This is a genomic window from Pseudomonas sp. PDM02 (assembly GCF_014852285.1).
GTDB classification, from domain to species: Bacteria; Pseudomonadota; Gammaproteobacteria; order Pseudomonadales; family Pseudomonadaceae; genus Aquipseudomonas; species Aquipseudomonas migulae.
The window spans coordinates 230686-345042 of record NZ_JACVBL010000006.1; the positions used below are offsets into that span (position 1 = coordinate 230686).

At 59.2% G+C, this 114357-nt stretch carries 108 protein-coding genes and 2 pseudogenes (2 of these 110 cut by a window edge); 61 read left to right on the plus strand and 49 right to left on the minus strand.

The features are described 5' to 3' along the window. The 6 genes in view from IB245_RS12785 to IB245_RS12810 are tightly spaced (each overlapping or abutting the next) and all read left to right on the plus strand, a layout consistent with a single transcriptional unit that may run on beyond the window. Positions 1-691, plus strand: the 3' portion of a protein-coding gene (locus tag IB245_RS12785; RefSeq protein ID WP_032832353.1) for a WbqC family protein. 5 nt of this gene lie to the left of the window's left edge; only the last 691 of its 696 coding nucleotides appear in the window; its start codon lies beyond the left edge, outside the window; the stop codon is at positions 689-691. Then, positions 688-1617, plus strand: coding sequence for a glycosyltransferase family 2 protein (locus IB245_RS12790; protein ID WP_192227741.1), 930 nt, complete (start codon positions 688-690; stop codon positions 1615-1617). The genes IB245_RS12785 and IB245_RS12790 overlap by 4 nt, the downstream gene beginning before the upstream one ends. After that, positions 1598-2230, plus strand: coding sequence for a class I SAM-dependent methyltransferase (locus tag IB245_RS12795; RefSeq protein WP_008037355.1), 633 nt, complete (start codon positions 1598-1600; stop codon positions 2228-2230). The genes IB245_RS12790 and IB245_RS12795 overlap by 20 nt, the downstream gene beginning before the upstream one ends. Then, entirely contained in the window at positions 2230-2895 is a 666-nt protein-coding gene (locus tag IB245_RS12800; RefSeq protein WP_008037353.1) for an acetyltransferase, read from the plus strand. The genes IB245_RS12795 and IB245_RS12800 overlap by 1 nt, the downstream gene beginning before the upstream one ends. Next, a complete protein-coding gene (locus tag IB245_RS12805; RefSeq protein WP_192227742.1) occupies positions 2892-3815 on the plus strand; it encodes a hypothetical protein in 924 nt (307 codons plus the stop codon). Before IB245_RS12800 ends, IB245_RS12805 begins: the two co-directional genes overlap by 4 nt. Beyond that, entirely contained in the window at positions 3815-4189 is a 375-nt protein-coding gene (locus tag IB245_RS12810; protein WP_192227743.1) for an EamA family transporter, read from the plus strand. The genes IB245_RS12805 and IB245_RS12810 overlap by 1 nt, the downstream gene beginning before the upstream one ends. Before the next feature lie 17 nt (positions 4190-4206). Here IB245_RS12810 and cysZ read toward each other — a convergent pair whose 3' ends face one another. Next, a complete protein-coding gene (gene cysZ, locus IB245_RS12815) occupies positions 4207-4962 on the minus strand; it encodes a sulfate transporter CysZ (protein ID WP_192227744.1) in 756 nt (251 codons plus the stop codon). A 315-nt stretch (positions 4963-5277) separates the two neighbouring features. Between cysZ and trxB the strand changes: the two genes are divergently transcribed. Then, a complete protein-coding gene (trxB, locus tag IB245_RS12820) occupies positions 5278-6240 on the plus strand; it encodes a thioredoxin-disulfide reductase (protein WP_008026963.1) in 963 nt (320 codons plus the stop codon). 154 nt (positions 6241-6394) lie between these two features. On the opposite strand, the gene IB245_RS12825 is transcribed toward trxB, so the two are convergent. The 7 genes from IB245_RS12825 to IB245_RS12855 all read right to left on the minus strand — a co-directional run bounded on the left by IB245_RS12825 (position 6395) and on the right by IB245_RS12855 (position 11035). Beyond that, positions 6395-7645, minus strand: a complete 1251-nt coding sequence (locus tag IB245_RS12825; protein WP_192227745.1) for an aspartate aminotransferase family protein — start codon at positions 7643-7645, stop codon at positions 6395-6397. Between the two features lie 268 nt (positions 7646-7913). Then, positions 7914-8252 (minus strand): HopJ type III effector protein, encoded by a 339-nt coding sequence (locus IB245_RS12830; RefSeq protein ID WP_008037347.1) that lies wholly within the window; start codon positions 8250-8252, stop codon positions 7914-7916. After that, entirely contained in the window at positions 8245-8541 is a 297-nt protein-coding gene (locus IB245_RS12835) for a DUF1244 domain-containing protein (RefSeq protein ID WP_008026968.1), read from the minus strand. Before IB245_RS12835 ends, IB245_RS12830 begins: the two co-directional genes overlap by 8 nt. A gap of 68 nt (positions 8542-8609) precedes the next feature. After that, on the minus strand, positions 8610-8981 hold the full coding sequence (folX, locus tag IB245_RS12840) for a dihydroneopterin triphosphate 2'-epimerase (protein WP_008026970.1): 372 nt from the start codon (positions 8979-8981) through the stop codon (positions 8610-8612). Positions 8982-8983: 2 nt separating this feature from the next. Continuing rightward, positions 8984-9559, minus strand: coding sequence for a GTP cyclohydrolase I FolE (gene folE, locus IB245_RS12845; protein WP_008026971.1), 576 nt, complete (start codon positions 9557-9559; stop codon positions 8984-8986). Positions 9560-9580: 21 nt separating this feature from the next. Then, on the minus strand, positions 9581-10291 hold the full coding sequence (gene folM, locus IB245_RS12850) for a dihydromonapterin reductase (RefSeq protein WP_008037344.1): 711 nt from the start codon (positions 10289-10291) through the stop codon (positions 9581-9583). Between the two features lie 174 nt (positions 10292-10465). Next, the gene (locus IB245_RS12855) at positions 10466-11035 is read right to left on the minus strand and encodes an antibiotic biosynthesis monooxygenase (protein WP_192227746.1); all 570 of its coding nucleotides are present in this window, start codon (positions 11033-11035) and stop codon (positions 10466-10468) included. A gap of 175 nt (positions 11036-11210) precedes the next feature. On the opposite strand from IB245_RS12855, the gene IB245_RS12860 reads away from it, so the two are divergent. Next, positions 11211-12206 carry a MerR family transcriptional regulator gene (locus IB245_RS12860; protein WP_192227747.1) on the plus strand — a complete coding sequence of 332 codons (996 nt, stop codon included), beginning with the start codon at positions 11211-11213 and terminating at the stop codon, positions 12204-12206. 1 nt (position 12207) lies between these two features. Here IB245_RS12860 and IB245_RS12865 read toward each other — a convergent pair whose 3' ends face one another. Then, entirely contained in the window at positions 12208-12813 is a 606-nt protein-coding gene (locus IB245_RS12865; RefSeq protein WP_192227748.1) for a hypothetical protein, read from the minus strand. Between the two features lie 54 nt (positions 12814-12867). Then, positions 12868-13344, minus strand: coding sequence for a PAS domain-containing protein (locus tag IB245_RS12870; protein WP_192227749.1), 477 nt, complete (start codon positions 13342-13344; stop codon positions 12868-12870). Between the two features lie 143 nt (positions 13345-13487). Here IB245_RS12870 and IB245_RS12875 point away from each other — a divergent pair, with 143 nt between their 5' ends. From IB245_RS12875 to IB245_RS12910, 8 genes are all read left to right on the plus strand, one after another. After that, positions 13488-13943: a flavodoxin gene (locus tag IB245_RS12875; protein WP_008026983.1), complete on the plus strand. Its 456-nt coding sequence runs from the start codon at positions 13488-13490 to the stop codon at positions 13941-13943. Positions 13944-14166: 223 nt separating this feature from the next. Further along, a complete protein-coding gene (locus tag IB245_RS12880; protein ID WP_008026984.1) occupies positions 14167-14949 on the plus strand; it encodes a class II aldolase/adducin family protein in 783 nt (260 codons plus the stop codon). Further along, positions 14949-15851, plus strand: a complete 903-nt coding sequence (locus tag IB245_RS12885) for an alpha/beta fold hydrolase (RefSeq protein WP_192227750.1) — start codon at positions 14949-14951, stop codon at positions 15849-15851. Before IB245_RS12880 ends, IB245_RS12885 begins: the two co-directional genes overlap by 1 nt. Positions 15852-16244: 393 nt before the next feature. After that, positions 16245-17156, plus strand: a complete 912-nt coding sequence (locus IB245_RS12890; protein ID WP_008026988.1) for an SDR family oxidoreductase — start codon at positions 16245-16247, stop codon at positions 17154-17156. Positions 17157-17649: 493 nt separating this feature from the next. Further along, positions 17650-19443: a DUF1302 domain-containing protein gene (locus IB245_RS12895; RefSeq protein ID WP_192227751.1), complete on the plus strand. Its 1794-nt coding sequence runs from the start codon at positions 17650-17652 to the stop codon at positions 19441-19443. Positions 19444-19466: 23 nt separating this feature from the next. Beyond that, positions 19467-20834 carry a DUF1329 domain-containing protein gene (locus IB245_RS12900; RefSeq protein WP_192227752.1) on the plus strand — a complete coding sequence of 456 codons (1368 nt, stop codon included), beginning with the start codon at positions 19467-19469 and terminating at the stop codon, positions 20832-20834. Positions 20835-20974: 140 nt separating this feature from the next. Then, positions 20975-23530 (plus strand): LuxR C-terminal-related transcriptional regulator, encoded by a 2556-nt coding sequence (locus IB245_RS12905; protein WP_192227753.1) that lies wholly within the window; start codon positions 20975-20977, stop codon positions 23528-23530. A 140-nt stretch (positions 23531-23670) separates the two neighbouring features. Beyond that, the gene (locus IB245_RS12910) at positions 23671-24006 is read left to right on the plus strand and encodes a hypothetical protein (protein ID WP_225609874.1); all 336 of its coding nucleotides are present in this window, start codon (positions 23671-23673) and stop codon (positions 24004-24006) included. A 25-nt stretch (positions 24007-24031) separates the two neighbouring features. Here IB245_RS12910 and IB245_RS12915 read toward each other — a convergent pair whose 3' ends face one another. Next, complete coding sequence (locus tag IB245_RS12915; protein ID WP_008026998.1) at positions 24032-24826, minus strand: IclR family transcriptional regulator; 795 nt, start codon at positions 24824-24826, stop codon at positions 24032-24034. Between the two features lie 165 nt (positions 24827-24991). On the opposite strand from IB245_RS12915, the gene hmgA reads away from it, so the two are divergent. From hmgA to maiA, 3 genes are read left to right on the plus strand one after another with little or no spacing between them, the layout of a single operon-like run. Then, the gene (hmgA, locus tag IB245_RS12920; protein WP_192227755.1) at positions 24992-26296 is read left to right on the plus strand and encodes a homogentisate 1,2-dioxygenase; all 1305 of its coding nucleotides are present in this window, start codon (positions 24992-24994) and stop codon (positions 26294-26296) included. A gap of 3 nt (positions 26297-26299) precedes the next feature. Next, complete coding sequence (fahA, locus tag IB245_RS12925; RefSeq protein WP_008027000.1) at positions 26300-27604, plus strand: fumarylacetoacetase; 1305 nt, start codon at positions 26300-26302, stop codon at positions 27602-27604. A gap of 12 nt (positions 27605-27616) precedes the next feature. Beyond that, positions 27617-28252, plus strand: a complete 636-nt coding sequence (maiA, locus tag IB245_RS12930; RefSeq protein ID WP_192227756.1) for a maleylacetoacetate isomerase — start codon at positions 27617-27619, stop codon at positions 28250-28252. Positions 28253-28698: 446 nt separating this feature from the next. Here maiA and IB245_RS12935 read toward each other — a convergent pair whose 3' ends face one another. After that, entirely contained in the window at positions 28699-29502 is an 804-nt protein-coding gene (locus tag IB245_RS12935; RefSeq protein ID WP_192227757.1) for a SirB1 family protein, read from the minus strand. Positions 29503-29674: 172 nt separating this feature from the next. Here IB245_RS12935 and IB245_RS12940 point away from each other — a divergent pair, with 172 nt between their 5' ends. The 3 genes from IB245_RS12940 to IB245_RS12950 all read left to right on the plus strand — a co-directional run bounded on the left by IB245_RS12940 (position 29675) and on the right by IB245_RS12950 (position 32055). Continuing rightward, a complete protein-coding gene (locus IB245_RS12940; RefSeq protein ID WP_008025318.1) occupies positions 29675-30694 on the plus strand; it encodes a Glu/Leu/Phe/Val dehydrogenase family protein in 1020 nt (339 codons plus the stop codon). Positions 30695-30811: 117 nt separating this feature from the next. Continuing rightward, positions 30812-31627, plus strand: coding sequence for a hypothetical protein (locus IB245_RS12945; RefSeq protein WP_225609875.1), 816 nt, complete (start codon positions 30812-30814; stop codon positions 31625-31627). Next, on the plus strand, positions 31624-32055 hold the full coding sequence (locus IB245_RS12950) for a hypothetical protein (RefSeq protein ID WP_192227758.1): 432 nt from the start codon (positions 31624-31626) through the stop codon (positions 32053-32055). The genes IB245_RS12945 and IB245_RS12950 overlap by 4 nt, the downstream gene beginning before the upstream one ends. A 164-nt stretch (positions 32056-32219) precedes the next feature. On the opposite strand, the pseudogene IB245_RS12955 reads toward IB245_RS12950, so the two are convergent. Continuing rightward, positions 32220-32459, minus strand: a pseudogene (locus IB245_RS12955) (YebG family protein); the annotation flags it as partial. A gap of 356 nt (positions 32460-32815) precedes the next feature. Between IB245_RS12955 and IB245_RS12960 the strand changes: the two are divergent. Continuing rightward, complete coding sequence (locus tag IB245_RS12960) at positions 32816-33316, plus strand: phosphate-starvation-inducible protein PsiE (RefSeq protein WP_008025322.1); 501 nt, start codon at positions 32816-32818, stop codon at positions 33314-33316. On the opposite strand, the gene IB245_RS12965 is transcribed toward IB245_RS12960, so the two are convergent. From IB245_RS12965 to IB245_RS12975, 3 genes are all read right to left on the minus strand, one after another. Continuing rightward, positions 33313-33630 (minus strand): DUF3509 domain-containing protein, encoded by a 318-nt coding sequence (locus IB245_RS12965; protein ID WP_008025323.1) that lies wholly within the window; start codon positions 33628-33630, stop codon positions 33313-33315. The genes IB245_RS12960 and IB245_RS12965 overlap by 4 nt on opposite strands. 275 nt (positions 33631-33905) lie before the next feature. Further along, positions 33906-35207 (minus strand): HAAAP family serine/threonine permease, encoded by a 1302-nt coding sequence (locus IB245_RS12970; protein WP_192227760.1) that lies wholly within the window; start codon positions 35205-35207, stop codon positions 33906-33908. A gap of 63 nt (positions 35208-35270) precedes the next feature. Then, positions 35271-36647: an L-serine ammonia-lyase gene (locus IB245_RS12975; RefSeq protein WP_192227761.1), complete on the minus strand. Its 1377-nt coding sequence runs from the start codon at positions 36645-36647 to the stop codon at positions 35271-35273. Between the two features lie 135 nt (positions 36648-36782). On the opposite strand from IB245_RS12975, the gene IB245_RS12980 reads away from it, so the two are divergent. Together IB245_RS12980 and IB245_RS12985 are read left to right on the plus strand one after the other, a co-directional pair. After that, positions 36783-37730 carry a LysR substrate-binding domain-containing protein gene (locus IB245_RS12980; protein WP_008025326.1) on the plus strand — a complete coding sequence of 316 codons (948 nt, stop codon included), beginning with the start codon at positions 36783-36785 and terminating at the stop codon, positions 37728-37730. Positions 37731-37943: 213 nt separating this feature from the next. Then, entirely contained in the window at positions 37944-38351 is a 408-nt protein-coding gene (locus tag IB245_RS12985) for an HPF/RaiA family ribosome-associated protein (RefSeq protein ID WP_008025327.1), read from the plus strand. Between the two features lie 212 nt (positions 38352-38563). Here the strand turns inward: IB245_RS12985 and fecA are convergent, their stop codons facing one another. The 3 genes from fecA to IB245_RS13000 all read right to left on the minus strand — a co-directional run bounded on the left by fecA (position 38564) and on the right by IB245_RS13000 (position 42566). Further along, positions 38564-40897 (minus strand): TonB-dependent Fe(3+) dicitrate receptor FecA, encoded by a 2334-nt coding sequence (gene fecA / locus IB245_RS12990; protein ID WP_192227762.1) that lies wholly within the window; start codon positions 40895-40897, stop codon positions 38564-38566. Positions 40898-41142: 245 nt separating this feature from the next. Continuing rightward, complete coding sequence (locus IB245_RS12995; RefSeq protein ID WP_192227763.1) at positions 41143-42081, minus strand: FecR domain-containing protein; 939 nt, start codon at positions 42079-42081, stop codon at positions 41143-41145. Further along, positions 42078-42566, minus strand: coding sequence for a sigma-70 family RNA polymerase sigma factor (locus IB245_RS13000; RefSeq protein WP_192227764.1), 489 nt, complete (start codon positions 42564-42566; stop codon positions 42078-42080). The genes IB245_RS12995 and IB245_RS13000 overlap by 4 nt, the downstream gene beginning before the upstream one ends. A 182-nt stretch (positions 42567-42748) precedes the next feature. Between IB245_RS13000 and IB245_RS13005 the strand changes: the two genes are divergently transcribed. From IB245_RS13005 to IB245_RS13030, 6 genes are all read left to right on the plus strand, one after another. Continuing rightward, positions 42749-43042, plus strand: a complete 294-nt coding sequence (locus tag IB245_RS13005; RefSeq protein ID WP_192227765.1) for a DUF3649 domain-containing protein — start codon at positions 42749-42751, stop codon at positions 43040-43042. Continuing rightward, a complete protein-coding gene (locus IB245_RS13010; protein ID WP_192227766.1) occupies positions 43039-44619 on the plus strand; it encodes a PepSY-associated TM helix domain-containing protein in 1581 nt (526 codons plus the stop codon). The genes IB245_RS13005 and IB245_RS13010 overlap by 4 nt, the downstream gene beginning before the upstream one ends. Beyond that, positions 44620-44946 carry a DUF3325 domain-containing protein gene (locus tag IB245_RS13015; RefSeq protein WP_192227767.1) on the plus strand — a complete coding sequence of 109 codons (327 nt, stop codon included), beginning with the start codon at positions 44620-44622 and terminating at the stop codon, positions 44944-44946. Positions 44947-44950: 4 nt separating this feature from the next. Next, a complete protein-coding gene (locus IB245_RS13020; protein ID WP_008041802.1) occupies positions 44951-45514 on the plus strand; it encodes an RNA polymerase sigma factor in 564 nt (187 codons plus the stop codon). Beyond that, positions 45511-46497, plus strand: a complete 987-nt coding sequence (locus IB245_RS13025; protein ID WP_192227768.1) for a FecR family protein — start codon at positions 45511-45513, stop codon at positions 46495-46497. Before IB245_RS13020 ends, IB245_RS13025 begins: the two co-directional genes overlap by 4 nt. Before the next feature lie 213 nt (positions 46498-46710). Next, positions 46711-49140 (plus strand): TonB-dependent siderophore receptor, encoded by a 2430-nt coding sequence (locus tag IB245_RS13030; protein WP_192227769.1) that lies wholly within the window; start codon positions 46711-46713, stop codon positions 49138-49140. Positions 49141-49240: 100 nt separating this feature from the next. Here IB245_RS13030 and IB245_RS13035 read toward each other — a convergent pair. The 3 genes and pseudogenes from IB245_RS13035 to IB245_RS13045 all read right to left on the minus strand — a co-directional run. Then, a pseudogene (locus IB245_RS13035) lies at positions 49241-49709 on the minus strand (helix-turn-helix domain-containing protein); the annotation flags it as partial. A 56-nt stretch (positions 49710-49765) separates the two neighbouring features. Then, positions 49766-50251 carry a hypothetical protein gene (locus IB245_RS13040; protein WP_192227770.1) on the minus strand — a complete coding sequence of 162 codons (486 nt, stop codon included), beginning with the start codon at positions 50249-50251 and terminating at the stop codon, positions 49766-49768. Positions 50252-50390: 139 nt separating this feature from the next. Beyond that, positions 50391-51266, minus strand: coding sequence for a helix-turn-helix domain-containing protein (locus IB245_RS13045; protein ID WP_008025337.1), 876 nt, complete (start codon positions 51264-51266; stop codon positions 50391-50393). A 138-nt stretch (positions 51267-51404) separates the two neighbouring features. Between IB245_RS13045 and IB245_RS13050 the strand changes: the two genes are divergently transcribed. Beyond that, on the plus strand, positions 51405-52307 hold the full coding sequence (locus tag IB245_RS13050) for a DMT family transporter (protein ID WP_008025338.1): 903 nt from the start codon (positions 51405-51407) through the stop codon (positions 52305-52307). A gap of 28 nt (positions 52308-52335) precedes the next feature. Here the strand turns inward: IB245_RS13050 and IB245_RS13055 are convergent, their stop codons facing one another. The 4 genes from IB245_RS13055 to IB245_RS13070 all read right to left on the minus strand — a co-directional run bounded on the left by IB245_RS13055 (position 52336) and on the right by IB245_RS13070 (position 56058). Beyond that, complete coding sequence (locus IB245_RS13055) at positions 52336-52845, minus strand: DUF2165 family protein (protein WP_192227771.1); 510 nt, start codon at positions 52843-52845, stop codon at positions 52336-52338. A gap of 172 nt (positions 52846-53017) precedes the next feature. Continuing rightward, positions 53018-53992: a 2-hydroxyacid dehydrogenase gene (locus IB245_RS13060; RefSeq protein WP_008041788.1), complete on the minus strand. Its 975-nt coding sequence runs from the start codon at positions 53990-53992 to the stop codon at positions 53018-53020. Positions 53993-54359: 367 nt separating this feature from the next. Then, positions 54360-54665, minus strand: coding sequence for a DUF6124 family protein (locus tag IB245_RS13065; protein ID WP_008041779.1), 306 nt, complete (start codon positions 54663-54665; stop codon positions 54360-54362). 424 nt (positions 54666-55089) lie between these two features. Then, positions 55090-56058 carry a LysR family transcriptional regulator gene (locus IB245_RS13070; protein ID WP_192227772.1) on the minus strand — a complete coding sequence of 323 codons (969 nt, stop codon included), beginning with the start codon at positions 56056-56058 and terminating at the stop codon, positions 55090-55092. A 274-nt stretch (positions 56059-56332) separates the two neighbouring features. Here IB245_RS13070 and IB245_RS13075 point away from each other — a divergent pair, with 274 nt between their 5' ends. From IB245_RS13075 to IB245_RS13090, 4 genes are all read left to right on the plus strand, one after another. Further along, complete coding sequence (locus tag IB245_RS13075; RefSeq protein ID WP_192227773.1) at positions 56333-57832, plus strand: efflux transporter outer membrane subunit; 1500 nt, start codon at positions 56333-56335, stop codon at positions 57830-57832. A 133-nt stretch (positions 57833-57965) separates the two neighbouring features. Next, positions 57966-60158, plus strand: coding sequence for an FUSC family protein (locus IB245_RS13080; protein ID WP_192227774.1), 2193 nt, complete (start codon positions 57966-57968; stop codon positions 60156-60158). Continuing rightward, on the plus strand, positions 60148-60348 hold the full coding sequence (locus IB245_RS13085) for a DUF1656 domain-containing protein (protein ID WP_008025348.1): 201 nt from the start codon (positions 60148-60150) through the stop codon (positions 60346-60348). Before IB245_RS13080 ends, IB245_RS13085 begins: the two co-directional genes overlap by 11 nt. A 25-nt stretch (positions 60349-60373) precedes the next feature. Beyond that, a complete protein-coding gene (locus tag IB245_RS13090; protein ID WP_192227775.1) occupies positions 60374-61225 on the plus strand; it encodes an HlyD family secretion protein in 852 nt (283 codons plus the stop codon). A gap of 128 nt (positions 61226-61353) precedes the next feature. Here the strand turns inward: IB245_RS13090 and IB245_RS13095 are convergent, their stop codons facing one another. The 3 genes from IB245_RS13095 to IB245_RS13105 all read right to left on the minus strand — a co-directional run bounded on the left by IB245_RS13095 (position 61354) and on the right by IB245_RS13105 (position 63196). Further along, positions 61354-61752, minus strand: a complete 399-nt coding sequence (locus IB245_RS13095) for a DUF4440 domain-containing protein (RefSeq protein WP_008044483.1) — start codon at positions 61750-61752, stop codon at positions 61354-61356. Between the two features lie 121 nt (positions 61753-61873). Beyond that, positions 61874-62698: an SDR family oxidoreductase gene (locus IB245_RS13100; RefSeq protein WP_192227776.1), complete on the minus strand. Its 825-nt coding sequence runs from the start codon at positions 62696-62698 to the stop codon at positions 61874-61876. 33 nt (positions 62699-62731) lie between these two features. Then, positions 62732-63196, minus strand: coding sequence for a multidrug transporter (locus IB245_RS13105; RefSeq protein WP_192227777.1), 465 nt, complete (start codon positions 63194-63196; stop codon positions 62732-62734). A 160-nt stretch (positions 63197-63356) separates the two neighbouring features. Here IB245_RS13105 and IB245_RS13110 point away from each other — a divergent pair, with 160 nt between their 5' ends. Further along, entirely contained in the window at positions 63357-66035 is a 2679-nt protein-coding gene (locus IB245_RS13110) for an RHS repeat domain-containing protein (RefSeq protein ID WP_192227778.1), read from the plus strand. 81 nt (positions 66036-66116) lie between these two features. On the opposite strand, the gene IB245_RS13115 is transcribed toward IB245_RS13110, so the two are convergent. The 13 genes from IB245_RS13115 to yaaA all read right to left on the minus strand — a co-directional run bounded on the left by IB245_RS13115 (position 66117) and on the right by yaaA (position 84328). Continuing rightward, the gene (locus IB245_RS13115) at positions 66117-67568 is read right to left on the minus strand and encodes a mannose-1-phosphate guanylyltransferase/mannose-6-phosphate isomerase (protein WP_008044490.1); all 1452 of its coding nucleotides are present in this window, start codon (positions 67566-67568) and stop codon (positions 66117-66119) included. 190 nt (positions 67569-67758) lie between these two features. Next, positions 67759-68415, minus strand: a complete 657-nt coding sequence (locus IB245_RS13120) for an alginate O-acetyltransferase AlgF (protein ID WP_008025358.1) — start codon at positions 68413-68415, stop codon at positions 67759-67761. Between the two features lie 14 nt (positions 68416-68429). Continuing rightward, complete coding sequence (locus IB245_RS13125; RefSeq protein WP_192227779.1) at positions 68430-69605, minus strand: alginate O-acetyltransferase; 1176 nt, start codon at positions 69603-69605, stop codon at positions 68430-68432. Between the two features lie 11 nt (positions 69606-69616). Continuing rightward, positions 69617-71182 carry an MBOAT family O-acyltransferase gene (locus IB245_RS13130; protein ID WP_192227780.1) on the minus strand — a complete coding sequence of 522 codons (1566 nt, stop codon included), beginning with the start codon at positions 71180-71182 and terminating at the stop codon, positions 69617-69619. Positions 71183-71386: 204 nt separating this feature from the next. After that, entirely contained in the window at positions 71387-72508 is a 1122-nt protein-coding gene (locus tag IB245_RS13135) for a mannuronate-specific alginate lyase (protein WP_192227781.1), read from the minus strand. Between the two features lie 7 nt (positions 72509-72515). Next, entirely contained in the window at positions 72516-73964 is a 1449-nt protein-coding gene (locus IB245_RS13140; protein ID WP_192227782.1) for an alginate O-acetyltransferase, read from the minus strand. Between the two features lie 10 nt (positions 73965-73974). Next, positions 73975-75546 (minus strand): mannuronan 5-epimerase AlgG, encoded by a 1572-nt coding sequence (gene algG, locus IB245_RS13145; RefSeq protein WP_192227783.1) that lies wholly within the window; start codon positions 75544-75546, stop codon positions 73975-73977. A 26-nt stretch (positions 75547-75572) separates the two neighbouring features. After that, entirely contained in the window at positions 75573-77057 is a 1485-nt protein-coding gene (locus tag IB245_RS13150) for an alginate export family protein (protein ID WP_192227784.1), read from the minus strand. Then, entirely contained in the window at positions 77054-78559 is a 1506-nt protein-coding gene (gene algK / locus IB245_RS13155; RefSeq protein WP_192227785.1) for an alginate biosynthesis TPR repeat lipoprotein AlgK, read from the minus strand. Before algK ends, IB245_RS13150 begins: the two co-directional genes overlap by 4 nt. Before the next feature lie 9 nt (positions 78560-78568). Continuing rightward, the gene (locus IB245_RS13160) at positions 78569-79738 is read right to left on the minus strand and encodes an alginate biosynthesis protein Alg44 (RefSeq protein ID WP_192227786.1); all 1170 of its coding nucleotides are present in this window, start codon (positions 79736-79738) and stop codon (positions 78569-78571) included. A 36-nt stretch (positions 79739-79774) separates the two neighbouring features. Then, complete coding sequence (gene alg8 / locus IB245_RS13165; RefSeq protein ID WP_412548042.1) at positions 79775-81256, minus strand: mannuronan synthase; 1482 nt, start codon at positions 81254-81256, stop codon at positions 79775-79777. 152 nt (positions 81257-81408) lie between these two features. After that, entirely contained in the window at positions 81409-82725 is a 1317-nt protein-coding gene (locus IB245_RS13170) for a nucleotide sugar dehydrogenase (RefSeq protein ID WP_008044520.1), read from the minus strand. A gap of 823 nt (positions 82726-83548) precedes the next feature. Further along, positions 83549-84328, minus strand: a complete 780-nt coding sequence (gene yaaA / locus IB245_RS13175) for a peroxide stress protein YaaA (RefSeq protein ID WP_192227787.1) — start codon at positions 84326-84328, stop codon at positions 83549-83551. A gap of 250 nt (positions 84329-84578) precedes the next feature. On the opposite strand from yaaA, the gene IB245_RS13180 reads away from it, so the two are divergent. From IB245_RS13180 to moaE, 5 genes are all read left to right on the plus strand, one after another. Further along, positions 84579-85703, plus strand: coding sequence for a polysaccharide deacetylase family protein (locus IB245_RS13180; RefSeq protein ID WP_192227788.1), 1125 nt, complete (start codon positions 84579-84581; stop codon positions 85701-85703). 336 nt (positions 85704-86039) lie between these two features. Continuing rightward, positions 86040-87434, plus strand: coding sequence for a PhoH family protein (locus IB245_RS13185; protein ID WP_008025381.1), 1395 nt, complete (start codon positions 86040-86042; stop codon positions 87432-87434). A gap of 228 nt (positions 87435-87662) precedes the next feature. Further along, positions 87663-88136, plus strand: coding sequence for a cyclic pyranopterin monophosphate synthase MoaC (gene moaC / locus IB245_RS13190; RefSeq protein ID WP_008044525.1), 474 nt, complete (start codon positions 87663-87665; stop codon positions 88134-88136). Then, positions 88133-88375 (plus strand): molybdopterin converting factor subunit 1, encoded by a 243-nt coding sequence (gene moaD / locus IB245_RS13195; protein ID WP_008025385.1) that lies wholly within the window; start codon positions 88133-88135, stop codon positions 88373-88375. Before moaC ends, moaD begins: the two co-directional genes overlap by 4 nt. Before the next feature lie 3 nt (positions 88376-88378). Beyond that, positions 88379-88831 (plus strand): molybdopterin synthase catalytic subunit MoaE, encoded by a 453-nt coding sequence (gene moaE, locus IB245_RS13200; RefSeq protein ID WP_008044526.1) that lies wholly within the window; start codon positions 88379-88381, stop codon positions 88829-88831. A gap of 131 nt (positions 88832-88962) precedes the next feature. Here moaE and IB245_RS13205 read toward each other — a convergent pair whose 3' ends face one another. Then, positions 88963-89142, minus strand: coding sequence for a hypothetical protein (locus IB245_RS13205; RefSeq protein ID WP_192227789.1), 180 nt, complete (start codon positions 89140-89142; stop codon positions 88963-88965). Between IB245_RS13205 and IB245_RS13210 the strand changes: the two genes are divergently transcribed. The 7 genes from IB245_RS13210 to cyoE all read left to right on the plus strand — a co-directional run bounded on the left by IB245_RS13210 (position 89141) and on the right by cyoE (position 96360). Next, on the plus strand, positions 89141-89917 hold the full coding sequence (locus IB245_RS13210; RefSeq protein WP_008025389.1) for an ABC transporter substrate-binding protein: 777 nt from the start codon (positions 89141-89143) through the stop codon (positions 89915-89917). The two genes, IB245_RS13205 and IB245_RS13210, sit on opposite strands and share 2 nt — an antisense overlap. Positions 89918-90178: 261 nt before the next feature. Continuing rightward, positions 90179-90688 (plus strand): disulfide bond formation protein B, encoded by a 510-nt coding sequence (locus IB245_RS13215; protein WP_032828589.1) that lies wholly within the window; start codon positions 90179-90181, stop codon positions 90686-90688. An 828-nt stretch (positions 90689-91516) separates the two neighbouring features. After that, positions 91517-92461: a ubiquinol oxidase subunit II gene (gene cyoA, locus IB245_RS13220; RefSeq protein WP_008025394.1), complete on the plus strand. Its 945-nt coding sequence runs from the start codon at positions 91517-91519 to the stop codon at positions 92459-92461. Between the two features lie 3 nt (positions 92462-92464). Then, a complete protein-coding gene (cyoB, locus tag IB245_RS13225; protein ID WP_008025397.1) occupies positions 92465-94495 on the plus strand; it encodes a cytochrome o ubiquinol oxidase subunit I in 2031 nt (676 codons plus the stop codon). 3 nt (positions 94496-94498) lie between these two features. Continuing rightward, the gene (locus tag IB245_RS13230; protein ID WP_008044529.1) at positions 94499-95125 is read left to right on the plus strand and encodes a cytochrome o ubiquinol oxidase subunit III; all 627 of its coding nucleotides are present in this window, start codon (positions 94499-94501) and stop codon (positions 95123-95125) included. Further along, the gene (gene cyoD, locus IB245_RS13235) at positions 95126-95461 is read left to right on the plus strand and encodes a cytochrome o ubiquinol oxidase subunit IV (RefSeq protein ID WP_008025399.1); all 336 of its coding nucleotides are present in this window, start codon (positions 95126-95128) and stop codon (positions 95459-95461) included. A gap of 11 nt (positions 95462-95472) precedes the next feature. Further along, positions 95473-96360, plus strand: a complete 888-nt coding sequence (gene cyoE, locus IB245_RS13240) for a heme o synthase (RefSeq protein ID WP_008025400.1) — start codon at positions 95473-95475, stop codon at positions 96358-96360. A 266-nt stretch (positions 96361-96626) separates the two neighbouring features. Here cyoE and IB245_RS13245 read toward each other — a convergent pair whose 3' ends face one another. Then, the gene (locus tag IB245_RS13245; protein ID WP_192227790.1) at positions 96627-98045 is read right to left on the minus strand and encodes a PLP-dependent aminotransferase family protein; all 1419 of its coding nucleotides are present in this window, start codon (positions 98043-98045) and stop codon (positions 96627-96629) included. A 148-nt stretch (positions 98046-98193) separates the two neighbouring features. On the opposite strand from IB245_RS13245, the gene IB245_RS13250 reads away from it, so the two are divergent. The 10 genes from IB245_RS13250 to IB245_RS13295 all read left to right on the plus strand — a co-directional run bounded on the left by IB245_RS13250 (position 98194) and on the right by IB245_RS13295 (position 107455). Continuing rightward, on the plus strand, positions 98194-99294 hold the full coding sequence (locus IB245_RS13250; protein ID WP_008043746.1) for a hypothetical protein: 1101 nt from the start codon (positions 98194-98196) through the stop codon (positions 99292-99294). A 42-nt stretch (positions 99295-99336) separates the two neighbouring features. Then, positions 99337-100617, plus strand: a complete 1281-nt coding sequence (locus tag IB245_RS13255) for a biotin carboxylase (RefSeq protein WP_192227791.1) — start codon at positions 99337-99339, stop codon at positions 100615-100617. 49 nt (positions 100618-100666) lie between these two features. Next, a complete protein-coding gene (locus IB245_RS13260) occupies positions 100667-101164 on the plus strand; it encodes a RidA family protein (protein WP_008025407.1) in 498 nt (165 codons plus the stop codon). A gap of 82 nt (positions 101165-101246) precedes the next feature. After that, positions 101247-101714 (plus strand): cupin domain-containing protein, encoded by a 468-nt coding sequence (locus IB245_RS13265; RefSeq protein WP_008045169.1) that lies wholly within the window; start codon positions 101247-101249, stop codon positions 101712-101714. Between the two features lie 206 nt (positions 101715-101920). Continuing rightward, complete coding sequence (yfcF, locus tag IB245_RS13270) at positions 101921-102565, plus strand: glutathione transferase (protein WP_192227819.1); 645 nt, start codon at positions 101921-101923, stop codon at positions 102563-102565. Between the two features lie 31 nt (positions 102566-102596). Next, positions 102597-103937: a KamA family radical SAM protein gene (locus tag IB245_RS13275; RefSeq protein WP_192227792.1), complete on the plus strand. Its 1341-nt coding sequence runs from the start codon at positions 102597-102599 to the stop codon at positions 103935-103937. A 24-nt stretch (positions 103938-103961) separates the two neighbouring features. After that, positions 103962-104834: a branched-chain amino acid aminotransferase gene (locus IB245_RS13280; RefSeq protein WP_008045173.1), complete on the plus strand. Its 873-nt coding sequence runs from the start codon at positions 103962-103964 to the stop codon at positions 104832-104834. Between the two features lie 21 nt (positions 104835-104855). Then, complete coding sequence (locus IB245_RS13285) at positions 104856-105614, plus strand: TauD/TfdA family dioxygenase (RefSeq protein WP_192227793.1); 759 nt, start codon at positions 104856-104858, stop codon at positions 105612-105614. Between the two features lie 67 nt (positions 105615-105681). Next, on the plus strand, positions 105682-106641 hold the full coding sequence (locus IB245_RS13290) for a diiron oxygenase (protein WP_192227794.1): 960 nt from the start codon (positions 105682-105684) through the stop codon (positions 106639-106641). 13 nt (positions 106642-106654) lie between these two features. Continuing rightward, positions 106655-107455, plus strand: a complete 801-nt coding sequence (locus tag IB245_RS13295; protein WP_192227795.1) for an N-acyl homoserine lactonase family protein — start codon at positions 106655-106657, stop codon at positions 107453-107455. A 111-nt stretch (positions 107456-107566) separates the two neighbouring features. Here the strand turns inward: IB245_RS13295 and IB245_RS13300 are convergent, their stop codons facing one another. The 5 genes from IB245_RS13300 to IB245_RS13320 form a co-directional block, all read right to left on the minus strand. Then, the gene (locus tag IB245_RS13300) at positions 107567-108997 is read right to left on the minus strand and encodes a PLP-dependent aminotransferase family protein (RefSeq protein ID WP_008045179.1); all 1431 of its coding nucleotides are present in this window, start codon (positions 108995-108997) and stop codon (positions 107567-107569) included. Between the two features lie 221 nt (positions 108998-109218). Beyond that, on the minus strand, positions 109219-109923 hold the full coding sequence (locus IB245_RS13305) for a hypothetical protein (RefSeq protein WP_008025424.1): 705 nt from the start codon (positions 109921-109923) through the stop codon (positions 109219-109221). A 166-nt stretch (positions 109924-110089) separates the two neighbouring features. After that, positions 110090-110590 (minus strand): hypothetical protein, encoded by a 501-nt coding sequence (locus IB245_RS13310; RefSeq protein WP_192227796.1) that lies wholly within the window; start codon positions 110588-110590, stop codon positions 110090-110092. A gap of 52 nt (positions 110591-110642) precedes the next feature. Further along, on the minus strand, positions 110643-112160 hold the full coding sequence (locus IB245_RS13315) for a sensor histidine kinase (protein ID WP_008036633.1): 1518 nt from the start codon (positions 112158-112160) through the stop codon (positions 110643-110645). After that, entirely contained in the window at positions 112157-112873 is a 717-nt protein-coding gene (locus IB245_RS13320) for a response regulator transcription factor (protein WP_008025429.1), read from the minus strand. Before IB245_RS13320 ends, IB245_RS13315 begins: the two co-directional genes overlap by 4 nt. Before the next feature lie 150 nt (positions 112874-113023). Here IB245_RS13320 and msrB point away from each other — a divergent pair, with 150 nt between their 5' ends. Next, positions 113024-113542, plus strand: a complete 519-nt coding sequence (msrB, locus tag IB245_RS13325; protein WP_192227797.1) for a peptide-methionine (R)-S-oxide reductase MsrB — start codon at positions 113024-113026, stop codon at positions 113540-113542. Positions 113543-113576: 34 nt separating this feature from the next. After that, a protein-coding gene (locus IB245_RS13330; RefSeq protein WP_192227798.1) for a cytochrome c biogenesis protein DipZ crosses the window boundary here: on the plus strand, positions 113577-114357 show its 5' end (the start). The gene runs 995 nt beyond the window's last position; the window shows 781 of its 1776 coding nt (coding positions 1-781); its start codon is at positions 113577-113579; the stop codon falls past the right edge of the window.

Consider the following 114357-nt stretch of genomic DNA (forward strand, 5'->3'; position numbering starts at 1 on the left):
AAAAGTCGCGATACTTCAATCCAACTACATCCCTTGGAAAGGGTATTTTGACATGATCGCATCAGTGGATGAGTTCATTCTCTATGATGACATGCAATATACTCGGCGTGATTGGCGAAATCGTAATCAGATTAAAACCCCGCAAGGTGTGCAATGGTTGACCGTGCCAGTTTTAGTGAAAGGAAAATATCATCAGAAGATCAGGGAAACTGAGATAGATGGTGTTGACTGGGCCGCTTCACATTGGAAGTCTCTGGTTCAAAATTACAGTCGCGCTCCGCACTTCAATGAAATTGCAAAATGGCTTGAGCCGCTTTATCTGAATGAAAGTTATACTCATATTTCAGAGCTTAATCAGCGATTTATTCAGGCTATTTGCGATTACCTGGAAATCAAGACAGTTATTAGTCGTTCATCGGATTATGAGTTGGTCGACGGTAAGACGGAACGCCTTGCCAATCTTTGTGCACAGGCTGGGGGGAGCGAGTACGTCTCCGGGCCATCTGCCAAGGACTACGTTGATGAAGCTGTATTTGAAGCGATGAATATAAAGTTAACCTGGTTCGATTACTCAGGTTATCCGGAGTATTCGCAGTTATGGGGCGAGTTTACCCATGGCGTCACGGTCCTTGACCTGCTTTTTAATTGTGGAAAAGACGCTCATCGCCAAATGAGGCATGTTGCTCCATGAAGCTCTCAATCGTAGCCACTCTTTATCAGTCAGCCTCTTACATAGAGGAGTTTCATTCGCGCGTGAGTGCTGTCGCGATGACGCTTGCAGGGGATGATTATGAGATCCTGCTGGTGAATGATGGATCTCCCGATAACAGTCTTGATATCGCCATCTCGCTCACTGAACGAGACCATCATGTCGTACTTATCGATCTCTCCCGTAATTTCGGCCATCATAAGGCCATGATGACGGGGCTCTCCCACGCAAAAGGCGAAAAAATATTCCTGATTGACAGCGATCTGGAAGAAGAGCCGGAGTGTTTGCTCAGCTTTGACCAGCAAATCAATCAGACCGCCTGTGATGTTGTTTACGGAGTGCAGGAGCAGCGCAAAGGCGGCTGGTTTGAGCGATGGAGCGGCCGGTGGTTCTATCGTTTCTTTCAAGCCCTGACTGGACTCGCCCTGCCAGAGAATATTGTCACTGCAAGATTAATGACTCGTCGCTACGTGGACGCTTTACTGCGCCATAAGGAACGAGAGGTATTTATTGCCGGTCTTTGGCATATTACCGGGTTTGAACAGCAGCCGCAGACGGTCAAAAAGAGCAGTACCAGTCAGACGACTTATACACTCAGAAGAAAAATGTCTATATTGGTGAATTCGGTAACATCGTTCAGCAATGCGCCATTGATTGGTATTTTTTATATAGGTGTGTCTATTTCGTTTTTCGCACTACTTTATATTCTATATTTGACAGCGCACTGGATGTTTCTCGCAAAGCCAATGAGCGGCTGGACGTCGGTCATGGCCTCTATCTGGCTACTTGGCGGCATGATAATTTCGTTTATCGGTGTCGTGGGGATCTATCTTTCCAAGATATTTTCCGAGTCAAAACAGCGCCCCTACACTATCGTGAGGCAGATTTATGCACAGCGACAAAACTGAGCTCCTTGATGAAGTAGCGAGCTATTACTCGAGCAAGCTTGCACTGCATGGCGAGACACCGAATGGGGTGGACTGGAATGGTGAACAGGGCCAGGCGCTGCGTTTCGAGCAACTCTGCAAAGTAATCGATGGCCCGCAGGACTGTACTGTCAATGATCTGGGATGTGGCTACGGTGCGCTGGTTGACTACTTAAATAACAAGCCTCAGAAATTTTCATATCTTGGTATAGATGTTTCAAAAGAGATGATTCAGGCCGCCGAACAGCGTTACGCAAAACTGTCCGGTGTTCGATTCATTGCCGGGTCCGAGCCCGACTCTGTCGCTGACTATGGCGTTGCCAGTGGTATTTTTAATGTTCGCCTGGGTCGCTCAGACGACGAGTGGCTGAGCTATCTTGAAAAAACACTGGATGTTCTGGATCGAACAAGTCGTCTGGGGTTCTCTTTTAATTGCCTCACCTCCTACTCTGACGAAGATAAGAAGCGAGATGATCTGTACTACGCCGATCCTTGCCTGTTATTTGATATATGCAAACGGCGTTACTCTCGTCATGTAGCCCTTCTGCACGATTATGGGTTGTACGAATTCACTATTCTTGTAAGGAAAATGTGATGAAAAAAAAATTAGTGATTTTCGGCTCTGGCGATATTGCGCAGCTGGCCCACTTTTATTTTAGTACAGACTCCGCTTATGAGATTGTTGCTTTCACTGTGGACGGTAGTTATATCGAGGCGCCTACTTTCTGTGGTCTGCCAGTCGTTGCATTCGAAGACGTAGCCGAGCACTATCCAACGCACAGTCATGAGCTGTTTATTGCCCTGAGCTACTCGAAGCTCAATGCAGTGCGCAAAGAAAAATATCTTGCAGCCAAGGCGCTCGGCTACACGCTTGCCAGTTACATAAGCAGTCATGCCACGGTGCTCAATGAAGGCCGGATTGGCGACAATTGTTTTATTCTTGAAGACAATACCATTCAGCCATTCGTTAATATTGGCAATAATATTACTTTGTGGAGCGGTAACCATATTGGTCACCACTCTACGATTCAGGATCATACGTTTATCGCATCCCATGTAGTGATTTCTGGTGGTGTGCATATCGGCGAGCAGTGTTTTATCGGGGTCAATGCGACTCTTCGCGATCATATAACGGTCGAGGACAAGTGCGTCGTTGGTGCAGGTGCACTGCTGTTAGCAAACGCTGAACAGGAGGGTGTCTTTATCGGCACGGCGACTGAGCGCTCTAAAGTTCCCAGCAGCAAGCTGAGAAAACTATGAAGTCGACATGGAAAAAGCTCGGGCAATTATTTTTTGTCGAGGGTGATTCGCGTCATCCCAAGTTACTATCTCATGCCGCCAACCCGTTACCGGTACATCTGCACGATGATGTCTTTCGGGTATTTTTCAGTGGTCGGGATTCTGATAACCGCTCCTCCGTTGGGGCTGTGGATATCGATATTGAAAAACGAAAAATCATCAAAGAACACCCTTCACCTTTCATGGAACACGGACCGAAAGGCAGTTTTTACGCTGATGGTATAAGCATTGGTAACTGCTACACGGTGGATGGCGTGCAATACATGCTTTTCATGGGGTGGCAGGCGCCAATTGATCAGCATTGGAGGGGGGATGTCGGCAGGTTAGTTGTCAATGCGGATACTACGCTGACGCTTGATAGCAAAAATCCGTTCATGAGCGCTGATAAAGACGATCCTATAAGCCTTTCTTACCCGTGGGTGCGTGAAGACGGAAACGGCGGATATGACATGTGGTATGGATCGACCCGTACTTGGGATTCGGGTAACGGAGAAATGATTCATGTGATCAACTCGGCGCATTCCCTTGATGGCGAAAACTGGAAGCGTAACGGCTTGGCAATCCCCTTCGAACTTGGAGTCGCTCAGGCGTTTTCGCGCCCAACCGTCGCAAAAAACCATCTGGGTGGATTGGAGATGTGGTTCTCCTATCGCAGCGGAGCCGGGGAAACCTATCGTATCGGCTACGCAACCACTGACGAAGGCAAGCAATGGCGATTGGCGCTGGAGGAAGCCGCTATCGATGTTTCATCGGAAGGCTGGGATAGCGAGATGATCGAATACCCGTTTGTGTTTGATCATAAGGGAAGTCGGTACATGCTTTATAACGGTAATGGCTATGGTAAAACCGGCTTCGGCCTGGCTGTGCTGGAGAGAGGCTGATGGCTCGTATATTCGATTATGTGTATATATTTGCAACCATCCTGCTGACCGTCTATGGGCAACTTATTCTTAAATGGCGAATCTCTCACTACGGTGCATTCCCCTCTGACACAACTCAAAAAATCAAATTTCTTTTTTTGCTGTTTTTGGATCCGGCGATTGTTTCAGGGTTCGCAGCGGGGTTTTTAGCATCGTTAGCCTGGATGGCGGCGATGACCAAGTTTGATCTTAGTCACGCCTATCCATTTATGAGCTTGAACTTCGTTGTCGTTTTGCTTTTAAGTGGTTGGATTCTAAGTGAGCCAATGACACTCCAGAAATCAATGGGCGTTGGCCTGATTATTCTGGGCACAGTTATTGCCGCGCGTGGATAACAACGAAAAGCAAGTACCTAACGAAGTTTGGCGGTGAGGTTTTCTACTCCACGCTCTCGCACCCAGAATAATGTCGCGCCGGCCACTGCCGCCGGCATCATCAGGATATTGACCACCGGAATCAGCAGCACCAGGTAAACACTCCCGCCGAAGCTCATGCTCTGCCAGCGCTTCTCACGCAGCCAGGCGAGCATCTCGTTCCAGCCCAGCTTGTGGTTGTCCGCCGGGTAGTCGATGTACTGGATCGCCATCATCCATACGCCGAACAGTAGCCACAGCGGCGCGGCGATGATGTTCACCACCGGGATGAACGAGAGGATGAACAGCCCGATCGCCCGCGGCAGGAAGTAGCCGAGTTTGCGCATTTCCCGGGCGAGGGTGCGCGGGATCATGGCGATCAGTTCACTCCAGCTGAAAGCCGGGAAGTCGTCGGTGCCGCGCACCACCACTTCGACTTTCTCCGCGAGAAAACCGTTGAACGGCGCAGCGATGACGTTGGCGAGCATGGTGAAGGTGAAGAACACCATCAACACCACCAGCACCACGAAAATCGGCCAGAGGATGTAGCTGAGAAAACTAAGCCAGTCGGGCAGGGACGGCATCAGCGTATCGACCCACAGACTGAATTGATGGCCGGCCAGATAGATCAATCCGACGAACAGCACCAGATTGATTGCCAGCGGCAGCAACACGAATAAACGCAGGCTGGGGCTGAGGACCAGCTTGAGGCCTTCGCGCAGGTATTGCGGGCCGGACAGAACAGGGGCGGGCATATCGAGCTCCGAGCAGAAGGGAAACGCGCCGACCTTACCGGCTTTGCCTTACGGGCGAAAGCGCGGTCGCAGCATCGACATCAACAGTAACAAAGGCGTCTATATATTGGCCGTGACGGGATAGAGACCGCCTATGAGCTGGATTGTTAAACCGTATTTCCTTAATCTTCGCCCCCTCGATACGCTGCACCCAATCTTTTTACAGGACTGTCGAGTTCAAGCCTTCCCCAAGTGCTTTCAACGGTCCTTTTTTATTCCCGCCGGCAACCCGGCGTTCCGCGCCAGGTATTCCGGGCCGGTCAACAGGAGCAGGTCATGTCTGAAGTCCGTCATTCGCGAGTGATTATTCTCGGTTCCGGCCCTGCCGGTTACAGCGCCGCGGTCTATGCCGCCCGTGCCAACCTCAAGCCACTGCTGATCACCGGTATGCAAGCCGGCGGTCAACTGACCACCACCACCGAAGTCGACAACTGGCCGGGCGATGTCCACGGTCTGACCGGCCCGGCGTTGATGGAGCGGATGCGTGAGCACGCCGAGCGCTTTGAAACCGAGATCGTTTTCGATCACATCAATGCCGTGGACTTCGCCGCCAAGCCGTACACCCTGACTGGCGACAGCGCGACCTACACCTGCGACGCCCTGATCATCGCCACCGGCGCCAGCGCTCGTTACCTGGGCCTGCCATCGGAAGAAGCGTTCATGGGCAAAGGCGTTTCGGCCTGCGCGACCTGCGACGGTTTCTTCTACCGCAACAAGCCAGTGGCCGTGGTCGGTGGCGGTAACACCGCTGTCGAAGAAGCCCTGTACCTGGCCAATATCGCCAGCACCGTGACCCTGATCCACCGTCGCGAAACCTTCCGCGCCGAGAAGATCCTGATCGACAAGCTCAACGCTCGTGTTGCCGAAGGCAAGATCATCCTGAAGTTGAACTCGAACCTGGACGAAGTCCTGGGCGACAACATGGGCGTGACCGGTGCTCGCCTGAAGAACAACGACGGCAGCTTCGACGAGCTGAAAGTCGACGGCGTGTTCATCGCCATCGGCCACACCCCGAACACCTCGCTGTTCGAAGGCCAGCTGACGTTGAAAGACGGTTACCTGGTGGTGCACGGCGGCCGTGAAGGCAATGCGACCGCGACCAACGTTGAAGGCATCTTTGCTGCCGGTGACGTGGCTGACCACGTTTACCGTCAAGCGATCACCTCGGCCGGCGCCGGCTGCATGGCGGCACTGGACACCGAGCGTTACCTCGATGGTCTGCAGAACGCTTCGTTCTGATTCTGTTGAAATGAAAAAACCGGCTTCGGCCGGTTTTTTTTGTGCCGCTCATTTTGCTTGTCCTGTAGGAGCCGGCTTGCTGGCGATGCAGGCGGCGCGGTGCTCCTGTCATACCGAGTCGACTGCATCGCCAGCAAGCCGGCTCCTACAGTGATCAGGTCAGCTTTTTCAGGCACGCCTCCAGGATGTCGAGGCCTTCTTCCAGCACCGCCGCCTCCGTGGTCAACGGCGCCAGTAGCCGAATGATGTGCCGCGACTTGCCGCTAGGCATCAGCAGCAACCCCGCTTCACGGGCCAGGGCCAACAGCTGTGTCAGCTGCGCCGGGGCGGGTGTGCCGTCGGCGTTGGCCAGTTCGATGCCGCGCATGGCGCCGACACCGGTCAGGCGTCCGAGATAAGGGGAAACCTTGTTGGCTCGCCAGGCTTCGTAGCGGCTGACGATCGCTTCTTCCTGCTGCGAACCCCAGGCGTGCAGGTTGGCGTCGGTCATTTCATCCAGCGTCGCCAACGAAGCGGCGCAGGCGATCGGATTGCCCGAGTAAGTGCCGCCCAGTCCGCCCTTGGGCAAAGTGTCGAGCAGCGACTTGCGCCCGACCACCGCCCCCAGCGGCATACCGCCGGCAATGCTTTTGGCCAGCAGGATCAGGTCCGGCTCGATGCCCAGTCGCGAGAACGCAAACCGCTGGCCGGTGCGGCCGAAGCCGGACTGAATTTCATCGGCGATCAGCAGGATGTTCTTTTCATCACAGAACTTGCGCAAGGCCTGAGCGAACTCGACATCCATCGTCAGGAAACCGGCTTCACCCTGCACAGGCTCGACGATAAAGCACGCCACGTCGTCGACATCGATCTCGACGCTGAACAGCCGATCCATCGCCTTCAACGCTTCGGCGCAGGTCACGCCGTTGTCCTTGCTCGGGTAGGGCAAATGGAACACCGGACCGGGCAACACGCCGACCTTCTGTTTGTAGGGCGCGACTTTGCCATTGAGGTTGAGAGTGGCGAGGGTGCGCCCGTGGAAGGCGCCGTCGAAAGCGATGACGGCCGTGCGACCGGTCGCGCCCCGGACGATCTTCAGGGCGTTTTCCGCCGCTTCCGCGCCGCTGTTGGTGAGCATGCCGCTGACCGGGTAATCCACCGGGATGAACGCGGCCAGACGCTCCATGAGTTCGAGGTAAGGCACGTGCGGGGCGGCGTTGAACGCGTAGTGCGTCAACCGGGTGGCTTGTTCGCGGATGGCCTCGACGATGCGCGGGTGGCAATGGCCGAGGTTCAACACGCCGATGCCGCCGACAAAGTCGATGTAGCGTTTGCCCTCGGTGTCCCAGACCTCGGCGTTTTTGCCGTGGCTGAGCGTGACAGGGTGCACGATGTTGATCGACCGGCTGATGGTTTCGCTGCTCATGGATGACCGACTCTGAAGAAGGGAGGCTTCTTTTTATCTAAGCCGCGAGCAGTGGTGCCGGGCAAACGAAATAAAGTTGCCGGGTCAATCTTAAAAGTCGGGATGTGGTTTGAGCGTTGTGCAAATTCATTCAAAACAACGCAGAACCTGTAGGAGCATGGCTTGCCAGCGAAGGCGTCCTCAAGGGCGATGCAAGCCTCAAGGGACCCATCGTCGGAACGCCGCCCGCAGCAAGCCGGCTCCTACAGGGGGAGGTGTTGCTCAGAAATCAGCGGCGGGTCAGGGGTTGCTGGGTGAACTTCACACCGGCCAGGCCATGGGCAATCAACGCGCGGATGTTGCCGTGATCGCTGCCTTCTGGGGTGGCCACGACGGAGCGGTAATGCTCGCCGAATGCCAACAGCGCTTCTTCATCGCTCAACCCTTCCAGCAGCGCCAGGCCCAGGGTCTTGCACGAACCTTCGTTTTGCCCGGCGGCGTTTTCCACGCCACCGTTGTTGAACGCCTGTGGCTGGTAGTCGTAACCGGCGGCGATGAAGGCCAGGGTGTCGGCAAAAACGTGTTCGCCGCTCTTGAGGCTGGCGCGCAGGGTGTTCAAATCACTCATTGGGTTTTCCTTTGGCGAACGCCGCTTGTTGCTCGGCGCTGGCTTCTTGCTGATATTGGGCTTTCCACTCGGCGTACGGCATGCCGTAGACGACTTCACGGGCGTCGTCGAGGCTGACCTCGATCTGACGTTCGTCAGCCGCGGCCTTGTACCATTTGGACAGGCAGTTGCGGCAGAAACCCGAGAGGTTCATCAGGTCGATGTTCTGCACATCCTTGCGGCTGTCCAGGTGCGCGACCAGCCGGCGGAAGGCGGCGGCTTCAAGTTCGAGGCGTTGTTGGTCAGTCATGATGGGCTCTGTGTTACTCAGTCGTGCGCGAGATAATAAAAGTCTGGCGAGCAATGCGCCAGACGCGGTCAGCGGCTCGCGGCCAGGGTGATCGACACCGACTCGGCGAAACGCAGGGCGTGGGGCTTGTCGACTTCGACTTCGGCGTACAGCACCGACTCATTGGCCATGACCAGATCGAGAATTTCCTGGGTCAGGCGTTCGAGCAGGGCAAAGCGATTGCCTTCCACGTGAGCGATGATCGCTTTGGTGATGGTCCGGTAATTCAGCGCGTGATCGATGTCGTTGTCACGCACCGCTTCCTGGGCTGCATACAGGATCGTCAGGTTGATCAGCACGTCCTGCTTGTTGAGGATTTCATCCTCGTTGATCCCGATGAACGTCCGCAGGCACAGGTCCTTGACCCGGATGCGTGCCATTCCTGGTTGAAGTTGTGGCATTGCTACTTGCTCCGTCCAATCAATTGCAGGAACTCCTGACGGGTGTTGCTCGACTCGCGGAAGGCGCCGAGCATCACCGAGGTGTTCATGGTCGAATTCTGTTTCTCGACGCCGCGCATCATCATGCACATGTGCTGTGCCTCGATGACCACCGCGACACCGGCGGCACCGGTCACTTGTTGCACCGCGTCGGCGATTTGTCGGGTGAGGTTTTCCTGGATCTGCAGGCGACGGGCAAACATGTCCACCAGCCGCGCAATCTTCGACAGGCCCAGCACTTTACCCGTTGGAATATAAGCCACATGCGCCTTGCCGATGAAGGGCAGCAGGTGATGTTCACAGAGTGAATACAGCTCGATGTTGTCGACAATGATCATTTCATCGTTGTCGGAGGCGAACAACGCGCCGTTGACGATTTCTTCGACACATTGCTCGTAACCATGACACAGGTACTGCATGGCTTTGGCTGCGCGCGCCGGGGTATCGAGCAGGCCTTCGCGGTCGGGATTTTCACCGAGGCCGATGAGGATCTCGCGGTAGTTCTGGGACAGGGCGTTCTGGGGCCGGGATAACGTCATGAAATATCCTCGCGGGGCAACTTACTTGAGGTGCCGTCCGCCGTTGACGGTCAGGGTCGTGCCGGTGACATAAGGGTTGTCGAGCAAATAACGCAGGCTTTGGTAGATCACGTCGCTACCGGGTTCGATACCCAATGCGGATTTGGCCAGAGCCTTGGCGCGGTACGCCGCGTCGTCGTCAGGGTTGAACAGTAGCAGGGCAGGAGCGATGCCGTTGACCTTGATGTCAGGCGCGTACTTCGCCGCGAAGGACAGGGTCAGGCTGTCGAGCCCGGCTTTGCTGGCGCAGTAGCCGATGTGCTTGCTGCTGCCCTTGCGCGTGACGTCATCGCTGATGTGCACGATGTCCGCCGGGGTCGAGCGTTGCAACAAGTCGGCACAGTGCAGGTTGATCAGGTAGGGCGCCAGCATGTGCACGCTGAACATGCGGGTAAACGCTGCGGCGTCGGTGTCCGGCGTTTCGGCCAGCCATTCGGATGCGTTGTGGATGATCGCCCGCAGGCAGTCGGTGTGGGTTTTCAGTTCGCTGATGAAGGCGAGAATCCCGCCCTCGCTGGAAAAGTCGGCGAGGATTGCCGTCGCCCCCAGATCACGCAATGCCTGTACGCCGGGGCGTTCAGTGCGATAGCTGAAGATCAGCGCATGGCCGTCTTCGAGCAACCGCTGCGCACAGTGCAGGCCGACACGCTGGCCGGCACCGGTGATGAGGATCGGGGCGGATGAAGAGGTCATGAACGGCTCGCGTCGCGGTAAGAGCAAAACTATACCAGCGACGAGCCGTGAGGTGGCTTTTGTAGGAGCGAGCGATGCGGCGATCCGACTTGCCCGCGAAGAACGATGACGCGGTCCAGGCATTCAACCGCGTCATCGTTCTTCGCGGGCAAGCCTTGCTCCTACAGGTGGCGGTCAGTGATTCTGGGTGGTGGGTTCAACAGGTAATCGCCGTGTCGGCGTGCTGTTCAACCAACCGGCGAGCACTCGGGTCGACAGCGGAATAAAGAGGTAGACCATCAACGGCGTCAGACACAGCGTGCTGATGAACACCCGAGGCAACAGGCTCATTTCGCCGAGCAACGGCCCCAGTACGAAGTTGAACAACAACGATACCGGGAAGAACGCCAACCAGATTGCCACGGCCTGTTTCCAGCGAGGCGGACGTGCGCCGGCAGCACCGAACCAGCCTTCGATGCCGCTCACGCGATGTTCCGTCTTATGCGCAAACAAGTCGCTGCCGCGCGCGAGCCAGGCGGTACGCGAGGCCGAATGCTCCCAGGCGTGCATGGTCTGCGCGTTGGCGAAGCGGAAAATGATCTGGAATTCGTCATCGTCGGGCGGCGGGGCGAGCACGCCTGAGCCGAGATAACCCTGGAAGTCGGTGGCCAGTTGTTCGCCTTCGCGCAACCAGGCCATCAGGTCCTGATAACGCCCATCGGCGACGCGGCGCGCAACCATCAGCGTGACGGGGGAGGTAGACATTATGTATCTCCGTATGACAATTGCGTTACTCCGGATAGGAGTTTCGCCAGGCGCAGCGCCGGGGTGATGGGCTGCGTCTCGGAACAAGCAAGGATTGGTCCGGATTCTACAGGTTATGGCAGCGACAATCGTCGTTCATCAATGTATTGAATGGTGATGGGGCAAGAGAGGTAGAATGGGATCCAATTTATACGCGGACGTTGACTGCCCTATGCCTGTCTTGACTGAAGATGTCGCTGGTTTGCCGCGTGCTCTTTCCATAGAAAAGGAAGAACTGTTTCCGATCCGTGAAGTGTCACGGCTGACGGGCGTCAATCCGGTCACCTTGCGGGCGTGGGAGCGACGTTATGGTCTGATTCAGCCAATGCGCACCGAAAGCGGGCATCGCTTGTACGCAATGACCGATATCGAGCGGGTCCGCAGCATCCTGGGCTGGATCGAACGTGGCGTCGCCGTCAGCAAGGTCGGCAAGATACTGGCCAAGACTGCCCCGCTTCAAGCGTTGTCGCACATCATCCCCAACGAACTGGTGCAGGCTGACTACGCGCAGTGGCAGGAACAAGTCAAAGCGGCGGTGAACGTGTTCGATGAGGTGCAACTGGAGCAGGTCTATGGGCAGATCTTTTCCAGTTACCCCCTGACCGTGGCGTTTCAGGACATTCTGATGCCACTCTGGAAGCAATTGCTGCAACGTCAGGAAGTGTTCGGCCAGGCCAGCGAGTGGCTATTCCTGGACGGTTTTTTGCGTTCACGGGTGTTACAGCGGCTGCTGCTGGTGCGCGTCATGCAGCCACGGCGCGTGATTGTCTGTCCCCTGAACGATCAATGTCGCGAACTCGAGCTGTTGGTCACGGCGTTGTTTTTGAGCAGTGTCGATTCGGCCATTCAATTGCTGGCGGTCGGTCAGCCCTTTGATGAACTGGCGCTGGTCTGCGAAAGGGTCAAGCCCCAGGCGTTGGTGCTGTTTTCCAATCACGCGCCCACTAGCGATTTGCCGCGACGTTTGAATCGTCTGGCGATGAGCCTGGATTGCCAGTTGATGCTGGCCGGTGACGCGTCGGAACTGTCGCAGGAGAGCCTGGAAGGATCGTCCATTGGCTGCCTGGGTAACGAAGGAGTGGTGATGCGTCAGCGCCTGAAACAGTTCCTGGCAGGCAACCTGGATACCTGAATCACAGATGCAGGGTCGGGTGGGTCAGTCGATGCTGCTGAAGGATGTACTGGCGAAGGCGCTCGGTTTCATCCTTGTCGCTCTGACTCAACTGATAGGCAAAGAAGCCGTTCTCGGTTTCTCTCTCGAAGGTGCCGCGCAACGCGATACGTTCGTAGCCTGACGGGCTGAACCACAACGCGAAATGCTTGGGCGGTTTGGTCTTGTTGCGAACTTCCAGCAAAACCCCTTTGAACGACACTTCATGCACCCACATCGTGCCGGGATGGCCGGCGGCATTTTCCAGGGCGACCGGTTCTTCGAGGAGCAGGCGCCATGGCCGGACCAACGGTCCGTCTTCATAAATGCTGGGGACGCCGAGGCGTAAATGCAGCGCGTGAAATTCGTCTTCCACCAGATGCAGCGGGAAGGTCATTTGCTGATTTTCGAAGTTGGCCTGGATCGTGACTTGCTCATGAGCAGCAAGGCGCGTGAGCAAGTCACGGATTTGCGAACCACCATTTACAAGCAGACTCGACGTCGCATCCCGCACATTGAGTTGCGGGTTGTGTTGCATGGTCTGGATAAAATCCAGCTCATCCTGGGTCAGGAGTGCGTCGCGCTGCATGATGGGCTCGAAAGGAAAAGTAACAAAGTCATCGGTGATTGTAGTTAATGACAATCAATTCTCGGTTTTGTTTGCGCCGTTCGTCGGTTTGAGCGCGGCGAGCTCGGCCTGAAGCTCTGCCACTTGCGCTTCAAGCTGCGCTACCCGCTGCTGCGCCTTGACCTGCACGGTGACGTCCTTTTGCACGCCGACAAAATACGTCTGACCGTCACTCGGGTTTTTCACCGTAGAAAGCGACAGCTCGTTCCAGAACGGTGTGCCGTCCTTGCGGTAGTTTCGCAGGATTTCCCGGCAGGAGCCGCCACTGTTCAACGCATTGCGAATCAAGGGCAGCGCTTCCTGGTCGCGGTCACCTGATTGCAGAAAGCGGCAATCCTGGTAGAGGATTTCTTCGCTGGTGTAACCGGTCAGTCGTTCGAAAGCCGGGTTGACGTAAATCAGGATGTTGTCGTGTTCACCTTCTTTTTCGGCAATCACGATGCCGTCGTTGGACGCGTCAATCACCATTTGCAGCAGTTGTGCGTTGATCATCGGAGAATCCTTTCCAGATTGATTGAGCGCAGCATTCTAAAAGAACTCTAGCGGCCTTCAATGCTTAATGAGAGCTAATCGCAGCTTTTTTGCTGCGGCTGTTAATATCCCTCATCTTTTTACTCAGCTTCAGGATCAGATTGATGAAAGTCGCCATCTTTTCGGGCTCGGTGTACGGCACGGCTGAAGAAGTCGCTCGCCACGCTGCGAATATTTTGAAAACCGCAGGCTTCGAAACCTTTCACAACCCGCGCGCAAGCCTTGCCGATGTTCAGGCGTTTGGCCCGCAAGCCTTTCTGGCAGTGACTTCGACCACTGGCATGGGCGAACTGCCGGACAACCTGCAACCGTTGTATTTCGCCATTCGTGACCAATTGCCGGCCGCCTGGCGTGGTTTGCCGGGCGCGGTGATCGGCCTGGGCGATGCGAGCTACGGCGATACGTTCTGCGGCGGCGGTGAGCTGATGCGCGAGCTGTTCGGCGAACTGGGCATCCGCGAAGTGCTGCCGATGCTGCGCCTGGATGCCAGCGAAAGCGTCACCCCGGAAACCGATGCCGAACCCTGGCTGGCGGAACTCGTCACCGCTCTGCGCGGCTGACTGGCCATTCGCGAAGCAAGGCGAGCCAGGATTGTGCCGCTTCGGGGCTGCAGAACCGGTTCGCTGACCCCTTGTTGGCGGCGGTACTTTGACATGGATCCAAGCTGTCTGGCGCAGTGACTCGCTAGGTCATCAAGCTGGCTGCCAATGCAACTACATGAACCCCGGGGGCTGACTAGACTGCTAAACGTGAGCAAAACAATAAGAACAGGAGTTCCTTGTCGTGAGCGTAGCCCCCGTCCAATCGCCCCACAGTGTCAAAGACCAGGTCAGTGCCGCCGAGTGGCAGACCCGCGTCGATCTGGCCGCCTGTTATCGTCTGGTCGCCCTGCATGGCTGGGATGATCTGATCTTCACGCACATTTCCGCCAAGGTGCCAGGCACTGAAGATTTCCTGATCAACCCGTTCGGGTTGATGTTCCACGAGATTACCGCGTCGAGTCTGGTCAAGGTCGATCAGGCCGGCAACAAGCTGATGGACAGCCCTTACGAGATCAACCCGGCGGGCTACACCATTCACAGCGCCGTGCACGAAGTGCGGCACGATGTCGTCTGCGTATTGCACACGCACACGGCGGCCGGCGTTGCGGTGTCGGCGCAGAAGCAAGGCGTTTTGCCGATCAGCCAACAGTCGCTGTTTGTTCTGTCGAGCCTGGCGTATCACGCCTATGAAGGCGTCGCGCTGAACCACGAAGAGAAGGCGCGGCTGCAAGCCGACCTCGGTGAAAACAATTTCCTGATGCTGCACAACCACGGGTTGCTGACCTGCGGCGGCACCATCGCCGACACGTTCCTGATGATGTTCACCTTCCAGCGCGCCTGCGAAATCCAGGTGCTGGCACAGAACGGTGGTGCGGAACTCATCGCCATCGAACCGCAGATTCTGGCGGGCGCCAAGGCGATGATCGCCGGCGTCACCAAAAGTGCACAAGGGATGGGCGGCGCGCTGGCCTGGCCGGCGCTGCTGCGCAAACTCGATAAACAAGACGCGGGATATAAACTCTGATGCCTCTCGCCGAGATCCCCCTGTGTGTCTGGCGCAAGCGCAGCCAGACGTTCGACTTTCGTGATCAGACGGTGCGTTACTGGACGGCAGGGCAGGGTGAGCCGCTGTTGCTCATTCACGGCTTCCCGACCGCCAGTTGGGACTGGCACTACCTGTGGCAGCCGCTGGCCCAGCGTTATCGGGTGATTGCCTGCGACATGCTCGGTTTCGGCGATTCAGCCAAACCGGTGGATCATGAATACAGCCTCTTGGAGCAGGCCGATCTGCAACAGGCATTGCTGGAGCATTTGAACGTCGAGCAACCGGTGCACGTGCTTGCCCACGATTATGGCGACAGCGTGGCTCAGGAACTGTTGGCCCGGCATTACGAGGCGCGCATTCATCTCGCCAGTTGCGTGTTCCTCAATGGGGGGCTGTTTCCTGAAACCCATCGTCCGGTACTGATGCAAAAACTGTTGCTCAGCCCGTTGGGCTGGATGATCGGCCGCGCGTTTTCCCGTGATGCGCTGGTGAAGAGTTTTCGCCAGATTTTCGGACCGCAGAGCCGTCCTACCGAGAGTGAGATGGATGATTTCTGGAGCCTGATCGACACCAATCACGGGCCACGGATCATGCACAAGCTGATTGCCTACATCCCCGAGCGCAGGGTCCAGCGCGAGCGTTGGGTGAGTGCCATGCAGCGCGGTGAAGTGCCGTTGCGGGTGATCGATGGCGAGGTCGATCCGATCTCCGGCGGGCATATGGTCGAACGCTATCGGGAGCTGATCCCGAACCCGGACACGGTCCTGCTGCCCGGCATCGGCCATTACCCGCAAACCGAAGCACCGGCTCAGGTGCTCAAGCATTATCTGGCGTTTCGCGACCGGCTGATTTCAACGCCGCTGAAAGTGGCCTGTTCGTAGACATCACCGCAACCTTGCCGGCGAATGCGTCCTGTGGTGCTTGTCGGATTGCCATCGCCAGCAAGCCGGCTCCTACAGGTTTTGTGGTGTTTGGTGAGGTGGTGTTCACCCCAATCCTTGCCGGCGATGGCGTCCTCGAGGCTTGTGGTGCCTGTCGGATTGCCATCGCCGGCAAGCCGGCTCCTACAGTGTTTTTGTGGTGTTTGATGAGTTGGCGGACACCTCGGTCCTGTAGGAGCCGGCTTGCTGGCGATGGGCCGTGACTCGGTCCTCGCGCTCATCATCCCCCCGCCTTATCGAGCACCATTCAGCCTACCCCGTGTTCATTGTGACCGGCAGCGCCTTGCCTGAGACTCGGACTTATTGTCCCTCGGCCTGCTGGAGTCCCCCCTAATGAATGAGCCTGTGCGCTTCGAAGATAAAGTCGTGATCATCACCGGAGCCGGTGGTGGCCTGGGCCGCGCTCATGCGCTGTTGTTCGCGAAACAGGGCGCCAGGGTGCTGGTCAACGATCTCGGTGGCTCGGCGCAAGGTGAAGGTGCAAACGCTTCGGCAGCAGACCGCGTAGTCGCGGAAATCCGTGAGGCCGGCGGCACTGCCGAGGCCAACCATGACTCCGTCACCGACGGCGACAAAATCGTCCAGAACGCCCTCGACGTTTTCGGCCGTGTCGACGTAGTGGTCAACAACGCCGGAATTCTGCGGGACAAGACTTTCCACAAAATGGACGATGCCGATTGGGACCTGGTCTATCGCGTCCACGTCGAAGGCGCCTACAAAGTTACTCGCGCCGCCTGGCCTCATATGCGCGAGCAAAATTACGGTCGGGTCATCTTCACCGCATCGACCTCGGGCATCTACGGCAACTTCGGCCAGTCCAACTACGGCATGGCCAAGCTCGGGCTCTACGGCCTGACCCGCACCCTGGCCATCGAAGGCCGCAAGAACAACATCCTGGTCAACGCCATCGCCCCAACCGGCGGCACCCGCATGACCGAAGGCCTGATCCCGCCGCAAGTGTTCGAACAACTCAAGCCGGAACTGGTCAGCCCGCTGGTGGTGTACCTCGCCAGCGAAAACTGCCAGGAAACCTCGGGGCTGTTTGAGGTCGGTGGCGGCTGGATGGGCAAGGTGCGTTGGGAGCGCAGCCTCGGCGCCGGGTTCGATCCACGGGTCGGGTTTTCACCGGAAGATGTGGCGGCGCACTGGCAGCAGATCTGCGACTTCGAAGGCGCAGCGCATCCAAAGGACAACATCGAGGCGCTGAAGGAAATGATGGGCAACTTGCAGAAGTATTCCCTCTGATTCCTTCGCCTCGCGCAGGGCTCGCCTGAGTCCTGCCTCCCCAGAACCATCGCCCATAAAAAAGGCCGCTGCAAACGCAGCGGCCAAGGTAAGACGTTGGATCAAGGAGCTACAAATCAACGTCAGTGAACACGGGGCGATGAGTCGAAACCTTCGACACATCTGAAATCTGTCGCCAGTGGCGCGGACTGACCGCACGCCATCGCTGTGTGCTGTCAGGCCGTTTGCCGTGAAAGCCCGACAAGAATAAGCGCTTGAGTCCAAAGGAAAAATAGCGATTCCAGACATGCAGTATTGCAGCCTGGGCAACAGTCTCGCGCTCATGCATCCGGCTGATGAACCTCCATCCACTTCATCCATACCTCGCGCAACTCCCCGCGCCGCAAGGCCATTCATCCTTTAGAGCTACACAGCGAATACCTCCTTGGTGCGCTTATCGCTCCCGACCTGCGGCAGTAGGGTGTGGCCTTCTGTCACTCACCGGGGAAGACGCATGACAAAAACAACAATGCGCGCCATCTTCACACCGCAGGCGCTGGCCGCTGCGGTGGCCTTGGGTTGCTGTGCCCAGGCGCAGGCCGTTTCATTCAATATTGGCGAAATCGAGGGGACATTCGACTCCTCGCTGTCCGTCGGCGCGAGTTGGGGCATGCGCGATGCCGATAAATCGCTGGTGGGTATCGTCAACGGCGGGACCGGCCAGGCGTCGACCGGTGACGACGGGCGTCTGAACTTCAAGAAGGGCGAAACCTACTCCAAGATCTTCAAGGGTATTCACGACCTCGAACTGAAGTACGGCGACACCGGCGTGTTCGTCCGTGGCAAGTATTGGTACGACTTCGAACTGAAGGACGAAGACCGCGAGTTCAAGCCGATCAGCGATCACAATCGCAAAGAAGGTTCCAAGTCTGCCGGCGCGCAGATCCTCGATGCGTTCGTCTATCACAACTACTCCATCGCCGATCTGCCGGGCACCCTGCGCGCGGGTAAACAGGTGGTCAGTTGGGGCGAAAGTACCTTCATCGGCAACTCGATCAACAGCATCAACCCGGTCGACGTTTCAGCGTTCCGTCGTCCTGGCGCGGAAATCAAGGAAGGCCTGATTCCGGTGAACATGCTGTTCGCCTCTCAGGGCCTGACCGACAAACTTACCGTGGAAGGTTTCTATCAACTGGAGTGGGACCAGACCGTTCTCGACAACTGCGGCACCTTCTTCGGCGGGGACGTGGCGGCAGATGGCTGCAACACGGGATACACAGTCGCCAGCCCGGCGATTGCACCGTTGCAACCGATCGCTGCCGCTTTTGGCCAAGGCTTCCAGGTCGGCAAGGAAGGGGTGATCGTTCCCCGTGGCGGCGACCGCGACGCCCGCGACTCCGGGCAGTGGGGCACGGCGTTGCGCTGGTTGGGCGACGACACCGAGTACGGTCTGTACTTCATGAACTACCACAGCCGCACGCCGAATGTCGGCACCACCACTGCCGGGGCGGGGACGCTGGCGCGGATACCGGCCATCGTTGCTACCGCCAATGCCGTTGCACCCGGCACCGGTTCGGCACTGGCCCAGAGCGTGATGCTCGGTCGCGGCCAGTACTACCTCGAATACCCGGAAGACATCCGCCTCTACGGTGCGAGTTTCTCCACCACCTTGCCGACCGGCACCGCATGGACCGGCGAGATCAGCTATCGCCCCAACGCACCGGTACAGGTCAACAGCACCGACCTGACACTGGCCTTGCTCAACCCGATTGCCGGCGGCGCTGCTTCGCCAATCGCCACCCGGCCAGGCGCGGACAACAAAGGCTATCGCCGCAAGGAAGTGACGCAGATCCAGAGCACCCTGACGCACTTCATCGATCAGATCGCCGGTGCGGACCGTCTGACCCTGGTGGGTGAGGCGGCCGTTGTTCACGTCGGCGGGCTGGAAGACAAAAGCAAGCTGCGTTACGGCCGCGATTCGGTCTACGGACAGTACGGTTTCCGCGGTGATACCGACGGTTTCGTCACCTCGACGTCCTGGGGCTACCGCGCCCGCGCGATCCTTGATTACAACAACGTCATCGCCGGGATCAATTTCAAACCCAACCTGTCGTGGTCCCATGACGTCGCCGGTTACGGCCCCAACGGGCTGTTCAACGAAGGCGCCAAGGCCATCAGCGTCGGCGTCGATGCGGACTATCGCAACACCTATACCGCGAGCTTGAGTTACACCGATTTCTTCGGTGGTGACTACAACACCCTGGAAGATCGCGACTTCCTGGCGCTGAGCTTTGGCGTGAACTTCTGATCTGGCTGAGAAGGATGATTTCAATGCGCAAAATGATTCTGCAATGCAGCGTTCTGGCCCTGAGCCTGTTGGCCGTCGATGTAATGGCTGCGGTGTCGCCGGACGAAGCCAACAAACTCGGTACCAGCCTGACGCCGTTGGGCGCCGAGAAGGCGGGTAATGCCGATGGCTCGATTCCGGCCTGGACCGGCGGCATCCCGAAAAACGCGGGCGCGGTGGACAGCAAAGGGTTCCTTGCCGACCCGTTCGCCAATGAAAAACCGCTGTTTACCATCACGGCGGCAACCGTCGACAAGTACAAGGACAAGCTCTCCGACGGCCAGATCGCGATGTTCAAACGCTACCCGGAGACCTACAAGATCCCGGTCTATCCGACCCACCGTACAGTGGCCTTGCCAGCGGACATCTACGAGTCGGCCAAGCGCAGCGCGCTGAATGTAACGCCGATCAACGACGGCAATGGCCTGGCCAATTTCACCGGCAATCGCTACTACGCGTTTCCGATTCCGAAGAACGGCGTTGAGGTGATCTGGAACCACGTTACCCGTTATCACGGCGGCAATTTGCGTCGCACCATCACCCAGGCCACGCCACAGTCCAATGGCGATTTCACGGTGATCCGCTTCAAGGATGAAGTCGCCGTGCCTTCGCTGCTGGGGGACTTGAAACCCGGCAGCGACGACAACGTGCTCAGCTACTTCAAGCAGGAAGTCACGGCGCCGGCGCGGTTGGCGGGCAACGTGTTGCTGGTTCACGAGACACTCGACCAGGTCAAGGAACCGCGCAAGGCCTGGATCTACAACGCCGGCCAGCGTCGCGTGCGGCGTGCGCCGCAGGTGGCCTATGACGGCGTCGGCACCTCGTCCGACGGGTTGCGCACCACCGACAACTTCGACATGTTTTCCGGCGCACCGGATCGCTATGACTGGAAGCTGATCGGCAAGAAGGAAATGTACATCCCTTACAACAGCTACAAGCTCGACTCGCCCAACCTCAAGTACACCGATGTGATCAAGGCCGGGCATATCAATCAGGACCTCACACGCTACGAGTTGCACCGGGTCTGGGAGGTTGTCGCCACGGTCAAGCCCAACGAACGGCACGTGTACGCCAAGCGTCACATGTACATCGACGAAGACAGCTGGCAGGTGGCACTGGCCGATCACTATGACGGTCGCGGTAAGCTGTGGCGTGTGGCCGAAGGTCATGCCCAGTTCTACTACGATCACCAGGTTCCGGCCTACACCGTTGAAGCGCTGTACGACTTGATCGCCGGTCGCTACATCGCACTGGGGATGAAGAACGAGGAGAAGCACAGCTTCGAATTCGGCATCGATGCCAAAGCAGGTGACTACACGCCAGCAGCGCTGCGGAGTACAGGGGTGAGGTAATCATTCCTACAGGCTCTGCAGAAAAAGGTGACTTCGCGGTCACCTTTTTTATAGGTGTCGATAAGTGTGTTGAATACTTCTTCAACAAGCCGTGTAGAGAGGGCTAGGGTGGCGCCACAATTATAAAAAGGCGCACCACTATGACCGCCATGACCCCGTGTCTGGACCGTCCTGGACTTCTGCCCCGTTTGTCTTCCCATCACCAGTCTCGCGAGCGGCTGATCGAGCCGTTGCTGGCCTCGACCGCACGCGTGAAATTGCTCTGTGCGCCGGCTGGCAGTGGCAAGAGTGCGCTGCTGATCGAATGCCTGTTGCAGGCACCGGAGCAGTGCCGGGTCTGTTGGTTGCCGTTGGCGGGGGAGCCGATGGAGGCTGCCGATTTTCGGCAGCGGCTGGCCCACGCGTTGGGATTGGCCGCGGCAGACGAATCCGCATTGCTGTCATCGCTGGCTCAATGGCAGACGCCGACCTGGCTGTGCCTCGATGACTATTGCCGCACGCCCAACCCGGAGCTGGACCTGCTGCTCGACCGGTTGCTGGCCATCAGCAGCCCGATGATTACCTGGTGGCTCAGTGGTCGCCGCCGCCCGCAATGCAATTGGCCACGCTTGTTGCTCGCCGATGAGCTGTACGACTGCGAGCGCGCCACGCTGGCCTTCACTCAAACGGAAATTGCCCGACTGCTGCATCACCTGGAGCCGGAGCAGGCAGCGAAACGTGCCGGCAGGATCATCGAACTCAGCGGTGGCTGGTGCGCGGGTGTGCGGATAGCGCTGCTGCAAAAATGCGACTGGTCGCGCAACGAGTCGCTGCACGGTCGGCCGGACACCCTGCACGATTACCTCGAACACGAATTGTTCGGCATGCTGACCCCGGAGCTGGCGGAAGCCTGGCGGGTGCTGGCCCATTTGCAGCGATTCAATGCGCGGTTGTGCGACCACCTGTTCGGTGCAGGCGAGGGCGCCCAATGCCTGAGCACGTTGCAGGCGTTGGGCTGCTTCATCGAGCCCTGGCAGGACTCGACCGACTGGCTGCAGATTTTCACCCCCCTCACGCAATTGATGCGTGAAGAGCAATGGCCGGCGGGACGTTCCTGGCATCGCCGCGCTTGTCAGTGGTTCGCCGCCGAACTGGACTGGAAAGCTGCGTTTGAACAAGCCTTGCTGGCCGAAGAGTTCGAGGTCGCGGTCAGCCTGTTGCAGCATTTCAGTTTCGAGCACCTGTTCGAAGAGCAGACCGTGGTGCTGTTGTTGCGTCTGCATGAACACAAAGGCGACGAGCTGATGCTTGGCTCGCCGCAACTGGTGGGGCTGATCACCGCGGCGTTGCTGTTTGCCGGGCGGTTCGAGCAGGCGGGCGAGTGCATCGGGCATTTGTCACGCTTCGCCCCTCAGCCGTCGGCGTTGCATCAACGGCAGCTGATGGCGCGTTGGCAGGCGATGCAGGGTTGGCTGTTGCATTTGCAGGGGCGCATGGAGCCTTCGCGCGCGCATTTGCTTGAGGCACTCGACGAACTCGACCCCTCGCTCTGGACGGCTCGGCTGATGTGCCTGTCCGCGCTGACCCAGCAAGCCTTGCTCAGGGGTGAACTCGACGTGGCGCAGGCGACCAACCGTGAGGCGTTGTGCCTGGCGCGTGCGCAAGGTTCGTTGGTGTTCGAGGGGCTGCTGGAACTCGATCATGCGCAATTGCTCGAGCAGCGTGGTGCGTCCGGCCGGGCTGAAACCCTGCTGGCCAACATGCATGGCTTGCTCGTCCAGCAGCAACCGCTGGCCCAACCGCTGCTGGGGCGGATTGCCTTGCAGCGCGGACGCTTGAGCCTGTGTCAGGGACGAGAGACGCAGGCGGCCGCGTACTTCGAGAGCGGCCTGCAAATCTGCCTGCGCAGCCAGGACAAACGCGTGCTTTACGGTTTCCTCGGCCTCGCGCAATTGGCCGCCAATCGCCAGGACTACGCCCAGGCGTTTGTCCTGCTGCGTGACGCCGAACGATTGATGCAACAGCGGCGGATTCCAGACACGGTCTACCGCAGTGTTCTGCTGCAATACAGCTGCCATTTCTGGCTACAGCAGGGCCGTCCGGATTTGGCCCATGAAGCCCTGACCCGGGTGCTGCGCCACTATCACGGCGCCCATGCTCGTCAGGCGCCGCCGGCGACGCTGGAGCTGATTCCCGGCCTTGAATACCTGCTGGTGCTGACCGAAGTGTATCGAGGGCAGGCGCAAAACCCTCTGGTGCAGCTCGAGGCTCAGTTGCACTGGGCGCGTCAACGGGGAATGGCGGGGCTGCAAGCGCAATTGCACCTGGCGCTGGCAGAAGTGGCCTGGCTGACAGGCGACACGCCTGCCGCTCGCGAGGCGATGCAGGAAGGTTTGGCGCTGGTCGAGCGCTGCAATCTTCAACAGGCCCTGCGCGATCTGCAATTGCGTCAGCCACGCTTGCCGGAGGCGATCGGGCGTACCGAGTCGGGTAACCCTGCTGAACCGCTGGCTTCGGTCCAGAACCGCTTGAGTCAGCGTGAAATAGAAGTGCTTGAGTTAGTCGCCCTGGGTAACTCCAATCAACAGATAGCTGATCAATTGTTCATATCGTTACATACCGTTAAAACCCACGCGCGGCGGATCAATGGAAAGTTGGGTGTAGAGCGAAGGACTCAGGCTGTGGCCAAAGCCAAAGTTCTGGGGATTGTTATTTGAAGTGTTCGGTATGTTTACGTCTGCATACAAGTTGCGGGGTGTACTAAGTTAATTGGTTTGTTTATAAAGTTGGCGTCGGCCCGTCAATCAGTGTTTATATTTTTTGAATGTGTTTTGGCCGACTTCCATTATTAGTAAGGATGCTATTTGTGAGTAATAAATTGCTGGAAGAAGTAAGTAAGAAATTGGCTGAGGTGTTCTGTCATATGGGGTATGCCATTCATGTCGATGAGACCTACCTGAATTCGGTAGTGGTCAACGATGAGGGCAAACAGGTAGTTGATTACTCCGAGAGTTTGAGTTGGGCTATCATGGAAAAAGTGCAGGCGGATGAGTTGCCGGCTTTCAATGATGTTTACGCAGGTATCTTTTCCGAACGGTGGACTTTTGATAAGGCTGATCGAGTTGCCGGTTTGGATGTCAACGATTTTAATAATGCAGGTCGTGTTGTGGTCGAGTCCTACCGAAGCAAGTAATCACTGCAGTAGGCTGACAACTTAGTTAGCCAGTGAATGCGGATGGCTCATAGCCCATTCGCCAACTCACGGCCCGCGTCGCCGCCAGCAATCGCTGCGCCGCCGGGCCGTTTTCGTCGGCGTGAAACAGTGACGCCGGGCCAACGATGGTCATGACGGCTACCACATTTCCCACCGCGTTGAACACCGGGGCCGACAACGCATCGACGCCGGGCATCAACAAACCATGCACATGGTGCAGGCCGCGCTCGCGGATTTGCTCACACAAGGTCACATAAGCCTGATCGTCCGCCAGCGTATGGGAATTGCTTGCCAGCACTTCCTGCTCGCGCAAATCCACCGTTTCACGCTTGGGCAGATAAGCGCCAAACACCAATCCCGTGGATGAACTGAGCAACGGCAACACAGAGCCCAATTGCGTCACCACGGTCACCGCGCGCACCGCCGGTTCGATATGCACCACGGTTGCGCCCTGATTGCCCCACACCGCCAAAAAACACGTTTCATTCAATTCATCGCGCAGTTCGGCCAAGGGCAGGGCGGCGACTTTCAGCACGTCCATACTGTTAAGTGCGGCCAACCCCACGCGCAGGGCTTCGCGGCCCAGGCCGTAATGGTTGGTGGCGGTGTTCTGTTCGGCAAAACCGCTGGCGATCAACGCCTGTAGATAGCGGTGAACCTTGCTTGCCGGCATCTGCACATGCTCGGCCAGGCGCGACAGTGAAGTCGATGGCGACAACTCGGCCAGTGCCTTGAGGATGTCGGTGCCGACCTCGGCCGAGCGGACTTTCTGTTTGTCGTTGTTGCGCGGCGTTTCCATGGAGGCAGTCTGATCCCGGGACGAATGGGCGTCTTTATAGCTTGACGGTCAATACCAATCAAATTACGTTATGCGTAATTGAATTACGATAAAAATAACCCAGGCGTGCCGAGACCTCTGCAACAGAGCGACAGGCCATTGCCTACTCCCTGTTCAGGAGGCTCCATGAACCTCGATTCAACGGCGCCCGCGCTGGCTTATCAGTCCGGTTTCGGCAATGAGTTCAGCAGTGAAGCGTTGCCCGGCGCACTGCCCGTCGGCCAGAACTCCCCGCAAAAAGCCCCATACGGCCTCTACACTGAGCTGTTCTCCGGCACCGCGTTCACCATGGTTCGCGCCGAAGCGCGGCGGACCTGGATGTACCGCATTCAGCCGTCGGCCAATCACCCGGCGTTCGTCAAACTGGATCGGCAACTGGCCGGCGGACCGTTGGGTGAAGTGACCCCCAATCGCCTGCGCTGGAGCCCGTTGGACATCCCGACCGAGCCAACCGATTTCATTGATGGGCTGGTGAGCATGGCCGCCAATTCGGCGGCGGAAAAACCGGCCGGAATCAGCATTTACCATTACCGTGCCAACCGCTCCATGGAGCGCGTGTTCTTCAATGCGGATGGCGAACTGCTGCTGGTGCCGGAACTGGGCCGCCTGCGCATTGCCACTGAACTGGGCGTGCTGGAACTCGAGCCGCTGGAAATCGCCGTGCTGCCGCGTGGTCTGAAATTTCGCGTCGAACTGCTCGACCCGCAGGCGCGCGGCTACATGGCGGAAAACCACGGCGCGCCATTGCGCCTGCCGGACCTCGGACCGATTGGCAGCAACGGTCTGGCCAATCCACGGGACTTCCTGACCCCGGTGGCGCACTACGAAAATCTCAAGCAACCGACCACCCTGGTGCAGAAATTCCTCGGCCAGTTGTGGGGTTGCGAGCTCGATCATTCGCCGCTGAACGTGGTCGCCTGGCACGGTAATAACGTGCCGTACAAATATGACCTGCGCCGTTTCAACACCATTGGCACGGTCAGCTTCGATCATCCGGATCCTTCGATTTTCACCGTCCTGACATCGCCGACCAGCGTCCATGGCCTGGCCAATCTCGACTTCGTGATCTTCCCGCCACGCTGGATGGTCGCCGAAAAAACCTTCCGTCCACCGTGGTTCCACCGCAACCTGATGAACGAATTCATGGGCCTGATCAAGGGCGAGTACGACGCCAAGGCCGAAGGCTTCGTGCCCGGCGGTGCGTCGCTGCATAGCTGCATGAGCGCCCACGGCCCGGACGGCGAAACCTGCACCAAGGCAATCAACGCGCCGCTCGCACCCGCGAAAATCGACAACACCATGGCCTTCATGTTCGAGACCAGCCAGGTGCTGCGCCCAAGTCGCTTCGCCCTCGACTGCCCACAGCTGCAACCCCATTACGACGCCTGCTGGGCTACGCTGCCCGCCACTTTCGACCCGACCCGGAGATAACCCATGACTCAGACTTCCATCACTCGTAGCTGGGTTGCCTCCGCCAACGGCCATGTCGACTTCCCCCTGCAAAACCTGCCGCTGGGCGTGTTCAGCGTGAAGGGTTCTGCGCCGCGCAGTGGCGTGGCGATTGGCGAACACATCTTCGATCTGCAAGCGGCACTCGACGCCGGCCTGTTCGACGGCGCTGCAAAAGCGGCGGTCGAAGCCACCCGTGGCGGTCAGCTCAATGCGTTTTTCGAACTCGGCCGCGAGGCTCGTGTTGCCCTGCGTGAGCGCTTGATCGAACTGTTCAAGGAAGGCAGCACCCTGCACGGCAAGATCGAAGCCCAAGGTGCAAAACTGCTGCCGCTGGCGGCGAACTGCGAGATGCACCTGCCAGCAAAAATCAACGATTACACCGACTTCTACGTCGGCATCGAGCACGCGCAAAACGTCGGCAAACTGTTCCGTCCCGACAACCCGCTGCTGCCGAACTACAAGTACGTGCCGATCGGTTACCACGGCCGCGCATCGACCATTCGCCCGTCCGGCACCGACGTTCGCCGTCCGAAAGGCCAGACCCTGCCGGCCGGTCAGACCGAACCGACCTTCGGCCCGTGTGCACGGCTGGATTACGAACTGGAACTGGGCATCTGGATCGGCCAGGGCAACGACATGGGCGACTCGATTGCCATCGGCGACGCCGCCGATCACATCGCCGGTTTCTGCCTGCTCAACGACTGGTCGGCGCGGGATATCCAGGCGTGGGAATACCAGCCTCTGGGGCCGTTCCTGTCGAAGAGTTTCATTACCAGCATCTCGCCATGGGTGGTGACGGCCGAAGCGCTGGAGCCGTTCCGTCGTGCGCAACCGGCGCGTCCGGAAGGCGATCCGCAGCCGCTGCCTTACCTGTTCGACAAACGTGACCAGGCCGCGGGTGCCTTCGACATCGAACTGGAAGTGCTGCTGCTGACCGAAGGCATGCGCGAGCAGAACCTGCCGGCCCATCGCCTGACCCTGAGCAACACCCGACACATGTACTGGACCGTGGCGCAAATGGTTGCGCACCACAGCGTCAACGGCTGCCAGTTGCAGGCCGGCGATCTGTTCGGCTCGGGCACTTTGTCGGGGCCGGAAAACGGTCAGTTCGGCAGCCTGCTGGAAATCACCGAGGGCGGTAAAAAGCCGATCGAACTGGCCTCCGGCGAAGTGCGTAAATTCCTTGAGGACGGCGACGAAATCATCCTGCGTGCCCGTTGCAGCCGCGACGGTTTTGCCTCCATCGGTTTCGGCGAATGCCGTGGCAAAGTGCTGCCGGCGCGTTAAGAGGAACGGGTCATGGAACTCTATACCTACTACCGTTCGACCTCGTCTTACCGGGTGCGTATCGCATTGGCGTTGAAGGGCCTGGATTACCAGGCGTTGCCGATCAACCTGATCGCGCCGCCGGGCGGTGAGCATCGCCAGCCACCGTACCTGGCGATCAATCCGCAAGGCCGGGTGCCGGCCTTGCGCACCGACGAAGGCGAGTTGCTGATTCAGTCACCGGCGATCATCGAGTACCTGGAGGAACGTTATCCACAGGTGCCGCTGCTGTCCAAAGACCTCGCCGCTCGCGCGCATGAGCGCGGTGTGGCGGCGGTGATTGGCTGCGACGTGCATCCGCTGCACAACGTCAGCGTGCTCAACAGGCTGCGGCAGTTGGGCCACGATGAAGCGCAGGTGGTCGAGTGGATCGGGCACTGGATCAGCCAAGGGCTGGCGACGGTGGAACAGTTGATTGGTGATGAAGGTTATTGCTTCGGCGCTGAACCGGGGCTGGCGGATGTGTACCTGATTCCGCAGCTGTACGCGGCTGAACGTTTCAACATTTCGCTGGAGGCATACCCACGGATTCGTCGAGTGGCGACGCTGGCGGCGACGCATCCAGCGTTCATGAAAGCGCACCCGGCCAATCAGCCAGACACTCCTTGAAAACATCACACCGCCCCCTGTAGGAGCGAAGCTTGCTCGCGATGAACGATGACGCGGTGTTCCTGACTGACCGCGGCGTCTCAATCGCCCGCAAGCCGGCTCCTACAGGTTCAAATACCGCACAATTCCCTGTAGGAGCGAAGCTTGCTCGCGAAGAACGTTAACGCGGTGTTCCTGACTGACCGCGGCGTTTGAATCGCCAGCAAGCCGGCTCCTACAGGTTCAAATACCGCACAATTCCCTGTAGGAGCGAAGCTTGCTCGCGAAGAACGATAACGCGGTGTTCCTGACTGACCGCGGCGTTTGAATCGCCAGCAAGCCGGCTCCTACAGGTTCAATTGCCGCACAATTCCCTGTAGGAGCGAAGCTTGCTCGCGAAGAACGATAACGCGGTGTTCCTGTGGGACCGCGGTGTTTGAATCGCCAGCAAGCTGGCGCCTGCAGGTTCAGTGGACGATGGAGTTGGGGGGCAGGTGGCCGAGTCGTTCGGTCAGGCGGATCCGCTGGATAGGGTCGTCGCTGAGCAGCAGCGCATGCTCCAGATCGAAACGCTCGGCGTTCGGGCAGTCCAGTCGCTGGTAAAGGCTGGCCCGGGCCAGGTAATCGGAGGCGCTGGCGTTGCCCAGTTCCAGTACGCGTTCGGCGTCGATCAACGCGCCAATGTAGTCATCGTGGGAAAGGTGCAACTGGCGCAGGTTGCGTGACAACCGCTGGAGCATTTGCACCGGCTCGGCCGTCAGCAAATGTTCGGCGCTGAGTTTCATGTTCGGGCCGTACTGGCGTTGCAGCAGTTCCCGGCAATCGTTGGGGTACAACCGTCGACCGCCGCAAGGGTCCAGCAGGTGATCGGCCCCCGGAACCCGCAGCAGGAAATGCCCTGGGAAGTTGACCCCGACCAGGGGGATTTCCAGGCCTCTGGCCAGTTCCAGCGCAATCAGGCCCAGGGCCAATGGCTGGCCACGTCGGCGCTCCAGCACTTTGTCGAGCAAGGCCACTTGCGGTCGCAATGGCGTGAAATCGTCCTGGGCGTATCCCAGATCATTCAGGCGTCGCAACAGCGGCTGGGCCAGCTCGCTCACCGGCAACATCGGCAAGCCGTAACTGACGCGCTGTTGCAGCTCCTTGAAATTTGCCAGTACCGCCTGCGGATCCACCTCTTTATCGTGCTCGACGGCAATCCACAGCGCCGCTTCGAACAGCGCGGGCGGTGATCGTTGCAGGCAGTCGAAAAAACGTTGGCGGGGCGTCATCAAAATCTCCGGGACATGCCTCGTTTTAGCCTCCCCTGCGGCATTCGTCCAGTGCCGCGCAGGTTATGTCCGAAAGCCTGAATGGCGGCGCCGCTTATTCCGGTGCGCTTCTGCAAATTTTGGGCGCAAGCCTATACTGGCGACTACAAGAAGTGATTCGGGAGCCCCTACGATGTTCGCTCTCATGCAAAGCACTCGCCTTGAATCGCTGCATCTGAGCGTCGACTCGGTTACCGGGTTGAAGGCGGTCATTGCTATTCATAACAGCCGTCTGGGGCCTGCCCTGGGCGGGTGTCGTTACCTTGCCTATCCAAGCGACGAGTCCGCGGTCGAGGATGCCATTCGCCTGGCTCAAGGCATGAGTTACAAGGCGGCACTGGCCGGCCTGGCTCAGGGTGGCGGCGTGGCGGTGATTGTTCGACCGGTCCATGTGGAAAACCGAGCCGCGCTGTTCGAAGCGTTCGGGCGCTGCATCAATCAGCTCGACGGGCGCTACATCACGGCCATCGACAGCGGTACCTCCGTGGCGGACATGGATTGCATCGCCCAACAGACCCAGCACGTCACCAGCACCACTTCGGCGGGCGACCCGGCGCCTCACGCGGCGATGGGCGTATTCACCGGCATTCGTGCCACCGCCATGGCCCGCCTGGGCAGCGACAACCTCGAAGGCCTGCGCGTGGCCATTCAAGGCCTGGGCAATGTCGGTTATGCCTTGGCCGAGCAGTTACACGCTGCCGGTGCCGAACTGCTGGTCAGCGACATCGATCACGGCAAGGTGCAATTGGCGATGGAGCAACTCGGCGCTCACCCGATAGCCAACGAGGCGTTGCTCAGCACGCCTTGCGACATTCTCGCGCCGTGCGGCCTCGGCGGCGTGCTCAACAGCAATACCGTCACGCAACTGCGATGCTCGGCGGTGGCCGGTTCGGCGAATAACCAACTGACTCATCTGGATGTCGCGGATCAACTGGAACGGCGAGGCATTCTTTATGCGCCGGATTATGTGATCAATGCCGGCGGGCTGATCTACGTGTCGCTCAAACACCGTGGCGAAGAGCTGACGACCATCACCGCGCACTTGTCGAAAATCAGCTCACGGCTGACCGAAGTGTTCGCCCATGCCCAGGCTGAGAAACGTTCCCCCGCCCGGGTGGCAGACGAGTTGGCGGAGAAAGTCTTGTACCGGTAAAGGCTCGCCGCGCCCTTCACTTCGCTGGCAAATTCTAAAGACCTGACTACGCTGCAAGCGGGATGGCGCAACGCCACCCGCCCGGTTGATGAGGGCCTGCCAGCGTCTGGGGCAATCATGACTGGCGCACTGCTTTTTCGTGATTTCAAGGAGCGAATCATGTCTTCCAGTTCTTCTCTCACCTGCAATTTCACGATCAACTCCAGCCTTGATATTGGCGTGTCGTTTGTCAGCGACGATAACGGCGCCAATTACGGCGGGCAGATCACTATTTTCACCCCCGGCACCGCAGGTCCGGTGAGCACCGGTTTATGGGACAACGACGGCAACGTCTTCTTCACCCTCTACCAGTCTGAAAACCCGGCCATCAACTGCGTTATCAATTCGGGATCGACGCCCGGTTCCTGGGACCCCTACGTGGAGGTCGCCCAGCAAAATGGCCTGATCTGCACCATCACCGGCCCGGTGCAGCAACCCGGTGAAAACACGTTTGGTTATACCCTCAATGTCGCGCAGGGCACGGGCGTTGGTCAGGGCGCCGTTACGGGACAGGCAGCAGGATCGCCGACGCCGCAATACGTTGCGCGAATGATGCTGCCTGCCGGCGGTAAAGAGGCGTGGACGCTGATCATGCAGGGCAATGCCCCGGTGCCCGATGAAATCAGTGTTGGCTCGCCGGTCGTCATGGCATGGGCGCGGTTTGACGACGGGACGCAGGTCGCCGGCGGTGTCTACAAATCGGCCACCCCGACAGACTACAACGTCAAGTTCATGTGGGTGCTGGACGCCGACGGTAATCAGTACCCCGGTTGGCCCATCGATGTCAGCGATCACGAGGACTTCCTCAACAATGGCTACCTGTTTTCACTGACGCCTGACAGTGAAGAGGTCTACCTGCTGAACGTCGTTGAACGGCCATGGGTGAAATCATGAGCACTTCTTACACCTTCTCCGTCAGCCTGTTCGACGCGAGCGCCAACCCGAACGGGTTGCAGGTTTGGCAGAGCGGCACGTTGACGTTCGACACCGATTCGGTGACGGGCGCATTGGCGCTACCGGATTTCTACCAGGATCCGATCCCGTACGAGGGAAGCACCGTATCGCCAGCAACGTTGGCGGGCACGATCATCGAGGCCTCGGGCAAAAGTGCCGAGGCACAGATCACCTTCACGGTGACCTATAACTTTGATGGTTTCCTTTACAACGGTAGCTATGTCGGCGGTTTGATCAGCGTGCTCGACTACGCTGCGCAAGAAACGTATCTCTACGTCATCCAGGGACTTTCTCCGCAGTCACCATGGGGTGCGTCAGTACGTGGAGGCTCGACAGCTGCAGACGAGCGAACGCCGCGAACGGTTTGAGCCGCGTTTTTCGCAGGCATGAAAAAGGCCCTGAGTCATTCGACTCAGGGCCTGTTCAATTCGGCTGTTGCTTACTTCGGCGTTTTAGTGGCTTTGGCTGGCTTGGTCGGCTCAGCTGTTTCTGTCACTTCAACCTGTTCCGCGACTTCAACAGGCGCGCTCAGCAGCTCGGACAACGCATCCGGCTGGCTCTTGAACGCCTTGGCGAACACATCGCGGTTCTTCGCCATGTAGATCCCGGCTTCTTCCACTTGCTGCTCGGTCAGGGACGGAACGGCTTTTTGCAACACTTCAGCCAGCAATTCGGCCAGTTCGAGCATTTTGTCATGACGGTCAGCTTCGGCTTTATCCATGAACAAGCGCTCCAGATCTCGGCTGCTGCGGTATACCACTTCGACGGCCATTCACCACCTCACATGCCTTCACGATAGTTGTCTGTTTCGACCACTGTGTTTTTATACAGCGAAAAGGATAAGCGAATCCCTGCGCTTTGGGTAGTGGCTTTTTAATGTAGACCGAAATCAGCGTTTGTCAGGTAGACCGCGTTGCTTCATTCGCGGGCAAGCCTCGCTCCTACAGGGCAATAACGCTAGGTAGGAGCGAGGCTTGCCCGCGAAGGCGCCCGTCCAGACACCACAAAAGTGTCCACTGGCAGCCTATCGCCATCTCACCATCAACCTCTGGCCTTTTTTCTGCATGCAGAACAACCGTCACGTCCAACCGGCATCATCCGCTCGAACCGAGCTAAGGAAGAATCATCGTGAAAATCAACTGGGCCGAGAACCTGCGGCAGAACGTGCACCAACTGGCCGAATCCCTGGGCAATCTGTTCGTCGAGACCTTCCACTACCTGGCGTTGTTCGCCATCGGTGCGGTGACCGCTTGGGCGGCGGTGATGGAGTTTCTGGGGATGATCGAAGCGGGGCACATCAAGATCGACGACATCTTGCTGCTGTTCATCTACCTCGAACTGGGCGCAATGGTCGGGATTTACTTCAAGACCAATCACATGCCGGTGCGTTTCCTGATCTACGTGGCGATCACCGCGCTGACGCGTTTGTTGATCTCCAACGTCTCGCACCACAATCCGCCGGACCTGGGCATCATTTACCTGTGCGGCGGGATTCTGCTGCTGGCGTTTGCGATTCTGGTGGTGCGTTACGCCTCGTCGCAATTCCCTTCGGTGAAGATCGAACACCCGCAACGCAAGACCGGTGCGGGTTCCAGTGAGCATCCCGAAGTGGAGAAGGGCGAGATTTAAAACCGCATGGCGGGGCGCGGGTGGGCTTTGGTCGATGGCGGCGGCGGGGTGCGATTGTCGCTGTCGGTCATGGCTTCGAGGATGGTCATTGCGCTGTGACCCTGCTCGATGGCGATGCCGAATTGAATACTTTGCACCAGGCGTTTGAGGCGCTTGGGGTCATTGCGTTGTTCGGCGCTGATCATTCGCTTGGCCACGACGCGGCCGCTGTTGGAGAGGGTCAGCATGATGCTGCCGTCCAGCCCCTGAATGCTCAGGTTGATCTGGTAATCCGGTGCAAAGGCATCGGTAATGAGCTGAAAAGGGTTGTCCATGATGCGTCACCGCCTGATTGAACGTGCAGTTATTGACCGGCCATGATCGGGTTGGTTCGCAACACCGGACCATTGGCCTGTCGCTCGCGGAGGTTTTCAAACATCCTTTTTGCCTCGTCAGGGATGTAGCAAGGGGCATGCCGGAAAGATTGTCGAACAATGTAGGAGCGAGCTTGCTCGCGATGTTCGTCAACGATAACGCGTGTTTACCGGGTAAACGTGGCGCTCTGAAGTCCATCGCGAGCAGGCTCGCTCCTACAAGAACGTTGCCCGTTTCAGGGCATGAATGAGTAGATGATCGCAGACAGTGCAATCAGACCGATCAACACCACAAACACGTTCGACGCCTGGCCCGAATACTGGCGCAAAGCCGGCACGCGGCGGATGGCGTACATCGGCATCAGGAACAACAGGCACGCAATGATCGGCCCGCCGAGGGTTTCGATCATGCCAAGGATGCTCGGGTTGAAAGTGGCCACGGCCCAGCAGCTGAGGATCATGAACAGTGCAGTCATGCGGTTCAGCCAGCTCGCCGACATCACCCGGCCACGACCACGCAGGCTTTTCACGATCAGGCCCTGAAAGCCTTCGCTGGCGCCGATGTAATGGCCGAGGAAGGATTTGGTGATCGCCACCAGCGCAATCAGCGGCGCGGCGTAGGCAATGACCGGGGTCTGGAAGTGGTTGGCCAGGTACGACAGGATCGAGATGTTCTGTGCCTTCGCCGCCGCCAGATCAGCCGGGGACAGGGCCAGCACGCAGCTGAAACAGAAGAACATCACAGTCACCACCATCATCCCGTGGGCAATGGCGAGGATGCCGCTGCTCTTGCGCTCGGCCTGCTCGCCGTACCGCTGCTTCTGATCGACAGCGAAGGCGGAGATGATCGGCGAATGGTTGAACGAAAACACCATCACCGGGATCGCCAGCCACAGCGTTTTGAAGAACAGTGGCATCGGCATGCCTTCACCGGCAGTGGCGAAGAACGCGCCGTTCCAGTTCGGAATCAGACTGATACCGAGCAGCAGCAACGCCGCGACGAACGGGTAAACCAGCACGCTCATGCATTTGACGATGACGCCCTGGCCACAGCGGACAATCGCCATCAAACCAAGGATCAGCCCCAGCGACAGCACCGCCCGAGGTGGCGGGGCGATGTGCAACTGATGCTCCATGAAACTGCTGAGGGTGTTGGTCAGCGCCACGCTGTACACCAGCAGAATCGGGAAGATCGCGAAAAAATACAGCAGCGTGATCAGCTTGCCGGCACCGATGCCGAAGTGTTCTTCCACCACTTCAGTGATGTCCCCGGAGCGTCCCGACAGCACGAAGCGAGTCAGGCCGCGGTGGGCGAAGAAGGTCATCGGAAACGCCAGCACCGCCAGGATCAGCAGCGGCCAGAAGCCACCCACGCCGGCGTTGATCGGCAGGAACAGCGTGCCGGCGCCAATCGCCGTGCCGTAGAGGCCCAGCATCCAGGTGGTGTCGTGTTTGCTCCAACCCTTGTGGGCTGTTTCTGTATTGCGTGTCAGGTCTACAGCAGGATTATCGGCAGCAGGTGTACGTACATCGGTCATCGTTATTGGCCTCGTTATTATTCTTGCTCGGGCTCACGTGTTGCGGACGGTCGGGAATGCTCCTCAGCACTCCACCCAGCTGACAGCCAGGCCGCCCCGTGAAGTCTCTTTGTATTTGTCGTGCATGTCGGCGCCGGTATCGCGCATGGTGCGGATCACCCGGTCCAGGGAAATGAAGTGTTTGCCGTCGCCGCGCAGGGCCATTTGCGTGGCGTTGATCGCCTTCACGGCCGCGATGGCGTTGCGCTCGATACACGGCACTTGCACCAGGCCACCGACCGGGTCGCAGGTCAGGCCCAGGTTGTGTTCCAGGCCTATTTCGGCGGCGTTTTCCAGTTGCTCGGGCGTGGCGCCCAGTACGTCGGCCAGACCGGCGGCGGCCATGGCGCACGCCGAACCGACTTCGCCCTGACAGCCGACTTCGGCGCCGGAGATCGAGGCGTTTTTCTTACAGAGAATGCCTACGGCCGCGGCGCCCAAAAAGAACGCAACGACGTCATCGTCCGACGCATCCGGGTTGAATTTCATGTAGTAGTGCAGGACGGCGGGAATGATCCCGGCCGCGCCGTTGGTAGGCGCGGTGACCATCCGTCCGCCGGCGGCGTTTTCTTCGTTCACGGCGAGGGCAAACAGGTTCACCCATTCCATCGCCGACAGCGTCGATGTGATGACGTTCGGCTTGCCGATTTCCAACAGGCTGCGGTGCAATTTCGCTGCGCGGCGCGGAACATTAAGACCGCCGGGCAGGATGCCTTCGTGGCGTAAACCCTGCTCGACGCACTCGCGCATCACCGACCAGATGTGCAGCAAGCCCTGACGGATTTCGGCTTCGCTGCGCCAGGCCCGTTCGTTGGCCATCATCAACTCGGAAACCCGCAGGCCATGCTGATTGCAGAGCTTGAGCAATTCGGCGGCGCTGGAAAAATCATACGGCAGCACCACGTCGCTGGTCGGCGCGATGCCGGACTCGGCTTCGGCGGCTTCGATGATGAAACCGCCGCCGATCGAGTAGTACGTTTGCTCCGACAGCTCACCGGTGTCGCCGAAAGCTGTCAGAGACATGGCGTTGGGGTGGTAGGGCAGGCTCTCGTCGAGCAGCAGGAGATCGCTTTGCCAGTTGAAGGCAATTGTTTTTTTGCCGGCGAGATGCAGTTCGCCGGTCTCGAGCAGTGTTTTGATGCGGCTGTCGATGCTGGTCGGATCGATGCTGTCCGGCCATTCGCCCATCAGGCCCATGACGCAGGCACGGTCGGTGGCGTGGCCGACGCCGGTGGCGGAAAGGGAGCCGTACAGGCGGATTTCCACTCGGCGTACGGCGTCCAGCAAATGCTGGTCAATCAGTGCCTGGGCAAAGGTCGCGGCGGCGCGCATCGGGCCGACGGTGTGAGAACTGGACGGACCGATGCCGACTTTGAAAAGATCAAAAACACTGATAGCCATGCTAAAGCCTATACAAGCAATGGAAGAGAAATCGCTGCCATTTTTGTAGGACAAGCGCAATGTCGGCGATACTGCCTACCTCGGTCCTACGTGACCAACGAAACTTCCTAAGACAGCCTTTAGCAGGACTAAACAATGAGTCGCCAATTGCACGCCCAGACTTACGTCTGGCTGCACGTGTTTTCCTGTGCCGCGCGGCACTTGTCCTTCACCCGTTGCGCCGAAGAACTGCACATCACGCCGGGGGCGGTCAGTCAGCAAATCCGACAACTGGAAGAACGGCTGGGGTTTCGACTGTTCCACCGGCGTGCCCGGGGCGTGGAGTTGAGCGCGCAAGGCCAGCGACTGGCCATTACGGTCAACGAGGCTTACGGCAGCATCGACGCGGAATTGCGACGACTGGACGCGGGAATGATTAGCGGAATTCTGCGGGTACGGTCGATTCCATCGTTCCTGAGCAAATGGCTGACCCCGCGCCTGCCGCGCTTGCAGCAGCGTTTTCCGGACATTCAGTTGCGCCTGGTGGCCGAGGACAGCAGCGTGCCGTTGCACGAGGGCGACTTTGACCTGGCCATCGACCTGAACGACGGCAGCTACCCCGGCTTGTTATCCACAACCTTGCTCGACGAACAGATCTTCCCTGTGTGTGCGCCGAGCCTGTTGCGCGGACGGCCGCCGTTGCATGGCCCGGCAGACCTGTCGCACTTTCCGCTGTTGCACGACATTACGGCCTGGCGCGGCAGTTACGAGTACGCGGAGTGGGAGTTCTATCTCAACGCCATCGGTTTCGAAGGCGCGGACGTGCGGCGCGGGCACACGTTCAATCGCAATCACCTGACCATCGAAGCGGCGATTGCCGGCATGGGCGTGGCGATTGCGCGGCGAACGCTGTTGAACGATGAGCTGGAGCGCGGGACGTTGATTGTGCCGTTCGGGTTGGCGGTGCCCAATCACAAACGTTATGTGCTGCTTTACGCGCCGGGGGCGCTGAGCCATCCGGGCGTGCGCGCGGTGCATGACTGGCTGGTAGAGGAGGCGGGGGTTTTTCGCAGCCTGCACCCGCTGGCGGAGCGGCAGATGTGAGTAATTATGACAAAGAAGTGAAGCGACCCAACTCCCGACCTTAACAGCGCTTTTGCTCCTTGTCCGGCTTTTTTTGCGTATGAAAATTTATCTTTTTTCAGGGGTTGAATTGTTCGTCGTACAGACCGATTGTGTAACCAAGAGGTCACGGTGATGACGCCCAAGGGCCAGCCGAGGGGCCTCTCGCGAGCTAGCTGAAATAAGGGATGAACTATGCAAATCCAAGTCAACAGCGATAACCATATTCAAAGCAGCATCCGACTGGAGGAGTGGGTACGTACTACCATTGAGAGCACGCTCGAACGTTATGAAGAGGACCTGACACGCGTCGAGGTCCATCTGCGGGACGAGAACGGCGACAAGCCCGGTCCCCATGATTTGCGCTGCCAGCTGGAAGCGCGGCCAAAAGGCCACCAACCGATTTCTGTCACCCATAAAGCCGAAAACCTGGAACTGGCGATCGACGGTGCGGCTGAAAAACTCGAACATGCACTGGAACATCTGTTTGGCAAACTGCGGGGCAAACCACGTGCCGCTGTGGTGCCGTTCGAGAGACGTGCAGCCGATGCGCTGCTGGAAGACGAGTTTCTCGAGAATGAACAGGCTGCACAAAACGGCTGACGCCTGATTTAACGTCCCAACGAAAAACGGGCCTGCATTGCAGGCCCGTTGTTGTTTGTGCCGATTATCGCGGCGCCGCGATTCCTTGTAGGAGCGTGGCTTGCCCGCGAAGAGGCCCGGAAATCCAGCTCATATGTCGCTCGTTAAATCGCCTTCGCGGGCAAGCCTCGCTCCTACAGGGGTGAATTGCAACGAGGCTGTTCAGTTTCAGATCAGAACGCCACCGACGTCTGCACATACACCGTTCGCGGTTCCCCGACGTACTTGCCCTTGTTGTTGTCATCGAACGAGCGTGTGAAGTACTGGTGGTTGAAGATGTTTTTCACCCCCACCGCCACATTCAAATCCGACAACTTCGGCCCGAAGTCATACGCCGCGCGGCTGCTGAACAGCATGTAGCCAGGAATCGTGCCCGTGCTGCCGTCGGCACTTTCTTTCGACGTATTGGCGTTGTCGGCAAACTGGTCGCTCTGATAGCTGCTGTCCAGGTTCAACTTCCACGCACCTTCGGTGTAACCGACGCCCACGGTGCCCTTGTGTTTCGAGGAGAACGGCACACGATTACCCTTGTTCGGCCCGTCTTCGCGGATGGTCGCGTCCACATAGGCGTACGTGGCGTAGACATCGAAACCGGCCAGTGACGGGCTCAAATCGTCGAGTGCGTAATTGACGCTGGTTTCGATGCCCTGATGGCGAGTCTCGCCCCGAGCGATCACCGAATCGTTGGTCTGATTACTTTCGTACTGATTGTCGAAGTTGATCAGGAACGTGCCGATTTCCGCGCGTAACGCACCGTTGTCGTAGCGGGTGCCCAGTTCCCAGGTGCGCGCCTTTTCCGGTTTGACTTCGCCGCTGGTCACGCGATTTGGCATCTGGCTGTATTGCACGCTGCCGAACGAGCCTTCGGTGTTGGCGTAGAGGTTCCAGCTGTCGGTCAGGTGATAGAGCACGTTCAGCGCGGGCAGGGCGGTGTTGTAGTCGCCCTTGTACTTCTCGTTCGTCAGGTTGTTGGTCTGTTGCGATTCGATCATTTCGTAGCGGATGCCCGGCGTCACTGTCCATTTGCCGATGTCGATCCGGTCATCGACGAAGAACGCATTGGCCTCGGTGCCGCCGCGTGTATCGCGGTCGTTGCGGCTGTTGGTGGTCGGATACTCGTTACTGGCAATCGGCGTGCGATAGCGCAGTTCGTGGCCGGCCTCGTTGATGTAGCGATAGCCGACACCGACTTCATGGCTGGTCGGGCCGACATCAAAACCCTGGGCGAAGCGGGTTTCCAGACCACGTACCCAGTATTCGCGCGGTGACAGCGACAGGAACGTCCCTTGATCCAGATAGCCGCTGCGCAGGGTTTTGGTGAAGAAGGTGTTGGCGGTGAATTCGCGGCGATCTTCCTGGTAGCGATAGCCGAAGTTGAACATTGTCCGGCGGCCCCAGAACTGATCTTTCGGGCGGGTCGACTGGTACGGATCGGCATCGTAATCGGCAACGTTCAGGCCACCGGGCATGTCGGCCTTGCCTTCGTAATACTGGGCCATGGCATTGAAGCTGTTGGCGTCGTCGAGCTGGTATTTGCCTTTGAGAATCAGGTCATCGATCTCGGTGTCGCTATGTTCACGCCAGTCGCCACCGCGTGTGCCGGAATACAACAACGCGCCGCCCAGGCCATTGTCGGCAGTGCCGCCGGCCAGCAGGTTGCCGGTGGTCTTGAAACCGTCGTGGCTGGAGGAGGGGCTGGTTTCGGTCTGGAAACCGCCTTTCACCGTGGGCTCGTCGGGAATCGCGCGGGTCACGAAATTGACCACGCCGCCGACGTTTTGCGGGCCATAACGCACCGCGCCGCCGCCGCGCACCACGTCGACCGCGTCCATGTTGCCCATGCTGATCGGCGCGAACGACAACTGTGGCTGACCGTAAGGCGCGAAGGGCACCGGGATGCCATCCATCAACACCGTCGAGCGCGACGCCAGGCGCGGATTGAGACCACGAATGCCGAAGTTCAATGCCATGTCATGGCTGCCGGTGCCGTTGTTGTCCGGCGCGTTGACGCCGGGGATGCGGTTGAGCACGTCCCTGGCCTGGGTTGCGCCCTGGCGTTCGAACTCCTCGCGACGGATCACGTCACGCGCGCCGGGATGCTCGAAGACGTTGATTTGCTGCGCATCGCCGAGCCAGTCGCCGACCACTTTCGATGTGTCCAGCTCCAGCGCAGCATTGCCCACCGGTTGCAGGCTGAACGCGTTGTTGCCTTCGGCGCGGGCCTGAAGGCCGGTGCCTTCGAGCAAGACGTTCAAGCCCTGTTCGGCGGTGTAGTTGCCCTCCAGGCCACGACTCTGCACACCGCTGGTGACTTGCGAGCCAAACGAAATCAACACGCCGGCTTCACGGCCGAACTGGTTGAGGGCGTTTTCCAGCGACGATGGCGCGATGTGGTACGGCTTGGCATCGTCTGCGTGGACGAGTGGCAGCGCGCCGAAGCTCAGGCTGGCGCCCAGCAAGAGTTGGCGCAAGGTGCGGGCCAGCGGGGTGAGGCGGGTGGGGTGCATGGAGGACGATCCTGAGAAGGTGGAATCAAGGTGGCTTTCCTTCTCTGTCACGCCAGATCTGAAAAACGGCTCACGGTTGTGTGAATATTTTTGGGGGCTCTCGCAAGCAACCCCGCTGCCACAGGATTTCTGAACAAACACCGTAACTGTAGGAGCCTGGCTTGCCGGCGAAGGCGGTGTATCAGACAGACCGCGGCGTGCCGATCGTCGGAACGCCGCCCGCAGCAAGCCGGCTCCTACAAGAGTCAGGCGCGCGCCTCGACGGTTACCCAATACCGCGTAAAGCGCTTCACCTTCACCGGCAAGCTGATTTCCAGCAGATCCAGAATCCGCTCGCTGTCGTCCAGTGGATAAGTCCCGGAGATCAACAAGTCCGCAACTTTCGCATCGCAGTTCAACTGCCCGCGACGATAGCGGCCAAGTTCCTCAAGGAAATCCCCGAGGCGCATGTGCGCAGCCACCAGCATGCCGTCGGCCCAGGCGCCGCTGTTGGCGTCCAGAGGCACGGGGTTGCCGATTCCGCGAGCGTCAAAACTCAACTGCCGGGCGCTTTGCAGTACCCAGGGTGAACCGCCATCAGGCGTCAATTCGACACGGCCTTCAAACACCGCGACCTGCGTGCGATCCGCAAACTGCCGAACGTTCAGGCGCGCCCCTTCTGTTTTCAACAAGCCTTGCGCCGTGCGCACTTGAAACGCTTTGGACGTTGTCAGCAGCATCTCGCCTTCAAGCAAACGGATCAGCCGTTGCTGACCCTCGACCTGCACATCCGCCGAACTCGCGGTGTTGAGTTGCAATTGGCTGCCGTCTGCGAGCGCGATCTTGCGCCGCTGGCCAATGGGGCTGCGGTAGTCGGCCAGCAACGGTGGCAGCAGGTTGTGCTCGCGCATGCCCCAGGTGACGGCCGAACCGGCACCAAGAATCAGCAACAACTTCAGCGCCTGACGCCGGCTGCTGGACGTCGGTGCATTCAGGGCCGCATGCGCCAGCGGCGAAGACAAACCGCGCAGGCGCTGGTTGACCCGCTGAATATGCTCCCACGCCCGTTGATGCTCGCTGTGCGCATCGAGCCATTGTTGCCAGGCGTTTTGCTGGCGCGGGCTCAACGGCCCTTGCTGCATTTTCATCAACCATTGCACCGCTTGCTCGGCGACTTGCGGTGAAAAATCCGGGGTGCCGTTCATAGGGCGAAGTAGCAGCGCATCGCCGCTTTATTCAGGTGCCGCTTGACCGTGGCGATGGAAATTCCCAGCTCGGCGGCGATCTGTGGGTACGTCAGGCCATCGACCTGGGCCAACAGAAATGCGCGCTTGACCAGGCGCGGCAAACCGTCGAGCAACTGGTCCAGCTCCATCAGGGTTTGCAGGATGATCGCCCGTTCTTCTTCCGACGGCGCGACCCTTTCCGGCATCTGCGCCAGGGCGTCGAGGTAGGCGCGTTCCAGATCCTGACGGCGGTAATGATTGAACAGCACGCGTTTGGCGAGGGTGGTGAGGAACGCTCGCGGCTCGATGATCTGCGGCGTGTCTCGTGCGGTCAGCACCCGCATGAACGTGTCCTGGGCCAGATCTGCCGCGCTGTCCGGGCAGCCGAGCTTGCGCCGCAACCAACCGGTGAGCCAGTTGTGATGGGCGTGATAAAGGACTTCGACGGTGTGGGCTGGCTGCAACGGTAACTCCGAGCGCGGTTTAATGCGTTAGAGAACAAGAATTGTTCGCATTGTAGAGGTGCGAACCCGCTCCGGCAATCGGCGCTGATCGTATCTCTTTTGCGTATGAGAATATTTATCATTAATATTGCCGCCCTGGCCTCGTGATTTTCCCCAGGCCTCACCGGTTTCAAGGTCGAAACATGAAAGTAATCCCCGTGTCCTATCGATTGGCCGTCACCTCCCGGGTGCTGGCCGCCGTGCTGGGCGGCTACATCGTTGCGGCGCTGGCCAGTGTCAGCCTGACGCTGTGGGTGCCCATGGCCCGCGCCGACGCCGTGGTGACCGGGATGATGACCTCGTTTTTGGCCTACCTCGGCGCAGTGATCTGGTGCTTCGCCTGCCGCAGCGCATGGCGGGCCTGGCTCGGGTTGATCGTGCCAAGCCTGGTGCTGGCGGCGATTTCGGGCCTCGCGTACTGGATGGGCCGCTCATGAAAGAGGGCTTTCGTCAGGCCATGGCCTGGTTGCACACCTGGACCGGGTTGATCTTCGGCTGGTTGCTGTTTGCGATTTTCCTCACCGGCACACTCGCGTATTTCAAGGACGAGATCAGCCACTGGATGCAGCCGGAAATCCCTGCGCGTTCGGTGACCTCCGAAGCCAGCCTGGCCGTGGCGCAAAACTACCTTCAGCAACACGCTGCCGGCGCCTCACGCTGGCTCATCGACCTGCCCGATGCCCGCGAACCCGGCCTGTCGGTACGCTGGCAGCAGACTCCGGCCAAACGTGGCGAACGCGGCCAGTTCACAGAAAAACTCCTCGACCCGCAAACCGGCGCCGAAGTGCAGGGCCGGGCAACCACCGGCGGCGAGTTTTTCTACCGCTTCCACTTTCAGCTGCAAATGCCGTATCCGTGGGGCCGCTGGTTGTCGACCATCGCCGCCATGGTGATGTTCGTCGCGCTGATCAGCGGGATCATCACCCACAAGAAAATCTTCAAGGACTTCTTCACCTTCCGCCCGCGCAAAGGCCAGCGTTCCTGGCTCGACGGGCACAACGCGGTGGGTGTGCTGGTGCTGCCGTTTCACCTGATGATCACCTACAGCAGCCTGGTGATTTTCATGTCGATGGTGATGCCGGCGAGCATTCTTGCCGCGTACAAGGGTGATGCGCGGGCGTTTTACGATGAGGTGTTCCCGGCCTCCACCACACCGGAACGTGCGGACAAACCGGCGCAGTTGGCGCCGTTGGCAACGCTGCTGGAAAAGGCGCGCGAGCAGTGGTTGGGCGGGCGCGTCGGGCGGCTGACGGTGAACAATCCGGGCGACGCGAATGCCTCGGTGGTGCTCGTGCGTGATGGCGCGGACCGTGTGGTCCACGACTTCGGCAGCGCGGTGACCTTCAACGGCGTGACCGGGCAATTGCTCGGCACGACTCCTGAGCAATCGCTGCCGAGGGCGATTGCCGGCAGTTTCTATGGTTTGCACATGGGCCATTTCGCCGGCCCGGTGCTGCGCTGGTTGTACTTCATTTGCGGGTTGGCCGGCACGGCGATGATCGGCACCGGGCTGGTGATCTGGCTCGGCAAGCGTCAGCTCAAACACGCGAAAAGCGCCGTGATGCCGTTCGAATTGCGTCTGGTGGAAGTGCTGAACATCGCCAGCATGTCCGGTTTGATGGTGGCGGTGGCGGCGTTCTTTTGGGCCAATCGGGTGTTGCCGGTCGACATGGCCGGACGTGCGGATTGGGAAGTGAACAGCTTCTTCATCGTCTGGGGTTTGAGTGTGCTGCATGCCATGGTCCGCCGGGGCCGCACGGCGTGGATCGAGCAATTGGCACTGGTGGCATTGCTGTTTGGCGCGATGCCGCTGCTGAACGCCATGACCACGCCGTATCACTTGGGCGTGACGTTGGCGCAGGGCGATTGGGCGATGGCCGGTTTCGATCTGACGTGCCTGGGCAGCGGTGTGTTTTTCGCCTGGGCTGCGTGGAAAATGCAGCGTTCGGGACAGGCCAGGATCGTCATCCGGCAGCGTGCACAACCGATCACCCTTGAGCGAGAGGCGAACTGAATGTTGCTGTCGCTGTTGCTCTGTTACGGCGGTTTCACCGCGCTGTGTTTATCGATGGACCGGCATCACGCCGAACTGTTGGGCGGCAAGCCGACGGCCCGTCGTCGCCAGTTATTGAAACTGGGTGGCTGGCTGTTGCTGGTCTTGTCTCTGTGGGCGGCGGTGTCTTCGACCGGCTGGGGACTTGGCCTGGTGGAATGGTGTGCGGTGTTGATGCTCAGCGCGTTGCTGCTGGTGCTGTTGATGCCCTATCGCCCGCGCCTGGCGCTGTCGATGGCTGCATTGAGCCTGCTCGTCAGCCCCGTTGCCGCGTTTGCGCAGTACTGACCCGATGATGACTAGCCCTCCGGATTCCCATGACGACGAACCTCGCGGAGCACGTGCGCATTTCCTGCAAGTGTTCCTGTCCCAGCGTTCGCAGATGGAAGCGCTGGTGAACCGTCGCGTCGGCTGCCGGGCAACGGCGGCGGACCTGGTGCAGGATTTGTTTTTGCGCTTCTGGCGCCGGCCGCTGGTGCAGGTCGAAGAGCTCAGCACCTACCTGTTGCGTTGCGCCGGCAACATTGCCATCGACCACTTGCGCAGCGAAGGCACGCGGGTGCGGGTCACTGAAGGCTGGCAACCGGATCAACCGGACAGCCACGGCAGTGAGCCGCAAGCCGCGCTGGAGGCCGGCAACGATTTGCGTCATGTCGAAGCGGCGTTGCGTGCGTTGCCCGAGCGCACGCGGCAGATCTTTTTGCTCAATCGCATCCATGGCCGCAAATACGCCGAGATCGCCAAGGCCATGGGTTTGTCCCAAAGCGCCGTGGAAAAACATATGATGCGCGCCCTCGAAGCCTGCAAGGCCAGCCTGCGGGACCCCGAACCGCGCACGCCAGGGAAAGCACCGTGAATCACATCGAACGCGTCACCCCGACGCCCGCTCAGGAACAGGCCGCTTTCGCCTGGCTGAGTCTGCTGCATGACCAGCCGAGCAGCGGTGATCAGGCTACTTTCAGCCATTGGTTGCAGGCCGACCCCGCGCATGCCGAGGCCTATGCCCAGGCGCAAGTGGTGTGGGAGTTGAGCGAAGGCCCGGCGCGGACGCTGGCCAACGAAGACGCGTTTGCCTTGCAGGGTTACCTCAACGCGATGAATCGCTCGCGGCGCAGCAGCGTTCGGCGCTGGTCCGGAGCGCTGGCAATGGCGGCGTGCCTGTTGTTGATGGTCAGCCTCGGTTCAGGCTGGCAGCCGATGCGCTGGGTGGATGATCTGGGTGCTGACTATGTGTCGTCGCCGGGGGAAGTTCGCACCGTCACGCTGGCGGATCAATCGCAGGTCACGCTGGATGCCGACAGCGCCATCGCGGTGGATTTCAGTCGCGGTGAGCGTCACGTGCAGTTGCGTCGCGGCGCTGGTTTTTTCAGCGTGACGCACACCGGCGAGCCGTTTGTGGTTGAGGCTGAAAAGGGCCAGGCGCGGGTGCTGGGGACGCAGTTTGAAGTGCGTTTGCAACCTCACGGCGCGCAAGTGACGGTGTTGTCCGGCCGGGTCGGCGTGACGGCGGACAAGCATGCCGAGCAGCAGATTCTGACCGCCGGCCAACAAGTGGCTTACGGCGAAGGCACGGCGGAAAAACTGCATGCCGTGGACAGCGAAGCACAGTTGGCGTGGCGTCAGGGCTGGCTCAATTACTACAAGGCGCCACTGGCTGACGTGGTGCAGGATTTGCGGCGTTACTACCCTGGGCGGATTGTGCTGCTCAACGATGAGCTGGCGGCGCGGCGGATCAGTGGCAGTTTTCCGAGCAAGGATCCGCAGGCGGTGTTGAGTTCGTTGCAGGGGGTGATGGGGTTTGAGCAGCATGCCGTGGGGCATTTGATTATTTTGCGTTGAGGCGTCCGGCCCCTTCGCGGGCAAGCCTCGCTCCTACAGAACAGTGTGATCCGTAGGAGCGAGGCTTGCCCGCGAAGGCGTCAAATCAAACACCCCATCACTCAAATTAAAATATTTTCAAAATGATGGTGAGGTAAACCCAAGCCCCATCCGTGTAGTGACTGAAACTGCGAGTCATTCGCATCCGTAGCGGTTCTACACAGGTCATGAGCAATGAAGTCCAGGGCAAAATCGGGTTCGGTCAAACAGTGGTTGGGCGCTTCGGCGCTGAGCATTTCGGCATTGGCATTGCTGCCATTGAGCGTGGCATTGGCCGCTGAAGCGGGCACGACGCAGCAGCGCACGCAGTTCAGCTTCGCGATGGCCGCCAAACCGCTGCCCCAGGCCCTGAGTGACTTCAGCCGGATCACCGGCATCAGCGTCGTCTACACCGATGAAGCGCCGTACGGCATGACCGCGCCAGCGGTCAGCGGGCAGATGAGCGCCGAACAGGCGATCCAGCGTTTGCTCAGCGGTTCGGGTTTGACCTTCCGTCGCACCGATGCGCACACCATGGCGCTGGAACCGCAGCCCACCGAAGGCGCCTTGAACCTCGGCGCCACCACCATCACCTCGGTGATGGATCAATCCATGAGCTACCAGCCGCCGCCGACCAGTTCGGTGATGCGCTCTTCGGCCTTGCTCCAGGAAATCCCCCAGACCGTCAACGTCATCCCGGCCCAGGTCATTCGCGATCAGGCGCCGCGCAACCTCGACGATGCGCTGGCCAACGTCAGCGGCATCACCCAGGGCAACACGCTGGGCAGCACCCAGGATTCGGTGATGACCCGCGGCTTCGGCGACAACCGCAACGGCTCGATCATGCGCGACGGCATGCCGGTGGTGCAGGGCCGTGGCCTCAACGCCACAGTCGATCGGGTCGAAGTGCTCAAGGGTCCGGCCTCATTGCTCTACGGCATCCAGGACCCGGGCGGCGTGGTCAACATGGTCAGCAAGAAGCCTGAACTTGAGCAGTACAACGCATTGACCGTGCGTGGCTCGACGTACGGCGACGGCAAAAACGGCAGCGGCGGCAGCTTCGACAGCACAGGCGCGCTCGGTGATTCCGGGCTGGCCTACCGCATGGTGCTGGACCACGAAGACGAAGATTACTGGCGCAACTTCGGCACCCACCGCGAGACTCTGGTGGCGCCGTCCCTGGCCTGGTTCGGTGAAAGCACCAAGCTGTTGTTTGCCTACGAACACCGTGAATTCCTCACCCCGTTCGACCGTGGCACGCTGATCGACCCACGCGACAACCACCCGCTGGACATCTCCCGCGAGCGTCGCCTGGACGAGCCGTTCAACAACATGGAAGGGCGCTCGGACCTCTATCACTTCGAGGCCGACCACGAGCTTAACGACAACTGGAAAGCGCACTTTGGCTACAGCTGGAACCGTGAAACCTACGACGCCAGCCAAGTACGCGTTACCGCCATCGACACCAAGAAAGGCACGCTGACCCGCAGCATGGACGGCACGCAAAACGCGATCAGCACCGACCGCTTCACCACGGCCAGCCTCGAAGGCAAAGTGAATGCGCTGGGCATGCAACATGACCTGGTGTTCGGCGTCGATGACGAGTACCGCAAGATCTACCGCGAAGACCTGATCCGTCAGAAAAGCCTCACCACTTTCAGCTACCTCAACCCGGTCTATGGCCGTGAAGTCGCCGGGACCACCGTCAGCCCGGCGGACAGCGCGCAGACCGATCTGCTGCGCAGCGATTCGCTGTTTCTGCAGGACTCGATCCACCTCACCGACCAGTGGATTCTGGTGGCCGGCGGCCGTTTCCAGGAGTACGACCAGTACGCCGGCAAAGGCGTGCCGTTCAAGGCCAACACCGACAGCAACGGGCAAAAATGGGTGCCGCGTGCCGGCCTTGTCTACAAGTACACCGACGCGTTGTCGTTCTACGGCAGCTACACCGAATCGTTCAAACCGAACTCGACCATCGCCCCGTTGAGCGGCAGCAGCACCGTGCTCGACGGCAGCATCGCGCCGGAAGAAGCCAAGTCCTGGGAAGTCGGCGCCAAGCTGGATATTCCGGGGCGTGTGACGGGTAACGTCGCCCTGTTCGACATCAAGAAACGCAACGTGCTGGTGGCCAATGCCGAAGGTCCGGTGACCCTTTACAGCGCCGCCGGCGAAGTGCGTTCCCGTGGTCTGGAAGTGGATCTGAGCGGTCAGCTCAGCGATCGCTGGAGCATGATCGGCAGCTATGCCTACACCGATGCCGAAGTCACCGAAGACCCGGACTACAAAGGCAAAAAACTGCAAAACGTGGCGAAGAACACCGGCTCGCTGTCAGCGGTCTATGACTTCGGCACCATCGTTGGTGGCGATCAGTTGCGGGTCGGCGCGGGCGCGCGGTATGTCGGTGAGCGGGCGGGTAACGCGGTGAACGATTTCGACCTGCCGAGCTACACCGTGGCCGATGCATTCGCCACCTACGACACCAAGGTCGAGGGGCAGAAGGTCAAGTTTCAGCTCAACGTGAAAAACCTGTTTGACCGCACTTACTACACCTCGGCGGCGAGCCGGTTCTTTGTGTCGATGGGGGATTCGCGGCAGGTGTCGTTGTCCAGTACCTTGGAGTTCTGATCACAGACCGCGTTATCGTTCTTCGCGGGCAAGCCTCGCTCCTACAGGTTCGGCGCCGTTCTTGTAGGAGCGAGGCTTGCCCGCGAAGGCGGCTTCCGGGTCAGCGCAAAAACGCCTGCCGATACTCGCCAGGCGTCCCACCGAGAACCTGCCGAAACCGATTGGTGAAATGACTGGCACTGGCAAACCCGCACGCCAATGCAATCTCCCCCAACGGCTGCGATGTCGAACGCAATAACTCCCGCGCCCGGCTCAGTCGCCTTGCCAACACATACTGATGCGGCGGCAAGCCAAAGCTCTCCCGGAACATCCGCGCAAAGTGATACTCCGACAGCGCACACAACCCCGCCAACTGCCCGAGGCTGATGGCTTCGGCCAACTGATTGTCGATGAACTCGACCAGTTGCCGTCGCTGGTGCGCCGCCAATCCGCCCTTGAGTCGCAAGCCGTCGCGCATGCCGACCTGGCCGAGCAACACTGGGAAAAATGCATAGCTTGTCCGGGCGGCATCTAGTGCCGAGCCGGTCGCGACGAAAGATGCCAGTGCCGTTGGCGATGTAGCAGGACAACTTAAGGGCCTACCGAGCCCTTGTCGCGTCTGTGGCAAGGGCGTGGACAGCCAGCGTCAGTTGGAATCAGATGGGATTTTCTCCATGTCCCACACGTCGATTTTCCCCTCTGTTTTGAATATTTTATTTTCTACTATGTGTATGACTGAAAAATCAAAATCAGCGTTGAATCTTCCTTTGGTGAGATCAATTTCTTTGATAGTTACTGTTCCGATGACCTTGGCAGGTAAATAAACATTGTCATTACCAGGGGGCTGGCCTGGGATCTGGCGGGTGTACCAAACCTTTTTAACTGCATTGTCATTAATGAAATATTTTCCGGCTTTTATGTTGTAATCGAATCTAAATGACCAGCCTCTTTTGTCGGGGAATTCATCGTTTGTGGCATAAATTTCAAACGTTAGGTTAGACGATGCTCTGAAGGAAACCCTGCTGCTCTTAAAGTCGGGGTGTGTTTCGATTGTCGCTTCTAAGGAACCGGACGCAAAAGGTGTCGGGGGATAAACAGTGGTTCCTGTACGAGTGTCGTAGTTTTCGAACATTTTGATTGAACTCCAGAGGTTGAGATCCGAAGTGTCCGTTTTGTTTGTCTGCTTTGCTACTGTCATAAGTAACAGGGTTTGTTAAGTTTTAATTGTTATTCGAAATTAAAAAATAAACATCTATAAGCGATCGCCGTATCTATCGCAAGAACGCCTGCCGATACTCGCCAGGCGTCCCACCGAGAACCTGCCGAAACCGATTGGTGAAATGACTGGCACTGGCAAACCCGCACGCCAATGCAATCTCCCCCAACGGCTGCGATGTCGAACGCAATAACTCCCGCGCCCGGCTCAGTCGCCTTGCCAACACATACTGATGCGGCGGCAAGCCAAAGCTCTCCCGGAACATCCGCGCAAAGTGATACTCCGACAGCGCACACAACCCCGCCAACTGCCCGAGGCTGATGGCTTCGGCCAACTGATTGTCGATGAACTCGACCAGTTGCCGTCGCTGGTGCGCCGCCAATCCGCCCTTGAGCCGCAAGCCGTCGCGCATGCCGACCTGGCCGAGTAACACGTGGCTGAGCATTTCATGGGCCAGGCTGCTGGTCAGCAGGCGTTCGCCGGGTTCATCCCAGTTGAGCGTGAGCATCTGGCGAAAGCGCCGGGCTTGCTGCGGGTCGTCGAGAAAAGTCCCTTCGCGCAACTGCAATTCGCGAGGTTCGCGATCCAGCAGCGTGACGCAACCGAGGGCGAATTGTTCCGGGCTGAAATACAGATGGGCCAGGCGAATGTCGCCATTGATCACCCAGCCTGACTGATGGTCGGCCGGCAGAATGCACAGTTTGTCCGGACCGCCCTTGGTACCGGGCTGGTCGCGGCGAAAAGTGCCGGTGCCGCCCGCGATGTAACAGGACAAGGTGTGATGGCTCGGCGCTTCGTAGTCCTGGGCGTCGTGATGGTTGCTCCACAGGGCTGCAGCCATGCCGTCACCGAGCTCGGCGCTGTGCTCGAGGCGAGCATTGGGCGAGCGGTTGAGGGCTTGAAAGACTTGCAGTGATTCCAGTGCGGGCATGAGCGGTTCTCTCCAACGCCTTGCATCCTACTCCGTAGACGTTGGCCTGCCAGCCTCTGCACCGACAAAAGCGCAAGTTTATGCAAGTGCGAAAAAGTTTGGCGCAGGACACTGGGCACCTATTGAGGAGCCTTCGCCATGAACCTTTCGCTGTATTTGCTGACCGTGCTGATCTGGGGCACCACCTGGATTGCCTTGAAATGGCAACTGGGCGTGGTGGCCATTCCGGTGTCGATCGTCTATCGCTTCGGCCTCGCCGCGCTGGTGCTGTTCGTGATGCTGTTGCTCAGCCGCAAGCTGCAAGTGATGAACCGTCGCGGGCACCTGATCTGCCTGGCGCAGGGCCTTTGCCTGTTTTGCATCAACTTCATGTGCTTCCTGACGGCCAGCCAATGGATCCCCAGTGGCTTGGTAGCCGTGGTGTTTTCCACTGCCACGCTGTGGAATGCCCTGAATGCGCGGGTGTTCTTCGGCCAGAAAATTGCCCGCAACGTCCTGTTGGGTGGCGCGCTCGGTTTGTTCGGGCTGGGTTTGCTGTTCTGGCCGGAGCTGGCCGGCCACACCGCCAGCCCGGAAACCTTGCTGGGCCTGGGCCTGGCCTTGTTGGGCACGCTGTGCTTCTCGGCGGGCAACATGCTGTCCAGCCTGCAACAGAAGGCCGGGCTCAAGCCGCTGACAACCAATGCCTGGGGCATGGCTTATGGCGCGGCGATGCTGTCGGTGTGGTGCCTGGTCAAAGGCATTCCGTTCGAGATGGAATGGAATGCGCGTTACATCGGCTCGCTGCTGTACCTGGTCATTCCGGGTTCGGTGATCGGCTTCACCGCCTACCTGACGCTGGTCGGGCGCATGGGCCCGGAGCGCGCAGCCTATTGCACGGTGCTGTTCCCGGTGGTGGCGCTCAACGTCTCGGCGTTTGCCGAAGGCTACCAATGGACCGCGCCGGCGCTGATGGGCCTGGTGTTGGTGATGCTGGGCAACGTGCTGGTGTTTCGCAAACCCAAGGCACCGATGGTGCAGGGGAGCGGCAAGCTGGCTTGAAGATGTTACGGATCGGGTGCGTGTGCACTCAGCGCTCGATCCGGATGGCCACATAGATCATTAGCGGCATGATGAAATCAACGATATGTCGGGCCCAGTCTTTATAGTTCCATTGTTGTGATTCATCCATGTTGAACCATTCGACACCCACAATCTGAAAACACACGTAGTAGATAAATACGGCAATCAGCAAGCCAATCAGTGCATATTTCTTTGCCTCGTGAAACTTTTTGGCGCTGGTGTTTATATTCTTGAATAGTTGGTAAGTGCCCATCATGCAAAAGGCGGTGAAGAGGACTTCGAGTGTAATGATCAGCCAGTAAATCCTGTGATGGGCCATGGGGGAGGTAATGGCGCGATAACTGTATTTCTCGCCCTCGCGCGTGGTGTCCATGCTGAGGATGTGGGCGATGTATTCGTAGTTGGAAGGGTAGTCGGTGAAGTTGCTAAACAACATTAAAAAACCAAAGAAGCTTATAAATAGCATCAATGTGGCTTTGCTGATTCTAATTGTTTGCTCGGTCGTCAAGTGGTTCAAGGTAATAGTTCTCCAGAACGGGTTCCCGTCAGGGCGGGTAAGTAAGGAGAGTCTATAGCGAAGTGTATTTGTTGAGGGGTGGACTAAATTACAAGTTGTGTATTTGTTGTTTTGTAATGTGTGAGGTTTAGTTGTAGACGGGCAGGCGCTTTAATCGCCTGCCCGTTTTTTTTCAGCCTTTCCAGACTTGCGGGTTCACCAGGTCCTGCGGTCGTTCACCCAACAAGGCGCTGCGCAGGTTGGCCAAGGCGCGATTGGCCATCGCTTCACGGGTTTCATGGGTGGCGGAGCCGATGTGCGGCAACGTCACGGCGTTTTTCAGTTGGAACAGCGGCGATTCGGCCAGCGGTTCTTTCTCGTAGACATCCAGCCCGGCGCCACGGATCTGGTTGTTTTGCAGCGCTTCGATCAGCGCGGGCTCGTCCACCACCGGGCCGCGTGCGATGTTGATCAGAATCGCGTCCGACTTCATCAGCGCCAGTTCACGGCGGCTGATCAGGTGTTTGGTCTTTTCGCTGAGCGGCACCACTAGGCAAACGAAATCGGCTTCGGCCAGCAACTCATCGAGGCTGCGGAATTGCGCACCGAGCTCTTGCTCAAGTGCCGTTTTGCGGCTGTTGCCACTGTAGATAATCGGCATGTTGAAACCGAGCCGACCGCGCCGGGCGATGGCGGCGCCGATGTTACCCATGCCGACGATGCCCAGGGTCTTGCCATAGACATCGGTGCCGAACAGCGGGGCGCCGACGGTGGCTTGCCATTGACCGGCCTTGGTCCAGGCATCGAGTTCGGCGACGCGGCGGGCGCTGCTCATGATCAGGGAGAAGGCCAGGTCGGCGGTGCTTTCGGTCAGCACATCCGGCGTGTTGGTCAGCATGATCCCGCGCTCGTTGAAGTACGCGACGTCGTAGTTGTCGTAGCCCACCGAGACGCTGGACACCACCTCCAGGCTGCTCGCGTTCTCCAGTTGGGCGCGACCGAGCTTGCGACCCACGCCAATCAAACCGTGGGCATGGGGCAGGGCCTCGTTGAATTGGGCGTTGATGTCGCCTTTTTTCGGGTCAGGCACGATGACGTCGAAATCCTGCTGGAGGCGTTCGATCATGGCGGGAGTGACGCGGCTGAAAGCGAGGACGGTCTTTTTCATGGGAGGCGGGCTCGTCGGGCGTGGAGAATGCCAAGCACGCTAACATTCTTCCGCGCTTTTGTGCGAGTGCCCGGATGGTTCGGATGCACGCATTCCCCCTGTTGGATGGGTGATGCGCAAAAGGTACTTCGTACGCGAATTTGTAGGAGCCGGCTTGCTGGCGATCCAGGCACCTCGGTCCGTCTGACGCACCGCGTCGCATGGATCGCCAGCAAGCCGGCTCCTACAGGTGATGGGTGATGCGCAAAAGGTACTTCGTACGCAAATTTGTAGGAGCCGGCTTGCTGGCGATCCAGGCACCTCGGTCTGTCTGACGCACCGCGTTGCAGTGATCGCCAGCAAGCCGGCTCCTACAGATTGGGGGTGTCTAATCCTGCGGGTCGATGTTATCCAGCGCGCGGTTGACGGCCAGTTCGCCCAGCATGATGACTTGTTGAATGCCCAGCAGGGTGTTGCGGTGGGGACCGTCGAGAAATCCGGCGAGGTCGCTGGCCATGACGCTGGCCGAGGCGAGGGATTCGCTGGCGTGGACCAAAAGGGTTTCGGTGTTGATGTCGGGGACGACGGTGAATAAATGGCTGGGGGTGTGAGGCGGGATCAAGGCTTTCAGGGTGAATGAGTTTTGGGGGGAGGTGACTTCCGCATCTGGCGGATTGGGTGAGGGCTTTTTCATGGCAACGATCCTTAGAGGCTAGGAGCTGCCACTTTTTGTTTTCCAGACAAAGGGTGGCAGCTGTACGCAAGCTGGAAAAACCGAGAAGGATCAAACCCGGCAGACCCGAAGGTCTCCCACGTACAGCCGCCATAACTCAACATGCAGCGCTGAAAAAGCGCCGCATTATGGCATGTGCGGTGATCCTGTTCTTCGGGTTTTCCAGGCCCGGTCGCTGATTCGCCAGCGACACTCAAAGCCTACCCATCTCGCTTCCCACCCGACAACCGACAGAACGCGTCGGAAACATCCTAGGACACCACGCTTTTTGTAGGAGCGAGCCTGCTCGCGAAAAACGTGAGAACACTGCGGGGTATCAGGTTCACAGCGTTATCGTTCACGACCATCGCCGGCAAGCCGGTCTCGCTCCCACAGTGTTCTGTCGTCAGTTTGCCAATCGTGCCCCACCCAGCGTTCCGCTCAACTCATACGCCGCCAGTTCCGCCTGATGCGCCGCCAATATCTCCGGCAACGACCCGCGCAGGTACTCGACCCAGGTTTTGATCTTCGCATCCAGATACTGCCGCGACGGATAGATCGCATACAGATTCAGTTCCTGCGAGCGGTAGTTCGGCATCACCCGCACCAGCGTGCCGTTGCGCAAGCCTTCGATCGCCGCATACACCGGCAACACGCCGACGCCCATGCCGCTGATGATCGCGGTTTTCATCGCATCGGCGGAGTTCACCAGAAACGGCGAGCTGTTGATGGTGACCATTTCCTGGCCTTCCGGGCCGTCGAAATTCCATTTCTCCAGCGGAATCACCGGGCTCACCAGGCGCAGGCACGCGTGGTTCAGCAAATCGCTGGGCTTGTGTGCGCAGCCGTTGGCTTTCACGTAGGCGGGCGAGGCGCAAACGATGCTGTAGGTGATGCCCAGGCGCTGGGAGACGAAGCCCGAGTCCGGCAGTTCGCTGGCAAGGACGATGGACACGTCGTAGCCCTCGTCGAGCAAGTCCGGCACGCGGTTGGCCATGGTCAGGTCGAAGGTCACGTCGGGATGGGTCTTGCGGTAGCGGGCGATGGCGTCGATCACGAAGTGCTGACCGATGCCGGTCATGGTGTGCACCTTGAGTTGCCCGGCCGGGCGCGCGTGGGCATCGCTGGCCTCGGCTTCAGCCTCTTCGACGTACGCCAGGATCTGCTCGCAGCGCAACAGATAGCGCTTGCCGGCCTCGGTCAGGGCGATGCGACGAGTGGTGCGGTTGAGCAGGCGGGTTTGCAGGTGGGCTTCCAGGTTGGAGACCGCGCGCGAGACGTTGGCCGTGGTGGTGTCGAGTTGCACGGCGGCGGCGGTGAAGCTGCCGGCCTCGGCCACGTAGCTGAAGGCGCGCATGTTTTGCAAAGTGTCCATGGGGTGCTCTCGGGTGCGATGGCAAATTGTGACACGAAGTTTCAGAGTCTGAGACCCCGACCAAGGGATTATCGCGTTAACGGTAACAAAGATTCACAGGAATCCCAGCTTATCGCCATCAAACCCGCCCCCTAGAATTGCGCCGTTCCTTGTAGGAGCGAAGCTTGCTCGCGAAGAACGATAACGCGGTTTAACAGATGGACCGCGTTATCGTTCTTCGCGAGCAAGCTTCGCTCCTACGGGATCCAGTCCACTTTCTCGGGAAATCGCAGCAGTGCCGCGTCGCATCAGCAGAGCGCTTCAGACGCTCAGTGTTTTGACTTTAACCCTGGCAATCAGCGGCTGCATCGGAACCGCAGGTATTGCCCCGCAGGGCAAGGCACTGGAGGCCAATTCGCTGGCCACCGACGACGCCATCCAGAGCGCCGCGCAGGACGCTCACTGGCCTACCGCGCACTGGTGGCAGGCCTACGGCGACCCGCAACTGAACCGCTGGATCGACCTTGCCCTGCAAGGCAGTCCGACCATGGCCATGGCGGCGGCGCGGGTGCGTCAGGCCAAATCCATGGCGGGCATCGCCGAGTCTGCCGAGTCGCTGCAGATCAATGGCGGGTCCACCCTCAAGCGCCACAACTGGCCCACCGATCAGTTCTACGGGCCGGGCGAGCTGGCCAACGCGACGACGTGGGACAACAACGCCGCGCTGGGCTTCAGCTACGCCCTCGACCTCTGGGGCCGTGAAAGCAACGCCACCGAGCGCGCCGTCGACATGGCGCACATGAGCGCCGCCGAAGCGCGTCTGGCCCAGCTCGAACTGCAGAACAACATCGTTCGCGCCTACATCGAACTGTCGCTGCATTACGCGCAACGGGACATCGTCGCCGCGACCCTGCAACAGCAGCAGCAAATTCTCGACCTCGCACAGAAGCGCTTGAACGGCGGCATCGGCACCCACTTCGAAGTCAGCCAGGCCGAAACGCCGCTGCCGGAAACCCACCGCCAGCTCGATGCACTCGACGAAGAAATCGCCCTCAGCCGCAACCAGCTTGCCGCACTCGCAGGCAAAGGCCCGGGCGACGGCGCGCAGTTGCAGCGACCCACGTTGGCATTGGGCACAGCGCTGAAACTGCCATCGTCGTTGCCGGCGCAATTGCTCGGCCAGCGTCCCGACGTGGTCGCCAGCCGCTGGCAAGTGGCGGCTCAGGCGCGGGGCATTGATGTCGCTCACGCCGGTTTCTACCCCAACGTCGATCTGGTCGGCAGCCTCGGCTACATGGCCACCGGCGGTGGTGCGCTGGAGTTTTTGACCGGCAAGAAACTCAACTACAGCGTCGGCCCGGCGATCTCGTTGCCGATCTTCGACGGTGGCCGGTTGCGCGCTGAGTTGGGGGAAGCCTCGGCCGGTTATGACATCGCCGTGGCCAAGTACAACCAGACGCTGGTCAATGCGCTGAAAAACATCTCCGACCAGTTGATCCGCCGCGAATCCATGGACAAACAGCAAACCTTCGCCGCCGAATCCGTGGCCACCGCGCAGAAGACTTACGACATCGCGATGATCGCTTATCAACGCGGGCTCACCGATTACCTCAACGTGCTCAATGCCCAGACCTTGTTGTTCAAACAGCAGCAGGTTCAGCAACAGGTTCAGGCTGCGCGGCTCAGTGCGCACGCCGAGTTGGTGACGGCGCTCGGTGGTGGTCTCGGTGCGGGTAATGACGTGCCGAATGCTGAGAAAACCCAGCCCCCGAAAACCCCGGTTCTATTGCGTTGAACACAAAACCTGTGGGAGTGAGCCTGCTCGCGATGAGGGAGTGTCAGCCAATGATGATGTCGCCTGACACACCGCTATCGCGAGCAGGCTCACTCCTACAGGTCCCCGGTCAGACTGAATTAAGCAGGATTTCATGACTCCCTTGCCCGCACTGCTGCGCTGGCTGTATTCCCTTGAATGGCGCCGGGGTTTCTTTGACTGGGCACGCAGCGACGGCGTGACCTGGGTCTACATTTTCAAGGTGTTGTTCGCCGCGTTCCTGACCCTGTGGCTGGCCATGCGTCTGGAATTGCCGCAACCGCGCACGGCGATGATCACCGTGTTCATTGTCATGCAGCCGCAAAGCGGCCAAGTGTTTGCCAAGAGCTTCTACCGCTTTCTCGGCACGCTGACCGGGTCGGCGGTGATGGTCGCGCTGATTGCCTTGTTCGCACAGAACACCGAGTTGTTCCTCGGTTCGCTGGCGATCTGGGTTGGCATCTGCTCGGCCGGTGCGGCGCGTTCTCGCAACTTCCGCGCCTACGGATTTGTGCTGGCCGGGTACACCGCCGCGATGGTCGGCTTGCCGGCCCTGGCGCACCCGGAGGGCGCGTTCATGGCGGCGGTCTGGCGCGTGCTGGAAATCTCGTTGGGGATTCTCTGCGCCACGCTGGTCAGCGCAGCCATCCTGCCGCAAACCGCCAGCGCGGCGATGCGCAACGCCTTGTACCAGCGCTTCGGTGTGTTCGCCTTGTTCGTCACCGATGGCTTGCGCGGTCGCAGCAAACGGGACGCTTTTGAAGCGAGCAACGTGCGCTTCATCGCCGAGGCGGTCGGCCTGGAAGGGCTGCGCAGCGTCACCGTGTTCGAAGACCCGCACATGCGTCGGCGCAACGGTCGGCTCAGTCGCTTGAACAGTGAGTTCATGGGCATTACCACCCGGTTCAATGCCCTGCACCAACTGCTCGAACGCTTGCGCAGCAGTGACGCCGATCATGTGGTCGCGGCAATCAAACCGGGCTTGCAGGACCTCGCGGAAGTGCTCGACGGTTTCAGTGGTCGCGCGTTGACCAGCCCTGACGCCGCACGCTTGGTGATTGCGCTGAGCGCCTACAAGGAAGCGCTGCCGGCGCGTGTACGCAGCCTGCGCGCGACGTTTCAGGAGAGCGAGCCAAGCGACGCCGAGCAACTCGATTTTCATACCGCGTATGAGCTGCTTTATCGCTTCGTCGACGACCTGCACGGTTATGCACAAACCCACGCGTCCCTGGCTGATCACAGCCATGAACGGGAGCAGTGGGACGAGCCTTTCACCCCGCAAACCAACTGGATGGCGTCCGCCGCTTCGGGGATTCGCGCGGCGTTTATTCTGGTGGTGTTGGGCAGTTACTGGGTGGCCACCGCGTGGCCGAGCGGGGCGATGATGACCCTGATTGCCGCCGCCACCGTGGGCCTTTCGGCGGCGACGCCGAACCCGAAACGCATGGCGTTCCAGATGGCCTGCGGCACATTCCTGGGTGCGCTGATCGGCTTCGTCGAGATGTTTTTCATCTTCCCGTGGATCGATGGTTTTCCGTTGCTGTGCGTGATGCTCGCGCCGGTGATCGTGCTCGGTTCGTTCCTGACCTCGCGCCCGCAATACGCCGGTGTCGGCCTCGGTTTGCTGATCTTCTTCAGCACCGGTTCGGTGCCGGACAACCTCACCATCTACAACCCTTACACCTTCATCAACGACTACATCGCCATGGTGCTCGGCATGCTGGTGTGCGCCGCTGCGGGGGCGATCATCCTGCCGCCGAACAGTCGCTGGTTATGGCGCCGGTTGGAGCAGGATCTGCGCGGGCAAGTGGTGTATGCGATCAGCGGCAAACTGAAGGGCCTGGCGTCGAGTTTCGAAAGCCGTACGCGGGATTTGCTGCATCAGGCTTATGGCCTCGCCGCCGGCCAGCCGCAGGTTCAACGGGACTTGCTGCGCTGGATGTTCGTGGTGCTGGAAGTCGGTCACGCGATCATCGAGTTGCGCAAGGAACAGGCGATTCTGCCGGTGCACCCGGCGTACGCCGAATCGCAGCCGTGGCGCCAGGCTATCCGCGTGATGGGCCGTTCGCTGGTGCGGCTGTTTCTGCAACCGGGCCAGAGCAATCTACAGCGCTGCCTGATCGCGGTGGACCATGCGATCAGCCGTGTGCAAGCCACCGACGAGCCCTTCGCGCCGCACTTCGACACCTCGGCGTTGCGCCGGGTGAAGAGCTACCTGCATTTCATCCGCACCTCATTGCTCGACCCGCAATCACCGCTTGCCGCCTACGCAATGACCACGCCCCAAGGACTTGAACATGCCTCGTGAAATCGCCTTCCACGGCGTGTACATGCCGACCATGACGCTGATGTTTTTCATCGCCGCGGTGCTGGCCTGGGCGCTGGACAGGTTCCTGTCCGGGTTCGATCTGTACCGTTTTTTCTGGCACCCGGCACTGCTGCGCCTGAGTTTGTTTACCTGTCTGTTTGGTGCTTTGGCGCTGACTGTCTACCACTGACTCTCTATCTCTGAAGAAGGCTCTGATGAAAAAGCTTTTCAGCCTGCTCGCCACTCTGCTGGTGCTGGCCCTCGCGCTATGGATTGGCCGAACCCTGTGGGTGCATTACATGAACACGCCGTGGACCCGCGACGGCCGGGTGCGCGCCGACATCATCAACGTCGCCGCCGACGTCACCGGTGAAGTGGTGGAAGTGCCGGTGCGTGACAACCAACAGGTGAAGAAGGGCGATCTGCTGATGCGCATCGACCCCGAGCACTACCGCATCGCGGTCAAACAGGCGCAGGCACTGGTGGCTTCACGCAAGTCGACGTGGGAGATGCGCAAGGTCAACGCCCATCGCCGCGCCGACATGGATGCCCTGGTGATCTCCAAAGAAAACCGCGACGACGCCAGCAATATCGCAGACTCCGCCCTCGCCGATTACCAGCACGCGCAAGCGCAACTGGAAGCCGCCGAACTGAACCTCAAACGCACTGAAGTGCGCGCGGCGGTGGACGGTTACGTGACCAACCTCAACGTACATCGCGGCGACTACGCACGCATCGGCGAAGCGAAAATGGCCGTGGTCGATATGAACTCGTTCTGGGTCTATGGCTTCTTCGAGGAAACCAAACTGCCGCACGTGCGGGTGGGCGATAAGGCTGATATGCAACTGATGAGTGGCGAAGTGCTCAAGGGGCATGTGGAGAGTATTTCTCGCGGGATCTACGACCGCGATAACCCGGAAAGCCGCGAGCTGATTGCAGACGTGAACCCGACGTTCAACTGGGTGCGCCTGGCACAGCGGGTGCCGGTGCGGATTCACATTGATGAAGTGCCGGAAGGGGTGTTGTTGGCGGCGGGGATTACGTGCACGGTGGTGGTTAACCAATAGTTAGACCGAGTTGTCTGCATCGCCAGCAAGCCGGCTCCTACAAATAGGTGTCGTACACACATTTTTGTGTTCGGCGCAAACCTGTAGGAGCCGGCTTGCTGGCGATTCAGGCGCCTCGGTCTTACAGCTCACTCCTTGCAAAACGTCTCATGCAAATGCCGCCAAACCACCTTTCCACCGGCCTGCTTCTCAAACACCACCGTCGAACGCCGGTCCGTCTGCTGGCCGGTCGCATCGGTCTGCTGCTCGCGATAACTCACGGTCGCACCGTTGTCGGACAGCGCAATGCCACGCAACTCGCTGAGCTCAATCCTGAACCCGAGCTTCTTCCCGCCCGCCATCCGGAACAACTCGCCAAGCGCGTCGAAATCCAGCACGCGGCCCAACGGCGAGACCATGGAAAACTGCGGTGAAAAACGGGCGAGCAAGTGTTCAAGTTCGGTGACGTTTCGTTCTTCGGCCAGCCATTGCTCGATGGCGACGTGGGCCTGGATCACTTCGTCAAAGTATTCGGTGTAGTCGGTCATGTTACTTCCTGAAGATTTTGCAGAGTCTGTTCTGACGCTTTCGCGGGCAAGCCTCGCTCCTACAAGGCTCGCGCAAAACCTGTAGGAGCGAGGCTTGCCCGCGAAGAACGATAACGCGGTCTCAAAGCTGCCCGCGCAACCCGAACCGCTTCATCAACCCCGACTCCAGCAACCCTTTGGGCAGCAACCCGGCCAACAACGGCAACGCCCGGCTGCCATTGCCCAAACGAATCAGGCGCGGCGGTTTGTCCTGCTGCACAGCCTTGAGCAAACCGGCGGCAAACTCACTGGCCGGCGTCGGGTTGTCCTGGGACGCCTTGGCCCGTGCACGAATGCCTTCGCGCAGCGGAAACCACGGTGACTGTTCGCTGATCAACTGCTCCGCCTCGGCCCCGGCATTCTTGGCAAAACTGGACGCGATGGCGCCCGGTTGCACCTCCATCACTCGCACACCGAACGGCGCCAGCTCCATGCGCAACGCATCGCTCAAGGCGTGCACTGCGGCTTTCGAGGCGCAGTAAGCACCGGCAAATGGCGTGACCAGAACCCCGGAAACGCTGCCGATATTCACCACTATCCCTTTGGCCCGGCGCAGCACCGGGAAGAGTGCGCGCGTCACACCGACAATCGCAAACACATTGGTTTCGAACTGCCGCTGCATGGCCGGCACACCGCCGTCCAGCAGCGGCCCCATGGCGCCATAACCGGCGTTGTTGATCAACACATCGAGGCCGCCATGTTGCTGGTTGATCTGCCCGGCCAACGCTTCAAGTGCCACCCCATCGTTGACGTCCAGTTGCACGGCGGTGAAACCGGCCGCCGTCAACGCGGCAACGTCCTCAGCCTTGCGGGCGCTGGCCCAGACTTTATAACCGGCACCTTTAAAGGCATCCGCCAGAGCGCGGCCAATGCCGCTGGAACAACCGGTAATCAACGCAACGGGCATGGCGCGGTCCTTGTGCAAAGGGAAGAGTGGAGATCAGTCGGAGAAACTACCCTGCAAACGCTCGGCGCGAAACTCCAGGGTTTGCGGGCGATAACCGGGACGCAGCGGCGGCATGGGCAGGCAATCTTCCCAGTTCGCCCCGGCTTGCAGTTCGCCTGGGCCGCGATAACGCGGTGCAGCGTATTGATTGTCGGCGAGGTTGACCGTATCGCCCGGCGCGTAGGCAGCGACGCGCCAGCGCAGTTCGGTCAGCGGCACGTCGTTGCCGTTGTTCATCTTCAATAACAACGGGCGATCCGCTGGGCAGTGCTCCGGCGCATAAGTGATGCGCAACTCAAGGCGCGCTAATTGCTTGACCTCGCGATTGGCCAGCCAGACCACCCAGGTGGCCACCAGCCCCAGTCCGATGGCGGCCGCCACCGAAACGGGCAGGGCCTTGGACGGGTAGCGCAGCAACAGGATCAGCCAGGTGATGACCAACAGGACGCCGATGAACATGTCGCACAACCTCGCAGGAGAGAGGCTCATCCTACCTAAGGGCGGGTGTGCTTGGCGATGGGCGTGGTGAGGGCGACCGTTTGTCGAGCCTGTAATTTGTGACAGTAGCCATGCATGGGTTTTCAGCATTAGCTGGTGCAAATCGACATGAAGACGCCTGATGCAGCCTCAGCTGGCTTTCCTGCACCGCGACACCCCAAGCATGACGGTCGTTGAACCGCGGGGGCTGGCCGTGCGTTCGGTGGATTATTACCGTGCCGCGCAGGGTGAAGTCGCCGAAGCTCGGGTCAATCGTACGGTTCATGACCCGGCGGGGCGGGCGATTGCGCAATGGGATCCGCGGTTGTTAGAGGCTTCGGCACCGGCCAACCTCAGCAGCATCCTGTCACTGTCCGACACTGCGTTGAGTACCGTCAGTGTCGATGCCGGCTTGCGCGTGAATCTTTTCGGCGAGGCAGATCAACCGGTTCAATCCTGGGACGGCCGGGGTTCGCAACGTTGGATGCACTATGACAATCAACTGCGATTGACGGCATTGTTCGAGCAAACGTTAGAGGGCGAAGCGGTTTGCGCAGAGCGTCTGACTTATGCAGCGAACGATCCCGTTTCCGCCGCTCACAACCAGTGCAGCCAACTGATCAGCCACACAGACCTTGCCGGTGTTCTGCTGTTCAACGACTACGGATTAACCGGCACGCTACTCGAACAAGAGCGGCGTCTCGTCGACATCGCGCAGTCGTTTTCAACGCATTCACGCTTCAACCCAGCGGGTGACCTGCTCTCCCGAACCGATGCCCAAGGCAATGAACAACGCTTCAGCCAGACTGTGGACGGACAGTTGCGCGCCGTGGATTTGCGCCTGAGCAACACGACTCAACACCTGCCGATGGTCAGCGCCATCACCTACAACGCCCACGGCCAGGTCGAAAGGGAAGTCGCCGGCAATGGCGTGATCACCACCCTCGAATACGCCGCCGAGGACGGGCGTCTACAACGGCTGTTATCCCGGCTCGGCCAGAACCAGCCGTTGCAGGATCTGCGTTACACCTACGACCCAGTCGGCAATGTGCTGAGCATCGAAGACGCCGCGCTGCCGATCCGCTACTTCGCCAATCAGCGTATCGAGCCGATCAGCCATTTTTGCTACGACACGCTTTACCGATTGATCGCGGCCACAGGCTGGGAGGCCGGCTCGGTCAAACACGGTCCGTCGTCGGCGATGACGGCGGATCCCGCCATGCCCGGCAACTACCGCCAGACCTACCGTTATGACGCCGGCAACAACCTGCTCGAACTGACCCACACCGGCCCGCAAAACCCCGGCCATCGTCTGGTCGCCGATGCTCACAGCAACCGCTGCCTGCCGGTGCGCGATGGTGTCGAGCCGACTGAACAAGACTTCCGTGACAGTTTCGATGCCAACGGCAACCTGCTGACGCTGCAACCGGGGCAAACGCTGCGTTGGGACGCGCGCAATCAATTGTGTGAAGTCCGTCCGGTCGAACGTGACAGCGCCGAAAGCGACAGCGAGCATTACGTTTACGGAGCCGACGGCCTGCGCGTGCGCAAAGTCCGCTCGCTGCAAACCAATGCCCAAACGAACATCATCGAAACCTTGTATTTGCCCGGTCTGGAAATCCGCACCCACAGTGGCACCGGCGAAGTGCTGCACGTGATCAACGTCCAGGCCGGGCGCGGCAGTGTGCGGGTGTTGCACTGGGAAGCGGGAAGACCGAACGAGATCAGCAACAACCAGCAGCGTTACAGTCTGACGGACCGGCTGGGCTCAAGCACGCTTGAGCTGGATCAGCACGCCAATGTCATCACCCAGGAAAGGTTTTACCCGTTTGGCGGCACGGCATGGAGTAACGGCGAGGCAGTGCAGGTCAGCTATAAAACGGTGCGCTACTCGGGGAAAGAGCAGGATGCGACGGGGCTTTATTACTATGGATTTCGGTATTACGTGCCTTGGTTGCAGCGTTGGCTGAATCCAGATCCTGCGGGCACGATTGATGGATTGAATTTCTATGCCATGGTTCGAAACAATCCAATGGTGTTGCGAGACTACAACGGTTTGGCAGGTGACGAATTATCCAACGCATTTCTCTATGAGCTTGACCTTTCAACCCAAGGCTGGAAACTGCACTTGCTTGACACTCAACTGTTGAATCTCCTGTTGCAGCGCTATGACAAGACAAAGCGAGGCTACGAAGAAACCCATGATTATCGAGTTTTCGAAGTGGGTGATCCGGAGTACGCCTTGACTGGGCAGGAAATCGTTGAGGCATTGGAGGGCTACCGCAAGACGTACCTGGACCTGGCGAAACGTGCATCCACTGCTCGAAAGTCGGAGTTGGGCCTGTCGATGATAGAACTTTCAAATCAAGCAGGGCAGATGCGTGATCTCGCTGAGGGCATTGATGGATCAGATGCTTCGGCAGCAGCGAACAAGCCTCGCTTTTTTGCATTGATGAAAGCAAAGACGGAAAACGGAAAGCGAGAAATCCTGGCCATTCAGAACATATCGATAATTCAGCGCACCGCTGGTGAAGACAGGGCGTTTGTCAGTGGCGTTATTCTGAACCCTTTGATTCGACCCGATGTGAGGAGCGGCTTCAAAGATCTGCCTGGAAGAGAATCTATACCTGTGCTGGAGGGGGTGCGAACCTTCGTTACGGTTCGGAGTTTGAACGAGGTGGGCAAAAAAACGAACATGAAATCTGTGCTGTTTGACTCATCAAATAAAAGAGACTTGGAGGTGGCGGAAAGACTAAAGGCAAAATTGAAGTCCGAGCCTACCCACCTGCCACTTTCGAGGTTGAACCCGAAACTTCGATGATTTGCATAAAAAAGCCCCCACCCAACCCACTGCGGATAGGGAACGCAGTGACCTGGACGGGGGCTTCTTTTTACCGATGACTTACTGCGCGATGGTTTTCACCGAAACCCCACGCTCAATCGGCGTAGACCGACCGTAGATATCTTCAAACCGCTCGATATCGTCCTCACCCAGATAGCTGCCCGATTGCACTTCAATAATCTCGAGTGGAATCTTGCCCGGGTTGCGCAAACGGTGAACCGAAGCGATCGGAATGTAGGTCGACTGGTTCTCGCACAGCAGGAACACGTTCTCGTCGCAGGTCACTTCAGCGGTGCCGCTGACCACGATCCAGTGTTCGGCGCGGTGGTGGTGCATTTGCAGTGACAGGCACGCGCCCGGTTTGACCGAGATGTGCTTGACCTGGAAGCGACCGCCCATGTCCACCGAGTCGTAGGAACCCCACGGACGATAGACTTCGCAGTGGTTCTGGGTTTCGCTGCGGCCCTGTTCGTTGAGGGTGTTGACCATCTGTTTCACGCCTTGGACCGAGTCCTTGTGCGCGATCATCATGGCGTCCTTGGTTTCGACGACCACGATGTTTTCCAGGCCGATCACCGACACCAGTTTGCCGTTGCCGTGGATCATGCAGTTTTTGCTGTCCTGAATGACCACGTCGCCTTTGGTGACGTTACCGTTGATGTCCTTGTCATTTACTTCCCACAGCGACGCCCAGCAACCGACATCGCTCCAGCCGGCAGTCAGCGGTACGACGCAGGCGCGCTGGGTTTTTTCCATGACCGAGTAATCGATGGAATTGTCCGGGCAGCAGGCGAAGGTGGCTTCGTCGATGGTGACGGTGTCGGCATCCTGTTGGCTGCGTTCCAGGGTCAGCAGGCAGGTGTCGTAGATGTCCGGATCGTGCTTTTTCAGCTCTTCGAGGAAGCGGCTGGCACGGAACAGGAACATCCCGCTGTTCCAGAAGTAGCCGCCGGACTGGACGAACTCGGTGGCGCGTTTCACGTCCGGTTTTTCAACGAAGTGCGAGACGCGGCTGACGCCTTCCGGCAGCAGCGAGTCGTTGGTCGACTTGATGTAGCCGTAGCCGGTTTCCGGTTTGGTCGCCGGGACGCCGAACAGCACCATTTCGCCGTTTTCGGCGGCGACAGTGGCCAGGGCCAGGGCGCGTTGCAGGGCTTTCTGGTCTTCCAGTACGTGGTCGGCCGGCAGCACCAGCATCAGTTCGTCGCGACCTTCGTTGACCAGCATCATCGCGGTCAGGGCCACAGCCGGCGCGGTGTTGCGGCCGAACGGTTCCATCAGGATGCGCTGGGTTTCCAGCTTACGGTTGCTCAGTTGCTCGTTGACGATGAAACGGTGGTCTTTGTTGCAGACCACGATCGGGGTGTCCATGCCTTCGAACACCAGGCGTTCCAGGGTTTGCTGGAACAGCGTGTGTTCGCCGGTCAGGGCCAGGAATTGTTTAGGAAACTGCTTACGGGAAAGCGGCCAAAGACGTGAGCCACTACCACCTGACAAGATCACCGGAATCATGTTGTTACTCCTTGAAAATCGTATGGGTCAGAGCTACTGCGTTCTGTCGTTTCACTCTTGTTTTTGTTTCGTGTCCCGACTGACATCTCGGTCCCTTGTAGGAGCATGGCTTGCCAGCGAAGGCGGTCTCGAGGGCCTCTTCGCCGGCAAGCCGTGCTCCTACAGGGCACGGGTCAACCGGGTAAATTTGTTAGCGCGTCGAAACCGGGCGTTTTACCCAGACTGGCGACAGGCTGCTGCCGTTGCCGGTGACGTACAGCACCGCCGCTTCACCGCGTTCCAGGGCAACCGGTTTCACGTCGCCCACTTTCGTGGCGCCATCGTATAGCGCCAGGCTGACTTTGACCGGGTTGATTTCACGCTCGCCACGGCCCTTGGCGGCCACGGACGGGACCACTTCGGTCTTGCCGTCGGCGGTTTTCAGGGTCAGGGCCTTATCACTCAGGTTCTGTACGCGAACCAGGGATTTCTGCTTGTTCTTGAACGGCGGCTCTTCGATCAGTTGTGGCGCGCCGCTGGCGTTGTTGACCAGGGTGTAATAGTGATCGCCGGCCAGTTTCACCGGCAGGGTCTGGCTGCCGACCTTGGCGCTGTAGTCGCCGCCCGGCATGAAGCTGAAGTCAGTGCTGGACAGCGGCGCGACGTCGCTCAGGCTGGTGCTGCCGACGGTGGCGCTGACTTCAGCGTTACCGGCGTTATAGACCCGTACGAAGCTCGAACCTTTAGGCGCGGTCGGACCGTAGAGGGCCGAGTCACCGGCGGCGAAGGCGTTCATGGACAGCACGCTGAAGGTTGCGGCCAGAGCAAAGGTCTTGGCGAGACGGCGAGGAGTAGTAGTGAAAGTCATGGTGTACCTCTCTTTCAGTTTTGCGCCCGGTCGGGCGTCTCGGATTTAGTGTTTACGGCTACGTTTTGTTGGCGAGCGCCGGCTTCTTTGAGCGCTGCGACCCACTGCGGGTCGGCGTCGCCGATTTCGTTGTTCACAGGCAGATAACGTTCAGGAAACTCCCAGATCAGCACCTGTGGCGGGCTGTTCTTGAAGGCATCGCTTTTCAGGTAGCTGAGCATCGGCAGAATCGGGCCGTGGCCGTCTTCGGCGTAATTGACCACGTCGCTGTTCAGCGCCTCTTTCAGCGCGCCGACGAAGTTCCAGTTCGGGTTGGCGCTGTAGCTGGTGCCGATCAGGGCCACCGGCACTTCGGTGTTGGCGAACAGCGCGTCATCACCGCCAGCCTGATCGTCGGCCACCACGGTGTTGCGCTTCTGCAACGGCTCGGTCGCCGGCATCAGGTTTTCGAACAGTGGGTCGAGCGGCAGGAACAAACGCAGGTCACCCTTGTGGGTCACTTTCTCTGCCGGCTCGGTGACGAAGCGCTGAGGCTCGCCGCTGAGCGGGGTTTTCTCGGCAATGGTTTTGGCCAGGGTCTGGGCGGCGATTTGCGCGCCTTCCGGGGTCCAGTGGGTGTCGGTGCGCAGGAACACTTGCTGACCGTCGAGCTTGGCCTTCAGCAGAGGGCCGTACAGGTCGGGTGCGAGGATCTTGTTGGCCGCCAGACGAGCGTGGAAGTCCTCATAAAGATTGGCGTGAATGCTCGAAGGCTTCACTTCGCCCAGGTGTTCCGGATACAGGCGAGTCTTGGCCGGCACGATCGCCATCACCAGTTTCACGCCTTTCTCTTTCAGTTCCTGGCGCACGCCTTCGACCAGCGCGTAGTTGCCTTGCAGGTTCAACTCTTCGTTGACGATCGGGTTGAATTCTTCATCGCTGTACAACCACTGATCGCGACCGAGCACGACGCCCGGACGACCTTCGTTGAACAGTTTGAAATCCAGCGCAGCCCAGAGGTTGGTGCCCAGGCGCTTGATCGGGAACTCGTCGTCGTAGTGCGTTTCGACAGCCTTGGCCCAACGGCCATTGAGCACCGTCGCATCGGCGTTGGTGCTGAAGCCGAAGAAGCTGCGCGTCGACCACAGGCCCAGGACCAGCAAGGTCACCATAAACAGGCTGATATAGAAGATGCGTAATGAGCGGGTCATGGTCAGATCCCTCAGAACTGGAAGTAAAGGAACGGCGAGAAGCTTTGCGCCGAGAGTTTGAAAATCGAGGCAATGAACAGCAGCAGTACCAGCGTGCGCATCACGTAACGCGACCAGTCTGCCGTCCAGTAAGCCGGCTGCACGGTGGCTTCAACGCCAACGGTGTAGCCCGGTTGGTGGATGCTGGCCGGGTTGTCGCCCGGTACGGCTTTGATCATTCCTGGTGTCGCACCGGCAGGGCCATCGGCCTCGACGTTGACCGCAGGTTTGGTCTTGACCGGTGGCTGGTTGCTGTAGAAATCACGAATGCCGAAGAACGCCAGGGTTGCGTACGCCACCACCAGAGTCGCTACTTGCAGACCGGTGAGGTTGGCCTCGTTGAGTTCCGACAGCGACCACTCGCCGAAGCTGAACATCGCGCCGTACATGCGGCCGGCGACGTGCAGGTTTTCGGCGCGGAAGATCACCCAGCCCATCACCACCAGCAGGAAGGTCAGCGCCCAGCGGATCGGGTTGATGCTGCGTGGCGAAGTGTTCAGGCCCAGAGCCTTTTCGATCGCCAGCCACATGCCGTGCCACGCACCCCACACGATGTAGGTGATGTTCGCGCCGTGCCACAGACCACCGAGCAGCATGGTCAGGAACAGGTTGCGATAGGTCATCAGCGTGCCTTTGCGGTTACCGCCCAGCGTGATGTACAGGTAGTCACGCAGCCAGGTGGACAGGCTGATGTGCCAGCGACGCCAGAACTCGGTGATCGACTGGCTGATGTACGGCTGCTTGAAGTTTTCCATGAAGCGGAAACCCATCATCAAGCCCAGGCCGATGGCCATGTCGCTGTAACCGGAGAAGTCGAAATACAACTGCGCGGTGTACGCCAGCGCGCCGAGCCAGGCATCGCCCGTGGTCGGGTTTTGCAAGGCGAAGCAATGGTCGGCCACCACCGCGAGGGTGTCGGCGATGAAGACCTTCTTGATGAAACCCTGCATGAACCGCGTGCAGCCCTCGGAGAACTTGTCGAGGGTGTGGGTGCGGTTGTTGAACTGGTCGGCGAGGTCGCGGAAACGCAATACCGGGCCGGCAATCAGGTGCGGGAAGATCGCCACGAACGCCGCAAAGTCGATCAGGTTGCGTGTTGCCGGGGTGTCACCACGGTAGACGTCGATGATGTAGCTGATGGACTCGAAGATGTAGAACGAGATCCCGATCGGCAACAGCACGTGGGTCAGGATGAACGGCGACAGACCGACCGACGTCATCATCGCGTTGATGCTGTCGACACCGAAGTTGGCGTACTTGAAGTAGCCGAGAATGCACAGGTCGACGGCCACGCCGAGCAGCAGCCAGCGCTGGGCCGGTTTGGTCCGAACGCCTGCGGCGCCGACTTTGAGGCCGATCCAGTAGTTCCACAGCGTGACAGCGGCGAACAACGCCAGGAAGTCCACGCGCCACCAGGCATAGAACACATAGCTGGCGATCAGCAGCAGCAGGTTGCGATAGCGTATTCCGCTCAAGTAGTACATGCCGAGAAAGATCGGCAGGAACAAAAACAGGAACACGTTGGATGAAAATACCATCCCGGTCTCTCCATGTTTAACCAACAGTCAAGGGCCGCAGCCCCCCCAAACCCCCCCACCAAAAACCTGGGGAGATGTATTGCATTCAAACCACCGCGATCCTTGTAGGAGCGAGGCTTGCCCGCGAAGGCCGTTACGCGGTGGAACTGATGAACCGTGTCATCGTTCTTCGCGGGCAAGCCTCGCTCCTACAGGGGTTATGCGTTAAGAACCTTTGCCTTTTTCTTTCGCCGGGTCGTAGACCTTGGTCAGGTCACCCCCGAGGCGGAAGGTCTTGAACGGCTGCATCTCGTGCTTTTTCTCAAGCACATCCGGCGAGCAGGTGTAGAGCGTGCAGAACGGTTCGAGCCAGGCGAATTTCGAGTCGACCTTGAGGTCGGTCATGTCCTGTTCCTTGCCGTTCTTGTTCTCGAATTCGTCCGGGTCTTTAACCCCGGCGAGAACTCGATCACCCAAACGTTTCAACGCGCCGTTGTTTTCCTGACGCAGATCCACACCGTTGACCTGAGCGAAACTGGCGATCATCGCCAGCGGTGGCAGGGCGTAGTTGTGATAGGCGAGGGCGCGTTGCTGGCGCTTGAGTTCGTTGGGCAAGAAGCCTTGGGCGTCGACCTGATTGGCGCCGACCTTGTATTCCTTCACGGCCCAGTCGAACAGGTCGCGGCGGTTGGTGGCGACGGATGTTGCCATCACCGACCAGGCGGCCCAGTACGAGTGGTTGTTGGTTTGTTCCAGCGGCAGGTTGTCCCAATCGCTGACCACCTGATCGGCCATTTTGCTGAACCAGGCTTCAATCAACTGCGACTCTTGCTGATGGTTCGCCAACGGGTGCGAGTCGGAGAATTTCAGGCGGATGTACGAAGACGCCATGCTGCCCAACGCCCATTTGCGCATCGATTTGCCGGTGTGGTTGAAGTCTTTGGACATCAACGCATCGGCCTTGGCCCAGGCGGTCAACCAGTTCAGCGTGCATTCGAGCTGTTCCGGACGACCGTCACGCATGAACTGCATCACGCGCTTGCTGGTGCTGCGCTCGATCTTGGTGATGTCGGCCGTGGTGTCGCGGAAGGCTTTTTCCGAGACCTCGTTCAGGGTCGAACGGGCCTTGTCGGAACCTTCGTATTTGCTGCGAAATTGCAGCGCGCCGGTGTACGGCGTCGGCATCGCGTCACAGCCTTCTTTGCTGTCGCCGGTTTTGACTTTTTCAATCGGCGCGAAGTAACCCTGTGGCGGACGCAGCGGCGCGGCGGCCTGGGTGGCGCCGGTGAACATGGCCAGCGTCAGCAGGGAGGGCGCGAGTAGCTTTTTCAAAGTTCGGGTTTGCATGATTGCCTCATTGCCCGACCGAAGCAGTACGCTGCTCGGCACTCGGGAACACGTTGCGTTTGCAGATTTTCGCTTCGACTTTCTGCTGCGCGGCACCTGCTTCAGGACCCTGGATTTCGACGGCCAGCAGATTCTGCGAGGCCCAGTCTTCGTCCGTGCGCAACTCAAAGGCGAAACGCCCGTCGGTGTCGGAGGTTTCCGGTTTTTCGATCTTGATGTCCTCGTGGCGACCGTTCATGTACCAGAGGGTGGCTTGCAGGGTTTTCACCGACGGATCGGCGAAACGGATGTCGACCTGGTGACTGCTGTTTTGCAGGTTCAGGTTCTTGCTGTTGACCATCAATTCGTTCTTGCCCGGTTTCAACGTGGTGCTGCCGGACATCTGTGCATCCTTGCCTTCGCAACCGTTGTCCAGCAGCGCCATCATCTGGCGGTAGATGGTTTCCTGGTCGAGGCGGTAGAGCGGCGAGAATTCCCAGATCAGAATCTTCGGCGGCTTGGTCTGGAACTCTTCGCTGCCCAGGTACTGCAGCATCGAACCTTCCAGGCCACCGCCGGGGAACGCCACGTTGAGGATGTCGGCGCCGATGGCCTCTTCGAGGAAACCGGCGAAGTTGTAGTTCTTGCCACTGTGGCTGGTGCCGACCAGGGTGATCTCCGGGTTGCCGGAATCACTGAACAGATCGCCATCCGCTGCTTCGCCTTTTGGCTCGGTGGTGAATTGATCCATGTACTGGATCGCGTAGCTGGTGCCACAGAGTTGACCGGCCATGTTGTGTAACGTTCCGGTCTTGCCCATGCGACCCGACTTGTGGCTCTCGAATTCACGCTTGGGAATGCCGGCAAACTCAGGCAGTTGCTTGATTTTCTCGCCGACGATTTTTGCCGTGCGCTGGGCGCCATACGGCGTCCAGTGCTGGTCGCCACGGAAGTAGAAGTCGTGGGCGGGCAGGGTGTCGGGCAGCGACTCGTTGGTCAGTGGCGACAGGTCCGGCACCACGTAACCCATGGCGGCAAAGCGGCCGAGCATGGTCTTGTAGTTCCTCAGCGCCTTGTCGAAATCGAACCTGGCCTTGTCTTCCGGATTGAGCTTGTTGCGGTTCACCAGGCCACGAGTGGGTTGGTAAACAATCACCAGCTCCACGCCTTTGCTCTTGAACGCATCGTGCAGTTCTTTCATGCGTTTGTAGCCGGCGGGGGTGGTGTCGAATTCGGTGCGCAAGTCTTCTTGCGTACGGAACAACCAGTCACCCTGAGCCTGCACCAGCGTGGTGAAGTTCTGCTGATAACGCGTGGTGTAGTTCTTCGCGTCGTGGGCTTCGGGGCACAGGTTGCAGCACGGTTCGGCGCTGAATGTCGGCGCTTTGGCTTCATCTGCACGAACGCCGCCGCTGGCCGCGAGAATGCCGGCGGTCAGGGCCGACAGGCTGAGTAATTTGATCAAGTGTGGGTGCATAAAATTATCCTCAGTCCCGCATTTCGGTCTGGCGTTCGACAGGGTCGATCAGCACGGCTTTCTGCTGGCGTACCAGCAGGTCGAGAATTTCATCCTGACGCTCGCCGAGAATCCCGCTGAAGCTGATGCCGCTGGATTTGGTCGGGGCAAGCATGGACACGCGATACAGCTCGACGCTCAGCGGCGAGTCGATGGACAGCGGGCCACTGCCGTTGCCGGCCAGTTCGCCGCCGACAACGATCAGCGACACCTGGGCGTCGAACGGGTCGAGCTTGATGTCCCGGTCGGTGTCGCTCAGGTCCTTGATGTGGCCGTAGACGCCGGTCAGGCCGTTGGCCATGGACAGGTTTTCGTACAGGCGAATGTTCACGCTGTTACGAATGCGGATGCCGTGGCGACGGTTGCTGATCACCTTGTTCGCCCACAGCAGGTTGTCGGCACTCTCGTAGAGGGTGATGCCGTCGGTGTGGTTCTTGTAGATCTCGTTGTAGGCGATGATGTTGTTGACGCTGTTCCGGTCGATCACCAGGCCCGACAACTTGTTGTCGTAGCTGCGGTTGTTGAAGATGAAGCTGTCGTTGACCTCACGGGAAATAATGATCCCGTGCTTCTTCTTGGTCCCGTAAACGGTGTTGTCGGCGATGATCAGGCCGTGCGAGCGGTCATGCGGGTCGATGCCGTAGACGATGTTGTCTTTGTAGGTGTTGCCCTTGACCACGAAGTCGCGGGTTTCGTAGCAGTAGAAGCCGTACCACATGTCCGAGAACTCGGAACCGATGATCCAGCCGGTCGGTTCAGGACGCTTGAGCACCTTGGCCATGTTCGGCGTGTACTGGGAAATACTCACGCCATACGACTTACTGTTGGCGTAGCCGAAACTGGCCATCTTGCTGTTGGCGATGTAGGTCTGGGTGCCGCCCCAGGCCAGCAGGAACGGACGGAATTCATTCGGCGACTTGAACGTCGCCGGGCCGTTGTCCTTCTCGCGCCAGCCAGTGATTTTGGTGTCGCGCACAAACAGCTGGCCGTCGTTGACCAGGAATGAACCGGCCTCTTGGGACAGGCGCAATTCCTGGGTCTGCTTGTCGATTTCGAGGATGCCTTTCTCACCGACCACAATCGGCAATTTCGCCAGGAACACGCCCGGCGAGGTTTCGCTGAAGTACTGCTTGGGCAGCTTCTTCGCCAGGTCCTTGAGGTTCATGTAGCCGTCGTCGATGAAGATCGCCTGCGGGATACCGTGCTGACGCACCACCCATTCGGCCATCTTGTTGTCGCCGCCGATGAAGTCCTTCAGCGCGTTCTCTTGCATCATCCGGCGCACACTGATTTTGCCGGCCTTGGTGCGCACGATTTTCGCGGCGATGGCGTCGGCGGTGTAGCCGGCGGTATCTGGCAGTGTCGGCTTTTCCAGTTCCAGCGGCGCGGTCGGGGCGCTGCTGACGGTGTAGGTCTTGGCCTGTTGCAGTTCCTTGGCCATGGTCACCGGCTTGGCTGGCTCCACATTGGCGAAGGCGGCCGAGCTTGCCAGCAGCATCGCGCCGGCCAGCAAAGTCAACGAGCCTCTCTTCGGACTGTTCATGTCAGGAACTCCCTTAGCGGTTCGCATCAGAAGCGCCAGATCACGTCGATAAACGCACGGTGCATGTACGAGTCGACTTCTTTGCCATAGGCATCGCCCGGCTTGAACACGCCGCCACGCAAGCGCACCAGGGCCGACGGTTCGTCGATCGACTGGCTCAGCGCAGCAGGCAACAGGCCTTGCTTGAAGTACTTGGTGACCACAAGGTCCATTTCCTGGCCGAGGTCTTTGTTGCCATCTTCCAGCGGCAGGGACGTGCTGGAGAGAATCGCGCCGGTTGGGTCGGTGTCGTTCTCGACGGCGTTGATTCCGTTGCTGCCGACCGGCTTGTTGCCGTCAACGCGCCAGAACTTGTGGTAGATCACGCTGGCGTCGTATTCGTCGTTGAGCATCCACGAACCGAACAACGTAGCGGTTTGCATGTTGTTCATTTCGCCACGGAACGCTTCGCCGAAACGGTGAACCCGCGAGCGAGTACCGGTGTAGTTCGAGCGGTTGCTTTCCAGGCCGTTCTGTTCGTAATCGGCACTGGCGCGGGCATAGGCTGCACCCACTTGCCATTGCGGATCGAGGCGCAGGCGCACGCCGATATCGGTGGCCCAGCCGTTGAGGTCTTCACCGCGCTTGGCTTCCGTCGGGCGAGTGCCGTCGGCGTTGAGCTGATTCACCGTGTCGGTGTCGCCGCTCATGCCGGTGATGCTGCCCCAGTAATTGACGGTGTTGGTGTTGCGGTAGTTGTAGGCGTCGCTGTCAGCGGTGAGGCCGAGCCAGCTGATGTCGCCGTTCTGTTTCTTGTCCAGCGAGTCGCCGGGCACGCCCGGTTCCGGGTAGTCGAGTTTGCCGTCGTCGTGGGTGTGATGACCGCGAATGCCGACCCAGTTGCCCGGTGTCCATTGATACGCCGTGTCGGCGTAAACGTGCAGGCGGTCCTTGTCTTTCGGCGCCAACTCTTTGAGGTCGGTGCGGTATTCGCTGAAGCGTTCGGCGACGCCGACGTTGGCGCGCAACAGTGTGGTGTCGAAGGTCCAGTTCAGGGCTTCGATGTTGGTGTCGCGCCATTGGCCGTCGTCGTTGCGCAGGCGTTGACGACCGAGCTTCAACTGCTCGCCCGGATACGGTGTCAGGCCGCTGTAGCCGACCCAGAATTCGCGCATCGCCAGGTAGTTTTTCTTGGTCTTGCGATCACCGTTGTCGGTGGTCTGGGTGCCGTCGCTGTCGGACTGCTGCAAGGTGTCGGTTTCGATGATGTCGGTGGACGTCACGGCCTGACCCATGGCGTAGGCGCTCCACGCGCCGCTTTCGCCGTAGACCCAGGGACGCAGGTCGAGACCGACGCCATTGACGTCGCCGCCGCTGGCAGTGCCGAGGTCACGGTCGTCTTCGGACTGGCCGGTGATTTTTACGTCCAGACCGAAATTCTTGGTTTCGGTGATTGCCGCCAGGGTCGGGCAAGACCAGATCAGCGCAAACGTCAGGCCGATGCCGGCCTTCATGAATGGATTCAACTTCATAGGGATTCCTCGCCGTCTTCTTCTTGCAGGGCATGCAGTTCCAGCGTGTTCTGGCTCAAGGCGCCACGAACGGCCTGTTCTTGTTTCAACAGGCGTTGGGCCTCGGCCAGCTGGGCAGGCGGCAGTTGGGCTTCGAGAGTTTGCGCAAGCTCGGTGGCCTGCGGGGTGTTCTGGGCCTTGGCCAATTGGCTGAAGACATAAGCGTTAAGCGGGTCGGGCTTGGTGCCCTTGCCTTGGGAAAACAGTTGGGCGATGGCGAAGTCGGCGCTGTTCTGGCCGTTGCGCGCAGCGGTCAGCAAGTGGTCCAGTGCCTTCTGCGAATAGACCTTGCCCAGGTAACCACGACGGTAGATCTGGCCGAGGTAGTAATCGGCGGCGACTTCCTTGCCGACGGCTTTCTGGAAATGTGCTTCGGCGACTTTCGCGTCCGCCGGCACCCATTTGCCTTCGTAGTAGAGCTTGCCGAGCAACAGTTCGGCGCGCGGCTGGTCAGCGGCGCGGCCGTTGTCCAGGTACTTCATCATCGTGTCGACGTCGCCGAGTTCCGGGAAGTCGTAGAGCAATTGCGCCAGGCTGACCCACGAAGCGGGGTAGGCGGGGGCGATGTCTTCGAGCAGCGCCTGAGCGGTTTTTTCGTCGGTCTTGCCCAGGCTTGCATCACCGAGCACACGAGCGACGCTGTCCACGCGCTGAGCGGAAACGGTGCCACGGGTATGCGCCGCTTGCATCTGCTTGATCAGCTCGGCTTGCTGTTCCGGTTTGCCTTGTTTCTGGTAAACCGTGGCCAGCTCGACGTAGCAGATGTCGGTGGTGTTCAACGCGGCTTTGCAGATCGTTGCGACTTCGTCCAGGTGCTGGTCGTAAGTGCCTTGGGTGCGATAGAGCAGCACCTGGGCCAGGCCGGCTTCCGGTTTGCCTTCGGCGCGCCATTGGCTGATCTGCTGCTGCGCGTTGACGTTGGGGAAACTGTGCGGGTATTGCAGGTACAGCATCGCCAGCGGAATCAGCGTATTGCCTTCGCCATTGGCCGAAGCCTTTTTCAGCAGGGTTTCAGCTTCGTGCTGTTCGGCTTCGGTGGAGCCGGGTTTGGCCACCAGCAAGCGACCCAGGCGAGCCTGCGCTCGCGGCGAAACGTCGGCCGCCGCGCGGTAAGTCGCCTCGGCCTGCTTGAGCTGCGCGGGGTCGCGGCTGTCGACCTGGATATCGGCGAGGCCTACTTGAGCCTCGCTGTAACCCAGGTCGGCCAGTTGCTTGTAGTTCTGCTGAGCCAGCGCGGTGTCGCCGCGCTTGAGCGCTTCATTGGCCAGACGCTGATCGGGCAGACCGGCGCAACCGGCGAGGCTGACTGCCAATGCCAAGGCACACACTGTTCCAATGTGGGAGCCAGCCTGCTGGCGATTCAGGCAGCGCGGTGCATCAGTTGAACCGCGTTGATCCCATCGCGAGCAGGCTCGCTCCCACAGGGTCTGCGGTGTGTTCAAGGTAGGAGTCGTCACAGGCATGTCCTCGACTTAAAGACCGGAAGCCATGGCTTTATCGATCAGCCAGTTCAGGTTCGGGCCACGGTCGCTGTTCACTTCAACCGGGCGACCGGCGAACTTGCTGTCCAGCGGCTCGTCCGGCTGGATCAGCACGCGGATGTCGGACGACAGGTCGGCGCTTTTCAGGCTGGTGCTGCTGACGATCTTGCCGGTGCGGGTCTTGTCTTCGCCGGCGATCTGGAAGTTGACGTTGGTGCCTGGGCGCACGTCGCTGAACTGGCGATAGGAGAAGCGCGCTTCAACGTTGGCTTCGCTGTTACGCGGCACCAGTTGGAAGATCACGTCGCCCTTGCTGGCGTACTGACCGTCGGCGACCAGTTGCTGGGCCACAGTGCAATCGCATGGTGAGGTCAGGGTGCCGGTCATTTGCTTGCCGAACAGTTCTTCAACCTTGGCCGGTTGCAGTTGATTGTCGTCAAGATGGCCCTTGAGCACGTCGAGCATGCTGGTGCTGAACGTTGCCAGCGGAGCGCCTTTGGCGGCAACGCCGTCGGCCTTGATCAGGCTTTGCACGGTGCCGTCACGCGGCATGGTGATGCTCATGCCCGGCACACTGACCAGACCGGCCTGCGCGTGGCTGACGAAATACATGCCGTACACCGATTTGAAAATGAAACCGAACGCCGTCAGGCCGACGAGGAAAATCCCCAGGCTGAAGGTCACGGCGCGCAGGCGACCGAACGCGGTCATGCCGTGGCCGCCGTCCTTCATCTTGCGCGCCTTGGTGAAGTTGTCTCGCTGCAGGGTGGCCAGCACTTCACCCATGCTGACGATGTCGCCGGCCAGGTGCGAGGTGATCAGGTGGCGCAGGGTCGAGATGTCTTGGGGTTCCAGGTTCTGGAACTGGCAACCGGCACGGCCGGTCTGGCGGTCGAAGGAGCGCACTTGCATCTCTACGTCCATGGCCAGGCCGAGGTTATCGATGACGAATTGCAGGCGAGCCTTGTGCACATCGCCGACCTTCAGCGGCAGCTGACCGGCGTTGAACGCCAGGCCGCCGGCGGAGAGGTCGAGGACCCGGGCTTCAACCGGCGTGCGGTCCGGACCGAAGAAACGCAGCTTGGCCGGAATTTTCACTCGGGCGTGTTGGCGCTGGGCTTCGGATTCATGCACTACATTGGCGTTGACGGCGGTATTCATAGGGGCGATTTCCTGGTTAATTCAATAAGGGGGCGGTCAGACCATCATCAGCAGCACGGCGACAAAAATGCTGCCGGCGGAGAAGGTCATGGTCCGAGACGACCAGGTGTTGAACCAACGTTGAAAGCTGGCGAGATCACGGGTCAGGGAAGTGGGCTGGCGAGTCCAGGACTGTTGGTCGAGGCGGAAGAACACGTAGATCTTCACCAGCGCACCGACGATCTGGTTGTAATAGAGAATCGCCGGGTAAGCCGGGCCGATCCGGTGACCGGACAACGACAGCAGCACGGTCAGGATCAGGCGGGTAATGCCGATCCACAGCAGGTACACGAGGATGAACGCGGTGCCGTACTTGAAGCTGGCGATCAGCGCGACCGTCAAGCCCAGCAGCGAGGTCCACATCGACACGCGCTGATCGAACAGCACCACCGAGGTGAACAGGCCGAGGCGTTTAACCCCCAGGCCCAGGGCGCGGGCGTTCTGGCGCAGGTTGTTGCCGTACCAGCGGAACATCAGTTTGCGGCTGGCCTTGATGAAGCTTTTTTCCGGCGGGTGTTCCACGGTGTGGATCGCCGCGTCGGGCACGTAGAACGTGTCGTAGCCCAGGCGCATCAGGCTGAACCAGCTCGACTTGTCGTCACCGGTGAGGAACTTGAAGCGGCCCAGGCGCCAGTGTTGCAGCGAGTCGCTTTCCACATCGGCGATGAAGTCCGGGTTGGTGACCACGGTGGCGCGGAACACCGACATGCGGCCGGTCATGGTCAGCACGCGCTTGGACAAGGCCATCGAGCACATGTTGATGTGGCGTTGGGCGAAACGCAGCTTGTGCCACTCGCTCATGATGTAGCCGCCGCGCACTTCGCAGAATTCGTTGGTGGTCAGGCCGCCGACATTGCCGAACAGCTGGAACCACGGCACGGTCTTGAGCACGACGCCTTCGGCGAGCACGGTGTCGCCATCGATCACGGCCACCACGGCGCGGTCGTCCGGCAGGTGACGGGAGATGGCGCGGAAACCGTAGGCCAGGCCATCACGCTTGCCGGTGCCGGGAATGCGCACGAAGTCGAGCTTGACGCGCTCCGGTGGATTCATCTTGGTCCACAGGCTTTTCACCAGCTTCTCATCGGACATTTCCACGATGGAGCAGACCATGGTGGTCGGCAGGCCGCAGTCGATCGCTTCGCGGATCACCGAGGCGTAGACCTGGGCGGTGGTCAGCGCGTCGATACGGAAACTGGTGACCATCAAAAACACATGGGACGGGTCTGCCGCTTTACCCAGCTTGCGCACTTTGCGCCGCAGGTGCGGGTAGACCACGTACAGAAACAGCATGCCGCGCAGAAAGTGCGTGGCACCCATCGAGTAGCGCCAGATACCGACGATACCGATCAGGAAAATGAAGTCCTTCGACTCGGAGTCGAACGTGGACACAGGCAACGCCATGGCGATGCCCATCAAAATACTTAAGTAAAACAGCCAACCGGCGGCCTGAAGTAGGCCGTGCTTTAGCCTGTGCATAATCTGCATCCGTCTCGATCTCGGGCGAGGCCCGAATGGGTTAAGGCAGGCGTAAAAACTGTAGGAGCGAGGCTTGCCCGCGAAGGCTGCCTGCCTGACACACCGGGGCGCCTGGTTCGCCGGCAAGCCTGGCTCCTACAGAGCGCGGCGTGTTACCAGCAGATGCCTTCGGTGCGGCCACTCACGCTGGTGGCTTTCGACATGAAGCCGACCAGGTCGATCACTTGCTTGCCGTGCGGAGCGTTCTGCGCCAGGGCGCGGAATTTCTCGTCACGGTTGCCGAGGATGATCACGTCGGAGTTGTTGATCACTTCGTCGAAGTCGGAGTTGAGCAAGGACGAGACGTGAGGAATCTTCGACTCGATGTAGTCCTTGTTCGCACCGTGAACGCGGGCGTATTCGACGTTGGCGTCGTAGATGCTCAGGTCGTAGCCTTTGCCGATCAGCATTTCTGCCAGATCAACCAGCGGGCTTTCGCGCAGGTCGTCGGTGCCGGCCTTGAAGCTCAGGCCCAGCAGGGCGACTTTGCGTTTGTCGTGGCTGGAAACGATGTCGAAGGCGTTCTGCACCTGGGATTCGTTGCTGCGCATCAGCGAGTTCAGCAGCGGCGATTCCACGTCCAGGGCGCCGGCGCGGTAGGTCAGGGCGCGCACGTCTTTGGGCAGGCACGAACCGCCGAAGGCGAAACCAGGGCGCATGTAGTACTGGGACAGGTTCAGTGTCTTGTCCTGGCAGACCACTTCCATCACTTCACGACCATCGACGCCGCACGCCTTGGCGATGTTGCCGATCTCGTTGGCGAAGGTCACCTTGGTGGCGTGCCACACGTTGCAGGTGTACTTGATCATCTCGGCAACGGCGATGTCCTTGCGGATGATCGGCGCGTCGAGTTCTTCGTACAGCGATTGCAGAACGTCGCCGGACGCCTTGTCGAATTCGCCGATGACGGTCATCGGTGGCAGGTCGTAGTCGGCGATCGCGGTGCTTTCGCGCAGGAACTCAGGGTTCACCGCCACACCGAAATCAACACCGGCTTTCTTGCCGGAGCAGTCTTCGAGAATCGGGATGACAACGTTTGCGACAGTGCCCGGCAAAACGGTGCTGCGAACCACGATGGTGTGGCGGGTGGTCTTGTCACGCAGGACAAAACCGATCTCGCGGCACACGGCTTCGATGTAGTTCAGTTCCAGGTCGCCGTTCTTCTTGCTCGGCGTGCCGACGCAGATCATCGACAGGTCGGTGTCGCGAATCGCTTCCGCGAAGTTGGTCGTACCGCGCAGTCGACCGGTCTCGATACCCTTGGCCAGCAGTTCGCCCAAGCCCGGTTCAACAATCGGTGATTTACCGGCGTTGATCATATCGATCTTGTCTTTGGCGACATCGACGCCAACGACGTCATGGCCCCGTGCAGACAGGCAACCGGCACATACTGCACCGACGTAACCCAAACCAAATATGCTGATGCGCATCGCATTTACCTCTCGTTAACAAGACTGTGTTCAACAAGCCATTACATGGCCGGAATTAAGTGTGTTCAGCAGTTGTAGTGCGCTCGGAAGTGCGGCAGTCAGGCGCCACAATGCCGTGTACAGGCATACTAAGTTCCGAGTGTCTAAATAAGTGCACTCAAGGTGTGCGTAACCAGGCCTTATTATTATGACTTGCCCTGTTATGCAGCCGAGTCCTCTGGTCGAGGTCCTTCGTGCAAAGGTCTTGCGCGCTCAATGCCAGGCCGAAAGCCCGTAAATCAAGCGGTTTGGTGCTCAGGTGAGCACGTTTATAGGGGCGCTGCCTTGGCCGTGTAGGGGATAGTAGTGATGCGTTATCTCCTTTCCTTCAGATGTTGCCCAAATCAGGGATTATGTAGCCGAAGTTATTGTGACAACTTCGCTACGTGAATCTCTTCTCTGCGTAAGTTATCTCGTACATGTTCAGAGATAATGGTTACCGGTGGTATGAGCTACGCATTTGGACATAGTTCCAGTCCACCCATCGCGAATTCTGAAATTTCTTGAAATATTGAAAAAGATGGCACTGCTTTCATATTGATAGCAACGGCTGTTTCACCCTTGATACATAGGGTCGTCGTTGGATTAGATAGTTTTATGCCACTACGGATAATTTTTTTTAGTGCCACTACTGAAAAAAATCACGAAAGTCGAGTGAAACTAAAGTTAGGATTTTGATTGCTTGAAAAATGGCGCCAAATAACTGGCGTAAAAGGCGGGGGATTGTTTGGAGATTTGAAGGCGGTGCACGACGCTTTTGCGGTCGTGCACCGACCGGGTGCATTTACTCGGGGGCGTGATCGCGCAGGAACACCAGGTTGTCCGGTTTAGACTGCTCGGCACTGTACCGATAGCCCTGAACGTCAAACTGCTTGAGTGCGGCGGGGTCGTTGATGCGTTCTTCGATGACGAAGCGGCTCATCATGCCCCGGGCCTTTTTCGCGTAGAAGCTGATGATCTTGTACTGACCGTTTTTCAGGTCCTTGAACTCGGTATTGATGATGCGGGCATTCAGGGCGCTGCGTTTGACCGCCGAGAAATACTCGTTGGACGCCAGGTTCAGCAGCACATCATCGCCCTGATCGGCCAGGGCTTCGTTCAACCATTCGCTGATGCGCGTGCCCCAGAAGGCATACAGGTCCTTGCCACGGGCGTTGGGCAATTTGGTGCCCATTTCCAGACGGTACGGCTGCATCAGGTCCAGTGGACGCAACAGGCCATACAGGCCGGACAGCATGCGCAGATGCTGCTGGGCGTAATCGAAATCGGCTTCGCTGAAGGTTTGCGCGTTGAGACCGGTATAAACGTCACCCTTGAACGCCAGCAGGGCCTGTTTGGCGTTTTCAGGCGTGAACGCCGGCGTCCAGCTGCCGAAACGCGCGGCGTTGAGCCCGCCGATCTTGTCGGAGACATGCATCAGCTCGCTGATCTGCGCCGGCGCCAGGTCGCGCAATTGCAGGATCAGCTCCTGGGAATGGTCGAGGTATTGCGGCTGGGTAAAGCGCTGGGTGGCCGGCGGTGTTTCGTAATCGAGGGTCTTGGCGGGGGAAATCACCATCAGCATGAAGTCGTCTCCTTTAATCGTGGGGCGATTCTAGGGGGTTGTCCGTGTTGACTCCAGCTATCAAGTCCATAGGTGATCGACGGCCACGATCTCCTGTAGGAGCGAGGCTTGCCCGCGAAAGCGGTGTATCAGTTACCGATGATGCCAACTGACACACCGCCTTCGCGGGCAAGCCTCGCTCCTACAGGGGAACGTGGCCAGGGCGGGATCAGCTATAGTGCCGCGCGGGTTTTGTTCTGGAGACATCCCATTGCGTATCGTTTTTCTTTTTTCGGCGTGGCTGTTGAGTTTCGGTGCCCTGGCGGCGCCGGGCGATGTGGCGACGCTCGATCGCAGCACCTGGCCTGAACAGCTCAGCAGCCCGACGCTGTTCGATGTCGCCTCGCGGGCAGAGATACTGATGTTCGCGCGCGTGCTGCTGGCCAGCGAGTCGCTGGATGACGCAAGCCTGGCCCAGCGCCTGGGCCTGCGCACGATCAATCCGGATTCGGTCAACCATCTGCGCCAGCGCATGTGGCAACGACTGCTGACCAACTACAACTTCGCTCAACAGAGCTGCGATCAGGACGCTTCCTGGTGTTATCTGGTGGAGGACATGGCCACCTTGCGCCAACAAGCCGCCAAGTTTCAGGTCAGCGCCGACAGCTACTACATCAAGTGGTCCGAGCCCAGCCGACTGTTCCATGCGCAGTACCTCGACGAGCAATTGCGCAAGGCTGCGCTGTTTCCGCAAACCAGCAGCGAAATCGATCGTTTTGGCGACTACGAGCGCAACGGCGAGCAGATGCATGACCGGCTGTTCCTGTTGACCTTCGACAGCGCCGCCAATGCCGCGCCGGACAACACGGCGTGGGTCACCGAGTACCTGCGCAAGGCCAACATGACGGGCACGTTTTTCGTCCTTGGCAAGGACATTCAGGCGCGTCTGAGCGATCGTTCCGTCGCCAACCTGCAGGCCACTTACTCGGCGCAGTGCATCGGCGTGCAAGGCTGGGAGTTTCGCTCCCACAGCCATTGGCAGGACTGGCAGGACTCGGTGCGGCGCAGCGCCGAACTGGTCAAAAGCAAATTGCCGGAGAACTACGTGCCGCTGTTTCGTCCGCCCGATGGTCAGCGCCGTTCAGACGCGCAAGGCTTCTTCAGATCCCAGGGCCTGCAAGTGGCGCTGTGGGACATCGATGCCCAGGACGGCGCCGGCAAACTCAAGGCCAGTCAGAGCGCGCAGCGCGTGCTGACCCTGATGCTGTTGTGGCGGCATGGGGTGATCAATTTCAACATTAAACAAGATGGTGTGAAGACGGCGATGCCCTGGCTTGTGACGCAAACGGCGCTCAGCGGGATCGGTTGGGAAGATTGTCAGGATGCGTTTCGCTGAAAGCGGGAAAGCCCATAAACATTGGGGGAAAGGCGATTTTGGAGGGGAATTCAGTGCAGGCGGACTTCCGACTTTAACGGCACATTGCCTGCAGGCCAAGGGCTATTCGTCACTCTGAAAAATAAACTTCAAAAAAGCGTCAAAGTGCTTTTTTCTGTCACATGTTTTGGAGTATTACGAAGACAGACCGCCGAAACCTGCAACACAGGTGGCGTCTCCCAAGACCCAGCTATGGATGCAGTTCACTTGAGTCCCCGCAGGTGAATTCGGTAGTCACTTCGAGGCGCAGCACCGCCAAGGTATTGCGTCGAATGGCTCCCACAAAGGTGACCGAGTATGGATGATCACGGACGTAGTTCTTCCTCCAACCAGCCAATCCTTTATGTACTCGATACCAACGTATTGATTCACGATCCAAACGCCCTGCTGAACTTCGAAGAACACCACGTCGCGATTCCGATGACCGTGCTTGAGGAGCTGGACAAGCTCAAGAGCGGGCATCACAGCGTGGCTGCGGAATGCCGTCAGGCGATTCGCCTGATCGACAAGACCCTGGGCGAAGCCAGCCCTGAAGACGTTGAGCTGGGGGTGCCGATCCAGCGTGGCAAAAGTGGGCCCAAGGGTTTGCTGTCAATTCTGATGAGCAAACGTGCCGAACCGAACATCATTCTTCCCGAGCACCTGAACGACAACATCATCATCAACCAGTTGATCGACCTGCACGCGCGCGCGCCAAAGCTGCCCGTGGTGTTGGTCACCAAAGACATCAACATGCGCCTCAAGGCCCGTGCCTGCGGGATCGCGGCCGAGGACTACAGCACTGACCAACTGGTTGACGACGTTTCGCTGTTGCCCAACGGTTATCACAACATGGACGGCTCCTTCTGGGATCGCGTGAGTAATGTCGAAACCCGTCAGGACCACGGCCGCACCTGGCACCAGGTGAAGCTGACCGACAACCTGCCGGCCGTTCACATCAACGAGTTCATCATCGACGAGCAGGGCTTTGTCGGCTGGATCAAGGAGATCGACGAAGACAAGCTGCTGATTCTCGACCTGCATCAGGAACCCCTGTTGCACCAGGAAGCCTGGGGCCTGAAACCGCGTGACATCTATCAGAGCCTGGCGCTGTACGCCTTGCTCGATCCGGACATTCACCTGGTCAACCTGTCGGGTGCGGCCGGTTCCGGCAAAACCATCCTGGCACTGGCGGCGGCAATCGAGCAGACCATGGTCAGCAAGCGCTATCGCCGGATCATCGCGACGCGCAGCGTTCAGGGCCTGGACCAGGAGATCGGTTTCCTGCCCGGCACCGAAGCGGAAAAAATGGAGCCGTGGCTGGGTGCCATCACCGACAACCTCGAAGCCTTGCACATGGATGACGAAAACACCCATGGCAGCGTCGATTACATCCTCAGCAAAGTGCCGTTGCAGTTCAAATCCCTCAACTACATCCGGGGTCGCAGCTTCCAGCAGAGCCTGATTTTGATCGACGAATGCCAGAACCTCACGCCGCACCAGATGAAAACCATCATCACCCGTGCCGGCGCCGGTTCCAAAGTGGTGTGCCTGGGTAACCTGGCGCAGATCGACACTCCTTACCTGTCCGCGACCAGCTCCGGGCTGACCTACCTGACTGAACGTTTCAAGGATTTCCCCAACGGCGTGCACATCACCCTGCAAGGGGTGCCTCGCTCGATTCTGGCCGAATACGCCGAATCGCATCTGTAACCCTCACCAAAAAACCGGGCGGCCCAAAAGCCGCCCGGTTTTTTGTGCCCGACATAAAACCCTGTAGGAGCCGGCTTGCTGGCGATAGGGCCTTGAGCCTTGCGTTGATCTTAAGGCTGCCATCGCCAGCAAGCCGGCTCCTACAGGGTTGTGAATGATCCAATAATCAAACGTGCGGAAGATTGACCCACGGGTTTACAATCGGGGCTCTTGATCAGGAGTAACCCTGTGCTGACTCATCTCGATTCCCAAGGTCGCGCCAACATGGTCGACGTCACTGAAAAAGACGTAACGTTCCGTGAAGCCACCGCTCAAGCGCGGGTGCGCATGCTGCCCGAAACCCTGCAAATGATCGTCAGCGGCGGTCACCCCAAGGGTGATGTCTTCGCTGTAGCGCGCATCGCCGGCATTCAGGCGGCGAAGAAAACCAGCGATCTGATTCCTCTGTGCCATCCGTTGCTGCTCACCGGCGTCAAGGTCGAACTGAGTGCCGAAGGCGACGACACCGTGCGCATCGTCGCGAGCTGCAAGTTGTCCGGGCAGACCGGTGTCGAAATGGAAGCGCTGACCGCAGCCAGTGTCGCGGCGCTGACGATTTATGACATGTGCAAGGCCGTGGATCGTGGCATGACCATCGAGAGCGTGCGGTTGCTGGAGAAACTCGGGGGCAAGAGCGGTCATTACCAGGCGGATCAGTCATGAACCTCACCGTGAAGTTTTTCGCTCGTTATAGAGAAGCACTGGGCGTCGACTCAGTGAAAGTTGAAGGTGATTTCGCTACCGTCGATGACGTTCGCGCACTGCTGGCCAAGCGTGACGGCGCCGATGTGTTGAGCGAGCAGAACCTGATGTGCGCCCGCAACGAAGACCTCTGCCAACTCGACGAGCCGGTAAGTGATGGCGATGAAGTGGCGTTCTTTCCGACCGTGACCGGGGGCTGAACCATGGCGATTCGCGTGCAGTCCACGGCGTTCGATCCGGGTGCGGAAGTCAACGCCATGCACGCCGCCAATGTCGGCGTCGGTGCGGTGGTGAGTTTTGTCGGTTACGTGCGCGACTTCAATGACGGGCTCGACGTGGCCGGGATGTTCCTGGAGCACTATCCGGGCATGACCGAAAAGGCCCTCGGCAAGATTGCCATCGAGGCCGAACAACGCTGGCCGTTGCTCAAGCTGGAAGTGCTGCACCGCATCGGCGCCCTGGAACCGGGTGAGCCGATCGTCTTCGTCGGCGCCGCCAGCGCCCACCGCCAGGCCGCGTTCGATGCCTGCGCCTTTGTCATGGACTACCTGAAAACCCGCGCACCGTTCTGGAAAAAAGAGAACACCCGTGAAGGCGCGCGTTGGGTGGAAGGGCGTGACAGTGATCATGCGGCGGCGGATCGCTGGAAGCAGTAAGTCCTGCGGCGCCTTTGAGTACGCCTTCGCGGGCAAGCCTCGCTCCTACAGGGATTTGTGTCATACGCATATTATGTGAACGACACAAAACCCTGTAGGAGCGAGGCTTGCCCGCGAAGAGGCCATCTGCATCACCCAATACCTTCCTGACTCACCGCCCGACCACCGGCCGGCACATCCGCGTTGCCCCCAATTGACGGTTCATACATAAAAGTCCAGTATGGAATTATAAGTACAAAAAAGGCGTGCCCCTGTTTCTGCTCTTTCTTCTGTCTTGCCAAACCAACAACAACCCGCGAGAGAACGAACATGAAGAAATTCCCCCTCATCACCGGTCTGGCCCTGAGCCTGTTGGCGTGCAGCACTCTGTTTGCCGCCGAGAAAACCCTGCGCATCGGCATCGAGGCGGCTTACCCACCGTTCGCGTCGAAAACCGACAAAGGTGAAATCGTCGGTTTCGACTACGACATCGGCAATGCCCTCTGCGCGCAGATGCAGGTCAAGTGCGTCTGGGTCGAAGGTGAGTTCGACGGTCTGATTCCTTCCCTGAAAGTGAAGAAAATCGACATGGCGCTGTCGTCCATGACCATCAACGAAGACCGCAAGAAGTCGGTGGACTTCACCCACAAGTACTACTTCACCTCATCGCGCCTGGTAATGAAGGAAGGCGCGGTGGTGGATGATCAGTACGCCAGCCTCAAAGGCAAGACCGTCGGCGTGCAACGTGCGACCACCACGGACCGTTATGCCACCGAGGTGTTTGAACCCAAGGGCATCACTGTCAAGCGTTACGGCAACAACGAAGAGATCTACATGGACCTGGCGGCCGGTCGCCTCGACGCCATTTTCGCCGACACCATCCCGCTGAATGACTTCCTGTCGATGCCGCGCGGCAAGGGTTACGCCTTCGTCGGGCCAGAGCTCAAGGATCCGAAATACGTGGGCGAGGGCGCCGGGATTGCCGTGCGCAAGGGCAACGCCGAGTTGGTCAGCCAACTGAACACGGCCATCGACGGTATTCGCGCCAGCGGCGAGTACCAGAAGATTTCCGAGAAGTACTTCAAGTCTGATATCTACGGCGACTGATCGAACGCTTTCGCGAGCAAGCCCGCTCCCACAGTAGATCTGCGCGAACACAAATGTTGTGTACTGCAAAAATCCCCTGTGGGAGCGGGCTTGCTCGCGAAGCTTTTGGCTTAATCAAATTCAAGAAAGTGCTGGATTTTTAATCCCTTCTTAACCGCCCTGTCGTTTATTCCCCGACATCTATTCCACACGCCCCGGGCTCTCCAAGGTCCGGGCCAGCGTGTAGACTTCCGGTCAATCGATATCTAGAAGGGAAACGCAATGAGCGAGGAAACGATGCGGTTGGGCCGTGAGCGGCGCTACCTGGTGTTGCTGGGCATCATCTGTCTGGCGCTGATCGGCGGCGCGCTGTACATGCAGATCGTGTTGGGCGAGGCGCCGTGCCCGCTGTGCATCCTGCAACGTTATGCCTTGTTGCTGATCGCGATCTTCGCGTTCATCGGCGCGGCAATGCGCACCCGCCGCAGCATCACGGTGTTTGAAACCCTGGTGGTGATCTGCGCCCTGGCAGGCGTCGGCGTCGCCGGGCATCACGTCTATACCCAGTTCTATCCGGCGGTCAGCTGCGGCATCGATGTGTTGCAACCGATAGTCGATGGTCTGCCGCTGGCGAAGATCTTCCCGCTGGGGTTCCAGGTCGACGGTTTCTGCTCCACGCCGTACCCGCCGATCCTCGGTCTGTCGCTGGCACAGTGGGCGTTGATCGCCTTTGTCCTGGTGGTGGTGCTGGTGCCATTGCTCACTTCGCGCAACCGCAAGGCACTGCGCTGAGGTCATTCGCGGTATCGCTGCGTAACACATGAAAACGCCCCGGCCCTCGTTGAGAGAGCCGGGGCGTTTTGCCATTCAGGGTGCGGGTAAAAAGACCTTGATGCGCGACAAGAACGGGTGCGGCGCATGTGCGACATGTTGTCACAGCGCGAGTGTCGCAAGGCGTTTCAGCGTGTCGGATTGGTATGCGTAGACGCAATGAAAATGGCCTTCTGATTTCGCAGCAGGCTTTAGCGCTCTCAACCTGGAACAGGCAGTTTTAACAGGCCTTGGCAAATTGCCAGAGCCCTTGTCACATGGGGGCTAAGGCAGGGTAGAGGGCAGAGGCAGAGCTTTCGATACTGTCTGAACTGCGCGTGGTAGCCCTACTTATTTTGGTGTTTTTGTTGAGAATGAATTTCGATAAGATGCCGCACTTTTGCGAAAACCGTTAATGATTGTTGCTGGAATGGATAAAAATTATTTCGGGATGAGACATGGTTTATGAATCGTTACATATCTACAATCGCCCGCACTGAATTCCCGGCACTGCTCACCCTGCTTCAGGTGCTTGAGCAGCAATAGGACGTCGAGGGGCCGGATGGCTTCATGCGACTCCTCTGGTGTCGGTGCCTTCCAACTATCCGCACCAAATGGAATTGGTCTGTAACAAGGCCTTTGACCACGAATTCGAATAAGAACTCACCGCTTGCCCAGGAATTGTCGAGCAGCGTCTGACGCGCGACGGGCGGCCCTTATTCAATCCAAGAAAATGCCAACCCTTGGCAGGGTGAAGTGTTGGCGATCAAAACCCAACTGCATTGCGCAAGCTGCTTTAGAGGTCGTGAGATGAGTAAAAACAGGTACCCCAGACTACTAGGCTTATTGCCGCTGATCGGCACGTTGTTGCTGTCAGGCTGCAACATGACCTTGCTCGATCCCAAGGGCCAGGTTGGCCTGGACGAGCGAAACCTGATCATCACCGCAACGCTGCTGATGCTGTTGGTCGTGGTTCCGGTCATCGTCATGACCTTCCTGTTCGCCTGGAAATACCGCGCGTCCAACACCGACGCCGTGTACACGCCGAAGTGGTCGCACTCCACCAAGATCGAAATCGCGGTGTGGGCTGTTCCAGTGCTGATCATCATTGCCCTGGGTTATGTCACTTACAAGTCGACCCACGCACTGGACCCTTACAAGCCGCTGGTCTCCGACGTCAAGCCAATCACCATTGAAGTGGTCGCGCTGGACTGGAAGTGGATGTTCATCTATCCGGAGCAAGGCATCGCCACCGTCAACAAGATCGTGTTCCCGGCGCACACGCCGATCAACTTCAAGGTGACTTCGGACTCCGTGATGAACTCGTTCTTCATCCCGGCGCTGGGCGGCCAGATCTACGCGATGGCCGGCATGCAGACCAAACTGCACCTGATCGCCAACCAGAACGCTGAAATGGACGGTATCTCCGCCAACTACAGCGGCGCGGGTTTCACCGGCATGAAGTTCAAAGCTATCGCCACTTCCCAGGAAGATTTCGACGCCTGGGTCAGCGAAGTCAAAAAGGCACCTAAACAGCTTGAAAAAGCTGAATACGAAGCCCTTTCCAAGCCAAGCCAGAACAACCCAGTCGAGCTCTACTCCTCGGTCACGCCGAACCTGTTCCAGATCATCGTCGACAAGTACGAAGGCATGAAACCAGGCAAGCCGATGCACCACGAGAAGAAAGAGCACGAAGTGGCCGCCATGGAAGGGATGGACATGAGTTCGCATTCAGCTGCCGGGGCAGAGGAGTAAACGATGTTTGGTAAATTAAGTTGGGAAGCGGTCCCGTTCCACGAGCCGATCGTGATGGTGACCATCGCCATGATCGCGCTCGGTGGTCTGGCGCTGTTCGCTGCAATCACCTACTTCAAGAAGTGGACTTACTTGTGGACCGAGTGGCTGACGTCGGTCGACCACAAGAAAATCGGCGTGATGTACATCATCGTCGCCATGGTCATGCTGCTGCGCGGTTTTGCCGACGCCATCATGATGCGTACCCAGCTGGCCATGGCCACCGAGGGTTCGCCTGGCTACCTGCCACCTGAACACTATGACCAGATCTTCACCGCTCACGGTGTGATCATGATCATCTTCATGGCGATGCCATTCTTCACCGGCCTGATGAACCTTGCAGTGCCGCTGCAGATCGGCGCGCGTGACGTTGCCTACCCGTTCCTGAACTCCCTGAGCTTCTGGTTGCTGGTATCCGGCGTAGTGCTGATCAACCTGTCCCTGGGCGTCGGCGAATTCGCCAAGACCGGCTGGGTTGCCTATCCACCGCTGTCGGGCCTGCAATACAGCCCTGGTGTGGGGATGGATTACTACATCTGGGCGCTACAGCTATCGGGTCTGGGTACGACGCTGACCGGGGTTAACTTCCTGGCGACCGTGCTGAAAATGCGTACCCCTGGCATGAAACTGATGGACATGCCGATCTTCACCTGGACCTGCACCTGGGCCAACGTCCTGATCGTGGCTTCGTTCCCGATCCTGACCGCTACCCTGGCACTGCTGACGCTTGACCGTTACATGGATTTCCACATTTTCACCAATGAACTTGGTGGCAATCCAATGATGTACGTCAACCTGTTCTGGGCCTGGGGTCACCCCGAGGTTTACATCCTGATTCTGCCGGCGTTCGGGATCTTCTCCGAAGTCATTTCGACCTTCTCCGGCAAGCGTCTGTTCGGCCACCACTCGATGATCTACGCCTCGGGCGCGATCTCGATCCTGGGCTTCATGGTCTGGCTGCACCACTTCTTCACCATGGGTTCGGGTGCCAGCGTCAACGCCTTCTTCGGTCTGGCGACGATGCTGATTTCGATCCCGACGGGGGTGAAGCTATTCAACTGGCTGTTCACCATCTACCAGGGCCGTCTGCGTTTCACCAGCCAGGTTCTGTGGACCCTGGGCTTCATGGTGACCTTCGCTATCGGCGGCATGACCGGCGTACTGCTGGCCATTCCGGGTGCCGACTTCGTTCTGCACAACAGCCTGTTCGTGATCGCGCACTTCCACAACGTGATCATCGGCGGCGCGGTATTCGGTTACATCGCAGGCTTCGGCTTCTACTTCCCTAAAGCGTTCGGCTTCAAGCTGCACGAAGGTTGGGGCAAGGCAGCGTTCTGGTTCTGGATCACCGGCTTCTTCGTCGCGTTCATGCCGCTCTATGTACTGGGCTTCATGGGCATGACCCGTCGTCTGAACGCCACCACCAACCCTGAGTGGGTGCCGTACCTGTACGTCGCCATGTTCGGTGCGGTGATGATTGCCGTCGGCATCGCTTGCCAGCTGATTCAGCTGTACGTCAGCGTGCGTGACCGCAACAAGCCAGAAAACATGTGCGAACACGGCGACCCGTGGAATGCACACACTCTGGAATGGTCGACCTCGTCGCCACCACCGTTCTACAACTTCGCGGTCCTGCCAAAAGCAGAAACCATCGATCCGTTCACCGAAGCCAAGGAAAACGGTACTGCGTACAAGGCTCCGGCCAAGTACGAGCCGATCCACATGCCAAACAACACCGCGACCGGTGTGGTCATGGGTGCTCTGTTGACCGTGTTCGGTTTCGCGATGATCTGGCACATCTGGTGGTTGGCTGCATTCGGCCTGATCGGCACCGTGGTGTACTTCGTGATCCACGCTGCACGTGATGATCAAGGCTATATGGTGCCGGTCGACGTGATCGAGCGCATCGAAGCCGAGCAGCACAAGCGTCTGGTAGCGGCCGGGAAAGTTCCAGCCACCGCCACCCGTGTTGAAACCTCGTTGGAACAGGCTTAAACCATGTCGAACTTAGTGACCAATGCTGGACACACCCATGTCGATGGACATGGGCACGATGACCATCACCACGACTCGGGCGAGATGACCGTATTCGGTTTCTGGCTCTACCTGATGACCGACTGCATCCTGTTTGCATCGATCTTCGCGGCGTACGCGGTACTGGTTAACAACGTAGCGGGTGGCCCGTCGGGCCACGACATCTTCGAACTGCCTTACGTACTGGGCGAAACCGCTCTGCTGCTGTTCAGTTCGATCACCTACGGCTTCGCCATGCTGGCGTTGTTCAAGGGCAAGAAGAACCAGGTCCTGGGCTGGCTGGCCATGACCTTCCTGTTCGGCGCCGGCTTCATCGGTATGGAAATCAACGAGTTCCACGTGTTGATCTCCGAGGGCTTCGGTCCTAGCCGCAGCGGCTTCCTGTCCGGGTTCTTCACCCTGGTCGGCACCCACGGTCTGCACGTGACCAGCGGTCTGATCTGGATGGCGATCATGATGTACCAGGTGCAGAAAAACGGCCTGACGGCGACCAACAAGACCCGTCTGAGCTGCCTGAGCCTGTTCTGGCACTTCCTGGACGTGGTGTGGATCTGCGTATTCACCGTTGTTTATCTGATGGGGACTATGTAAATGGCTAACGCTCATTCCCACGATAGCCACGACGCCGGCCACGGCAGCGTCAAGTCCTACGCTATCGGTTTCATCCTGTCGGTCATCCTGACAGTCATTCCTTTCGGCCTGGTGATGTACCCATCGCTGCCGAAAGCCTTGACCCTGTGGATCGTACTGGCCTTCGCAGTGATCCAGGTGCTGGTGCACCTGGTGTACTTCCTCCACCTGGACCGTTCGGCCGCGCAGCGTAACAACGTGATTGCGTTTGTGTTCGCCGCGATCGTGATCGTCCTGCTGGTTGGCCTGTCGCTGTGGATCATGTTCAGCATCCACACCAACATGATGGCGCACTGAGGTAAATCCGGATGTCCTTGAAGCACTTTATCCAAATCACCAAACCGGGGATCATTTTCGGTAACGTGCTTTCAGTGGCAGGCGGATTTTTCCTGGCCTCGAAAGGGCATGTCGATCTGGCCATCTTCCTGGCCGCCATGATCGGCACGTCCCTGGTAGTGGCTTCCGGTTGCGTGTTCAACAACTGCATCGACCGCGACATCGATATCAAGATGGAACGCACCAAGAACCGGGCGCTGGTGCAGGGCTTTGTCTCCCTGAAACTGGCCCTGGCCTTCGCGACCGTCCTAGGTGTTGCCGGCGTTGCGTTGCTGTACAAGGTGGCCAATCCGTTGGCTGCACTGTTCGCCGTGATCGGTTTCGTCATCTACGTCGGCTTCTACAGCCTGTACCTCAAGCGCAAGTCGGTTCACGGCACGCTGGTGGGTAGTCTGTCGGGCGCGATGCCGCCGGTGATCGGCTATGTCGCGGTGAGCAACACCTTCGACATGGCTGCACTGACGCTGCTGGTGATGTTCAGCCTGTGGCAGATGCCGCATTCCTATGCCATCGCGATCTTCCGCTTCAACGATTACCTGGCCGCATCGATTCCGGTGCTGCCAGTGAAGCGCGGGATTCAAGTGGCCAAGAAGCACATCCTGATCTACATCCTGGCCTTCCTCGTGGCGACCTTGATGCTGACCTTCAGCGGCTATGCCGGCATGAGCTACCTCGCCGTCGCCGCGGCCATGGGCATGTACTGGTTGTACATGGCCTGGACCGGCTACAAGGCAGTGGATGACACGGTCTGGGCACGCAAGCTGTTCGTGTTCTCGATCTTCACCATTACCGCGTTGAGCGTGATGATGTCCCTGGACTTCAAAGTGCCGACCGAGCTGTTGCTGACGTACGCGCCTTAAGCGTCGGATGCTGTAAAGAAAAACCCCGCCCTTTGAGAGATGGTGCGGGGTTTTTTATTGCCCGTATTCCCGTAGACCGTGTTGCCCCTATCGCGAGCAAGCTTGCTCCTACAATGGATCGGCGTTGCTCCAAATACAGACCCCTGTAGGAGCGAGGCTTGCCCGCGAAGAACGATAACGCGGTCTGGCTGATACACCGCGTTATCGTTCTTCGCGGGCAAGTCGGGTCGCCGCACCGCTCGCTCCTACAGGACGGTGGTGGTCAGTTATTTACTTGGTGTGTCGAGCAACCGAAGGAACCGCTCCCGCACCTGAACGTTATCGCTGTGCGCCACGTTGAAACGCAGGAAGTGACTGGCATCCGGTGCTTTGCTGAGCAAGGTGCCGGGCGCCAGCACCAGGTCGATGTCCAGGCCTTTCCTCGCCAGCGTTTCGGCATGATGCCCTTCGGGCAATCGTGTCCAGATAAACAATCCTTCATGGGGCAGCGATGACACCGAGCAACCGGCTTCCATCAGCCAACTGCTTACCCGACTGCTCGCCTCGTAAAGCCGATCCACCGTGCGCCGGGTGTGTTTGGCGTAGCTGCCGTCGCTGAGCATCGTGCAGATAATCTGCTCCGCCAGTTCCGACGTCATGCCACCGCAGGCCATTTTCAGGGTGACCATCCGTGCCGCCAGTTGCGGCGAAAGCACCGCATAGCTGACCCGACTGTTCGCCGTCAGGGTCTTGGAGAAACCGGAGACGTAACTGACGTTGTCCAGCCCGCCCGCTGCCAGGCGCGGGGTCGTTCGTTGCTGCATGTCGCAATACAAATCGTCTTCGAGGATGTGAAAACCGTAACGGTGGCTCAGCTCCAGCAAGCGATAGACCTGCGCCGGGGAGAAGGAGTGTCCGGTCGGATTGTGCAGGGTGTTATTGGTCATGTAGAGCACGGGCCGATGGACAATCAGCAATTGCTCGAAGGCGTCCAGGTCCATGCCGTCCGCGCCACGGGGGATGGTGATGACCCGGGCGCCATGCAGGGCCAGGTTGGTGTGCATGGTGAAGTAACACGGATCGTCGAGCAGCACCGTGTCGCCGGGTTTGACCAGCAGGCGCATCAGCATGTCGATAGCCTGCACGGTGTTGGCCGTGGTGATGATCTGGTCCACCGGTACTTCGATGCCCAGGGTTGCCAGTTTGACCCGCAACGCTTCGCGCAGCGGCAGGTAACCGGCGGCGACGCCGTATTCGCCCATGCGCAGGGACGTTGCGCGCAGGGTGCCGCGCACGGCTTTGAGCAGTTCGTCCGCCGGTAGCCACGAGGAAGGCAGAAAACCCGCACCGGGGCGCAGCGAGCCGTTGTCCTGCAGCACCGCGCGGCGGACCACGCTGAGGGTGTCTTGAGGTTGCAGGTCCGGGCCGGCATCGGTCTTGAGCGTGGCGCTGGAGCGGTGCACGTAATGCCCCGACCCCTGGCGTGAAACCACCAGACCCTTGGCGCGCAAGCGGTCCAGCGCATCCACCACGGTGGACTTGCCCACGTTCATCAACTCGGAAAGTTCGCGAATCGGCGGCAGCCGCGAGCCGTGAGGCAGCCCGCCCTGGCTGATCGCTACCGACAATTGATCGACAATCTGCTGGACCAGCGGCACACCCGGCTGGAACTCGATGGCGGCGATCACTGCGCGCTGAACCTGCATTTTACTGGTCTCTCCGGCAGTAAAGTTCGTTTGATTCTATACGAACTTGCTCTGATGAAAACAAGCGACTCTCTCTACCATCACCTTACAGACTTTCCTGATTGTTCGCGCTGAACGCCTGAACAATCGCTGGTTCCAGAGGTGTTGCATGAGTGTTCAAACAACGGTCGCCGTCGCTAAACCGGTGATCAATATTCGCCTGTTCACGATCCGGATCATCACCGCCGTGTCGCTGTTTGCCGTGCTGGGCAAGGCCAACGTCTGGCTCGACACCGCCACCAACAGCATCCTCGCCCTCGGTTATCGGGCGTTGCTGTTGCTGCTGCCGCTGACGTTATTGGTGCTTGGCCGCCGCTCCCTGAGCGTCACGTTGTTGTGCGCCGCCCTCGGGCTGGTGTTGCTGGCGGTCACCAGCAACCAGGGCATGGTGATGTTCGCCGCCGCGCTGTTCGCCTACGGCATCGCGATTGCCGGTTACCTGATCAAGAGCGAAGCCGCCCAGACCAAGGAGGGCGCGGCCTACAACCGCGTCGCCATGAACATGGGCAGTCTGGTGGCGGGGCTGATCCTGCTCTCGCCGCTGCTGACCCCGACCCTGTTTTTCCTCGGCGCGGCGGGTTTCGTCCTGCTGTGCCTGCCCATCGCCATGGGCGCGACCTTCACCTCCCAACCGGTGGTTGCCAGCCCGGTCACTCATGACGGCAGCGGCTGGCGCAACAAACTGCCATGGGTGATCGCCGGCATCATCATGGGCATCAAGCTGTTTGGCGTGTTCTCGATCCTGCCCCAGGCAATCCTGCTGGAAACCGGCGAACTGCCGGCCTGGTATGGCCTGATGCTGATCCTCAACAGCGCCGTGGTGGTCTTCGCCCAAGTGCCGGTGATGAAACTGATCGAGCGCACCGGACGCTTCAAAGTGGTGGCGGTCATCGGGATCATCATCGGCGGCTTCGCGGTGCTCTCGTCGCCGGGCGCATTCCACGTCGAAACCCTCGTGGGCGCGTTGATCTGGGTGGCGCTGCTGTCCATCGCCGAGTGTGCGTTCAGCTACCTCGATTACTTCTCCGTCAAACAAAACAACATGTTCGTCAAGGAAGTGTCCCTGGGCGTCGGTGCCGGCCTGACGGTGCTGATCATGCGGGTCATGCCGCCGCCCTATAGCGCCCTGGTACTGGCTGCCATCGGCGCGGGAGGCATCCTCGCCTGGTACTGGCTCAACCGTAGATCCAACGCGTCGCTGCACGACTGAGTCACCGCGTTTGCGTTTTTTACTCCACAGGTCGGAGGCTTCATGAATACGACGTCATGCGTAGTGGTGGTCGGGTACAACGGCAATCGGGTTCACGACATCCAGAAACTGCGCGAACTCTGCAAAACGCTCTACAACGCCCGGTTGATCCTGCTGGTCGAGAAGATTCAGCCCGAAGACGACCAGGTGGCCGATCACGTCTGCAGCACGTCCCTGGCGCCGGAAGACGTCACCGAATCCCTGGAACTGGTGGCGGGTTGCTTGAGTGCCGATCACTGGAAACTGATCGGCGTGCTGCCGTTTTCCGACCGTGGCGTGCTGCTCGGCGCGGCGCTGGCGAGCCATTACGGCTTGCCCGGCATCACCCCGGCCGAGGCACGTGCGGGGTTGGATAAACAAATTTTTCGCAAGCTGGAAGCGGCGGCCGAGCAGTCGCCGGAAGATTATCGTCCGGTGTTTTCCGTGCGCATCGAAAGCCTCGCCGAGCTGCGTCAGCGGGTCGTCGAGCTGGGCGGCAAAGCCTTCATCAAACCGGCCTGCGAAGGCGCGAGCAGGGGCTGCCGGGTCATCCATCATCCGTCCGAATGCGACGAGGCGTGGCAGGCACTCAAGCCGTATCGCGAGGGCGGCATCGTCCTTGAAGAACTGATTCAGAATGCCCGGGAATACAGCTGGGATTACGTCGCGGGCAGCACGTGGGTCACGGAGAAAACCACCACCGAAGGCGCCTATCGCGCGGAAATCCAGCAAGTGGTGCCGGCACCGCTGGCGGCAGACGTGCAAGCCAGACTGGCGGCTGCCGGTCGGCACATGTCCGGGTTGGTCTCGCAGGCTAACGGCGCGTACCACAACGAGGTGTTCCTGCGCAGCGACGGCCTGACGTCGGCGGTGGAAACCAACATGCGCCCCGGCGGCATGCACATCTGGGACCTGGCCCGCCTGGCGTTCGTCGATTTCAATCCGTGGGAGCGCTGGGTCAGGTGGGCGGTGGAAGGCAAGACCGACCCGCGCGATCCCGTCGCTCGGGGCTATTGCGGCATCCGTCTAGTCCGGGCGCCGGCCGGCGGCCTGCTGCGCTACGTGCCGGACATCGAGTCCCTGGCCCGGGACCTGAACATCGAGCTGGTAGAAGCCGTTTACACCAAACGCCTCAGTGATTCGGTCACCGCACTGGTGAAGGACAACACTTCGTTTATCGGCCACATCGTGTTGTTCAGCGAAGACTACGCACAGCTCAGCGAAAACCTGCTGCGCCTGGCTGACGCGATCGAATCACGTGTCGAGGTCACTAGCCTGGCGGCCCCGGCGAGAGCCGCGGGTTAAGTCTCCCGGACCTGCGTTTTGGTATTTTTGAGTTGAGAGGATTGTTTCAATGATCGAGCAAAAAATGACCTGTGATGAGCGCTTTATAGCCCTGGCGAAAGAGCTGGACTATGACATCTACGGCGAAAACACCGCGGGTGGTCATTACGCGCCGCTGATTCGGCATCACGATGAGCTCTATCTCAGCGGCCTGGTACCGCGCATGACCGGCGAAATCCGCTACCCCGGCAGGGTAGGGCTGGAGCTCAGCCTGGCCGATGCACAAGCAGCCGCCAGTATCAGCGCCATGCGCGGGCTGGCCTTGATCGTTGATGCCATCGGCTCGCTGGACAAAATAAAGTCGCTGATACGTATCACGGTTTACGTGAAGTCCACGGCGGACTTTGTTGACCTCAGCGAAGTTGCCAACGGTGCTTCGGATGTCTTCAGCCATGTGCTGGGCGATGCGGGCAAACATACTCGAACCACCGTCGGCGTTTATCAGTTACCGAAAAATGCCGCCGTAGAAGTTGACATGATTGTGGCGCTTCGGCCTTCGGTCTTGTGAGTGTTAGTGCGCCGACTTTACAGTGATCAATTGTTCGCCTAGTGTCTGCTCACTTAAGTCGCTCATAACTCGGTGTTTACGGATGAATAACATTCAAGGTGGGTTTTTTTCATATAAGGATTTTCGCCAGAGTTTAACCCGTCCGCCGGTGAGTGCACGGGTGTGGAAGGGCGATGAACTTACCGATATGCGCCAGAGCCTTGCGGCCAGCGAGGTCGATATTGTCGCGCTGGCCCACCATGACAGCAGCGAAGGTTGCAAGTTGACGCCAGGGATGGCGGTGTCGATGCAATGGTTGAACCCCGGCACCGAACTGAACGGTCATGCTCATTCGTGGTGGCACCTGTTCATCATTCAGTCCGGCAGCGGCACCTTGACCCTGGGCGATGCCGATGCAGTGAACATCAGCCCCGGCGACGTGTTGCTGGTGCCGGCCTGGACCCGGCACGGCTTCGTCAACACCAGCGCCACTGAGCCGCTGGCCATGCTGAACATGAGCAACATGCCCCAGATGGCGTTGCTCTCCAATGCTGCAGACGCCACGGTCTGACACGCTCAATCTTCCCGTTTTGCCCACCAGGGAGTCCGCATGCGCAGACTCCCTTTTTCATTTCTGCTACCCCGGCAGGCCATGACTGTTTTGACTTTCTGTATCCGTAGAAACAGATAATTTCTGTATCTGTTCAGCACCTGGCCAACTAACTACGATCGATTCCAATGCAACGGATTATTGTGGTTAGTGCAAGGGAGCGTTCTATGGATAGTACGAAGCTTAAACTGTATGTTGGCGCAGATTTTGTCAGTGCTTTTGCAATGTCGGCATTTGTCGCGCTGAAAGAAAAGCAACTTTCGTTTGAACTTGTTAAGGTTGATTTAAAGGCGCGTGATAACTACCTGACGAGTTATCGTGATGTATCGCTGACCTGCAAGATTCCCACGCTGGTTCACGATGGTTTTGCACTGTCTGAATCTTCGGCCATTGCCGAATACCTGGAAGAAATAGCGCCGGGGCATAAAAAACTGTTCCCGCTCGACATCAAGCAGCGCGCTCGCGCTCGTCAACTCCAGGCCTGGCTGCGCAGTGATTTGTTGGTGATTCGCAAAGAGCGCCCGGCGGACCTCATCTACTTCGGCAAGAAAGAAACCCCGTTGTCGGACGAAGCCCAGGCCGCTGTCGCAAGGCTGTTCTTCGTCGCGGATCGGTTGCTGGAGGAGGGCGCCGATCACCTGTTTGGTGACTGGAGCATTGCCGACACCGACCTGGCAATCATGCTCAATCGACTGCTCGCCAATGGCGACCGCGTTCCTCAGCGGCTCGCGGCCTATGTGCGTCGGCAGTGGGATCGCGACAGCGTTCGGGCATGGATGGACATAGAGCGCGCAGCGCCGGCCATCCAGTAACTAACGCCAGGCAATCACCAGGAGCGCTGCCATGCAGGGACCGTCGGAGCTGGAAAGATACAAACCCTACAACTCACGCACCATTCGCGACACGCCGTACTGGCAGAAACTGACGCCAGCGTTGCAGGAAGCCATGACCGTGGTGGCCAGGGTCATGCCGTTTCGCACCAATGAATATGTGCTGGGCACGTTGATCGACTGGAACAACATCCCGGACGATCCGATTTTTCGCATGACCTTTCCCCACAAGGACATGCTGCTACCGGACGAATACGCGTCGCTCAAGCAACTGATCGAACGCGATGACGCCGTCGCCATCAAGCGGCGGATCGAGGCAATCTGGTTGCGCATGAACCCGCATCCGGCCGGGCAGCTGACGCACAACGGCGCGACCCTCGACGGAAAAGTCCTGCCGGGCATTCAGCACAAGTACCGCGAGACCGTGCTGTTTTTCCCCGGTGCCGGTCAGACGTGTCACGCCTACTGCACGTTCTGTTTCCGCTGGGCGCAGTTCATCGGTGAAGAAGAGCTCAAGTTCAACGCGCGCGAGTCCCAGGAGCTGGTGAATTACTTGCGGGTGCACACTGAAGTGACGGATGTGCTGATCACCGGTGGCGATCCGATGATCATGAACACCCGTTCGCTGGCCGGTTACATCGAGCCGCTGCTGGCGCTGCCACACCTCAAAAGCATCCGCATCGGCACCAAGTCCGTGGCGTATTGGCCGCAACGGTTTGTCAGCGACAAGGATGCGCCGGAGCTGCTGGATCTGTTCAAGCGCATCGTTGCGGCCGGGAAAAACCTGTCGGTCATGGGGCACTACAACCACCCGGTCGAGATTCGCCAGGACATTGCCCGACAGGCTGTCGAACGCATTCGTTCCACCGGCGCGACGTTGCGCATGCAGGCGCCGGTGATCCGCCACATCAACGAGAACCCTGCAGATTGGGCCGAACTATGGACTGAAGGCGTGCGGCTGGGAGCGGTGCCTTATTACATGTTCGTCGAGCGCGATACCGGGCCCAGCCACTACTTCGCGATGCCGTTGGCGCGTGCGTTCGAGATCTTCCAGGCGGCTTACCGCACGGTGTCCGGGCTGGCGCGCACCGTGCGTGGGCCGTCCATGAGCACCTTCTACGGCAAGGTATTGATCAACGGCATCGAGACTGTGGCCGGGGAGAAAGTCTTCGTGCTGCAGTTTCTCCAGGCTCGGGACCCGCAATGGGTATTGCGCACGTTTTATGCGCGCTTTGATCCGAACGCGACCTGGTTCGATGAGTTACGGCCAGCGTTTGGCGAACGTGCGTTCTTCTTTCAGCCGGAGCCTGTGGCAGCGCCCGAATTGATACCGGTCCTGCTCGAAACGGCGTAGGACGATTCATCAGGAGATAAGGATATGAGCAGTATTCCGTTTGATCAGCGAGAAGGTTTTATCTGGCTCGACGGCGAGTTCGTCGAGTGGTCCCAGGCGCGACTGCATGTGCTGAGTCACGGCCTGCATTACGCGAGTACGGTGTACGAAGGGGAGCGCGTCTACAACGGCAAGATCTTCAAGCTGCGCGAACACAGCGAGCGGCTGTATCGCTCGGCACAGTTGATGGATTTCGCGATTCCCTATGAGCTGGCCGAACTGGAAGCAGCCAGTCATGAACTGCTGCAACGCAACAACGTCGTGGACGGCTATCTGCGGCCGGTGGCGTGGCGCGGCAGTGAAATGATCTCGACCTCGGCTCGTTTCAACCGCGTGCACGTGGCGATCGCTTGCTGGCAATGGCCGAGTTACTTCGACCCGGCGGGGCACATGGGCGGCATTCGCTTGAAGACCGCGCAGTGGCGGCGTCCGCCACCCAGCAGCAGCCCGTTCGAAGCCAAGGCGTCCGGGCATTACCAGATCGCCACGCTCAGCAAGCACGATGCGGAAAACAACGGTTTTCACGACGCGTTGATGCTCGACTGGCGCGGTCACGTCGCCGAAGCCACCAGCGCCAACGTGTTCTTCGTCAAGGACCGGACGCTGCACACGCCGCTACCCGATTGCTTCCTCAATGGCATCACCCGCCAGACCGTTATCGAATTGGCCGGTGCGCTGGATTACCAGGTGGTCGAGCGCACCATTCTTCCTACGGAGCTTGGCGATTTCGATGAGTGTTTTCTGACGGGCACCGCCGCCGAAATCACCCCCGTGCAGAGCATCGACGAACAGCGCTACCGACCGGGCAACGCCTGCCGCGAATTCATTGCCGCTTACACCTCAACCGTTAACGCCTGATAAACCGCCAGGAACTTCACCATGTCAGATCAAGGGATTGTTGCGTCTACACCTTACGTTTCACTGGGCCACCGCCATGACGAATTGTCGTCCCGCGGCTGGACGGTACTGACCCCAGCCGAATTTGCCTACGATGTCGTCGGCACATTGCAGGCGTTCGGTCAGATCATTCCGCAATTCAACGGGCAGACGGCCTTCGCCATTACCCGCAAACCGGGGTACGAAGCGTTGCCGTACTCCCAGAGCATGAACGGCATCGGCCCGCACACCGAAGCGCCGGTCTACGGCCCACCACCGCGTTATCTGGCGCTGCATTGTCATCATCAGGCCACGTGCGGTGGCGGGCATACCGGGTTGGTCGACGGGATCGAGTTCCTGGCATTCCTCGAACGCACGGAGCCCGAGTTGCGCGAATTGATCGACGACACGCCCGTGGAGTTCGTGGCCACCGCCAAACCGGGTGAAGTGGCGCAAACGCGGGTCAAGGAATACATCCTGACGCCTACAGAGGACGGGGACATTTTCCGCTTCAGCTACAACCAGTTTCACTACGGCGATGTGAACCCTTCCGAGGAGGATCTGCAGCAATCGAAGGTGACGAACAGCTCATCGCCACTGGCCAGGTTCGCGAAGCTCGGCGAGGACTATTTCATCCAGCACAACACGCCGGTGCTGATTCCCGACGGCTGCATGCTGATTTGGGACAATTGGCGAATGATCCACGCCCGCAGTCGATACACTGACCCGGCGCGAAACCTGACCCGCTACTGGCTGGCCTGATTCATCCGTCGCCCACAATTCCATCGGCGTACCCCTCGGCGGGTACGCGTCTTACAGGTATCGCGTCATGCAAACAGCAATCGAGATCGCCAAGGTCGATCACCAACTGGTCGTGCGGCTCAATCAGGCCTGGACCAAAAGGGCCACGGTGTGCGCACCGGACAAGACCTCGGTCAGCGAAACGTTCGACCCGGCGCGCCCGGATTACCCGGAGTGCATGGTGCCGTTTTTCCATCACCCGAAATTCCAGGCCCTGAGCGACGAGCTCAAAAGCACCGTGGTGACCTGGGGCTGGATCGGCTACAACCTGCGCACGGTCACGGCTGAAGAGCACGTGGTGAACCCTGCGCTGAGCGTCATCGCCAATCAGTACCTGGGCAAAAACGACTGGCATTTTCGCGAAGCGATGCAGCAGACGTTGATCGACGAGCACTACCACACGCTCATGCACCTGCGGGCCATCGAACGGACCAAAGAGGATCGAGCGCTTGATCAGGATCTGGACCTGCCGCCGTCGGTGACCTATCTGCGTCTTGCCGCGCTGCGTGAGGAATTGCCCGAGCAGTGGCAGCGCGATCTGGCGGCGATCACTTTCGCGGTAGTGGCCGAGATCAGCGTCAACGCTTACCTGGATCTGCTGGCCGACGATCAAACCATTCAGCCGCAAAACCGTCGCGTCGCCGAACTGCACAACCGCGACGAATATGCCCACAGCAAGATTCTCGCGGAAGTGGCGAAGGTCATGTACGCCAACATGCAGCCGCCTCAACGGGCATTTTTCGCACAGACGTTGTCGGTGGCGCTGAGTGCCTTTGTCGCTCAGGACTACTCGATGTGGGAGGCGATTCTGACGCAACTCGGCGTCGAGGACGCGGCACTGATCATTGCCGACACCCGGGAGAGCAACAAGAACGCCACGATCATGCGCGACTACAGCGGCCTGCATCGTCTGGCGCAGGATCTGGGGATTAGCGACGAGATCGATTTCGACTTCCGTCCGACCCTCAAAACCGCTGCAGTGGCCTGATCGGGAGGTGAATATGTCCGTTCCTGTGTACGAAGTGTTCGCCATCCGTGTCGGCGCCAATGCCCAGCGCACTGCCCGGGAGAACTTTCTTTACGACGCCTGCTGCGGTGATCCGAATGCGTCGATGCCGCTGGATTACTACTTCTGGGTCATTCGTAATGAGCAGCAGGTGATTGTGGTCGACACGTGCTTTCAACCCGCGACAGCGGATCGGCGCAACCGTCAGATGTATCGCCTGCCGGAAGATTCCCTACGTCAACTGGACATCGATCCGGCGCAGGTCGAGAACCTGATCCTCACCCATTTGCACTGGGACCACGCCGGCAACCTGGGGTTGTTTCCGAAAGCCACGGTGCATTTGCAGGAAGCGGAGCTGCGCTTCTGCACCGGTCCGAAAATGGCCCATCGCACGGTGAACAAAACCTACGAGGTCGAGGATGTGATGTCGGCGCTGCCACCGCTGTTCGAAGGCCGGTTGCGTTTGCATACCGGCACGGTCGAGGTGGTTCCCGGCGTGACGCTGCACCCGGTAGGCGGGCATACGCCGGGTAGCCAAGTGGTGCGGGTGAATACCGCACGAGGGTGGATTGTTCTTGCATCGGATGCGGCGCATTTGTGGGCGAACATTCGTCAGCGCAGTCCGTTCCCGATCATTGATGATCTGGCTCAGACGCTGGAAGCGTTTATCGAAATCGACCGTTTGGCCGACGGCGAAGACCACGTCATTCCCGGCCATGACCCGTTGATCGCCGAGCGCTTCCCGCATTGGAACGATGACCCGCACATCATTTGCCTGCACGAACTCCCGAATTGATGACACACCCTTGTAGGAGCGAGGCTTGCCCGCGAAGAACGATAACGCGGTTCTCCTGAATGACCGCGTTATCGTTCTTCGCGGGCAAGCCTCGCTCCTACAGGAAATACGTCAGCTCTGGTTTTTGAGGAGCTGGCCGAGGGTCGCCAGCGCCTCATCAATCTTCGGCGAATACGGCGCCCCACAACCGATCCGCACAAAGTGACTGAAGCGCTGGGCATTGGAAAAGATATCCCCAGGCAAAATCTGGATGCCCACCTTCAACGCCGCATGAAAAAACGCCATGGACGCCTGTTCAGCCGGCAGTTCCACCCACAACAACGTACCGCCCCGTGGATGGGTGATGCGGGTGCCCGGTGGAAAATAGCGAGTGATCGCCGCACTCATCTGTTGGCGCTGCTGTGTCAGCGTTTTCCTCAAGCGGCGCAGGTAACGTTCGTAGGACGGCGTCTTCATGAACGCGCTGACCGCCAGTTGCGACAACGCTTCACAACCTCGGGACTGCGTGTGTTTGAGCATTTCCACGCGGTCGTGCCATTGCCCGGCGCTGATCCAGCCCAGGCGTATGCCCGGTGCCAGCGTTTTGTTCAGCGACGCGCAGTAGATGACGTTGTCGGTGCGGTCCCAGTGTTTGAGCGTGGATAACGGCTGCTCGGTGTCCACCAGGTCGCCGTAGGTATCGTCTTCGATCAGCACGGTGCCGTGCTCGGCACACAATTGCACCAGCCGCGCCTTGTGGGTGTCGGGCATGATGCTGCCGAGCGGATTCTGCAGATTGGGAATGACGATCAGCGCCCGAATCCGTTCGGGGCCTTGCAACAGCTGTTCGAGCGCGAACAGATTGATGCCCGAATGGGCCGTTGCCGGGACTTCGAGCACTCGCAAGTTCAAACTTTCGAGAATTTGCAGCAGGCCGTAAAAGGTCGGGGATTCCACGGCCACGGTGTCGCCGGGGTGGGTCACCGCACGCAAGGCCAGGTTGATCGCTTCGGTCGCGCCGTTGGTGATCACCATTTTTTCGGCGCTCAGGTTGGCCTTTGCCGTCAACGCTCGCCGGGCAAGGATGTTGCGCAACTCGATGTTGCCGCAGGTCGGGCCTGTCGCACCCAGCAGTTTCTGATCCTGACGCAATGCCTTGCTCATATGGTCTTGCAGAATCTTCAACGGATAGAGTTCCGGCGCGCAGTAGGCGCTGGCGAAGTTGACCTTGACCGTCGCGCGTTGGCTGGCCTTGAGCACCGATGACACTTGCTCGTGAATGCCGAGATAGACCTCGGTATCAAGGGGTGCAGGCGTTGTGGTCACGACCGGTTTGGGCAAGGTGTCCGGCTGGCGAATGTAGTTGCCGGAACGCGGACGGGCTTCCAGGACGCCATAGTCCTCAAGCTCCCGGCACACCTGCACCGCGGTCGACAGGCTGACAGCGTGTTTTTCCATCATCAGCCGAATGGAGGGGAAGCGTTCCCCGGTTTTCAAGGTGCCGCTGCGGATCGCGTCGAGGTAGTGGTTGGCTAACTGACGATACAAGGGGGTCGGGTGCATGATGACCTCAGCAATCGCACCACTGAGGTCTTGGGCTGGAAAGAAAGTTGACGTTCCCCGCAGGCGGACCCGTGGTGCTCAAGGGTTAAGGGAAGTTTTTTTCTGGCGTCGATACACAGAGAGTAATCGCGCTTTTGCCGGAATCGCGGGCAATAAAAAGCCCCGCTCTAGGGCGGGGCTTTTAGGTCAGTGGCGCTTGAGGCGCTGCTGAGCGGGAAGTGTTACTGCGCGGCGATGCTGTAGCCATCGAACGCGGTTTGCTGCTGAAGCGCGGTGATGATGTTTTTGCGGTTAACGGCGTGTTCGGTTCCGCTACTGTCCAGGAACGATTCGCTTTCCAGCTCTGCTTCATCACCTTCGCCGACAAAGGTAAAGCCGAGGAACTCCAGGGCCTCACGGTCAACGTTCAGGCGCGAACGCGGAGTGCGCAGCGGTAGCGTGACGCTGATGCCGTCCTTGCTGATGGTGAACACTTCGACATCTTTCTTGGCGCGGGCCGTTTTGCTCTTGCCACTGGTTGGGTTGCTGATGGCCTGATGGGTCTGGTTCAGTACTTTCAGGGCCAGACCGTAGACGATCTCCTGAAACGCAGGATCGTCCTTGAAGCTGGAAAGGATCCGGCTGATCGAGAACTTGCTGCTCAGGTCTTCAAGGGCCGCGATATCGGCTGCCTCGGCGTCCTTGAGTTGCTTGAGTTCGCCCATCAATTCATAGGCTTTATCGTCGTCGAAGCGGTCGTGGGCCTGGCGAATCGCGGCGCGCAGCTCGCGGATCTGGTCACTTTCCCGGGTGGACTGGAAAGCGTCCAGCACCATCTCGGCGATGGTCTTGGCCTGGGGCACGTGCTGTGAAAGATTGATGGAGTTTTCGTATTCCGCTTTGGACGACAAGGTGACTACGGATTCAGCGGTATTGGAATCGGACATTGAAATTTCACTACTTCTTTAACTTGAATTGGGGCGAAAAAGCACAGGGCTTTTTCAGGCCGCCTAATCTATTGGACCTGCGCGGCGTTGTCACGGGTGAACAGGCGAGCGGGCAAAAGAACTGGATACCACCACCTTGTAGGAGCCAGCTTGCTGGCGATGGCTCCTACAGGATGGCGGGCTTCAGGGAGCGGAACGTTTGATAAAACCGGAATGAGCGTCCGCAGAACAAACCGCTCGAAAAGCCTGATGCACAGGCCTTGAGCAACACCATCGGCAGCGTCGCCGAGTGCTGAGGATCAACCTCGGCCTGATAGCCAAAGTAATAGTTAACAGCGAAAAACAGCAGGTAGAGCACCAGGGTTTTTGCCGTGCCCGGCACGATCAACCCGGTTTGCGTTTTATCCAGCTCGACACCCTTGCGCGAAAAAATCACCAGCGCGACGAAGCTACCCACGATCACCGCAGCCAGCCAGCAACTGATTGAGAGTGAGAAGTCGGGTGTCAGATTCAACGAATACAGCGACCAGCCCAACAAAATCGGCGGTGTGATCAGCAGTGAAAACTTGCTTTCACGGGTCGGGGACAGGGCTTTGATGCCGTAGTAACAGAGCAGCAGAAATACTGCATAAACCCACAGCGGGGTATTTTCCAGGGTGTTGAGCATCGAGCAGCGTCCTTGCCGAAAAGTGAAGTCGGGATCATAGCGGTTGCGGCGACTATTTCCCCGGTGAATTCAGATTCATCGACCGCACCGCCCATTGCTCTGCGGTTTGTTGATCAACCGGCAGTGTGAAGCGGAACGTTGCACCGCGGCCGGGCACGTCGATCAGCTGGATATCGCGACCGTGCAGTTGCAGGATCCGATGCACGATTCGCAGCCCGAGTCCGCCATCGCGCCGTGCCCCGCCAATGTTGAACGGGCGCAGGAACAACCCTTCGCGCAGTTCTGGCGCGATGCCGGGCCCGGTATCGCTGACGGTGACTTCGACGAAAGACCCTTGAGGGCGCAGGCTCAGTTCGACTTCCCCGCCTTGGGCGGTGTGGCGCAGAGCGTTGTCGAACAGATTGGTGAGCACGCGTTCAATCAGCCCCAGATCGGCGCAGGCGGCTGCAACGTTGGGGGCAAAGTTGGCTTTCAGTTCGACCTGACGCGCCTCGGCGGTCAGTTCGAACTTCTGGAAGATGTCCTGCACCAGGTCGGTCAGGGAGAAGCGCTCCAGCACCGGTTGCACAAAACCATGTTCCAGTCGAACCAGTTCCAGTAGCGATTGCGCCAGACCGCCGACCTTGCGGCTTTGATCCAGGGCGATGCCAAGGTAACGACGGCGGTCGGCGGGGGACAACGTGGCGTCCTTCATCGACAGGGTTTCCAGGTAACCGTGCAGCGAAGCCAAGGGCGTGCGCAAGTCGTGGGAAATGTTCGCCACCAGTTCGCGGCGCTCCTGATCCTGGCGAGTCAGCGAGCGCCATTGTTCACTGAGGCGCGCCTGCATTTGTCGGAAGGTGGCGTCGAGAATGGCAATTTCATCGTGGCTGGCGGTTTTTTCCACCGGCGCTGATTCAGGAGGCGTGGCCGGGACGCCATCGATGTCGAACTGGCTGACGGTTTCGGTCAGTCGGCGCAAAGGGCGAGTGATCAGTGCAAACGCGGTAAGACCGGCAATCAGGCAGAGCAATGCGACCAACCCGATCGATAACAAGGCGGTATTGAGCGCTGCACTGGTGGCGCCGCGTTCAGCCAGGCGATCGTGGTCCTCACCGAGCAGCACCACATAGAGATAACCGGCCGGCTTGCCGTCAACTTTCAGCGGTGCGGCGCTGAACACCTTGCGCGCATCGGCGCTACGCGGGTCGTCGCCGAGAATCGGCAGAGCATCGCCTTTGAGCAGGCGCTGGATCGGCGCGAGGTCGATCCGCTCCCGATGAATCCGGCCCTCGGGCGCGGCACTGCCGACAATCTTGCCCTCGGTGTCGAGCAGATAGACCTCGACACTGGGATTGACCAGCATCAGTTTGCTGAACAGGTCACGCACGGCATTGGGCATCAGGCCCTGGGTATCCATCAGCACGGTGTCACGGGCAATGTGTTGGGCCAGATCCCGCGACAGCCCTTGCACCACTTCCTGTTCATGCATCTGGTTGGAACGCACCTGCATCCATGCCGAGGTGCCGCAGCACACCAGCAACAGCACGGCGAACACCAGCGACAGCCGCTGGGTGAGGGTCAGCCTCATGGCTGTTCCTCCCTGGCCGCGAATTTGTAGCCACGGCCCCACACCGTGAGGATGCGCACCGGTTGTGCCGGGTCGGCCTCGATTTTCGCGCGCAGGCGGTTGATGTGGGTATTGACCGTGTGTTCGTAGCCTTCATGGCTGTAACCCCACACGGCATTGAGCAGGTCCATGCGCGAGAACACCTTGCCGGGCTGGCGGGCGAAGAAATACAACAGGTCGAACTCCCGTGGCGTGAGATCGAGGCGGCGACCGTCAAGGGACACATCGCGGGTGATCGGGTCGATGGCGAGCCCGTCCGTGATCAGGCTGCCGGCGTCCATTTTCAGGTTGCGGGCCATGGCGTCGACCCGCCGCAACAGCGCTTTGACCCGGGCGACCAGCTCGAGCATGGAAAAGGGTTTGGCCAGGTAATCGTCGGCACCGAGTTCCAGCCCCAGAATCCGGTGCACTTCACTTGAGCGCGCGCTGGTGATGATGATGGGTGTGTAGCGGGCCATGGCGCGGGCGCGCCGGCAGATTTCCAGGCCATCGACGCCCGGCAGCATCAGGTCGAGGATCAATGCATCCCAGCTCCCTTGCTGCAGCATTCGCATGCCTTCATCGCCATCGGCGCAGTGCACCACCTCGAACTGCTCATCACGAAGATGCAGGCAGATAAGGTCGGCGATATGCAGGTCGTCCTCGACCACGAGGACGCGTTTGGTCGGTTCCATCAAGCTCAATCCTTCGGCGCAATGAGCGCATTGTGCGGGTTTTCCGGGGCCAGAGTTATCACGAATTGTTTAACTTCCCGTGAGGATTTGGCGATCAACCCAAGCCTAGGCTGTGTTCCATGAAAGGCACTTTGGATTTTGGAGACGGCCATGTTTTCACGGCGACAATTTCTTGTAGCGAGCGGCGGGCTGGGGGTTGCAGCCCTGGCGATCGGTGTATTGCCAAAATTTGCTGCCAGCTCTGCGCTGGTCAGCGAGGCCAGCGCGGCGGAGGTTTTCGAGGTGACGCACACTGACAGTGAATGGCGTGCCCTGCTCAGTGACGAGCAGTACGAAATCCTGCGGGAAGAGGGCACTGAACGGGCTTACAGCAGCGCGCTGAACAATGAGCATCGTGATGGAACCTTTGCCTGTGCCGGTTGCGATCTGCCGCTGTTTTCCTCTGCAACCAAGTTCGACAGCCGCACCGGTTGGCCGAGTTTCTGGGCACCGCTGGACAAGGCGGTGGCGACCCGTCAGGACCGGTCCTTTGGTGTGTTGCGCGAAGAGGTTCACTGCCGACGTTGCGGCGGTCATCTGGGCCATGTCTTCGACGATGGGCCCAAACCTACCGGTCTGCGCTACTGCATGAACGGTCTGGCGATGACCTTCAAGCCACAGGCGGCTTGATTCCTTCTTCTCTCATTTCCTGCAGGTCGACGCTATGTGGCTTCTGGTCCTCGCCTATCTCGGTGGTGTGCTGACGATCGTCAGCCCGTGCATTCTGCCGGTGTTGCCGTTTGTCTTCGCTCGCACCGGGCAGCCGTTCATGAAGAGCAGCCTGCCGCTGCTGGCGGGCATGGCGCTGACCTTCGCGCTGGTCGCTTCATTGGCGGCAGTGGGCGGCGGTTGGGTGGTGCAACTCAATCAGTACGGACGCTGGCTCGCGTTGGTATTTGTCGCCCTGTTCGGGCTGACGCTGTTGCTGCCGCAGTTGGCCGAACGCTTGACGCGCCCGTTGGTGGCGGCTGGCAGTCGGTTGTCGGAGGCGGCGGGCGCAGATGCCCAGCCGCGTCCCGGCGCTTCGTTTCTGATCGGTGTTGCCACGGGGCTGCTCTGGGCTCCGTGTGCCGGGCCAATTCTGGGCCTGTTGTTAACCGGCGCCGCGCTGCAAGGGGCAAGTATCGCCACCACCCTGTTGCTGCTGGCCTACGCCGCTGGTGCCGCCACTTCCCTCGCGGTTGCGTTGCTGCTGGGCGGTAAGGTTTTCGCCGCAATGAAGCGTTCAATCGGTGCTGGCGAGTGGGTCCGTCGAGGTTTGGGCGCGGCCATGCTGGCGGGTGTGGCGGCGATTGCGCTGGGGCTTGATACCGGGATTCTGGCGCGTTTTTCCACGGCATCTACCGGTGGTATCGAGCAGGCGCTGGTGGGCCGTTTGGCCGGTAAGACACCGAACGGCAGCGGGGCGATGATGGCGAGGACCCCGGTTGCTGATGGTGCGATGA

Excerpts from the sequence above, each read along its gene's own strand:
- IB245_RS12790 (WP_192227741.1), top strand. The coding sequence starts at position 688 with ATGAAGCTCTCAATCGTAGCCACTCTTTATCAGTCAGCCTCTTACATA.
- IB245_RS12795 (WP_008037355.1), top strand. The coding sequence starts at position 1,598 with ATGCACAGCGACAAAACTGAGCTCCTTGATGAAGTAGCGAGCTATTAC.
- IB245_RS12800 (WP_008037353.1), top strand. The coding sequence starts at position 2,230 with ATGAAAAAAAAATTAGTGATTTTCGGCTCTGGCGATATTGCGCAGCTG.
- IB245_RS12805 (WP_192227742.1), top strand. The coding sequence starts at position 2,892 with ATGAAGTCGACATGGAAAAAGCTCGGGCAATTATTTTTTGTCGAGGGT.
- IB245_RS12810 (WP_192227743.1), top strand. The coding sequence starts at position 3,815 with ATGGCTCGTATATTCGATTATGTGTATATATTTGCAACCATCCTGCTG.
- cysZ (WP_192227744.1), bottom strand. The coding sequence starts at position 4,962 with ATGCCCGCCCCTGTTCTGTCCGGCCCGCAATACCTGCGCGAAGGCCTC.
- trxB (WP_008026963.1), top strand. The coding sequence starts at position 5,278 with ATGTCTGAAGTCCGTCATTCGCGAGTGATTATTCTCGGTTCCGGCCCT.
- IB245_RS12825 (WP_192227745.1), bottom strand. The coding sequence starts at position 7,645 with ATGAGCAGCGAAACCATCAGCCGGTCGATCAACATCGTGCACCCTGTC.
- IB245_RS12830 (WP_008037347.1), bottom strand. The coding sequence starts at position 8,252 with ATGAGTGATTTGAACACCCTGCGCGCCAGCCTCAAGAGCGGCGAACAC.
- IB245_RS12835 (WP_008026968.1), bottom strand. The coding sequence starts at position 8,541 with ATGACTGACCAACAACGCCTCGAACTTGAAGCCGCCGCCTTCCGCCGG.
- folX (WP_008026970.1), bottom strand. The coding sequence starts at position 8,981 with ATGCCACAACTTCAACCAGGAATGGCACGCATCCGGGTCAAGGACCTG.
- folE (WP_008026971.1), bottom strand. The coding sequence starts at position 9,559 with ATGACGTTATCCCGGCCCCAGAACGCCCTGTCCCAGAACTACCGCGAG.
- folM (WP_008037344.1), bottom strand. The coding sequence starts at position 10,291 with ATGACCTCTTCATCCGCCCCGATCCTCATCACCGGTGCCGGCCAGCGT.
- IB245_RS12855 (WP_192227746.1), bottom strand. The coding sequence starts at position 11,035 with ATGTCTACCTCCCCCGTCACGCTGATGGTTGCGCGCCGCGTCGCCGAT.
- IB245_RS12860 (WP_192227747.1), top strand. The coding sequence starts at position 11,211 with ATGGGATCCAATTTATACGCGGACGTTGACTGCCCTATGCCTGTCTTG.
- IB245_RS12865 (WP_192227748.1), bottom strand. The coding sequence starts at position 12,813 with ATGCAGCGCGACGCACTCCTGACCCAGGATGAGCTGGATTTTATCCAG.
- IB245_RS12870 (WP_192227749.1), bottom strand. The coding sequence starts at position 13,344 with ATGATCAACGCACAACTGCTGCAAATGGTGATTGACGCGTCCAACGAC.
- IB245_RS12875 (WP_008026983.1), top strand. The coding sequence starts at position 13,488 with ATGAAAGTCGCCATCTTTTCGGGCTCGGTGTACGGCACGGCTGAAGAA.
- IB245_RS12885 (WP_192227750.1), top strand. The coding sequence starts at position 14,949 with ATGCCTCTCGCCGAGATCCCCCTGTGTGTCTGGCGCAAGCGCAGCCAG.
- IB245_RS12890 (WP_008026988.1), top strand. The coding sequence starts at position 16,245 with ATGAATGAGCCTGTGCGCTTCGAAGATAAAGTCGTGATCATCACCGGA.
- IB245_RS12895 (WP_192227751.1), top strand. The coding sequence starts at position 17,650 with ATGACAAAAACAACAATGCGCGCCATCTTCACACCGCAGGCGCTGGCC.
- IB245_RS12900 (WP_192227752.1), top strand. The coding sequence starts at position 19,467 with ATGCGCAAAATGATTCTGCAATGCAGCGTTCTGGCCCTGAGCCTGTTG.
- IB245_RS12905 (WP_192227753.1), top strand. The coding sequence starts at position 20,975 with ATGACCGCCATGACCCCGTGTCTGGACCGTCCTGGACTTCTGCCCCGT.
- IB245_RS12910 (WP_225609874.1), top strand. The coding sequence starts at position 23,671 with ATGCTATTTGTGAGTAATAAATTGCTGGAAGAAGTAAGTAAGAAATTG.
- IB245_RS12915 (WP_008026998.1), bottom strand. The coding sequence starts at position 24,826 with ATGGAAACGCCGCGCAACAACGACAAACAGAAAGTCCGCTCGGCCGAG.
- hmgA (WP_192227755.1), top strand. The coding sequence starts at position 24,992 with ATGAACCTCGATTCAACGGCGCCCGCGCTGGCTTATCAGTCCGGTTTC.
- fahA (WP_008027000.1), top strand. The coding sequence starts at position 26,300 with ATGACTCAGACTTCCATCACTCGTAGCTGGGTTGCCTCCGCCAACGGC.
- maiA (WP_192227756.1), top strand. The coding sequence starts at position 27,617 with ATGGAACTCTATACCTACTACCGTTCGACCTCGTCTTACCGGGTGCGT.
- IB245_RS12935 (WP_192227757.1), bottom strand. The coding sequence starts at position 29,502 with ATGACGCCCCGCCAACGTTTTTTCGACTGCCTGCAACGATCACCGCCC.
- IB245_RS12940 (WP_008025318.1), top strand. The coding sequence starts at position 29,675 with ATGTTCGCTCTCATGCAAAGCACTCGCCTTGAATCGCTGCATCTGAGC.
- IB245_RS12945 (WP_225609875.1), top strand. The coding sequence starts at position 30,812 with ATGACTGGCGCACTGCTTTTTCGTGATTTCAAGGAGCGAATCATGTCT.
- IB245_RS12950 (WP_192227758.1), top strand. The coding sequence starts at position 31,624 with ATGAGCACTTCTTACACCTTCTCCGTCAGCCTGTTCGACGCGAGCGCC.
- IB245_RS12965 (WP_008025323.1), bottom strand. The coding sequence starts at position 33,630 with ATGGACAACCCTTTTCAGCTCATTACCGATGCCTTTGCACCGGATTAC.
- IB245_RS12970 (WP_192227760.1), bottom strand. The coding sequence starts at position 35,207 with ATGACCGATGTACGTACACCTGCTGCCGATAATCCTGCTGTAGACCTG.
- IB245_RS12975 (WP_192227761.1), bottom strand. The coding sequence starts at position 36,647 with ATGGCTATCAGTGTTTTTGATCTTTTCAAAGTCGGCATCGGTCCGTCC.
- IB245_RS12980 (WP_008025326.1), top strand. The coding sequence starts at position 36,783 with ATGAGTCGCCAATTGCACGCCCAGACTTACGTCTGGCTGCACGTGTTT.
- IB245_RS12985 (WP_008025327.1), top strand. The coding sequence starts at position 37,944 with ATGCAAATCCAAGTCAACAGCGATAACCATATTCAAAGCAGCATCCGA.
- fecA (WP_192227762.1), bottom strand. The coding sequence starts at position 40,897 with ATGCACCCCACCCGCCTCACCCCGCTGGCCCGCACCTTGCGCCAACTC.
- IB245_RS12995 (WP_192227763.1), bottom strand. The coding sequence starts at position 42,081 with ATGAACGGCACCCCGGATTTTTCACCGCAAGTCGCCGAGCAAGCGGTG.
- IB245_RS13005 (WP_192227765.1), top strand. The coding sequence starts at position 42,749 with ATGAAAGTAATCCCCGTGTCCTATCGATTGGCCGTCACCTCCCGGGTG.
- IB245_RS13010 (WP_192227766.1), top strand. The coding sequence starts at position 43,039 with ATGAAAGAGGGCTTTCGTCAGGCCATGGCCTGGTTGCACACCTGGACC.
- IB245_RS13015 (WP_192227767.1), top strand. The coding sequence starts at position 44,620 with ATGTTGCTGTCGCTGTTGCTCTGTTACGGCGGTTTCACCGCGCTGTGT.
- IB245_RS13020 (WP_008041802.1), top strand. The coding sequence starts at position 44,951 with ATGATGACTAGCCCTCCGGATTCCCATGACGACGAACCTCGCGGAGCA.
- IB245_RS13030 (WP_192227769.1), top strand. The coding sequence starts at position 46,711 with ATGAAGTCCAGGGCAAAATCGGGTTCGGTCAAACAGTGGTTGGGCGCT.
- IB245_RS13040 (WP_192227770.1), bottom strand. The coding sequence starts at position 50,251 with ATGTTCGAAAACTACGACACTCGTACAGGAACCACTGTTTATCCCCCG.
- IB245_RS13045 (WP_008025337.1), bottom strand. The coding sequence starts at position 51,266 with ATGCCCGCACTGGAATCACTGCAAGTCTTTCAAGCCCTCAACCGCTCG.
- IB245_RS13050 (WP_008025338.1), top strand. The coding sequence starts at position 51,405 with ATGAACCTTTCGCTGTATTTGCTGACCGTGCTGATCTGGGGCACCACC.
- IB245_RS13060 (WP_008041788.1), bottom strand. The coding sequence starts at position 53,992 with ATGAAAAAGACCGTCCTCGCTTTCAGCCGCGTCACTCCCGCCATGATC.
- IB245_RS13065 (WP_008041779.1), bottom strand. The coding sequence starts at position 54,665 with ATGAAAAAGCCCTCACCCAATCCGCCAGATGCGGAAGTCACCTCCCCC.
- IB245_RS13070 (WP_192227772.1), bottom strand. The coding sequence starts at position 56,058 with ATGGACACTTTGCAAAACATGCGCGCCTTCAGCTACGTGGCCGAGGCC.
- IB245_RS13080 (WP_192227774.1), top strand. The coding sequence starts at position 57,966 with ATGACTCCCTTGCCCGCACTGCTGCGCTGGCTGTATTCCCTTGAATGG.
- IB245_RS13085 (WP_008025348.1), top strand. The coding sequence starts at position 60,148 with ATGCCTCGTGAAATCGCCTTCCACGGCGTGTACATGCCGACCATGACG.
- IB245_RS13090 (WP_192227775.1), top strand. The coding sequence starts at position 60,374 with ATGAAAAAGCTTTTCAGCCTGCTCGCCACTCTGCTGGTGCTGGCCCTC.
- IB245_RS13095 (WP_008044483.1), bottom strand. The coding sequence starts at position 61,752 with ATGACCGACTACACCGAATACTTTGACGAAGTGATCCAGGCCCACGTC.
- IB245_RS13100 (WP_192227776.1), bottom strand. The coding sequence starts at position 62,698 with ATGCCCGTTGCGTTGATTACCGGTTGTTCCAGCGGCATTGGCCGCGCT.
- IB245_RS13105 (WP_192227777.1), bottom strand. The coding sequence starts at position 63,196 with ATGTTCATCGGCGTCCTGTTGGTCATCACCTGGCTGATCCTGTTGCTG.
- IB245_RS13110 (WP_192227778.1), top strand. The coding sequence starts at position 63,357 with ATGCAGCCTCAGCTGGCTTTCCTGCACCGCGACACCCCAAGCATGACG.
- IB245_RS13115 (WP_008044490.1), bottom strand. The coding sequence starts at position 67,568 with ATGATTCCGGTGATCTTGTCAGGTGGTAGTGGCTCACGTCTTTGGCCG.
- IB245_RS13120 (WP_008025358.1), bottom strand. The coding sequence starts at position 68,415 with ATGACTTTCACTACTACTCCTCGCCGTCTCGCCAAGACCTTTGCTCTG.
- IB245_RS13125 (WP_192227779.1), bottom strand. The coding sequence starts at position 69,605 with ATGACCCGCTCATTACGCATCTTCTATATCAGCCTGTTTATGGTGACC.
- IB245_RS13130 (WP_192227780.1), bottom strand. The coding sequence starts at position 71,182 with ATGGTATTTTCATCCAACGTGTTCCTGTTTTTGTTCCTGCCGATCTTT.
- IB245_RS13135 (WP_192227781.1), bottom strand. The coding sequence starts at position 72,508 with ATGCAAACCCGAACTTTGAAAAAGCTACTCGCGCCCTCCCTGCTGACG.
- IB245_RS13140 (WP_192227782.1), bottom strand. The coding sequence starts at position 73,964 with ATGCACCCACACTTGATCAAATTACTCAGCCTGTCGGCCCTGACCGCC.
- algG (WP_192227783.1), bottom strand. The coding sequence starts at position 75,546 with ATGAACAGTCCGAAGAGAGGCTCGTTGACTTTGCTGGCCGGCGCGATG.
- IB245_RS13150 (WP_192227784.1), bottom strand. The coding sequence starts at position 77,057 with ATGAAGTTGAATCCATTCATGAAGGCCGGCATCGGCCTGACGTTTGCG.
- algK (WP_192227785.1), bottom strand. The coding sequence starts at position 78,559 with ATGCCTGTGACGACTCCTACCTTGAACACACCGCAGACCCTGTGGGAG.
- IB245_RS13160 (WP_192227786.1), bottom strand. The coding sequence starts at position 79,738 with ATGAATACCGCCGTCAACGCCAATGTAGTGCATGAATCCGAAGCCCAG.
- alg8 (WP_412548042.1), bottom strand. The coding sequence starts at position 81,256 with ATGCACAGGCTAAAGCACGGCCTACTTCAGGCCGCCGGTTGGCTGTTT.
- IB245_RS13170 (WP_008044520.1), bottom strand. The coding sequence starts at position 82,725 with ATGCGCATCAGCATATTTGGTTTGGGTTACGTCGGTGCAGTATGTGCC.
- yaaA (WP_192227787.1), bottom strand. The coding sequence starts at position 84,328 with ATGCTGATGGTGATTTCCCCCGCCAAGACCCTCGATTACGAAACACCG.
- IB245_RS13185 (WP_008025381.1), top strand. The coding sequence starts at position 86,040 with ATGGATGATCACGGACGTAGTTCTTCCTCCAACCAGCCAATCCTTTAT.
- moaD (WP_008025385.1), top strand. The coding sequence starts at position 88,133 with ATGAACCTCACCGTGAAGTTTTTCGCTCGTTATAGAGAAGCACTGGGC.
- moaE (WP_008044526.1), top strand. The coding sequence starts at position 88,379 with ATGGCGATTCGCGTGCAGTCCACGGCGTTCGATCCGGGTGCGGAAGTC.
- IB245_RS13210 (WP_008025389.1), top strand. The coding sequence starts at position 89,141 with ATGAAGAAATTCCCCCTCATCACCGGTCTGGCCCTGAGCCTGTTGGCG.
- IB245_RS13205 (WP_192227789.1), bottom strand. The coding sequence starts at position 89,142 with ATGTTCGTTCTCTCGCGGGTTGTTGTTGGTTTGGCAAGACAGAAGAAA.
- IB245_RS13215 (WP_032828589.1), top strand. The coding sequence starts at position 90,179 with ATGAGCGAGGAAACGATGCGGTTGGGCCGTGAGCGGCGCTACCTGGTG.
- cyoA (WP_008025394.1), top strand. The coding sequence starts at position 91,517 with ATGAGTAAAAACAGGTACCCCAGACTACTAGGCTTATTGCCGCTGATC.
- cyoB (WP_008025397.1), top strand. The coding sequence starts at position 92,465 with ATGTTTGGTAAATTAAGTTGGGAAGCGGTCCCGTTCCACGAGCCGATC.
- IB245_RS13230 (WP_008044529.1), top strand. The coding sequence starts at position 94,499 with ATGTCGAACTTAGTGACCAATGCTGGACACACCCATGTCGATGGACAT.
- cyoD (WP_008025399.1), top strand. The coding sequence starts at position 95,126 with ATGGCTAACGCTCATTCCCACGATAGCCACGACGCCGGCCACGGCAGC.
- cyoE (WP_008025400.1), top strand. The coding sequence starts at position 95,473 with ATGTCCTTGAAGCACTTTATCCAAATCACCAAACCGGGGATCATTTTC.
- IB245_RS13245 (WP_192227790.1), bottom strand. The coding sequence starts at position 98,045 with ATGCAGGTTCAGCGCGCAGTGATCGCCGCCATCGAGTTCCAGCCGGGT.
- IB245_RS13250 (WP_008043746.1), top strand. The coding sequence starts at position 98,194 with ATGAGTGTTCAAACAACGGTCGCCGTCGCTAAACCGGTGATCAATATT.
- IB245_RS13255 (WP_192227791.1), top strand. The coding sequence starts at position 99,337 with ATGAATACGACGTCATGCGTAGTGGTGGTCGGGTACAACGGCAATCGG.
- IB245_RS13260 (WP_008025407.1), top strand. The coding sequence starts at position 100,667 with ATGATCGAGCAAAAAATGACCTGTGATGAGCGCTTTATAGCCCTGGCG.
- IB245_RS13265 (WP_008045169.1), top strand. The coding sequence starts at position 101,247 with ATGAATAACATTCAAGGTGGGTTTTTTTCATATAAGGATTTTCGCCAG.
- yfcF (WP_192227819.1), top strand. The coding sequence starts at position 101,921 with ATGGATAGTACGAAGCTTAAACTGTATGTTGGCGCAGATTTTGTCAGT.
- IB245_RS13275 (WP_192227792.1), top strand. The coding sequence starts at position 102,597 with ATGCAGGGACCGTCGGAGCTGGAAAGATACAAACCCTACAACTCACGC.
- IB245_RS13280 (WP_008045173.1), top strand. The coding sequence starts at position 103,962 with ATGAGCAGTATTCCGTTTGATCAGCGAGAAGGTTTTATCTGGCTCGAC.
- IB245_RS13285 (WP_192227793.1), top strand. The coding sequence starts at position 104,856 with ATGTCAGATCAAGGGATTGTTGCGTCTACACCTTACGTTTCACTGGGC.
- IB245_RS13290 (WP_192227794.1), top strand. The coding sequence starts at position 105,682 with ATGCAAACAGCAATCGAGATCGCCAAGGTCGATCACCAACTGGTCGTG.
- IB245_RS13295 (WP_192227795.1), top strand. The coding sequence starts at position 106,655 with ATGTCCGTTCCTGTGTACGAAGTGTTCGCCATCCGTGTCGGCGCCAAT.
- IB245_RS13300 (WP_008045179.1), bottom strand. The coding sequence starts at position 108,997 with ATGCACCCGACCCCCTTGTATCGTCAGTTAGCCAACCACTACCTCGAC.
- IB245_RS13305 (WP_008025424.1), bottom strand. The coding sequence starts at position 109,923 with ATGTCCGATTCCAATACCGCTGAATCCGTAGTCACCTTGTCGTCCAAA.
- IB245_RS13310 (WP_192227796.1), bottom strand. The coding sequence starts at position 110,590 with ATGCTCAACACCCTGGAAAATACCCCGCTGTGGGTTTATGCAGTATTT.
- IB245_RS13315 (WP_008036633.1), bottom strand. The coding sequence starts at position 112,160 with ATGAGGCTGACCCTCACCCAGCGGCTGTCGCTGGTGTTCGCCGTGCTG.
- IB245_RS13320 (WP_008025429.1), bottom strand. The coding sequence starts at position 112,873 with ATGGAACCGACCAAACGCGTCCTCGTGGTCGAGGACGACCTGCATATC.
- msrB (WP_192227797.1), top strand. The coding sequence starts at position 113,024 with ATGTTTTCACGGCGACAATTTCTTGTAGCGAGCGGCGGGCTGGGGGTT.